This window comes from Streptomyces sp. NPDC001744, assembly GCF_042892575.1.
Taxonomy (GTDB): Bacteria; Actinomycetota; Actinomycetes; order Streptomycetales; family Streptomycetaceae; genus Streptomyces.
On sequence record NZ_JBIAUG010000003.1, the window covers coordinates 271,098 to 385,591 of the forward strand.

At 72.9% G+C, this 114,494-nt stretch carries 96 protein-coding genes and 2 pseudogenes (1 of these 98 only partly in view); 49 read left to right on the top strand and 49 right to left on the bottom strand.

Annotated elements, in window-relative coordinates; genetic code table 11:
* Positions 1-247 precede the first annotated feature (247 nt).
* Positions 248-3,379: a tetratricopeptide repeat protein gene (locus ACFYZY_RS05635; protein WP_388689787.1), complete on the top strand. Its 3,132-nt coding sequence runs from the start codon at positions 248-250 to the stop codon at positions 3,377-3,379.
* A gap of 137 nt (positions 3,380-3,516) precedes the next feature.
* Here ACFYZY_RS05635 and ACFYZY_RS05640 read toward each other — a convergent pair whose 3' ends face one another.
* Positions 3,517-4,089, bottom strand: a complete 573-nt coding sequence (locus ACFYZY_RS05640; protein WP_388689789.1) for a dihydrofolate reductase family protein — start codon at positions 4,087-4,089, stop codon at positions 3,517-3,519.
* Positions 4,090-4,535: 446 nt separating this feature from the next.
* Between ACFYZY_RS05640 and rox the strand changes: the two genes are divergently transcribed.
* From rox to ACFYZY_RS05665, 5 genes are all read left to right on the top strand, one after another.
* Positions 4,536-5,972 (top strand): rifampin monooxygenase, encoded by a 1,437-nt coding sequence (gene rox / locus ACFYZY_RS05645; RefSeq protein WP_388689791.1) that lies wholly within the window; start codon positions 4,536-4,538, stop codon positions 5,970-5,972.
* A gap of 162 nt (positions 5,973-6,134) precedes the next feature.
* A complete protein-coding gene (locus tag ACFYZY_RS05650; protein WP_388689793.1) occupies positions 6,135-6,383 on the top strand; it encodes a DUF6479 family protein in 249 nt (82 codons plus the stop codon).
* A gap of 184 nt (positions 6,384-6,567) precedes the next feature.
* A complete protein-coding gene (locus ACFYZY_RS05655; RefSeq protein ID WP_388689998.1) occupies positions 6,568-7,212 on the top strand; it encodes a HemK2/MTQ2 family protein methyltransferase in 645 nt (214 codons plus the stop codon).
* A 239-nt stretch (positions 7,213-7,451) separates the two neighbouring features.
* Positions 7,452-7,637, top strand: coding sequence for a CDGSH iron-sulfur domain-containing protein (locus ACFYZY_RS05660; protein ID WP_388689999.1), 186 nt, complete (start codon positions 7,452-7,454; stop codon positions 7,635-7,637).
* Complete coding sequence (locus tag ACFYZY_RS05665; RefSeq protein WP_388689795.1) at positions 7,634-8,653, top strand: iron-containing redox enzyme family protein; 1,020 nt, start codon at positions 7,634-7,636, stop codon at positions 8,651-8,653. Before ACFYZY_RS05660 ends, ACFYZY_RS05665 begins: the two co-directional genes overlap by 4 nt.
* Before the next feature lie 117 nt (positions 8,654-8,770).
* Here ACFYZY_RS05665 and ACFYZY_RS05670 read toward each other — a convergent pair whose 3' ends face one another.
* Positions 8,771-9,073, bottom strand: a complete 303-nt coding sequence (locus tag ACFYZY_RS05670) for a hypothetical protein (RefSeq protein WP_388689797.1) — start codon at positions 9,071-9,073, stop codon at positions 8,771-8,773.
* 591 nt (positions 9,074-9,664) lie between these two features.
* On the opposite strand from ACFYZY_RS05670, the gene ACFYZY_RS05675 reads away from it, so the two are divergent.
* The 3 genes from ACFYZY_RS05675 (at position 9,665) to ACFYZY_RS05685 (ending at position 11,165) form a co-directional block, all read left to right on the top strand.
* On the top strand, positions 9,665-10,099 hold the full coding sequence (locus ACFYZY_RS05675; RefSeq protein WP_388689799.1) for a DUF6892 domain-containing protein: 435 nt from the start codon (positions 9,665-9,667) through the stop codon (positions 10,097-10,099).
* Between the two features lie 225 nt (positions 10,100-10,324).
* Positions 10,325-10,618 carry a hypothetical protein gene (locus ACFYZY_RS05680; protein WP_388689801.1) on the top strand — a complete coding sequence of 98 codons (294 nt, stop codon included), beginning with the start codon at positions 10,325-10,327 and terminating at the stop codon, positions 10,616-10,618.
* Between the two features lie 178 nt (positions 10,619-10,796).
* The gene (locus ACFYZY_RS05685) at positions 10,797-11,165 is read left to right on the top strand and encodes a VOC family protein (RefSeq protein ID WP_388689803.1); all 369 of its coding nucleotides are present in this window, start codon (positions 10,797-10,799) and stop codon (positions 11,163-11,165) included.
* Between the two features lie 67 nt (positions 11,166-11,232).
* Here the strand turns inward: ACFYZY_RS05685 and ACFYZY_RS05690 are convergent, their stop codons facing one another.
* The 3 genes and pseudogenes from ACFYZY_RS05690 to ACFYZY_RS05700 all read right to left on the bottom strand — a co-directional run.
* Positions 11,233-12,054, bottom strand: coding sequence for a transposase family protein (locus ACFYZY_RS05690; RefSeq protein WP_388689805.1), 822 nt, complete (start codon positions 12,052-12,054; stop codon positions 11,233-11,235).
* Positions 12,055-12,112: 58 nt separating this feature from the next.
* Positions 12,113-12,568, bottom strand: coding sequence for a hypothetical protein (locus ACFYZY_RS05695; RefSeq protein WP_388689807.1), 456 nt, complete (start codon positions 12,566-12,568; stop codon positions 12,113-12,115).
* Positions 12,569-13,016: 448 nt separating this feature from the next.
* Positions 13,017-14,156, bottom strand: a pseudogene (locus tag ACFYZY_RS05700) (helix-turn-helix transcriptional regulator); the annotation flags it as partial.
* A gap of 807 nt (positions 14,157-14,963) precedes the next feature.
* On the opposite strand from ACFYZY_RS05700, the gene ACFYZY_RS05705 reads away from it, so the two are divergent.
* A complete protein-coding gene (locus ACFYZY_RS05705) occupies positions 14,964-16,196 on the top strand; it encodes a cytochrome P450 (RefSeq protein WP_388689809.1) in 1,233 nt (410 codons plus the stop codon).
* 235 nt (positions 16,197-16,431) lie between these two features.
* On the opposite strand, the gene ACFYZY_RS05710 is transcribed toward ACFYZY_RS05705, so the two are convergent.
* The gene (locus ACFYZY_RS05710; RefSeq protein WP_388689811.1) at positions 16,432-16,866 is read right to left on the bottom strand and encodes a hypothetical protein; all 435 of its coding nucleotides are present in this window, start codon (positions 16,864-16,866) and stop codon (positions 16,432-16,434) included.
* Positions 16,867-16,993: 127 nt separating this feature from the next.
* Here ACFYZY_RS05710 and ACFYZY_RS05715 point away from each other — a divergent pair, with 127 nt between their 5' ends.
* Entirely contained in the window at positions 16,994-17,809 is an 816-nt protein-coding gene (locus ACFYZY_RS05715) for a GlxA family transcriptional regulator (RefSeq protein WP_388689813.1), read from the top strand.
* Positions 17,810-18,293: 484 nt separating this feature from the next.
* Here the strand turns inward: ACFYZY_RS05715 and ACFYZY_RS05720 are convergent, their stop codons facing one another.
* Entirely contained in the window at positions 18,294-18,626 is a 333-nt protein-coding gene (locus ACFYZY_RS05720) for a hypothetical protein (protein ID WP_388689815.1), read from the bottom strand.
* 686 nt (positions 18,627-19,312) lie between these two features.
* Between ACFYZY_RS05720 and ACFYZY_RS05725 the strand changes: the two genes are divergently transcribed.
* Positions 19,313-20,497, top strand: coding sequence for a ricin-type beta-trefoil lectin domain protein (locus tag ACFYZY_RS05725; protein WP_388689817.1), 1,185 nt, complete (start codon positions 19,313-19,315; stop codon positions 20,495-20,497).
* 7 nt (positions 20,498-20,504) lie between these two features.
* Here the strand turns inward: ACFYZY_RS05725 and ACFYZY_RS05730 are convergent, their stop codons facing one another.
* Positions 20,505-21,638: an IS630 family transposase gene (locus tag ACFYZY_RS05730; protein ID WP_388689819.1), complete on the bottom strand. Its 1,134-nt coding sequence runs from the start codon at positions 21,636-21,638 to the stop codon at positions 20,505-20,507.
* Between the two features lie 93 nt (positions 21,639-21,731).
* Positions 21,732-22,148, bottom strand: a complete 417-nt coding sequence (locus tag ACFYZY_RS05735; protein ID WP_388689821.1) for a GNAT family N-acetyltransferase — start codon at positions 22,146-22,148, stop codon at positions 21,732-21,734.
* A 325-nt stretch (positions 22,149-22,473) separates the two neighbouring features.
* Here ACFYZY_RS05735 and ACFYZY_RS05740 point away from each other — a divergent pair, with 325 nt between their 5' ends.
* From ACFYZY_RS05740 to ACFYZY_RS05750, 3 genes are all read left to right on the top strand, one after another.
* Positions 22,474-23,082: a hypothetical protein gene (locus ACFYZY_RS05740; RefSeq protein WP_388689823.1), complete on the top strand. Its 609-nt coding sequence runs from the start codon at positions 22,474-22,476 to the stop codon at positions 23,080-23,082.
* A 228-nt stretch (positions 23,083-23,310) separates the two neighbouring features.
* On the top strand, positions 23,311-23,811 hold the full coding sequence (locus ACFYZY_RS05745) for a winged helix-turn-helix domain-containing protein (RefSeq protein ID WP_388689825.1): 501 nt from the start codon (positions 23,311-23,313) through the stop codon (positions 23,809-23,811).
* A complete protein-coding gene (locus tag ACFYZY_RS05750; protein ID WP_388689827.1) occupies positions 23,808-24,383 on the top strand; it encodes a transposase in 576 nt (191 codons plus the stop codon). Before ACFYZY_RS05745 ends, ACFYZY_RS05750 begins: the two co-directional genes overlap by 4 nt.
* Before the next feature lie 219 nt (positions 24,384-24,602).
* On the opposite strand, the gene ACFYZY_RS05755 is transcribed toward ACFYZY_RS05750, so the two are convergent.
* From ACFYZY_RS05755 to ACFYZY_RS05780, 6 genes are all read right to left on the bottom strand, one after another.
* Positions 24,603-24,866, bottom strand: coding sequence for a helix-turn-helix domain-containing protein (locus tag ACFYZY_RS05755; RefSeq protein ID WP_388689829.1), 264 nt, complete (start codon positions 24,864-24,866; stop codon positions 24,603-24,605).
* Complete coding sequence (locus tag ACFYZY_RS05760; RefSeq protein WP_388689831.1) at positions 24,866-25,363, bottom strand: DUF2975 domain-containing protein; 498 nt, start codon at positions 25,361-25,363, stop codon at positions 24,866-24,868. Before ACFYZY_RS05760 ends, ACFYZY_RS05755 begins: the two co-directional genes overlap by 1 nt.
* Before the next feature lie 69 nt (positions 25,364-25,432).
* On the bottom strand, positions 25,433-27,757 hold the full coding sequence (locus tag ACFYZY_RS05765) for a SpoIIE family protein phosphatase (protein ID WP_388689833.1): 2,325 nt from the start codon (positions 27,755-27,757) through the stop codon (positions 25,433-25,435).
* 258 nt (positions 27,758-28,015) lie between these two features.
* Positions 28,016-30,082, bottom strand: a complete 2,067-nt coding sequence (locus ACFYZY_RS05770) for an iron ABC transporter permease (RefSeq protein WP_388689835.1) — start codon at positions 30,080-30,082, stop codon at positions 28,016-28,018.
* Positions 30,083-30,086: 4 nt separating this feature from the next.
* On the bottom strand, positions 30,087-31,067 hold the full coding sequence (locus ACFYZY_RS05775) for an iron-siderophore ABC transporter substrate-binding protein (protein WP_388689837.1): 981 nt from the start codon (positions 31,065-31,067) through the stop codon (positions 30,087-30,089).
* Positions 31,064-31,924: an ABC transporter ATP-binding protein gene (locus ACFYZY_RS05780; RefSeq protein WP_388689839.1), complete on the bottom strand. Its 861-nt coding sequence runs from the start codon at positions 31,922-31,924 to the stop codon at positions 31,064-31,066. Before ACFYZY_RS05780 ends, ACFYZY_RS05775 begins: the two co-directional genes overlap by 4 nt.
* 151 nt (positions 31,925-32,075) lie before the next feature.
* Here ACFYZY_RS05780 and ACFYZY_RS05785 point away from each other — a divergent pair, with 151 nt between their 5' ends.
* Positions 32,076-32,846: a uracil-DNA glycosylase gene (locus tag ACFYZY_RS05785; RefSeq protein WP_388689840.1), complete on the top strand. Its 771-nt coding sequence runs from the start codon at positions 32,076-32,078 to the stop codon at positions 32,844-32,846.
* Positions 32,847-32,923: 77 nt separating this feature from the next.
* Here ACFYZY_RS05785 and ACFYZY_RS05790 read toward each other — a convergent pair whose 3' ends face one another.
* Positions 32,924-34,333, bottom strand: coding sequence for an amidase (locus tag ACFYZY_RS05790; protein ID WP_388689842.1), 1,410 nt, complete (start codon positions 34,331-34,333; stop codon positions 32,924-32,926).
* 263 nt (positions 34,334-34,596) lie between these two features.
* On the bottom strand, positions 34,597-35,289 hold the full coding sequence (locus ACFYZY_RS05795) for a MerR family transcriptional regulator (protein ID WP_388689844.1): 693 nt from the start codon (positions 35,287-35,289) through the stop codon (positions 34,597-34,599).
* A gap of 97 nt (positions 35,290-35,386) precedes the next feature.
* Between ACFYZY_RS05795 and ACFYZY_RS05800 the strand changes: the two genes are divergently transcribed.
* From ACFYZY_RS05800 to ACFYZY_RS05820, 5 genes are all read left to right on the top strand, one after another.
* Positions 35,387-35,863 carry a DUF6194 family protein gene (locus ACFYZY_RS05800; RefSeq protein ID WP_388689846.1) on the top strand — a complete coding sequence of 159 codons (477 nt, stop codon included), beginning with the start codon at positions 35,387-35,389 and terminating at the stop codon, positions 35,861-35,863.
* 146 nt (positions 35,864-36,009) lie between these two features.
* On the top strand, positions 36,010-36,624 hold the full coding sequence (locus tag ACFYZY_RS05805) for a 4'-phosphopantetheinyl transferase family protein (RefSeq protein ID WP_388689848.1): 615 nt from the start codon (positions 36,010-36,012) through the stop codon (positions 36,622-36,624).
* Between the two features lie 161 nt (positions 36,625-36,785).
* Positions 36,786-38,303, top strand: a complete 1,518-nt coding sequence (locus ACFYZY_RS05810; protein WP_388689850.1) for an MFS transporter — start codon at positions 36,786-36,788, stop codon at positions 38,301-38,303.
* A 159-nt stretch (positions 38,304-38,462) separates the two neighbouring features.
* A complete protein-coding gene (locus ACFYZY_RS05815) occupies positions 38,463-38,735 on the top strand; it encodes a GlsB/YeaQ/YmgE family stress response membrane protein (RefSeq protein ID WP_388689852.1) in 273 nt (90 codons plus the stop codon).
* A gap of 228 nt (positions 38,736-38,963) precedes the next feature.
* Positions 38,964-40,844 (top strand): CAP domain-containing protein, encoded by a 1,881-nt coding sequence (locus ACFYZY_RS05820; RefSeq protein WP_388689854.1) that lies wholly within the window; start codon positions 38,964-38,966, stop codon positions 40,842-40,844.
* Between the two features lie 83 nt (positions 40,845-40,927).
* On the opposite strand, the gene ACFYZY_RS05825 is transcribed toward ACFYZY_RS05820, so the two are convergent.
* Both ACFYZY_RS05825 and ACFYZY_RS05830 read right to left on the bottom strand, forming a co-directional pair.
* Positions 40,928-41,791, bottom strand: a complete 864-nt coding sequence (locus ACFYZY_RS05825) for an RNA polymerase sigma factor SigF (RefSeq protein ID WP_388689856.1) — start codon at positions 41,789-41,791, stop codon at positions 40,928-40,930.
* Positions 41,792-41,920: 129 nt separating this feature from the next.
* Positions 41,921-42,364 (bottom strand): ATP-binding protein, encoded by a 444-nt coding sequence (locus tag ACFYZY_RS05830; RefSeq protein ID WP_388689858.1) that lies wholly within the window; start codon positions 42,362-42,364, stop codon positions 41,921-41,923.
* A 747-nt stretch (positions 42,365-43,111) separates the two neighbouring features.
* On the opposite strand from ACFYZY_RS05830, the gene ACFYZY_RS05835 reads away from it, so the two are divergent.
* On the top strand, positions 43,112-43,627 hold the full coding sequence (locus ACFYZY_RS05835; protein ID WP_388689860.1) for a MarR family winged helix-turn-helix transcriptional regulator: 516 nt from the start codon (positions 43,112-43,114) through the stop codon (positions 43,625-43,627).
* A 179-nt stretch (positions 43,628-43,806) separates the two neighbouring features.
* Here the strand turns inward: ACFYZY_RS05835 and ACFYZY_RS05840 are convergent, their stop codons facing one another.
* The 4 genes from ACFYZY_RS05840 to ACFYZY_RS05855 form a co-directional block, all read right to left on the bottom strand.
* Positions 43,807-45,006, bottom strand: coding sequence for a PP2C family protein-serine/threonine phosphatase (locus tag ACFYZY_RS05840; protein WP_388689862.1), 1,200 nt, complete (start codon positions 45,004-45,006; stop codon positions 43,807-43,809).
* A gap of 84 nt (positions 45,007-45,090) precedes the next feature.
* Positions 45,091-45,459: an STAS domain-containing protein gene (locus ACFYZY_RS05845; RefSeq protein ID WP_388689864.1), complete on the bottom strand. Its 369-nt coding sequence runs from the start codon at positions 45,457-45,459 to the stop codon at positions 45,091-45,093.
* Positions 45,460-45,515: 56 nt separating this feature from the next.
* Complete coding sequence (locus tag ACFYZY_RS05850) at positions 45,516-48,005, bottom strand: SpoIIE family protein phosphatase (RefSeq protein ID WP_388689866.1); 2,490 nt, start codon at positions 48,003-48,005, stop codon at positions 45,516-45,518.
* A gap of 105 nt (positions 48,006-48,110) precedes the next feature.
* Entirely contained in the window at positions 48,111-52,133 is a 4,023-nt protein-coding gene (locus tag ACFYZY_RS05855) for a HAMP domain-containing protein (protein ID WP_388689868.1), read from the bottom strand.
* 325 nt (positions 52,134-52,458) lie between these two features.
* Here ACFYZY_RS05855 and ACFYZY_RS05860 point away from each other — a divergent pair, with 325 nt between their 5' ends.
* On the top strand, positions 52,459-52,686 hold the full coding sequence (locus ACFYZY_RS05860) for a DUF5133 domain-containing protein (protein ID WP_388689870.1): 228 nt from the start codon (positions 52,459-52,461) through the stop codon (positions 52,684-52,686).
* A 152-nt stretch (positions 52,687-52,838) separates the two neighbouring features.
* On the opposite strand, the gene ACFYZY_RS05865 is transcribed toward ACFYZY_RS05860, so the two are convergent.
* Both ACFYZY_RS05865 and ACFYZY_RS05870 read right to left on the bottom strand, forming a co-directional pair.
* Complete coding sequence (locus ACFYZY_RS05865) at positions 52,839-53,000, bottom strand: DUF5670 family protein (RefSeq protein ID WP_388690000.1); 162 nt, start codon at positions 52,998-53,000, stop codon at positions 52,839-52,841.
* Positions 53,001-53,166: 166 nt separating this feature from the next.
* Positions 53,167-53,517: a hypothetical protein gene (locus ACFYZY_RS05870; protein WP_388689872.1), complete on the bottom strand. Its 351-nt coding sequence runs from the start codon at positions 53,515-53,517 to the stop codon at positions 53,167-53,169.
* 241 nt (positions 53,518-53,758) lie between these two features.
* Here ACFYZY_RS05870 and ACFYZY_RS05875 point away from each other — a divergent pair, with 241 nt between their 5' ends.
* Both ACFYZY_RS05875 and ACFYZY_RS05880 read left to right on the top strand, forming a co-directional pair.
* Positions 53,759-55,489, top strand: a complete 1,731-nt coding sequence (locus ACFYZY_RS05875) for a thiamine pyrophosphate-dependent enzyme (RefSeq protein ID WP_388689874.1) — start codon at positions 53,759-53,761, stop codon at positions 55,487-55,489.
* A gap of 122 nt (positions 55,490-55,611) precedes the next feature.
* Complete coding sequence (locus ACFYZY_RS05880; RefSeq protein WP_388689876.1) at positions 55,612-56,421, top strand: TIGR04222 domain-containing membrane protein; 810 nt, start codon at positions 55,612-55,614, stop codon at positions 56,419-56,421.
* 39 nt (positions 56,422-56,460) lie between these two features.
* On the opposite strand, the gene ACFYZY_RS05885 is transcribed toward ACFYZY_RS05880, so the two are convergent.
* Both ACFYZY_RS05885 and ACFYZY_RS05890 read right to left on the bottom strand, forming a co-directional pair.
* Positions 56,461-58,548 (bottom strand): SpoIIE family protein phosphatase, encoded by a 2,088-nt coding sequence (locus ACFYZY_RS05885; protein ID WP_388689878.1) that lies wholly within the window; start codon positions 58,546-58,548, stop codon positions 56,461-56,463.
* Between the two features lie 13 nt (positions 58,549-58,561).
* On the bottom strand, positions 58,562-60,151 hold the full coding sequence (locus ACFYZY_RS05890) for an oleate hydratase (protein WP_388689880.1): 1,590 nt from the start codon (positions 60,149-60,151) through the stop codon (positions 58,562-58,564).
* 474 nt (positions 60,152-60,625) lie between these two features.
* Here ACFYZY_RS05890 and ACFYZY_RS05895 point away from each other — a divergent pair, with 474 nt between their 5' ends.
* Both ACFYZY_RS05895 and ACFYZY_RS05900 read left to right on the top strand, forming a co-directional pair.
* The gene (locus ACFYZY_RS05895) at positions 60,626-61,687 is read left to right on the top strand and encodes a nitrous oxide reductase family maturation protein NosD (RefSeq protein WP_388689882.1); all 1,062 of its coding nucleotides are present in this window, start codon (positions 60,626-60,628) and stop codon (positions 61,685-61,687) included.
* Positions 61,688-61,794: 107 nt separating this feature from the next.
* The gene (locus tag ACFYZY_RS05900; protein ID WP_388689884.1) at positions 61,795-62,841 is read left to right on the top strand and encodes a methyltransferase; all 1,047 of its coding nucleotides are present in this window, start codon (positions 61,795-61,797) and stop codon (positions 62,839-62,841) included.
* 91 nt (positions 62,842-62,932) lie between these two features.
* Here the strand turns inward: ACFYZY_RS05900 and ACFYZY_RS05905 are convergent, their stop codons facing one another.
* The 7 genes from ACFYZY_RS05905 to ACFYZY_RS05935 are packed head-to-tail and all read right to left on the bottom strand — an operon-like array spanning position 62,933 to position 68,190.
* Entirely contained in the window at positions 62,933-63,265 is a 333-nt protein-coding gene (locus tag ACFYZY_RS05905; protein WP_388689886.1) for a TcmI family type II polyketide cyclase, read from the bottom strand.
* Between the two features lie 24 nt (positions 63,266-63,289).
* Entirely contained in the window at positions 63,290-63,769 is a 480-nt protein-coding gene (locus ACFYZY_RS05910; RefSeq protein ID WP_388689887.1) for an SRPBCC family protein, read from the bottom strand.
* A gap of 1 nt (position 63,770) precedes the next feature.
* A complete protein-coding gene (locus ACFYZY_RS05915; protein ID WP_388689889.1) occupies positions 63,771-64,031 on the bottom strand; it encodes an acyl carrier protein in 261 nt (86 codons plus the stop codon).
* Positions 64,032-64,053: 22 nt separating this feature from the next.
* The gene (locus ACFYZY_RS05920) at positions 64,054-65,301 is read right to left on the bottom strand and encodes a ketosynthase chain-length factor (protein ID WP_388689891.1); all 1,248 of its coding nucleotides are present in this window, start codon (positions 65,299-65,301) and stop codon (positions 64,054-64,056) included.
* The gene (locus ACFYZY_RS05925; RefSeq protein WP_388689893.1) at positions 65,298-66,566 is read right to left on the bottom strand and encodes a beta-ketoacyl-[acyl-carrier-protein] synthase family protein; all 1,269 of its coding nucleotides are present in this window, start codon (positions 66,564-66,566) and stop codon (positions 65,298-65,300) included. The genes ACFYZY_RS05920 and ACFYZY_RS05925 overlap by 4 nt, the downstream gene beginning before the upstream one ends.
* Complete coding sequence (locus tag ACFYZY_RS05930; protein ID WP_388689895.1) at positions 66,563-67,027, bottom strand: cupin domain-containing protein; 465 nt, start codon at positions 67,025-67,027, stop codon at positions 66,563-66,565. The genes ACFYZY_RS05925 and ACFYZY_RS05930 overlap by 4 nt, the downstream gene beginning before the upstream one ends.
* Positions 67,028-67,080: 53 nt before the next feature.
* Complete coding sequence (locus ACFYZY_RS05935; protein WP_388689897.1) at positions 67,081-68,190, bottom strand: SchA/CurD-like domain-containing protein; 1,110 nt, start codon at positions 68,188-68,190, stop codon at positions 67,081-67,083.
* A 230-nt stretch (positions 68,191-68,420) separates the two neighbouring features.
* Here ACFYZY_RS05935 and ACFYZY_RS05940 point away from each other — a divergent pair, with 230 nt between their 5' ends.
* Positions 68,421-70,079: an FAD-dependent monooxygenase gene (locus tag ACFYZY_RS05940; protein WP_388689900.1), complete on the top strand. Its 1,659-nt coding sequence runs from the start codon at positions 68,421-68,423 to the stop codon at positions 70,077-70,079.
* A 161-nt stretch (positions 70,080-70,240) separates the two neighbouring features.
* Positions 70,241-71,401 (top strand): hypothetical protein, encoded by a 1,161-nt coding sequence (locus ACFYZY_RS05945; protein WP_388689902.1) that lies wholly within the window; start codon positions 70,241-70,243, stop codon positions 71,399-71,401.
* 111 nt (positions 71,402-71,512) lie between these two features.
* Here ACFYZY_RS05945 and ACFYZY_RS05950 read toward each other — a convergent pair whose 3' ends face one another.
* Entirely contained in the window at positions 71,513-72,082 is a 570-nt protein-coding gene (locus tag ACFYZY_RS05950) for an EF-hand domain-containing protein (protein WP_388689904.1), read from the bottom strand.
* A gap of 249 nt (positions 72,083-72,331) precedes the next feature.
* Here ACFYZY_RS05950 and ACFYZY_RS05955 point away from each other — a divergent pair, with 249 nt between their 5' ends.
* The 6 genes from ACFYZY_RS05955 (at position 72,332) to ACFYZY_RS05980 (ending at position 76,510) form a co-directional block, all read left to right on the top strand.
* A complete protein-coding gene (locus ACFYZY_RS05955) occupies positions 72,332-72,505 on the top strand; it encodes a hypothetical protein (RefSeq protein ID WP_388689905.1) in 174 nt (57 codons plus the stop codon).
* Entirely contained in the window at positions 72,502-73,866 is a 1,365-nt protein-coding gene (locus ACFYZY_RS05960) for an APC family permease (protein ID WP_388689907.1), read from the top strand. Before ACFYZY_RS05955 ends, ACFYZY_RS05960 begins: the two co-directional genes overlap by 4 nt.
* A gap of 164 nt (positions 73,867-74,030) precedes the next feature.
* A complete protein-coding gene (locus ACFYZY_RS05965) occupies positions 74,031-74,192 on the top strand; it encodes a hypothetical protein (RefSeq protein WP_388689909.1) in 162 nt (53 codons plus the stop codon).
* Positions 74,193-74,323: 131 nt separating this feature from the next.
* The gene (locus ACFYZY_RS05970; protein WP_388689911.1) at positions 74,324-75,322 is read left to right on the top strand and encodes a Rieske 2Fe-2S domain-containing protein; all 999 of its coding nucleotides are present in this window, start codon (positions 74,324-74,326) and stop codon (positions 75,320-75,322) included.
* A 58-nt stretch (positions 75,323-75,380) separates the two neighbouring features.
* Positions 75,381-75,926 (top strand): DUF1360 domain-containing protein, encoded by a 546-nt coding sequence (locus ACFYZY_RS05975; protein WP_388689912.1) that lies wholly within the window; start codon positions 75,381-75,383, stop codon positions 75,924-75,926.
* A 125-nt stretch (positions 75,927-76,051) separates the two neighbouring features.
* Positions 76,052-76,510, top strand: a complete 459-nt coding sequence (locus ACFYZY_RS05980) for a hypothetical protein (RefSeq protein WP_388689914.1) — start codon at positions 76,052-76,054, stop codon at positions 76,508-76,510.
* A gap of 31 nt (positions 76,511-76,541) precedes the next feature.
* Here ACFYZY_RS05980 and ACFYZY_RS05985 read toward each other — a convergent pair whose 3' ends face one another.
* The gene (locus ACFYZY_RS05985) at positions 76,542-76,976 is read right to left on the bottom strand and encodes a hypothetical protein (protein ID WP_388689915.1); all 435 of its coding nucleotides are present in this window, start codon (positions 76,974-76,976) and stop codon (positions 76,542-76,544) included.
* Positions 76,973-78,703 carry a cytochrome c oxidase subunit I gene (ctaD, locus tag ACFYZY_RS05990; RefSeq protein ID WP_388689917.1) on the bottom strand — a complete coding sequence of 577 codons (1,731 nt, stop codon included), beginning with the start codon at positions 78,701-78,703 and terminating at the stop codon, positions 76,973-76,975. Before ctaD ends, ACFYZY_RS05985 begins: the two co-directional genes overlap by 4 nt.
* A gap of 377 nt (positions 78,704-79,080) precedes the next feature.
* Here ctaD and ACFYZY_RS05995 point away from each other — a divergent pair, with 377 nt between their 5' ends.
* Both ACFYZY_RS05995 and ACFYZY_RS06000 read left to right on the top strand, forming a co-directional pair.
* A complete protein-coding gene (locus ACFYZY_RS05995; RefSeq protein ID WP_388689918.1) occupies positions 79,081-79,536 on the top strand; it encodes an SPW repeat protein in 456 nt (151 codons plus the stop codon).
* A 265-nt stretch (positions 79,537-79,801) separates the two neighbouring features.
* The gene (locus tag ACFYZY_RS06000; RefSeq protein WP_388689920.1) at positions 79,802-81,316 is read left to right on the top strand and encodes a right-handed parallel beta-helix repeat-containing protein; all 1,515 of its coding nucleotides are present in this window, start codon (positions 79,802-79,804) and stop codon (positions 81,314-81,316) included.
* Between the two features lie 256 nt (positions 81,317-81,572).
* On the opposite strand, the gene ACFYZY_RS06005 is transcribed toward ACFYZY_RS06000, so the two are convergent.
* Together ACFYZY_RS06005 and ACFYZY_RS06010 are read right to left on the bottom strand one after the other, a co-directional pair.
* Positions 81,573-82,067, bottom strand: coding sequence for a hypothetical protein (locus ACFYZY_RS06005; RefSeq protein WP_388689921.1), 495 nt, complete (start codon positions 82,065-82,067; stop codon positions 81,573-81,575).
* Positions 82,068-82,471: 404 nt separating this feature from the next.
* Positions 82,472-83,350, bottom strand: a complete 879-nt coding sequence (locus tag ACFYZY_RS06010) for a helix-turn-helix transcriptional regulator (RefSeq protein WP_388689922.1) — start codon at positions 83,348-83,350, stop codon at positions 82,472-82,474.
* A gap of 210 nt (positions 83,351-83,560) precedes the next feature.
* Here ACFYZY_RS06010 and ACFYZY_RS06015 point away from each other — a divergent pair, with 210 nt between their 5' ends.
* Genes ACFYZY_RS06015 through ACFYZY_RS06040 form a run of 6 tightly spaced genes read left to right on the top strand, consistent with a single transcriptional unit; the run spans position 83,561 to position 88,395 of the window.
* Complete coding sequence (locus ACFYZY_RS06015; protein WP_388689924.1) at positions 83,561-84,577, top strand: zinc-dependent alcohol dehydrogenase family protein; 1,017 nt, start codon at positions 83,561-83,563, stop codon at positions 84,575-84,577.
* 28 nt (positions 84,578-84,605) lie between these two features.
* Positions 84,606-85,016, top strand: coding sequence for a cupin domain-containing protein (locus tag ACFYZY_RS06020; RefSeq protein ID WP_388689926.1), 411 nt, complete (start codon positions 84,606-84,608; stop codon positions 85,014-85,016).
* Between the two features lie 57 nt (positions 85,017-85,073).
* Complete coding sequence (locus ACFYZY_RS06025; protein WP_388689928.1) at positions 85,074-85,739, top strand: SDR family NAD(P)-dependent oxidoreductase; 666 nt, start codon at positions 85,074-85,076, stop codon at positions 85,737-85,739.
* A gap of 19 nt (positions 85,740-85,758) precedes the next feature.
* Positions 85,759-86,292 (top strand): cyclophilin-like fold protein, encoded by a 534-nt coding sequence (locus tag ACFYZY_RS06030; RefSeq protein WP_388689930.1) that lies wholly within the window; start codon positions 85,759-85,761, stop codon positions 86,290-86,292.
* A gap of 26 nt (positions 86,293-86,318) precedes the next feature.
* Positions 86,319-87,575, top strand: coding sequence for an MFS transporter (locus ACFYZY_RS06035; protein ID WP_388689932.1), 1,257 nt, complete (start codon positions 86,319-86,321; stop codon positions 87,573-87,575).
* A gap of 52 nt (positions 87,576-87,627) precedes the next feature.
* Positions 87,628-88,395 carry an SDR family NAD(P)-dependent oxidoreductase gene (locus ACFYZY_RS06040; protein ID WP_388689934.1) on the top strand — a complete coding sequence of 256 codons (768 nt, stop codon included), beginning with the start codon at positions 87,628-87,630 and terminating at the stop codon, positions 88,393-88,395.
* A gap of 114 nt (positions 88,396-88,509) precedes the next feature.
* On the opposite strand, the pseudogene ACFYZY_RS06045 reads toward ACFYZY_RS06040, so the two are convergent.
* From ACFYZY_RS06045 to ACFYZY_RS06055, 3 genes and pseudogenes are all read right to left on the bottom strand, one after another.
* Positions 88,510-89,255 (bottom strand): annotated as a pseudogene (locus ACFYZY_RS06045) (transposase family protein).
* Between the two features lie 129 nt (positions 89,256-89,384).
* Entirely contained in the window at positions 89,385-89,735 is a 351-nt protein-coding gene (locus ACFYZY_RS06050; RefSeq protein ID WP_388689936.1) for a hypothetical protein, read from the bottom strand.
* On the bottom strand, positions 89,735-98,512 hold the full coding sequence (locus ACFYZY_RS06055) for a SpvB/TcaC N-terminal domain-containing protein (protein WP_388689937.1): 8,778 nt from the start codon (positions 98,510-98,512) through the stop codon (positions 89,735-89,737). Before ACFYZY_RS06055 ends, ACFYZY_RS06050 begins: the two co-directional genes overlap by 1 nt.
* Before the next feature lie 526 nt (positions 98,513-99,038).
* Here ACFYZY_RS06055 and ACFYZY_RS06060 point away from each other — a divergent pair.
* Positions 99,039-100,406: an MFS transporter gene (locus ACFYZY_RS06060; protein ID WP_388689939.1), complete on the top strand. Its 1,368-nt coding sequence runs from the start codon at positions 99,039-99,041 to the stop codon at positions 100,404-100,406.
* A gap of 70 nt (positions 100,407-100,476) precedes the next feature.
* Here ACFYZY_RS06060 and ACFYZY_RS06065 read toward each other — a convergent pair whose 3' ends face one another.
* From ACFYZY_RS06065 to ACFYZY_RS06090, 6 genes are all read right to left on the bottom strand, one after another.
* A complete protein-coding gene (locus tag ACFYZY_RS06065) occupies positions 100,477-102,360 on the bottom strand; it encodes a helix-turn-helix domain-containing protein (protein WP_388689940.1) in 1,884 nt (627 codons plus the stop codon).
* Positions 102,361-102,440: 80 nt separating this feature from the next.
* Complete coding sequence (locus ACFYZY_RS06070; RefSeq protein WP_388689941.1) at positions 102,441-103,268, bottom strand: 3-hydroxybutyrate dehydrogenase; 828 nt, start codon at positions 103,266-103,268, stop codon at positions 102,441-102,443.
* A gap of 55 nt (positions 103,269-103,323) precedes the next feature.
* Positions 103,324-103,806 carry an NUDIX domain-containing protein gene (locus tag ACFYZY_RS06075; RefSeq protein ID WP_388689943.1) on the bottom strand — a complete coding sequence of 161 codons (483 nt, stop codon included), beginning with the start codon at positions 103,804-103,806 and terminating at the stop codon, positions 103,324-103,326.
* Positions 103,807-103,937: 131 nt separating this feature from the next.
* Complete coding sequence (gene lnt, locus ACFYZY_RS06080) at positions 103,938-105,614, bottom strand: apolipoprotein N-acyltransferase (protein ID WP_388689945.1); 1,677 nt, start codon at positions 105,612-105,614, stop codon at positions 103,938-103,940.
* A gap of 144 nt (positions 105,615-105,758) precedes the next feature.
* Complete coding sequence (locus ACFYZY_RS06085) at positions 105,759-106,325, bottom strand: hypothetical protein (RefSeq protein ID WP_388689946.1); 567 nt, start codon at positions 106,323-106,325, stop codon at positions 105,759-105,761.
* A gap of 61 nt (positions 106,326-106,386) precedes the next feature.
* The gene (locus tag ACFYZY_RS06090; protein WP_388689948.1) at positions 106,387-107,181 is read right to left on the bottom strand and encodes a glutamate racemase; all 795 of its coding nucleotides are present in this window, start codon (positions 107,179-107,181) and stop codon (positions 106,387-106,389) included.
* 58 nt (positions 107,182-107,239) lie between these two features.
* On the opposite strand from ACFYZY_RS06090, the gene ACFYZY_RS06095 reads away from it, so the two are divergent.
* The 5 genes from ACFYZY_RS06095 to ACFYZY_RS06115 all read left to right on the top strand — a co-directional run bounded on the left by ACFYZY_RS06095 (position 107,240) and on the right by ACFYZY_RS06115 (position 113,734).
* The gene (locus ACFYZY_RS06095) at positions 107,240-108,622 is read left to right on the top strand and encodes a glycosyltransferase (RefSeq protein ID WP_388689950.1); all 1,383 of its coding nucleotides are present in this window, start codon (positions 107,240-107,242) and stop codon (positions 108,620-108,622) included.
* Between the two features lie 379 nt (positions 108,623-109,001).
* Positions 109,002-109,535: a DUF6643 family protein gene (locus ACFYZY_RS06100; protein WP_388689951.1), complete on the top strand. Its 534-nt coding sequence runs from the start codon at positions 109,002-109,004 to the stop codon at positions 109,533-109,535.
* A gap of 54 nt (positions 109,536-109,589) precedes the next feature.
* The gene (locus ACFYZY_RS06105; RefSeq protein ID WP_388689953.1) at positions 109,590-110,414 is read left to right on the top strand and encodes an MOSC domain-containing protein; all 825 of its coding nucleotides are present in this window, start codon (positions 109,590-109,592) and stop codon (positions 110,412-110,414) included.
* A 113-nt stretch (positions 110,415-110,527) separates the two neighbouring features.
* Entirely contained in the window at positions 110,528-111,136 is a 609-nt protein-coding gene (locus tag ACFYZY_RS06110; protein ID WP_388689955.1) for a hypothetical protein, read from the top strand.
* Positions 111,137-111,304: 168 nt separating this feature from the next.
* Positions 111,305-113,734, top strand: a complete 2,430-nt coding sequence (locus tag ACFYZY_RS06115) for a right-handed parallel beta-helix repeat-containing protein (protein WP_388689957.1) — start codon at positions 111,305-111,307, stop codon at positions 113,732-113,734.
* Positions 113,735-113,748: 14 nt separating this feature from the next.
* Here ACFYZY_RS06115 and ACFYZY_RS06120 read toward each other — a convergent pair whose 3' ends face one another.
* Positions 113,749-114,494 carry the 3' portion of a hypothetical protein gene (locus tag ACFYZY_RS06120; protein WP_388689958.1) on the bottom strand. 1,660 nt of this gene lie beyond the right edge of the window, so 746 of the gene's 2,406 nt are visible here — the last part of the coding sequence; its start codon lies beyond the right edge, outside the window; it ends in the stop codon at positions 113,749-113,751.

A 114,494-nucleotide genomic window follows, 5' to 3' on the forward strand; every position in this document is an offset into this window, starting at 1 on the left:
GGGCGGCGCCTGGGCCCCCCCCCTCGCGGGGGGGGGGGGCCCCCGCCCCCCGGGGCCCCCCCCCCCCCGGCCGTCGTACCGGCACCCGGGACGACCCGCCCCACCCTGCCGTACCGTGCTGCGGCGGCGATGAAATCCTGGTGAAGCAAGGAGTTCGGAGGAGTGCGCGGGTACGGGGCGCACGGGCGAGGACGGGGACGACGACGTGGGCGAGCGGGCAGCGGGGGCGGGCGGGTATCCGACCGGCGTGGAGGAACGTGTGCGGATCGACCTGCTGGGCCCCGTCCGGGCCCGCCGCGGGGACACCCGGATCCCCCTCGGACCGGTGCGCCGTCAGGCGGTCCTCGCCGCCCTGGTCCTGCGCGCGCCCGCCTTCGTGACGTACGGGCGGCTCCTCGACGACGTCTGGGGTGCCGAACCTCCCGGCACCGGCCACCGGGTCCTGCCGAGCTACGTCTACTCGCTGCGCAAGGTGCTCGACGTACCGGGGACCGGGCCCAGCCGGTCGGTGATCCTCGGCGGACAGGGCGGGTACCGCTTCGCGTCCGAGGAGGCCGCGACCGACCTCGCCGAGCTGGCCGCCCTGACCGGGCTGGCCCGGACCGCGAGGGCCGCCGGAGACCTGGACGCGGCGCTCGACCACGGCGGCCGGGCCCTGGAACTGCTCCGCGGCGAGCCGTTGCCGGGGGTGCCGGGGCCGCTCGCGGAGAGCGAGCGGCAGCGCCTGGTCCGGCAACGGCGGACGCTGCTCCAGGACCGGGCGGAGTGCCTTCTCCTGCTCGGGCGTCACCCGGAGGCCCTGGACTGCCTCATGGCCGCGCCCCTGGCCCGGACGCACGACGAACCGCTCGCCGCCCTGCGGATGCGCGCGCTGTACGGCGGCGGCCGGCAGGCCGAGGCCCTGGGCGTCTACCGGGAGACGCGCCGCCGGCTCCTCGACGAGCTGGGGATGGAGCCCGGCGAGGAGCTGCGCCGCGTGCACCAGGCCGTCCTGCGCCGGGACGACGCGGTTCTGCTCGGCCGGACGGCACGGCCCGGGGAGTCCGCCGGCCGGGACGGGGAGGGCGCCCGGGGTCCTCTGGCGGTGCGGGACCCGGACGGTGCCGGTTCCGGGGACGGCCCCGCCGGGGGGAGCGGCGTCGCGCGCCACCGCCCCGCCGGGGGGTCCGCTCCCCCCGCTCTCCCCCGTCCCCGGCGCGACGGGCCCCCCGACCGGACCGTGCCCCGCCCGCGCCGCCGGAACGAACTCCCGGGCGACACCGTCCGCCTGATCGGCCGTGAGGCGGAGCTCGCCCTCCTCACCGCTCCCTCGCCGCCGGGGGTGGTGTCCGTGATGACCGTGGACGGCACGGCGGGCGTCGGCAAGACGGCCCTGGTGGTGCGCGCCGCCCGGATGCTCGCCGACCGGTACCCCGACGGCTGCCTGTTCGTGGACCTGCACGCGCACGGCGCCGCCCACGAGGCGGTCGCCCCGGGACGGGCCCTGCACCGGCTGCTGCGGGCGGTCCGCGACCGGGGCCACGACGTTCCCGACGAGCCGCGCGGCCCCCACGACGGGGACGGTCCGGACGATCCGACCGAGCTGGTCACCGCCTGGCGCGTCGCCACGAGCGGGCTGCGGCTGCTGCTCGTCGTGGACGACGCCCGCAGCGCCGAGCAGGTGCGTCCGCTGCTGCCCTCCGGACCGGGGAGCCGGGTCCTCGTCGCGGGACGGCAGCGCCTTCCCGGCCTCGACGCCGATGTGCGGCTCACCGTGGAGCCGCTGGGCACCGGGGGCGCGGTCGGTCTGCTCCGTGACCTCCTCGGCACGGACCGGGCGGACCGCGAACCCGAGGCCGCCCGTGAACTCGCCCGGCGCTGCGGCGGCCTCCCGCTGGCGCTGCGCATCGCGGGCGCGCGGCTGCAGAACCGTCCCTCGTGGACCCTGGAGTTCCTGGCCGGCCGGCTCGCCGACGACGTGCGCGGCCTCGGTGAGCTGCGGGCCGAGGACCGCAGCGTGGAGGCCGCCTTCCGGATGTCGTACGACCAGCTCGCGCCCGGTCTCCGGCGTGGTTTCCGCGCGCTGGGCCTGGCGCCGACCGCCCGCTTCGACGACCTCGCCCTCGCCGCCGTGCTGGGCTGTTCCCGGGAGCACGCCGAGGAGGTCCTGGAGGACCTGGTCGACGCCAGCCTGGTGCAGCAGCCGCATCCCGGCCGCTACCGGCTGCACGATCTCGTACGGGCGCACGCGCGGCACCTCGCCGCGGAGGCGCCCGCGGAGGCCGCGGCGGGCCGGGACGCCGTCCTGCGGCTCTACACGGCCGCCGGGCGGCTCGCCGCCGACTGGGGCCCGGACGCGTTCCCCACCGGTCCCGGTGCCGTCGGCCCCGGTTCGCCGTTCACCGGCTGGCGGGACGCCTCCGCGTGGCTGGACGCGGCGGGCGGGGAGCTGGTCGACGTGGTGGCGTACGCGGTCGCGGCGGAGGAGTTCGACCACGCCTGCTGGATCGCCGAGGCCCTGGTCGACCACCTGCTCCGCCAGGGGCACCACCAGGAGTGCCGGGCCGCCCTGGAGCTCGCCCTGTCCTGCGCGGAACGGGCCTCCGACCGGCGGATGCCCGCCTCGCTGCGCAACTGCATGGGGTTCGTCGCCGTCCACCAGGGGCGGTTCCGGCAGGCTCGTTCCTGGTTCGCCGAGGCGCTGGAGCGCGCCTCGGGCCACGGCGATCCCCGGGACCGCGTCAGGGCCACCGCCGGAGTGGGCGTCGCGGAGTGGGCGCTGGGCCGCGTCGAGGAGGGGACCGCCCTCCTGGAGGAGGCGGTGGAGCGGGCGGCCGGGCTCGGCGACGACTGGCTGACCGGGATCGTGACCTGCAACCTGGGGGCGATCCAGCACCAGCGGGGCCGGTACGAGCAGGCCCACGACCTCTGCACGACCGCCCTCGCGCTCGCCGAGAAGAGCGGTCGGCCCCGTACGATCGGCAGCGCCCTGTGCTTCGTCGCGGAGACCCGGCTGGCCCTCGGCCGGACCGCGGAGGCCGTGGAACTGCTGCGGCGGGCGGCCGACCTGGCCCGCGAGGCCGACGACGCGCCGCTGCGCGCGGCGGCCCTCTCCCGGCTGGCCGCGGCGGAACACGCCCTGGGACGCCTCGGCCCGGCCGTCGACGCCCACCACGAGGCGCTGTCGGCGCTCACCCGGCACACCAGCACCTGGCTGGAGATGCAGGTCCGCGTCCGGCTCGGCGCCACCTATACGGCGGCGGGCCGACTCGCCGAGGCGCGGCGGGAGTTCGAGTCCGTCCTCGCCCTGCCCGGTGCCGACGGCCACCCGAGGGAGTACGGCATGGCCCGCGACGGCCTGGCCGACGCGCTGTCACCGGCCCCCGGGCGGGGCCGCTGACGAGCGCGGGCGGAGCGGCGCGGCCGGGGCCCGCCCGGCCCGGGATCGTCCTCCCGGGGGCCGCGCGGTGGTCCCGGCGTCCGCCGGGCGGGTTCCCCCACCGTGTCCCGCGTCCGGGAGACGGGCGCGGGGGCCCGTCAGCGGACGACGTCGAAGACCTGCTTCTGCAGGCCGTTGGCGTACGCCTCGTGCTCGACGAGCCTCAGCTTCTGGGTGTCCTTGTCCGTGGAGCTGAAGAGGCGCTTGCCCGCGCCGAGCAGGAGCGGGAAGACGAGGAGGTGGTAACGGTCGATCAGGCCGGCGTCGGACAGGGCCCGGTTCAGCGAGGCGCTGCCGTGCACGATGATCGGGCCGCCCTCGGCCGCCTTCAGCGCGGCGACCTCGTCGAGCGAGCGCAGGATCGTGGTCTCGCCCCAGTTCTCCACCAGATCGCCTTCGGTGAGGGTGGTGGAGACGACGTACTTCGGCATGGCCGCGTAGTCGGCGAAGTCCGCCATGTCCGGCCACACGGGGCTGAACGCCTCGTAGCTGACCCGGCCCATCAGCATCGCCGTAGCCTCCTTCTGTTCCCGGCCCTTGAGGTCGAACGCCTCGGGGAGGAACTCGACGTCCTTGAAGGTCCATCCGGCGTTCCGGTAGCCGGGCTCGCCGCCCGGCGCCTCCACGACGCCGTCGAGCGAAATGAAGGCGGTGCTGATCAGGGTGCGCATCCGGGTTCCTCGGTGTCTCGTGTCCGGTCGGCTTCGGATCGGGCCGGCACGCGCCCCGTCCGCGTTCGCGGTGGCCGTACCGGTCATGATCCATGACCGGGGATCACGAAGGAACTCATCGGTCGCCCCCCGTTCTTCCCGACGGCACCGGGCTTCCGGCCGTCCGGGGAAGCGGGGCCCGCGTCCGGGGCCGGGACCGCCGGAGCGCTTCCGGGAACGGGTGAGGGCGGAACACGGAGGGCAAGGAGTGTCTGGTCTCCTCGCCCTCTTCAACGTATAGCGCACCGGGGGGCTTGCGGCAAGGCCCCCGGAAGACCGCAGAATTGCTCGCTCAAGGCCGGGACCTGCGGAAACAGCGGGCCCGCGACGCGTGCGTGCCACCACCCCGAAAGAGCGGTGACGCGCGCGGGGCGGCCGGCCCGGACTCCTCTCGAACGGGCGTACCCATGCATGACGTGATCGTGGTCGGTGCCGGACCGACCGGCCTGATGCTGGCGGCCGAACTGCGGCTGGGCGGTGTGGACGTGGTCGTCCTGGAGCGGCTGGCCGAGCCGACCCGGGAGTCCCGGGGGCGGGGGCTGCACACGCGCAGCGTCGAAATGATGGACCAGCGCGGCCTGCTGGACCGGTTCCTCGCCGCCGGTGAGAAGTTCCGGGTGGGCGGCCTCTTCGGCGGCATCACCGCACCCTGGCCGGACAGCCTCGACACGGCCCATCCGTACGGCCTGGCCGTCTCGCAACCGGCCACCGAACGGCTGCTGAACGCACGCGCCCTGGAGCTCGGGGCCGAGGTCAGGCGCGGGTGCGAGGTGGTCGGCCTCGCGCGGGACGAGGACGGGGTGGACGTCGCCCTGGCCGACGGCACGCGGCTGCGCTCGCGCTACCTCGTGGGGTGCGACGGCGGTCGCAGCACGGTGCGCGGGCTGGCCGGCATCGGCTTCCCCGGCGAACCGGCCACGGTCGAGACGCTGCTCGGCGACATGGAGGCGACCGAGGACCCGGCGGTGATCGCCGCCGCCGTCGAGGAGGTCCGCAGGACCCAGCTCAGGTTCGGGGCCGTCCCCGACGTGGACGGCCACAAGGGGCTGTACCGCATCGTCGTGCCCGCCGACGGGGTGGCCGAGGACCGTACGGCCCCGCCCACCCTGGACGAGTTCAGGGAGCGGCTGCGGCACTTCGCGGGCACCGACTTCGGCGTGCGCGCGCCCCGCTGGCTCTCGCGCTTCGGCGACGCCACCCGGCAGGCCGAGCGCTACCGGTCCGGCCGGGTGCTGCTGGCCGGCGACGCGGCGCACATCCACCCGCCGACCGGCGGGCAGGGCCTCAACCTGGGGGTGCAGGACGCGTTCAACCTCGGCTGGAAGCTGGCCGCCGAGGTCGGCGGCCGGGCGCCGGACGGACTCCTCGACAGCTACCACACCGAGCGGCACCCGGTGGGCGCCGCCGTCCTGGACAACACGCGCGCGCAGATCACCCTCCTCGGCACCGGTCCGGGCGCGACCGCGCTGCGGGGACTGTTCTCGGAGCTGATGGCCTTCGAGGAGGTGAACCGGTACGTGACCGGCATGATCACGGCCGTGGAGGTCCGTTACGACGTCGGGGAGGGCCACGAGCTGCTCGGCCGGCGGATGCGGGACGTACGGCTGGGGCGGGGCCGCCTCTACGAGCTGACGCACGGGGCCCGGGGGCTGCTCCTGGACCGGACGGGGCGGTTCTCCGCCGAGGGCTGGGCCGACCGGGTCGACCACGTCGTGGACGCCGAAGCGGAGCTGGACGTACCAGCGGTGCTGCTCCGTCCGGACGGGCACGTGGTGTGGGTCGGCGACGGCCGGTGCGGACCCGACGAGGCGCTGGCCCGGTGGTTCGGGGCCCCCACCGGCTGAGTACGGGCGCGGGGCGGTCGAGGTCGCGGGCACGGGCACGGGCGCGGGGCGGTCGAGGTTGCGGGCGCGGGCGGGCGCGGTACCGGTGGCGAATGGTTCGTCTCCGCGGGGGTACCCGCCGTTCTGAACCGGCCGGCCCCGTCCCCGACAGGAAGGGCGATCATGCTCCTCTGGACTCTTTCCGCCTCCCCGCAGCCCTCTCCGCTGGCCGCCGAGGGGTCTTCCTCGATGCTGTTCCCCGTGGTCGGGATCGTGGTGGCCGCCCTGCTGGTCGGCGCGTTCTGGTGGGGTTCCCGGCGGGTGGCCCGGCGGAGGCAGCCCTCCCGGGTCGCGCAGCCGCCGGCCGCCGAGGCGAGGCGGGACTCCTGGCAGCCGCCCGCCGACTCCTCCGAGCAGGGGCGGGGCCGTTGAGGAGCGGGACCGTGAGGACGCCGACGACGCGCGGCGGAGCGGTGGTCGTGCCGGGGCACCGGGGGTCGCGAGCCACCGGCGGTCCGCTCCCGGCAGGAGGGTGATCCCCGTGACCCATGTGACCCCCTCCGTGGACGAGGACACCGTCACCGCCGTCCGGGACGAGCCGGCGGCACAGCCGCGGATGTACCGGCTCCCCGGGGTGTACGCGCCCCAGGGGGACACCGCGCTGCTGCTCGCGAGGCTGGCGCGGGAAGAACTCCCGCGCGGCGCCCGGTCGCTGGACCTGTGCACGGGAACGGGCGCCGTCGCCGTCGCCTCCGCCCTGCGCGGCACCCGGGCCACCGCCGTCGACATCTCGCGGGCCGCCGTGGCCACGGCCCGGCTCAACGCGCTCCGGTACCGCTGCCGGGTGCGGCTGTTCCGCGGGGACCTGGACGCCCCGGTGGCGCGCGAACGCTTCGACCTGATCACGGTGAACCCGCCGTACGTGCCCTGCGAGGACCCGGCGCTCCCCGCGAGCGGGCCCCGGCGCGCGTGGGACGCGGGGACGGACGGGCGGCTGCTCCTGGACCGGGTCTGCGCCCGGGTGCCGGGGCTGCTGACCCCCACCGGGACCCTGCTCGTCGTCCAGTCCTCCCTCTCCGGGGTGACCGCCACCCTGGACGGACTGCGCCGGGCCGGGCTGCGCGCCCGGGTGACCGACCGCCGCGTCCAGCCCTTCGGCCCGGTCATGTCCTCCCGCGAGGACTGGTTCGCCGCCCGGGGCCTCGTCCCGCCCGGCACGCGGACCGAGGAGCTGGTGGTGATCCGCGCGTCCCGCGCGTGACGTCCCCGCCCGCCGCCCGCGCATGGACGGGGGCCGTGCGGGCAGCCGCGTACGAGAACGATCCGAGACCCGACAGGTGGTGTGTGGTGTCCCCTCTTCCGGACTTCCCGGACTTCCCGGACTTCCCGGATTCCCCGGACTCCCGGGGTCTCCCGGACACGCGGTCCGGGGCCGTGCGGACGGGCGGCGGCTCCCCGCGGACCGGTCCGCCGCTCCTCAGGCCGCTCGACGACGGGCCGATGCTCGTGGAGGGGCCGGTGGACGTCCTCATGCCCGACGGGTCGGTGCGGCACTGCGAGCGACCCGTGGTCGCCCTGTGCATGTGCCGGCGGAGCCGACGGGCGCCGTTCTGCGACACCAGCCACCGCCGCCGGGAACGGCGCTCCAGCCCGGCGGACGAACCGACGGAAGGCCAGCACCCATGACCGCCGCCCCGCGGCTCGCCCGCCCGGACACCGGCGCCCCCGAGATGCCCGAGGCCCGCGGCGAGGTGTCGCGGGCGGTCCGGCGACGCCTGCGGGGAGACTCCGGAGGACTGCCGGACGGCCCGGACGTCGCGCGCCTCGACCCGTACGGCGAGGACCTGCACCTGGCCCTCCACCTCTGCTACGGCCTGCACCACCGGGGCTGGTCCGGGGTCGCGGACGCCCTCGAATGGGACCCCCACCTGCTGCGGACCCGCGCCCTCCTGGAGCACCGCTTCGAGAGCGCGCTGCGCCACGACTGCCACGACCGGCGGGACGCGGACGAGGAGCTGGGCGCCCTGCTCGTGGAGCCCGCCGAGGCCACCGGCGTCTCGGCCCACCTCGCCTCGCGGGGCGAACCGTGGCAGGTGCGCGAGTACGCGGCGCTCCGCTCCGTGACGCAACTCCGGGAGGCCGACCCGTACCTGTGGGTCGTCCCCCGGCTGCGCGGCCGCGCCAAGGCGGCGATGGTCGCGATCGAGTACGACGAGTTCGGCTGCGGGCGCGCCGAGCACATGCACGAGCGGCTCTACGCGGAACTCATGGCGGACCTGGGCCTCGACCCGGAGTACGGCGGGTACGTCGAGGCGGTAGGCGCCGAGGCGCTGGCCGTCGCCAACCTGTCGTCCCTGTTCGGTCTGCACCGGCGGCTGCGCGGCGCCCTCGTGGGGCACTTCGCCGCTGTCGAGGTGACCTCGCCGCCCGCGGCGGCCCGGCTCGTCGCGGCCATGCGGCGGACGGGCGCGGGACCGGCGGCGGAGCGGTACTACGACGAGCACGTGGAGGCCGACGCGGTCCACGAGCAGCTGGTGCGCCGGGAGGTGGTGGGCGGTCTCCTGGAGGACGAACCGGACCTCGCACCCGACGTCGCCTTCGGCATCGCGGCGACCGGGTTCCTGGAGGACCGGCTCGGCGCCCGGGTGCTGGACGCCTGGGCGGACGGCGGGAGCGCGCTCCGGACGCCCCTGGAGTCCTGAAGGCGGGATTCCCGGCGCCGGACGGGCCCTCCCCGGGAAAGGGAGGGCCCGTCCGTACGGACCCCCGCCCGTACGGACCCTTCCGGCTGTGTCCTGGGCGGTGTCTTCAAATGATCATCACTGGTGGATCATGGTGTCGTGATACGTCGTCATGAACTGTCTGATGCCGAGCGGGAGTTCGTCCGGCCCATGCTGCCCGTGTCGTTGCGGGCAGCGAACGCTCTGCGTCTGCAGGTCGCCGACCCCGCCGCCCTGTTCGACGATCTCGACGCCGTAGATGCGCGACGCCGCGGCGGTGGCTCCGTCCGCGGGTGTCGCCGCTTGCGAGACCGACGCCCCCGGGCCGGCCGAAGCCATCAGCGTCCCGGCCACCACCCCCAGGGCGGCCGCAACGACCCGGGCCCTCTTCAGAATGCGCATGGGACCTCTCTCGACGAGCCTGCAGGGATAACGGTCAGTAATTGTGGCATTGCTTAACGTGTCTTGATTTCGCGCTGGTGGTACTTCCGCCGGCTCGGGGTGAGGGTCGTCGGCGGCATCACCCCGGAAGACCCTCTCCCGGCGCCCAGCCCCTTCTGGTGGCCTGCCGCCAGAAGAGAAGAGATCATCCGATCAGGTGGGCACGTTTCCGCCACTGAGCAGGATGCGTCCCGGATCGCGGTGGGGGGGACCTCCATCCGGCAGACCGACGGCAGCGCCGGAGGTCGGGGCGGAGTCGTCGACGGCCAGTCACCCTTGAGGCCGGTGGGCGCGGCGGAGTGCAGGCGGCGGAGGCGATCCGGCGCGCGGAGGCGACGCCGGATCACCTGCCGCACGTCATCGGCACGGCCACGAAGGGCGCCGGGCACCTCCCCTCCGACCTGGTGGGGCGGCTCCTGGAGAAGGACTGGGTGGCCTGTCGTACCGGTGGCGACGCCCGCCTCAGGTGCGGTCACGTTGAACCAGCACCTGGACAGGGCGGGCGTCGGCCGTGCCGCCGGCGGTTTCGGAGCCGCGTGATAGTTCTACCGCATGGCCGCATTCAAGGACTTCAACTTCAAGCTGGTCGTGATCGACGTGCTCATGTACCGGCGAGACCTCCTCACGCCCGCCTTCGATCTCGATACCCGCATGCGGGAGCGGGGCATCGACATACCCGCCGTGTACGTGCTGGAGAACGACGTCGACGACGAGGTCCTCGACGAGTCGCGCACCTTCTTCGAGGAACTGGAGATCGGCGACGAGCTCCTGGCCGAGGTCGAGACGCTCTGCTTCGACGCCGGCCACGAGATCTACCGGCACTGCGCCCCGGCCTGGGGCGGCGAGGACGACCTCTTCGACATCCACTCCCTCGACGACCTCGCGCTGCTGCCGAACCTGAAGCGCGTCACCGCCGTGGACGACGGCACCCTGGTCGCACCGGGCAAGCGGGAGACCTTCGCGACCCGCGGCATCGAGGCGAGCTGAGAGGCGGACATGGGAGCGACCGGGGGACGAGGAGAAGTCATGCGGTGTGCGTATTGCCGGCGTGAGGTCATGTGTCGGCAGCCGCCGCTCGGCGGCCCGCCCTGCACGGGACAGATCCACGTGCACAGCAACGAGGAGGCTTGCTTCCCCAAGCAGGGGGCGGCGAGTTCACGCGCCTGGCCGCCCGGCGGGTGCGGCTGCAGGCCCCGGGGCCTGAAGGCACGCGTGACCGACCCGTCTCTTCCGCCCCCACCGCCGAGGACCGGTACGGAACGACTGGCCGAGGTCGGCAAGGCATTCCTCGGCCTCGCACCGGGTGCGGGGGTGAACGTCGTCGAACTGGCGGACGGCGCGGGCGTGTGCGTCGTACAGACCGGGCGTGGCGGCGGCAAGGTGTACGTCGCACCGGACCGAACCGCCCTGTTCGTCCCGTCCGCCATGGACTTCGACACCGGGCTCGCGGCCTTCGTCGGTGGCGCACGCACCCCCGCGAGAGGGTTTGAAGACAGGACTTACTGAGGCCGTGCCATCTTGAAGTGGCTGGTCAGCAGGGATGGTGTGACCCCGTTTCGGGCTGCTCGTACTGGTCGCGGGCGGCAGTCTGGGGTGCAGATCGTTGGGCAGAGCGGTTTTGCCGATGAGTTCACCGTCCTCGAACGGTCTACCCAGCGACACAACCGTTCTCGACAGGAGTGCCATGTCCACCATCCAGCCGGTGATCTTGACCGCCGACCAGGACGTCCTGCTCGGCTTCTATACGAAATTGTTCGGTGCCGAGGAGATCTTCCGGGTTCCGGAGGAAGGCCCGGCCTTCTACCTCGGCTTGCGCATCGGCGACACCGACCTCGGCCTGGTGGTCAAGACGGACCCGGGGACCGAGGCGGCCCCGCGGATCCTGCTCAGCATCGGTGTCGACGACGTCGACGAGACGCTCGGCCGGGTGACGGCGCTGGGCGGCTCGGTCCGCGGCGGCCCCAACGACATGCCGTGGGGACAGCGCGTCGCCCACATCCAGGACCCCGACGGCAACCCGGTGAACCTCACCCAGCCGATCCCGGCCCAGTGACGCCGTTCCGGGGTGCTTGTGCTGGTCGCGGGCCTCCTGCGGTCCAGATCATTTGCCGGTGGTGACCTCAATGTTCGTCAGGACGAGCAACGCGCGAAGCAGGTGGGTGGCGCGAGCGGGGTCGGTGCGGAGTTCGGTGGTGATCCGCCAGTTCTTCAGATGGGCGAGGCCGCGTTCGACCGGGGCGCGTCCGGCGGTCAGGATGCGGTTGGCGTCCTTCTCGGCGGGTGCGAGCTTGCGGGCACGGGTGGCTTTGAAGCCGGTGACGACCACGGGGGTTGTCCCCGTCGTCGTCCAGGCCGATAAAGCCCAGGTCGGCCAGGGCGCCGAGGCCGGCGGCGCGCAGGTGGGCCAGGATGTGGTCGCGGCGGGCGGCGGTGATGTCGTGGGTGCGGCCGGGCCGGGCGGCCGATATCCAGATCATCCGGCCCCGCTCGTCGGTCAGGGCAAGCACGTGCAGGCCGTGGCGGCGATGCTTGCCGGAGCAGTTCGGGCGGTTTGCGCGGCCGGTGCGGCGCTGGGTGGGGATCAGGGTGCCGTCGATCAGGACGACCTCCCCGCCTCGCTCGGCGATCTTCTTCAGGGCGCGGTCCAGACGCGGGGCCCTCGCGGCGAGCAGCCCGATCAGCTCGTCGCGCCAGCGGCGCACGGTGGTGGCGGAGATGTCGTTGCCGCCGGCCATGTCGGCCAGGCGCTGGTCGTGCCGGAGCACGGCCAGGACGATCACCGCGATCCTCCCGGGCGGCAGCGCCCGCCACCTCGACCGTATCGCTTTGAGATGGCGTCGCAGCAGGTCGGCGAGGTAGTTCAGGGTGTGCGTGGACAGCGGCAGGCGGCACTGGTAGACCTGGGACACGGTGTCCCCGGCGTGCTCTTTGGCATTCGTCACACAATTCCAACACCCGCCGGAGGGAACTCGGTTACGCTCCGATCACCGTGCGGACCGGTCACACCCGGGCGGTGAACTTCCCGTCGGGTCGTTTGTGCAGCCAGCCGCGGTCGGCCAGCTTCGTGAGCTTCCCGCGCAACGGCTCCGGCTTGCCCCGCACCCCGGTGTCCAGACCCAGCACCTCGCCGATCTGCCGGGTGGAGACCGGACCGCCGGCCTGCCGCACCGCGGTCAGGAGGCGCTGGTACTCCGCCGACAGTGCGGACTCGCCCACCACCGGCCCACGGTCCGGGATCAGCCGCACCGCCCGACCCGCCACCTGGACGACCGGCGACCCGGCCTCCGCGCGCTCATCGGCGAGCTGCTCGCTCATCCGCTGCCACACCCGCTCGGCCACGGCCAGCTCGTCCCGCTCAGCCCGTACCTCCGACAGCTGCTTGACCAGCTGTTCTTCGAGTCCGTCCAGCTCCGCACGCCATACGGCGATCCGCTCCACCATCTCGGGGTCCATCATGCGCCGGAGCGTACGAGCGGCCCCGGTCACGGCGGAGGGGAATCCGCAAAACCAACCCGGCCAGACGATCTACACCCCAGACTGCCGACCACAACCAGCACGAGCACCCTGAGTCGACACCACACCAGCACCCTGACCAGCCACTTCAAGATGGCGGAGCTTCACTGATCGTTTCAGAATGCCGCCCTGCGGAGATGCTGGCGGACCGTGGAACAATCCCCTTCAACCACGGGCTCAGGGGGGTGACGCCGTATGGAACGGGTTGGGGATGCACGGGGGCTCGTGCTTGGTTACGTCGACGCTCTGAAGGCAGTTGACGCGGCCATGAGGGCGGCGATCCCTTCGCTTGAGCGACTCGCAGATGTCCTCGGCCTGGTCCGTTCGCACCGGATCACCAACCGGAGTGGGCGGGTAGGCACCTCTACTCCTACTCGGTTCATGGGGCCGGGTGCCGCTTGCCGTCGGCGTCCGGCTCGGAGGCCCGGGTCGGCGGGTGCAGCGCGGTCATCAGCTCCAGGCCGGTCACGGCCGTCGAGCCGCGCGGCGTCATCACCCGGGAGGCGTACACGCCCAGGACGCGGGCGAGTTCCGCCGGCGGAAGCTGCCCGGCGGTGCCCCAGTGTCGGGTGTCCAGCGCGTGCCACGACGGGATGCACAGCTGCACGCACGCCCGCTCCGAACCGGTCGCGGGCCGGTAGATCCGCGCCCACGGGCCGAAGCCGCGCTTGGTCAGCTTCCATTCCGCACGCGCGAGCTGCTTGATGACCTTGTGGCCCTCCGGCAGGCGCCCGGCGACCTTCTCCTCCTCCGTGAGCGTGACGGGCAGGCCGTAGCGCTCCAGCGCGGCCTCGGTGAGCACGAGCAGCGGGTCGGCGTCCTTGCCCGGCCCCGACAGCTTCGGAGCCCCGAGCTTCGCCTCGCGCAGTGTCCACTCCACCAGGGACGGCAGGGACTTGGCGGGCACGTCCAGGACCAGGCCGCCGGTGCAGTACGCCACCACCCGACCGGACTCGTCGGCGTCCACGACCGCGAGCGGCCCGTTCTCGAACCGAGGGCCGGTGTCGCCGGGCGCCGGGATACCGGCCGGGGCCGCCTTCCGCGCGTCCGGGCGGCGCGACGTCGACAACGGCCTGGCGGCGGGCGCCGGACGAGCCGGGGCGGCGGCGGGGGCCGGGGTGGGTTCGGGCGTCGCTGCGACTGCCGCCTCGAACGGCTCCTTGGTGACCGTGGCCCGCGCTTGCGCCGGGGCGGGCACGCTGGTGAACGTCCCGGGAACCGGGGCGGCTTCGGCGGCCGCCGGAACGGTCTCGGCCGCCGGGACCTCCCCCGGGCCGGGCCCCGGAGCCGGGGCGGGGTAGAGCTGGGCGAGCCCGTCCAGGAGCCGGGCGTACGCGTCGCGTTCCGGCGGGCGCGGTTCGGTTTTGCCCGCTTCCCAGCCGGAAACCGTGGCCCGGCGCACCTTCAGCGCGGACGCGACCTCGTCGATCGTCAGGCCGTGCGCGACGCGCAGTCGTTTGCGTTCCGCCGGTGGTGGCAGGACGGCGCGGGACGCGAGCAGGGCATCGACCGCGTCGAACAACTCGGACATGCAGTACCTCCTGAGCCCACCCTACTCGCCACACAGGGGGTTCGCACGCAATCCGTACGCTGAATGTACGCGAGAAGTACTCTTTAGGGTCGCTGCCGTGAAGACGTCACCTCGTCGACGTCAGCCACATCCTCATCCGGCAATGCGTCGGCCCCGTGGGGGCCGCCAGGCCGTGAAGTACCAGCCACAGGCCGACGACGAGACGGCGGTGCGGAAGTACCGGGCGGGGTGAGGGGCCTGTGGCACGGTGGGGGCCGGCGAAGGGGCGGCCGGACCACGACCCGCAAGCCCCGGAAGGGCATCGGCCTTCCGCCTGCCAAAGACAGACGGTTGACGAGCCGATGCCGTCGGCGAGCAGTGAGGAGGGCCGCAGGTTCGCCTGGGGCCTCTTCCCGTTCACGCACGGCTTCCCGGTTCGGGCCTCGGTCCGGTGGAGGGGATGTGGACGGCTTCCTCGCCGCAGCCCTCCGCCGCTACGAACGGCCGGCCCGACCCACCGCACAGGACACGGCCCGACGGTCCTGGCGAACGCTGCCGCCGGCTGAGACCGGCCCGAACGGCGAGGTGAAGGACCAGGACGGACCGACCCCGTCACGTCTCGATGGCCGGAAGGACGGAGAGCGTGGTGGACTGTCCTTTACCCTCGCTGAGACCGACCCGCCGTCACCTACCTGTCGAACGCCCGACTTCAATACAACGCCCCTGCTCCCCGGATGGGTTGACCTGTCGCCCGGTCCCTCTCACCGTGTCCTCGCTCAGCGTCCGGTCATCTTCTCCGCCGCCGGCACAGCCTGAAGGAGCCCACTCATGACGCACCTGCCCAGCGCCCCGATCGTCCTCGACTCCACCGGCGCCGACCGTCACGCCGAGAACGTCCTGCTGCGCTCCCACGGCGCGGCCGTCCCTGTCGACGTCCTGGGAGTGCGGGCCTGGTCCGTCTCCGACCCCGACGTGCTGAAGAAGCTGCTGAACAGCCCGGATGTGTCCAAGGACGCCCGCCGGCACTGGCCGCAGTTCGCCGAGGTCGTGCAGACCTGGCCGCTGGCTCTGTGGGTCGCGGTGGAGAACATGTTCACCGCCTACGGTGCCGACCACCGCCGGCTGCGGCGGATGATCTCCCCCGCTTTCACCGCGCGCCGTACCGCGGGCCTGTCCGAGGTCGTCGACACCGTCGTCACCACGCTCCTCGACGCTCTCGACGCCCTCCCGGCCGACGAGAGCGTCGACCTGCGCGAGTACTTCGCCCATCCCCTGCCGATCGCCGTCATCGGCCGCCTCATGGGCATCCCCGACCATCAGCGGACCGACTTCCGCGAGGTCGTCGACGGAGTATTCGACACCACTCTCACCACCGAGCAGGCCAACGCCAACACCGTCGCCCTCTACACGGTCCTCGACCGGCTCATCGCCGACAAGCGGCGTGAACCCGGCGAGGACATGACTTCGCTGCTCATCGCCACCCGCGACGAGGACGGCAGCACCCTGTCCGTCGCCGAGTTGCGCGACACCCTCCTGCTGGTCATCAGCGCCGGCTACCAGACCACCGTCGACACCATCGACCAGGGGATCGTGCTTCTGGCCACGCACCGCGACCAGCTCGCTCACATCCGCGCCGGACGCGCCACCTGGGCCGACGCGGTCGAGGAGACGCTGCGCCTCGAACCGGCCGTCGCGCACCTGCCCCTGCGCTACGCCGTCAACGACCTCACCCTGCCCGACGGCCGGGTCATCGCCAGGGGCGAGGCGATCCTCGCCTCCTACGCCGCCGCCAACCGTCATCCCCGCTGGCACGGCGAGAGCGCCGACGTCTTCGACGTCACCCGTCTCTCCAAGGAGCACCTCGCCTTCGGCCATGGTGTCCACTACTGCCTCGGCGCGCCTCTCGCCCGCATGGAGGCCGCCGCCGCGTTGCGCGGCCTGTTCGACCGTTTCCCCGACCTCGAGCTGGTCACCCCCGCGGACGAGCTGGAACCGGCGGGCTCGCTGATCAGCAACGGTCACAAGACCCTGCATGTCCGTCTCCGCCCCTCCGGCACCTGACGGGCCGGAACCGGACGGACAGGAGGCGTCGGCGGTGGACGGCTGGACGGCTGGACGGCTGGACGGCTGGACGGCTGGACGGCTGGACGGCTGGACGGCTGGACGGCTGGACGGCTGGACGGCTGGACGAGGATACGGGCACGGCGTCACTCCTCGGTCCGGCCGCGACGGCGTCTCCGGCACCCGCCGGTCGCGGGCACCGCTCGCTGCGGCTCGCCCGCTCCGAAACGACCGGTCAGGCGAGGGTGAGGATCGCGAGCGCGCCGCCCACGTCGACGACGGCGCACCATTCCGACCAGGCCCTCGGGACGACCCGGCCCGACCGGTGGTGGAGGATGTCCCAGATCCCGTGGGCCAGCCAGCCCACGGCGACCACACGCAGGCCCAGGGTGCCGTCGGCGGCGAGGGCGAGCGCGGCCACGGCGGTGAAGCCGGCCAGGCCCGCGAGCTGGACGGCCAGGACGCGAAAGGCGCGGAGTCCGCCGCGGAACCCGCCGAAGAACAGGTAGCACACGGGCATGACGCCGAGGAGGCCGGCGAGCAGGCCCACGGGCGGCACACCGTCCACGAAGGTCGCGACCACCAGGACGATCGCGACGAGCGTGGGCCAGCGGTGCGGCAGCCGGTGCGGCCGGCCGCCTTCGGTCTCGTCGTGTACCGAGTCGGTCATCGGGGTCCCCTCACGGTGGGTGCGGCTACGCCTTCAGGGTCCGACCGGTACGGACCGCCGGGGAACAAGCCGCCGGAACGATGTCCGGTCCATTGGGGTAGCCGTCCTTCCGGCACAGGGTCGCCGCATGGCGGAGCGGCTGATGGTGGTGGTCGGATACGAGGCGGCCGAACTGCTGGACATCACGTGCGTCACCACGCCCCTGGCCATGGCCAACGGGATCGGCGTGCCGGCCGTGCCGTACCGGGTGCGTGTGGTCGGGCCGGGAGGCGGTCCGTTCGTCTGCGGTACGGGGCTCGTGCTGGGGAGCGATCAGCCGCTCGAACGGCTCGTCGGTCCGCTGGACACCCTGATCGTGTCGGGCGGGGTGGGCTTCGAGCGGGCGGCGGGCGATCCGCGGCTCGTGGGGCACGTCCGGCGGCTCGCGCGGGAGAGCCACCGGGTCGCGTCGGTGTGCACGGGGGCGGGGGTCCTGACCGCCGCCGGGCTGCTCGACGGGCGGCGGGCGACCACGCACTGGCGATACGTCCGCCGGCTGGCCGACCGGCACCCGGAGGTCACCATCGACCCCGCGCCGATCTGCATCCGCGACGGGAACGTCTACACGGCGGCGGGGGTCACCAGCGCCCTGGACCTCACGCTCGCGTTCATCGAGGAGGACCACGGCCCCGAACTGGCGCGCCAAGTGGCCCGCGACCTGGTCGTCTATTTGCAACGGCCCGGCAACCAGGCACAGATGAGCCTGTTCACGGCATCTTCGGCGCCGCGTGACGAACTGGTCAGGGGACTCGTCGAGCACATCGCCGCGCACCCGGACGCCGATCTGAGCACGAAGGCGCTGGTCTCACGGGCAGGGGTGACGCCGCGTCACCTCGCCCGGCTGTTCACGGACCATCTGGGCCTGCCGCGCCGCGCTCGCCCGGGTTACCGGCGGACACGATGACGACGCCGAGCGCCTGGCCGGCCTGCTCGACGACTACCTCGGGCCGGTCCACCACACCGGCCTGCCCGGCCTGATCGAGGCCCTGGACCGGGTCCTCGCGGTCCTCACCCCGGACCTTCCCGCCGCCCGCACCCTCGCGGCCCGCGTCGCGCTGAACGGCGGGATCGGCGAGGAAGACCAGGAGCCGCTCGCGGAGGTTATGGCGCCGTGGCGAAGGGCCGGAGCCGCCGGCTGATACACCGTCGGCGTCCGGCCCCGCGTCGCCGGGTGGTCAGAGCTGCTGCTGGTAGAAGCCGAGGCCGACGATTCCGGCGCCGGTGGCGTAGGCGGCGCCGCGCAGGGCGCTGGAGGCCAGCGCGGTGCGGCGCCGGGCGATCCACTGCCGGGTGCGGCTGGGCGTCCTCGTACGAGTCGAGGCTGATGGACTCGCCCGGCATGCGGGCCGGGGCCCTCTCCGCGGGAGGAGGGCCCCGGCCTGCTGGCCTCAGAGGGCGTCGGCGAGTTCTTCGATCCGGTCGGCGAGGTCCTGGAGGGGGCGCGGGACCCGGCTGTGGCCGGATTCCTCGGCGGCGTCGACGGTGAGCCGGCCCACGGCGGCGCGCAGGGCTTCGTGCCGGACGGCCGTACGGCGGGCGGGGGTGCGCGGGACGGCGGGACTGTCGGCGCTGACGGCTTGCAGGACCCACAGGTCGGCGTCGCGCAGCTCGCCGCGGGCCAGGTGGTAGAGGTGGAGGCACTGGGCGGCGGTGGCGTTGCCGGCCCCGGCGGCGAACTCCCACCAGAAACGCGCCCTTAGTACCGCAACGGTATTTTTCATGATGGTTTATCGGGTTCTGGTGGTGTGTAGCCGCGTCGTTTGTAGTGCGCGGCAGCCCGTCACACCCGCCTCATCGCCACCGAAAACCGCCTGCAGACGACTTCACCGTCAACCAGCGCACCTCTGCGTACCGCTCCCCCGGAGGCCAAAGACGCCGCGCCCTGCACCACGTCACCGACTCTCCGCCCCGGCAGCGCCGGGGGCTCTTTGCTGCCTGGAGGACCGGCGTGCCGACCTACGAGACCCTCCCCCGCTTCACCGCCGACCTGGACCACCTCACCCCGGGACAACGCCGCCACTCCCGCCAGACCGTGGCGGCCTTCGTCGAGGACCTGCGCACCGGCCGCTTCCGCGCCGGCCTCCGCGAAGTGCGCGGGTTCGTGGAACCTCGGAGTTCGAATGCCTGGAACCCGTCCGCTGGTGAGAGTTCAGATGGCAGCGTGGCGCGGGTTCCAGAAGCGGGAGGTCCGCCTCCTGGGGCGCGAGCACATGGGCTTGACACCGCCGCTCCTGTTGGCACAGGGGCCGCCCATCGAGCGGGTCTGATAACTTTAAGTAGCAGACTGATTACACCGCATCATCCGCAGGGAAATCCTCGGTGCGCTTCCCCGTCCATCGCTCAGGTGGCGCGTTTCTCTGCGCCCGGGGATCCCCGTTCTTCGCCGCTCTCCGCTGAGGAGTCCCGCATGCCGCTTCTTCCCCGCCCCCTCGTCTGGCCGGCCGTCATCGCCGCGCTCCTGCCGCTCTCCGGCATGTCCGCCGGGGTCTCGACGGCCGTGACCGCACCATCGGCGGTGGGCAGCCAGGCCAGGTCCGGTGCGACGCCCGGCGCCTACTCGGACTGGGCTCTTGACACCAGCGGCACCGTGACGGATGTCGACTTCCGCAACACCGTGCTCACCAGTCCGGGAGACGGCAACGTCTACTGGGCAACCCAGTTCAACTTCAACGGGAACGTCTCCTACATCGGCTTCCAGCTCGGCGGACAGAACGACGGACAGTTCCTCTGGTCGACCTGGGCCGACGAGGATCTCCAGTTCAAGGACGGCGCCCAGGGATCACACTGCTGGAACAACGCGGGGGAGGGCCAGCACCTGCAGTGCGCCAACAACACCGTCAACCACGGCCGCCCCATCACCGGCCACACCTACACCTTCCACGTGGAGATCGACCCCGCGACCCACTGGGCCAAGGCCACCGTGAACGACGAGACCGCCGGCACCGGTTTCGTCCTCGGCGAAGCCCTGCTCCCGACATCGTCGAAGATCAATCCGACCTGGAACAGCTGGGTGGAGTACCTCGACTGGAACAACTCCGATTACGTGTGCGAGGACAATGCGTACGCCAAGAACAGGTGGGGGAAGGCGACCGGCAACAAGGGCACTCTCACCGCCAGGAACACGGCGACGTCCACCAGTAGCACCTGCCAGGGCATGGTGCGGCAGCAGAAGCAGAGCGACGGGACCCTGATCACCGAAACGGGACTCGGCCAGTCCGCCCGCTGGCCCCTCCGTTTCGCCAACGGCGCCTGCCTGGACCGCGGTGGCTGGTACGGCATGATCACCTATGACTGCTCCGACTCCCCCAACAGCAACCAACTGTTCGTCTTCGCCGGCGACGGCTACCTCCACACCGCACAGGGTCACGAGTGCCTGTCCAGGCCGCTCAAAGTAGGCGGTGGGGTTTTCACCGACGTCTGCGGTGCGTGGTCCGACGGACAGAAGTGGAAGTACGACCCCCAGCGCAAGGCCGTAATCAACCCTAACGGCTGGGCCCTGACCTCCACGGCGTCCGCCGCCAACGACGATGCCGTGACGGCGCAGCTCTACGACGGGCGCCCCGAGCAGACGATCACCATCGTCACGGACTAGTGCCGCATCAGGCAACGTTCGCCCTGTTCACGACTTCGCGCAGGCGTTGGTCGGTGGCGTGCTTGTTCCGCCAGATGATGTAGCGGCGGATCATGCTGCCCTGGGTCTTGTGGCTGGGGTGGTCGGTGCCGTCGAGGGCGAAGTAGCGCAGGGCAGTGAACTGGGCCTCGATCCGGTTGAGCCAGGAGCTGTTGGTCGGGGTGTAGGCGATCTCGACGTTGTTCGCGGCCACCCATGTCCCGACTCGCTGGCACCGCTTCGTCGTCAGGTGAGGCGAGTAGTTGTCGCAGATGATCGCAATGCGCACGTCCGCCGGGTGCAGCGAGCGCAGGTAGCGGCAGAACTCCAGGAACTTGGACCGGTTCTTGGTCTTCTTGACGTGGCCGTAGAGCTGGTCCTTGGCCAGGTCGTAGGCGGCGAACAGGTGCCGCACCCCGTGCGGTCGGGTGTAGGTGGCCCGCCGGCGGGGTCTGGGCTCGCGGTCGGGGTCCTTGCCTTTGCCGCCGCGTTCCGCCCACTGCCGACCGGGGTGGGGCTGGAGGTTTAGCGGGCCGAACTCGTCGAGGCAGAAAACGACTTCGGGTTCGCCTTCCTCGGGTATGACCTCGCCGTCGGCGATCGCGTAGAGGTGCTCGACGCGAGCCTTCTTGGCCGCGTAGTCGGGGTCGCGGGAGGTCTTCCAGGTCTTCACGCGTTGAAACGAGACACCCTCCTCGCGGAGCAGGACCCGAAGGCCCTCGTGGCTGATGTCGTCGACCACCCCCTCGGCGACCAGGAAGTCGGCCAGCTTGGCCAGGCTCCAGGTCGAGAAGGGCAGGCCGTGCTCGGCCGGCTTGGACTTGGCGGTCTTCTTGATCTCCCGGTGCTCGGGCGGTGTGAACGTGCTCGGCCGGCCGCCCCTGTACTTCGGGTAGAGCGACTCGAAGCCGTCGGTGTTGAAATTGTGAATCACGTCCCGGACCCGGTCCGCGCTGGTGAACGTCACCTCGGCGATCTTCGCCACCGGCATGCCCTGCGCGGACAGCAGCACCATCTGGGCCCGCCGCCAGGCCACCACCGACCCAGTGCCCCTGCGGATGATCCGCAGCAGTCGCCTGCCTTCGTCGTCATCGATCTCGCGGATCTGTACGCGTTCAGCCACCAGGACAGCTTGACCGAAACCGCACGTCCCAGGTAGCAGCCGGACGGCAGGCCGCCAACCGTCTGGTGCGGGAGGGGGATCCGTTGCGTCGGTCTACAGCTGATCGAACGTCCAGGTGAGTACGACCTGTCCCGTTTCCGCGACGCCGCCAGCGCGGCGGTACGTCGCCAGTGCCGCCGCATTCTCTTCGTCCGTGATCGTCCACACGCCGTAGCAGCCCCGTTCACGTGACAGGTCCGCAAGCGCCGACACCAGAGCCTGGCCGATACCACGCCCACGGAACGACTCGTCCACGCCCAGCTCGTACAGGAACATCTCGGTTCCCTTGTCCGGATGGGTCATCTCGACACCGGTGACCATCCCCGCCGGGATGTCGTCCACGTAGGCGATCAGGAGGTGATGGCATTCGTCCGTCAGGAACCGGTCAGTGGCCTCCCGCCCTGGGGCGGTGTCGAAGAGGTGCCCAGCGGCGTTGACTGCCCCAACCTGAGTGGCACGACGGATCTCCATTCGAGGATCCTGACACGCTCCGGCCTCGGGGGTCGGCCATTTTGCCGCGGAGTGATCCCGACGCCGAGTCCAGCTCCACGGCCTTCGGAACCCCACCGCGCTGACCTCTGCCGTTTTCTCAGCAGGGCGAACGTTGCCTGATGCGGCACTAGTACTGCAACGGTTCTTGCCCTGACAGGTGGCTTTTCCGGCCAGATGCGAGGGCGGTGCTCGCCATTCCGCCCGAAGAGACAGCATAGAAGACGAAAGCGGCGGCAGGCTGAGGTCACAGCCCAGGGAGCCCGGACAGGGGAGGGCCGACGAACCGAACACCTAGGGGGATTCGATGACCACACGGAAAGCATTGCGCGGGGCGATCACGGCCGCCCTGACCGCGGCGATATGGGTGACGGCCTTGGGAGCCGAGGCGATCGCTGCCGAGTGGCGACCCAGGCCCGGCATGGTCTACCTCTCCGACATGCCCAAGGACGGCACCACCTGGTACGGCGCGGCTGCCCAGCGCGGCTGGATCTCCCCCGCGTGCGGCCGCTCGTGGCCCTACCCTGAGGTCAACGTGTGGAGTCGTGAGGTCTCCACGTCCGAGACCGCTGCTGGCCGCCAGAACACGGTCGTCTTCGAGTCGGAGGCAGAGGCGATTGAGTTCGCCGCCTATGCACGCCAGGTGTACGCGGACTGCCCGGCGTCACCTGACCACGGCCCCCTTGCCGTCGTGACGGGCTACGACTACGGGACGGTCAACGTGGAAGAAGGGGCCACCGTGCAGGGCATGCGCGTTGAGTATCCCTCCGGCGGCACCTACCACAACCACTTGTTCGGCGTGGGCCGCGACGGGGATACCGTCACGCTCATCGAGTGGGAGAGCAACTGGAGCGCCCCGCCGGTCGACTACTTCAAGAACACCACGGTGAAGAACGTCGTGAACCGGCTCTACTGACCGCTTCCGGCGTCCCGCGTAAGGACCGACCCGCACCCGTCGCCCACATCACGCACTGGTCCCACAGGGGCCGCCGATGCCAGTTCCAGGCCCGCACCAGCCCCTGCAGACGACGCGGACACGCGCCGCCCGGGGCCACCGACCATCACGCCACACACCGCGGCAGTACTACTGATCTTTTCGTTAGTTCCGTGGGTGTGCCGGCCTCGTTGGTGGGACCCTGATGTGGTGTCTTTCAAGCCTTCGCCTGTTGTTCCTCCTCTGACGCGGCCGCAGCTGTCCGAGGCCCGGCGTGTGCGGGCGGCCGAGCTGTTCGGTCAGGAACGTCCTGGTGCTGAGATCGCGCGGATGTTGGGAGTCAGCGAGGAGAGTGTGCGGCGGTGGAGGCGGGTCTGGGAGGAAGGCGGCGCCGACGGGTTGCGTCGGCGTCCGGCCACCGGTCGTCCGCCCAAACTGGACGATGCCCAGGTCGAGCGGGTGCGGACCGCGCTGGAACGGGGCGCCCAGGCCCATGGTTTCGAGGCCGATCTGTGGACCCTGGAGCGGGTCGGTGCGGTTGTCACGCGGGTGACTGGGGTGGCGCTGTCGAAGACTTCGGTGTGGCGGCTGCTGGCCGGCCGGCTCGGATGGAGCCTGCAGCGACCCGAACGGCGGGCGGTCGAACGCGACGAGTCCGAGATCGCCCGCTGGATCGCCCATGAGTGGCCGCGGATCAAAAAGGGGTGGTGAACACACGTGCCTGGATCGTCTTCCTCGACGAGTCGGGAGTCTCGCTGCTGCCGCAGGTCCGCCGCACCTACGCGCCCCGCGGCCGCACCCCGCTCCTGCGGCACCGGCTGAACTGGAAACGCGCCTCGATGGCCGGCGCCCTCGGCTGCCACGCCGCCGACCCGGACCGTGGTCCTCGGCTGTGCTTCCACCTCAAGCCCGGCAGCTACGACACCGCCACACTCATCGAGGTCCTGGAGCAGACCAAGACGTTCTGCAACGGCGAGCGGGTGGTACTGGTCCGGGACGGGCTGTCCGCCCACTGGAGCCGGGCCATGCGGGCCTGGGTCGCCGAGCAGGACTGGCTCACCCTGGAGCGATTACCGGCTTACGCGCCCGAGCTCAACCCGGTGGAACTGCTGTGGTCCTCGCTCAAGAAACGCGAGCTCGCCAACCTCGCCGGCGACCACCTCGCCGATGTCGCCGACGCCGCCGAGCAGGGCATCCACCGCATCAACACCAACCCCCAACTGCCCTGGTCCTTCCTCGCCCACACCGGACTCACCCTCCACCCACCAACCCCACCCAACTAACGAAAAGATCAGTAGGGCGGGTGTCGAAAGGGGCGTCGTCCGCCCGGAGGGCGGGCCCGGCGGTGTCCGGTGCGTGCGATCGCAAGGCGGAGGGTCGCCCCGATACTGGATGCATCGGGGCGAGCCCGACAACGCCGCTGGGGGCGCCCCCGTGCCCGAAGGGCTACGGGGGAGTGCGTGCCGGGCGCCGCCGGGCAGACGGGACTTCCGACACGCGCCCTAGCCGTTCTGGCCGGCCGTCGCCACCGCGTCGGCTCTCCGCGACGGGCCCGCCGGGTCCTCCGCCTCCCAGCGCAGCAGGTCGCCCGGCTGGCAGTCGAGGGCGTCGCAGAGGGCTCCGAGCGTGGCGAAGCGCACCGCCTTGGCGCGGCCGTTCTTGAGGACGGCGAGGTTGGCCGGGGTGATGCCGACGCGTTCCGCGAGTTCGCCCGCGGACATCTTGCGGCGGGCCAGCATCACGTCGATGTCCACGACGATCGGCATCAGATCACCTCGGCGAGCTCGGCCCGCATGCGCGTCGCCTCCGCCTCGCGCTCGACGGCCTGGGCGAGCAGGGTCCGCAGCACGAGCACGATCAGGGCCACCCCCAGGACCGCGAGGCTCACCCCGCAGATCAGGAGGACGACGCCCGGGGCGACGGCCTCGCCGGGGGCCAGGAGGGCGGCGAACGCGAACACCAGGACGGCGCCGCACGCGAAGGCGCCCGTGACGACGTCCACGTACCGGAAGGCGGCGTGCGAGAACACCGTGCCGCGCCGCACCATCGTGACGAGCCGCCACACGCAGACCAGCACGGTCTGCGCCGTCAGCGCGCCCAGGACCAGGAGCACCGGCACCGGGGTGCGGAGGTGGGCGTACTCCGGCCTGAGCCCGTCCAGATCGGCGGCCAGCAGCGGCACCATCACCGCCTCCACGAAGACCGAACCGGCGAGCAGCGCCCCGAGCACGGCTCGCAGGGCGAGCACCGTCCATTTCCCCATGACATCCCCTTCGATCGAATATCGATAACAAGCTATCGACATTCGATAGGCGCGGCAAGGGGGGCCCTGTCAGGGGTCGCGGCGGACGAGCAGGAGGGCGACGTCGTCGGTGCGGCGCGCGGGGTCCTTCACGTGCCGGATCAGACCGTCCGCGAGGGCGTCCAGGTCGTCGGGCCGGGACCGCGCGAGCCGGTCGGCCAGCTCCGCCGTGGCGACGCCGATGTCGGCGCCCGGCACCTCCACGAGTCCGTCGGTGTGCAGGGCGAGGACGGCGCCCGGCTCCCAGGACACCTCCGCGGTGGGGTACTCGACGTCCGGCGCGATCCCGAGGAGGAGACCCGGCGGGGCCTCCAGGAGCCGGGTCGGGCCGTCCGGCGCGCGCAGGAGCGGTGGTGGGTGGCCCGCCGTGGCGAGCCGGAGCCGGTGGCGGGCGAGGTCGAGCGCGACGATCAGACAACTGGTGAAGCGGTCCGGTTCCAGGTCGTTCAGGAGCTTGTTCGTACGGGCCAGGATGTCGCCGGGGGAGGCGCCGGCCGTCGCGTGCGCGTGGACGGCGGTGCGCACCTGGCCCATGAGGACGGCGGCGTTGGTGTCGTGCCCCTGGACATCACCGATGACGGCGATCACGGTGTCGTGGGCGGCACGGATGAGGTCGTAGAAGTCGCCCCCGATGTCCATGCCGTGTCCGGCCGGCAGATAACGGGCGGTGGCCGCGATCCCCGGGAACGCGGTCAGGCCGTGCGGGAGGAGGCCGGTCTGGAGACCGCGCGCGAGGGAGTGCTGGGCGTCGTAGAGACGGGCCCGCGCGAGCGCCTGGGCGATCAGCCCCGCCAGGGAGGTCAGCAGCGCCCGCTCGGAACCCGGGAAAGGGCGCGGCCGGCCGTACGAGAGGATCAGGGAGCCCACCGGGCGGCCGGAGGCGATCAGCGGCAGGAACGCCCAGGCGGCACGGCCCTCGTAGCGCGGGGCGTGCGGATGGGCTCGGTACAGGTCCTCGGACGTGGGAAAGAAGAGGGGCACGCCGGTGGCGACGACCTGGGCGCCGGCGACCGGCGCCGTCAGGGGGGTGCCGTCGAAGCGGTCCACGAACTCCTGGCTGTAGCCGCGGTGGCCGATGATGCGCAGCCGCCCTTCGTCCACGCTCATCAGGGCCAGGCCCTGCGGGCCGAAGGCGGGCACGATCTGGTCGGCGGCGAGGTCCACGACGTCGTGGACGCCGGCCGCCTCCGCCAGGGTCGCCGCCACGTGCATGAGGTGGTACACCGCCGTGGCGCCGACGGGCTCGGCGCGCCCGGGGTGCGGGACGGGCACACCGGGCTCCCCCGCCCTTCCGGGCTCCCGGGCCGGGGAGTCCGGGAGGACCGGGGAGTCCGCCGCACACGCTCCGGGCGCGCCTCTCCCGCCTTCTTCCGCGCCGCCCTCTTCCGCCCGAGCCTCCCTCGCGCCGTCCTCTTCCGCCCGGCCCTCCCCCGCCCCGTCCCCTTCCGGCCTGTCGTCATCCGTTCCGTCGTAGCCCGTCCCGGCGTCGCCCGTCACCCGGGTGACGTGGACGCTGATTCCGGTGACGTCCGGGTACAGCTCGAACAGGAGGCACGTCGACGGCCGCCGTGCGACGGTGAACGCCATCGGCCGCCGGGTGACCGCCGCCGCGCGGTAGCGGTCCTCGAAGACGGGGTCGTTCAGCCAGGGCAGCACCTCCCAGGGACGCCTGCCGAGCAGCGCCGCCGCGTCGGCGCCGACCAGTTCGGCGGCGGCGGAGTTGACGAAGGTGAGACGTCCGTCGAGGTCCAGGGCACAGCATCCGACGGGCAGCCGTTCGGCGAAGCGGAAGGCGGACCGGGCCACGACGGGATCGACCTCGACGGGCCGTTCCGCGTGCACGAGGCGCGGCTCCGAGGGGTAGGGCACCGGCCCCCGTTCGGCCGCCCGGCGCAGCAGGCGGGCGGCCCGGCGCCCGCAGGCGTCGAGCGTCTCGCGCTCCTGCTCGTCGAGCTGGGGCGGGTGCCAGACCGGCCACAGCAGGACGAGCCCGCCCCGCACCTCGGTGTCGTCGGCGATCGGGGCCGCGGCCAGCAGGAAGTCGTACGGCAGCATGATCCCCAGGCGCGGATAGCGGCGGGCGATCTCCTGCGGTCCCGCCAGCCACACGATCTCCCGGTCCCGCACGGCGTCGGCCACCGGGGACGGCGCGTCGACCGCCACCCGGACCCACGGGGCGGCGATCCCCCGGGCGATGCCCGACCCCAGCACCAGGCGCAGCATCCGCTCCCCCGGCGCCCGGAGGTACACGAGGCCGACCGAGGCCCCGGTGTCACGCATCACGTCGACGAGGACGGCGTCCAGCCCCTCACCGCTGAAGACGTCCTCGGCGTCCGCGCCCGCGGGCTCTCCCATACGCGGACCCTACGCCGGGCCGTTCCGGGACGCTCGGCAGGACCGGCCCCTCGCGGACCCGTCCGGACGTCCTCGCGGAAGGCCGGCTCGGCCCCGGCCCCGAGGAAGAGGCCCGGGGAAGAGGGGGGAAGAGGAAGGAGAGCGGACCGAAGAGCCGGGACGGACCGAAGGGGGCCGCGGGCCCCGGTCGGGGACCCGCGGCCCCCTTCTTCCTTGTCCGGCGGCCCGGTCTTCCTTCTCCGGCGGTCCGGCGGTCCCTCAGCGGCGGCCGCGGACCAGCAGGTGGAGGAAGTACGGCGTGCCGATGACGGCCGTCATCATGCCGGCGCCGAGCTGGGCCGGCGCGATCACCGTCCGGCCCACCAGGTCCGCGGCGCAGACGAGCGCCGCACCGAGGAGGACCGCCACCGGCACCACGCGCACGTGACGGCGGCCCGCCAGGGCGCGGGCGGCGTGCGGGGCGACGAGCCCGACGAAGCCGATCGTGCCGGCGGCGGCCACGGCGGTGGCGCTGAGCAGGACGGCCAGGACCAGGAAGCCCAGGCGCCCGCGCCCGAGGTCGAGCCCGAGGAGCCGGGGGGTGTCCTCGTCGAGCGAGACCAGGTCGAGTTCCCTGCGCCGCAGGACGGCGACGGCCAGACCCGCCGTCAGGACCACCGCGAGGGGCACCGCGTCGGGCAGGGTCCGCCCGTAGGTGGAGCCCGACAGCCAGGTGAGCGCCTTCGTGGCGTTGAACGGGTCGGTGAGCACGATGAGCAGGCTGATCAGCGCGGCGGTCGCGGTGGCGACGCCGAACCCGACGAGGACGAGCCGGTTCTGCTGGAACCCGTCGCGCGCGGCCAGGCCGAAGACGAGGGCGGAGCTGAGGGCGGCGCCCCCGAACGCGGCACCGGCCACGCCCCACGTGCCCGCCGACGGCACGGTGGTGACGAGGAGGACGGCGCCGAGCGCGGCGCCGCCGGAGACGCCGAGGGTGCCGGGTTCCGCGAGCGGGTTGCGGGTCACTGCCTGGACGAGCGTGCCGGCCAGGGCGAGCGCGGCGCCCGCGAGGAGCGCCGCGAGGACCCGGGGCACCCGGGTGTCGAGCACGAAGGAGACGGTCCGGCCCGCCCGGCCCAGGGCCCAGTTCACGACGTCGCCCAGGAGCAGCCCGGAGTCGCCGAGCAGGACGCCGGCGACGACGACGCCGGCCGCGGCGGCGACGAGCACGCCCGTGGTGACGAGGAAGACGGCCCGGCTCCTGATGCGCACCCGGTCGGGCGGCGCGGCCCCGGCGGTGTCCCGGGCCCCGGCGGCCATCACGATCAGGAAGACGGCACCGACGAGGCTGGTGACGACGCCGGTCGGCACGGCGACGGCGGTGTCCGGGGGGACGACGGCACGCAGCAGCACGTCCGAGCCGAGGACGAGGGCGGCGCCGGTGAGGCCCGTGACCGGCAGGCCCGTACGGGAGCGGTGGAGCCGCCGGACCCGGCGCGCGAGGCCGCGGACGAGCGCGGGGGCGCACAGGCCGACGAAGCCGATCGGTCCGGCGAGCGTGACCGCCGCCGCCGAGAGGAGCGCGGCGAGGACGACGGTGGTGATCCGGGTGGCGCGGACCGGGACGCCGAGGCCGCGGGCCGCGTCGTCGCCGAGGGCGAGGGCGTCGACCCGGCGGGCGACGAGGAGCAGTCCGGCGAGCCCGGCGAGGACGACGGGCGCCATCCGCAGGACGGCGTCGAAGCCGCTCTGCGAGATGCCGCCCTGGTTCCACTGGTAGAGGCCCTCCGTCTCCTTCGGGAACAGCAGGAGCAGTCCCTGGGTGACGGCGGTGACGCCGAGGGTGAGGGCGCTGCCGGCGAGAACGAGCCGGACGGTGCCCGCGCCGAGTCCGGAGAGGCCGAGGACGACGGCCGCCGCGAGCAGACCGCCGGCGAAGGCGACTCCCGAGGTGGCGAAGAGCGGGAGCGAGGCGCCGGTGACGGCGGTGAGGCCGAGGGCCAGGTAGGAGCCCGCGTTCACCGCGAGGGTGTCCGGCGAGGCGATGACGTTGCGGCTGACGGCCTGGAGGGCGGAGCCCGCCATGCCGAGGGCGGCGCCGACGAGCAGTCCGGCGACCGCCCTCGGCAGCCGGGAGGCGATGACGACGGACGCGTCGGCCCGGTCGGCCCGGCCGGTGAGCGCCTTCCCGACCTCGGCGGCGCCGACGGCGGCCGTGCCCCGGGTGAGGTCGACGAGGGCGAGGCCCGCGACGAGGAGGACCAGTGCGGCCGTCACCGCGGCCGCGCCCGTCCGGGACGCGGCCGCCGTCGGACGGGGGACGGGGGTGGTTGCGGTGACGGCCATGGTGTTACTTCGTCAGCTCCCCGACCACCGCGTCGGCGTACTCGCCCATCGACGCGGGTCCGCCGAACATCCAGATGCCGTCGGGCAGGCGGTGGACGTTGCCCTTCTTGACGAACGGCAGCGAGGTCCACACCTTGTCCTCGGCGAGGACGCCGGTGAAGGGGTTGCTGCTCGGGTCCTGGTCGTTGCCGACGTAGGCGAAGTGCACGTCGCCGAGCCGGGTGAGGCCCTCGACGTCGGTCTTGCCGAGGCCGTAGGCCGGGTCGCCCTCGACGGTCCAGGCGTTCCTCAGGCCGAGCCTCTCGTTGACGGCGCCGATGAGGGAACCGTCGGTGTAGGGCCGCAGGGAGACCTGCTGGGAGACGAGGTAGCCGTCGGCGAAGGCGTACTTCGCGCCGGCGAGGCCGGCGGCGGCGAGCTTCTTCCGGCCGTCCTCGATCTTGGCGTCGAGGTCCTTCACGAGCTTGCCGGCCCGCTCGGTGGTGCCGGTGGCCCGGGCGATGAGGTTCAGGTTCTCCGTCATCCGGCCGATCGGGTCGGAGGCGTCGGCGGCCTTCAGCTCCAGGACGGGCGCGACCTTGCGCAGCTGCCGCACGGCGGCCGGCGGCAGGTCACCGGTGGCGACGACGAGGTCCGGTGCGAGGGCGGCGACGGTCTCCACGCTCGGCTCGCCGCGGGTGCCGATGTCCTTGGGGTCGTTCTTCAGCGGGGCGGCGGTGTTCCACGTCCCGTAGCCCTTGACGTCCGCGACGCCGACGGGGTCGACGCCGAGGGAGACCAGGCTCTCCACGACGTTCCACTCGGTGCCGACGACCTTCTTCGCGGGGCCGTCGAGGACGACTTCGACGCCCTTGGAGTCGGTGAGGGTGATGCGCTCGGCCGCCTTGTCCGCCTTCTTCTCGGCGGCGGGTTCGGTGGTGCCGCAGGCGCTCAGGGCGAGGGCCGCGGCGGTGGCGGCGGCCGCGGTCAGGAGGAGGCGCTTCATGAGGGGCTGGGGAGCCTTTCGCTTCGCGTGTGGTGCCGGCCGACGGCGCGGGTGCGCGGCCGGCCGGTCAGGGGGTCGGTGTCGACTTCGACGCGGATGCCGTACGTCTCGGTCAGGCGCGGGCCCGTCAGGACGTCCCGCGGGGGGCCGTCGGCGACGACCCGTCCCGCGCGGAGCAGGACGATCCGGTCGGCGACGGCCGCGGCCTGGTCGAGGTCGTGCAGGACGGCGCCGACGGCGATGCCGTGGTCGTCCGCCAGATCGCGGATCAGGTCCAGGAGTTCGACCTGGTAGCGCAGGTCGAGGTAGGTGGTGGGCTCGTCCAGGAGCAGGACGCCGGTCTCCTGGGCGAGGCAGCCGGCGAGCCAGACCCGCTGGAGCTGCCCGCCGGACAGGTGCTCGGCGCCCCGGTCGGCGAGTTCGGCGACTCCGGTGAGGGCGAGCGCGCGGTCCACGGCGGCCCGGCCTCCCGGGTCCGTCCTCCCCCAGCGGCCCCGGTAGGGGTGGCGGCCGAACTCCACGACGTCCCGCACGGTCAGGCCGCCGGGGGTGGGGCGTCCCTGGGTGAGCAGGGCGACGCGGCGGGAGAACGCGCGGGGGGAGAGCGCGAGGCCGTCCGTGTCGCCGTCGATGACGAGCGTGGCGGTCCGGGGCCGCTGCAGGCGCGAGACCGTGCGCAGGAGCGTCGACTTCCCGCTGCCGTTGGGGCCGACCAGGACGGTGACCCGGCCGGGCCGCAGCGTCAGGGCCGCGTCGTGGACGACGTCGGCGCCCCCGTACGCCACGGTGACTCCCGTGGCCGACAGTTCATGGCCGCGGGGTCTCCCGGCCTCGGTTCTCTCTTCACCAGCTCGCACGAGACTTAGGGTAGCCTAACCTAAGTATCAGTCAAACCATGGTGCCCCTCGGCAATCAAGGCGGGAATCGGCCATTCCGATGACATCGCGGTCGCGGCGGGTAGGGAGCATCCGGAAAGGACACCGCCTTCCGGACGGAGCGGATCGATCAATGTGCGCTGCCGAGGACTACCCCGCCCGCACCGCGCCCGGGACGCGCACCGTGGCGGGGCTCGACGCGCGCCTCGTACGGTGCCGGGCCTGCCCGCGCCTCGTGGCGTGGCGGGAGGAGACCGCCCGGGTGAAGCGGGCCGCGTTCCGGGACCAGGAGTACTGGGGGCGGCCGGTGCCCGGGTACGGCCCGCCGGACGCCGGGATGCTGATCACCGGCCTCGCCCCCGCCGCGCACGGCGGGAACCGGACCGGCCGGATGTTCACCGGCGACCGGGCCGGCGACCTGCTGTACGCGACGCTGTACGGACTCGGCCTGGCCTCGCGGGAGACGGTCACGGGCCCGGAGGACGGCCTCGAACTGTACGGGGTCAGGGTCACGGCGCCCGTGCACTGCGCGCCGCCCGGCAACAGCCCCACGCCCGCCGAGCGCGACACCTGCCGCCCGTGGCTGGCCCGGGAGGCGCGACTGCTGCGCCCGACGCTGCGGTCCGTCGTCGTCCTGGGCGGCTTCGGCTGGCAGGCCGCGCTGCCGGCCCTCACCCGGGCCGGCTGGATCGCGCCCGTGCCGCGCCCGAAGTTCGGGCACGGCGTGCGGACGGTCCTGGCACCGGAGGACGGAACGGGCAGCGCGCTCACGGTGTTCGGCTGCTACCACGTCAGCCAGCGCAACGTCTTCACCGGCCGGCTCACCCGGGGCATGCTGCGCGAGGTGCTGGCCGAGGCGGCGCACACGGCCGGCCTTCCGGTCGATCCGCCCGCGCCCGGCTGACCGGTGCCGCGCGGAGGGAGGACACGGCACCCGCCGGTACCGTACGGACGGCCGCGGCCCCTCCCCCGCCGACGGGGTCAGACGTCCTGGACGCGCCGGAAGGGACGGTCCGCCTCCAGGGCGAACGCGACCTCCAGGAGCGTCCGTTCGCTCCCCGGCCGCCCGGCGAACATGACGCCCACGGGCAGCCCGTCCTCCGTCGCGCCCAGGGGGAGCGAGATCGACGGGGTGCCGACGACGTTGTCGATCGGCGTGAACGCGACGTACGCGAGGATCCGCTCGATCAGCGCCGGGTACGGAACGTCCGGCCCGAGGTGGCCGATCCGGGGCGTGGTGTGGGCGAGCACGGGGGAGAGCACGAGGTCGAGGCCGCGGAACGCCGCCGCGTACGCCTCCCGCGCACGCCTCAGCCTCCGCAGGACGCCCGGGGTACGGCGCCAGTTCTCCAGGTAGGTGGCGCGCAGCCCCTGGCTGAGGGCGTCCATGCGGCGCCGGTCGAAGTCGGCGCCGAGGGTGCGGCCCGTGGCGCCGAGGAGGAACGACAGGAACCCCCAGTAGGTGAGGAAGTCGTCGGTGAAACGGGGGTCCACGGGGATCTCCACCGGTTCCACGGCGTGGCCGAGCCGTTCGAGCCGCGCCGCGGTCTCCGTGACGGCGGCCCGGGTCGCGTCGTCGGAGGGGACACCGGTCGGCGAGTCCAGGAGGAAACCGACGCGCAGCCGGCGGTCCGAGGGGCCCTCCACCAGTCCCAGGGGCGGCAGTTCCGGGTTGCGCCAGTGCGTCTCGGCGGCGGCGAGGAAGGCGGCGGAGTCCCGCACGGAGCGGCTGACGATGCCGTCGGAGACGATGTCGAGCGGGAGTCGGCGGCTCTGGGCGCTCGGCACGACCCGGCCGCGGCTCGGCTTCAGCCCGACGAGTCCGCAGCAGGCGGCGGGGATGCGGATGGAACCGCCGCCGTCGTTGGCGTGGGCGATCGGCACCGCCCCGGCGGCCACGAGCGCCGCGCTGCCGCCCGACGAACCGCCCGCCGAGCGGCCGGTGTCCCAGGGGTTGCGGACGGGCTCGGCGCCCTCGTACTCGGTGGAGGGGCTGAAGCCGAACTCGGGCAGCCTGGTCTTGCCGAGGACGGTGACGCCGCTGCTGAGGAACTGCCGGGTGAAGGCCGCGTGCCGGCGGGCGGGCCGGGGGGTGAAGGCCGCGCTGCCGTGGCCGGTGGGCAGCCCCCGGTAGTCGGTGTTGTCCTTGACGAAGGACGGCACTCCGGCGAAGAGGCCCGTTCCCGGCCCGGGGACCGGGGGTTCGGCGTACACCTGGACCGCGTGGAGCCGCTCCTCGACGGTCCGCACCCGTTCGGCCGCGTCCCGGGCCGCCTCGGCGGCGCTCACCTGGCCCCGCCGGATCGCCGCCGCGAGGCCCACCGCGTCGTGGTCCCCCAGGGCGTCGTCCCGGAAGGCGTGCACCGTGGTCCGTTCCTCGAAAGTCGTCACCGCTGCCCCAGTCCCCGTGCCGTGTGGTCGCTTGGCCGCCATCATCGCGTACCCGCGGGTAACAGGCGAGGGCCGGAAGGGATGACGTCCCTCCTCCGTCTCTCCTCCGTCTCTCCTCCGTCTCTCCTCCGTCTCTCCTCCGCAGAGCTCGTACCGGGACCGACGGGCCGTGCGGGCGGCGCGGGCGGCACCGGGCGGTACGGACGCCGCACCGTCCGGGCCCTCCGGTCCGCGCGGGGCGCCCACGGGCGGCCCCGGACCGTTCATCCGCGCGCGGAGAGCACGGCGCAGAGCGCCGCCGCCCCCTCCAGAAGGGCCCGGGACCGGGCGGTGACACCGGCCTCCCTGGCGGCCAGTGCCGCGGCGACCTCCTCCGACCGGCGGGCGCGGCGCAACTCCGGCATGAGGGCCCGGAGCGGCGCGACGCGGTAGCCGGCCCGGCGCAGCTGATGGACGATCCGGGCGTCCCGCACCTGCGCCGGGGTGTAGCGCCGCGTTCCGCGCACGGGGTCGCGGTCCGGGACGACGAGGGCCTCCGCGTCCCAGTGCCGAAGGGTCGAGGGGCGCACGCCGAGGGCGGCGGCGAGTTCGGAGACGCCCATCGAGTCCGACGCGCGCACGTCCTCGATCGGCTCCCCGGAGATCGCGCGGGCGGCCTCCCGCGCCCGCGCGATCTCCCCTCGCTCCGCGTCGAGCCGGGCGTGCGCCGCGTCGAGAAGGGCGAGCGCCTGCGGGACGGGCAACCGGTGGAAGGCCCGGACGATCTTCTTGGCCTCCACCGGTCCCACTCCCCCGGCGAGGGCCCGGTAGGCCCGCGCGGCCCGCAGATGCGCCTCCCCGTAGATCCGGTGGCCCGCGTCCGTGCGCGTCGTGGGCGGAAGCACGCCGTCGCGTTCCAGGTCGCGGACCTGCTGGACGGAGTACCCGACGCGTCGCGCGATGTCGGCGGTGCGCATACCGCCGGAATGGAGACCTTTCACCCCTGCACCCCCCTGCCTTCGGCCGCTTCGGCCCCGAAGTCTCCACCAGCACGTGAATGCCACGCTGGAGCACATGACCATCGACGAGATTATCGACTTCGCGGGCGGCCTCGACGGCGTCCTGACCCTCAGGCCCGCCCCCGGCGACGGCACGCCGGAGATCAGCTGGGGCGACACGTTCTTCTTCTACGCGCCCGACGGCTCGGTTCCGGCGACGACCCAGCCGTTCGCGACCGTCGTGACCAAGGACTACCCCGGCGACGGGACCTCGCGCCTGGACCGGCCGGGCGTCTTCCGCGTGAACATCGCCGCCGGGAGGGAGGAGTTCGTCCGGTGGACCGGTCGCGCACCCCGTGAACCGGCTCCCGCCGGGGTCGACCACGCGGCCGCCGACACCGTGTGCGCACACCCCGTCCACGGCACCGCCGGCTGGCTGGCGGTGGTGAACCCGGGCGAGCGCACCGGGGAGACGACCCGTGAGCTGTTGCGCACGGCCCACCGCCTCGCGCGCTCGCGCCACGAGCGGCGCGCCGGTTCGGCGGGACCCTGAGGATTTCCCGGCCCGGAACGGCTCCGCGCCGCCGCCGCGCCCGCCTGCCTGCCTGCCTGCCTGCCTGCCTGCCTGCCTGCCGGGTAGTCTGACCGGTCGTGCGGTACGAAGAAGTCCCGGGTCATCCGGGAGTGGTGACGGCCGGCGTGTCGGAGGCCGCGGCCCCGGCACGCGCGCTCGCGTCCGTGCTCGACGACGACGAACGCGACCGGACCGCCCGTTTCCGGTCCCCGGTGGACGCGGACCGGCACCGGGTCGCCCATGTGCTGCTCCGTCTCGCCCTCGGCCGCCACGTGGGCGAGCCGCCCGAACGGCTCGTCTTCCTCCGGCGGGCGTGCGCCGGCTGCGGCGGGCCGCACGGCAAGCCGTACCTCCGGGGCCACGACGTGCACTTCTCGCTCTCCCACTCCGGGGACCGCGCCCTGGTGGCGGTCGCCCCGGTGCCGGTCGGCGTGGACGTCGAGGCCGTTCCTGCGGACGCCGCGGTGCGGGACGTGGCGAGCGTCCTCCACCCGCGCGAGCGGGCGGAGCTGGACGCCCTGCCGGCCGCCGCGCGCCCGGCCGCGCTGGCGCGCTGCTGGTCCCGCAAGGAGGCCGCGCTGAAGGCCACGGGCACGGGCCTGGCGCTGGGGGCCGCCGAACCGTACGTGGGCACGGCCGCCCGGCCCGCCCCGGTCCCCGGCATCCGGCTCGTCGATCTGCCTCCGTTCGAGGGCCATGCCGCCGCGCTCGCCCTGCTCACCCGGCCCGGGACCGCCTGACGCCCTCCGGGGCCCCGCCGCCCGCAGGCCGCCCCGGCGCCGGACCCCCCTCACCCCGGGTCGTCGCCCGACGACGTTCCGTCAACCGCCCGCATGGATTCCCCGGTCGTGGGAACTCGGCGGAGGGGGATGTCCGGGGGGCGCACGACGGAGAGTGAGACATGGCATCTGAAATGTCACGGGCCTCTGTTCCGAGCCCCGGGGAACCGACGATCACCACCGCCGTACCGGCCCGTCTCGACCGCCTCCCGTGGTCCAGATGGCACTGGATGATCGTGATCGGCCTCGGCACCGTCTGGATCCTGGACGGCCTCGAGGTCACGATCGTCGGCAACGTCGCGGGACGCATCGCCGAGGACGGCAGCGGCCTGGACATCACCTCGGGGCAGATCACCGGCATCGCCGCGGCCCTGTACGTGGCGGGCGCCTGTTCCGGCGCGCTGTTCTTCGGCTGGCTGACCGACCGCTACGGCCGCAAGCGCCTGTTCATGGTGACGCTGCTCGTCTACCTGTCCGCGACCGCGCTGACGGCGCTGTCGTTCGAGTCCTGGTGGTTCTTCCTCTTCCGGTTCCTCACCGGTTTCGGCATCGGCGGCGAGTACGCGGCCGTCAACTCCGCCATCGACGAGCTGATCCCGTCGCACTACCGCGGCCGGGTCGACCTCATCATCAACGGAAGCTACTGGCTGGGCGCGGTCGGCGGTTCCCTGCTGTCCGTGGTGATGCTGGACACCGACATCTTCCCGAAGGACCTCGGCTGGCGGCTCAGCTTCGCCCTCGGTGTCGTCCTGGGCCTGGTCGTCCTGCTCGTACGCCGACACGTCCCGGAGAGTCCGCGGTGGCAGTTCATCCACGGCTACGGCGACGATGCCGACCGGCTCGTCGGCTCCGTCGAGAAGGAGATCGAGCAGGAGAAGGGGGTCCGGCTGCCCCCGCCGGACCGCGAGATCACCATCCACCAGCGCAAGAGCATCGGCTTCGGCCTGATCGCCAAGACCGTGTTCCGCTCCTACCCGCGCCGGGCGGTCCTCGGGCTCTCGCTCTTCATCGGCCAGGCGTTCCTCTACAACGCCATCACGTTCGGCTTCGGCGCCATCCTGATCACGTTCTTCGACGTGCCCACGGGCCACACCGGTTACTACTTCGCGGTGATCGCCGCGGGCAACTTCCTGGGTCCGCTGCTGCTCGGCAAGCTCTTCGACACGGTGGGCCGCCGGATCATGATCTCCTCGACGTACCTGCTCTCCGGCATCCTCCTGTTCGGCACCGCGTGGCTCTTCGACCGCGGTTCGCTGACGGCCACGACGATGACGGCGTGCTGGTGCGTGGTGCTGTTCTTCGCGTCGGCGGGCGCGTCCAGCGCCTATCTGACCGTCTCCGAGATCTTCCCCATGGAGACCCGTGCGATGGCCATCGCCTTCTTCTACGCCCTCGGCACGGCGGCGGGCGGCATCAGCGGACCCCTGATCTTCGCGGACCTCACCGAGTCGGGCGTCGTCGGCGACACGGTCCTCGCCTTCCAGATCGGCGCCGGCCTGATGTGCGCCGCCGGTCTCGTCGCCGCCTTCCTGGCGGTCAACGCCGAACGACGCTCCCTGGAGGACATCGCGGAGCCCCTGTCGACGGCGGGGGCGGCCTCGGGGGCGGAGAGCCCGCAGAAGTCCGCCCCGACCTCCTGACCAGGCACTTCCGGCCGCGTGACCGGGGTTTCCCGGCCGCGCGGCCGGACCGTCGCGCACGGAATCCGTCCGGAACCGCGGCCGGCGACGTTTGAAGCGGCCGATTTCGCGTAAACGCGGGATAAGGAACCGAACGACGCACCCCGAGGAGACGGGACCATGGGAATCATCGCCTGGATCATCATCGGACTGCTGGCCGGTCTCATCGCCAAGGCCCTGACGCCGGGCCGCGACCCGGGGGGCATCGTCATCACCACGCTGCTGGGCATCGCGGGCGGTCTCCTCGGCGGATGGCTCGGCAAGGTCATCTTCGGGGTCGACTCCATCGACGGCTTCTTCGAGCTGTCCACCTGGATAGCCGCCATCATCGGCTCGGTCATCCTGCTGCTGCTCTACCGTCTCTTCACCGGTGGCCGCTCGCGTCGCGCGTAACGGCGTGACGCCCCGGTCGCCCGACCCCGTACGGCCCCGCACGGCCCCGCACCCGGCGAGAACCGGGAGCGGGGCCGACGCGTGTCCGGGGCCCGCCCGCCCCGGCGTCCCGGGAACCCGCCCGGACCGGTTCCGGAAACCCGGCGGATTTCCGTTGTCGGCCCGCCCTCCGGTGCTCTCCCATGTGTTGGCGCCGGGAACGGCTGGAACAGGCAGGGTGAGGCGAGCATGGACGTACGGCACGGCACGGAGCTGGTGAGGGCGGCGCGGGACGGGGATCCGCGGGCGCAGGACCGGCTCCTCACCCATTACCTGCCCCTGGTCCACAACCTCGTGGGCCGGGCGACGAACGAGCACCGGGACGCCGGCGGCGCCGTGCGGGAGACCATGCTGCGGGCGCTTGGAGGGCTCGGCGGACTGCGCGCTCCGGACGGTTTCCGGTCCTGGCTCGTGGCCGTCGCGGCGGACGTCGTCCGCGACCGTCAGGGGCGGTGGCACGCCGGTCCCCCCGCCGACCCCGCCCCGGGCCGGCCGGACGCCGACTTCGTGGACCTGGCCGTCGCCCGGCTGAACCTGTCCGGCCAGGAACGGGAGACCGCGGAGGCGACCCGCTGGCTGGAACCGGAACACGGCCTCCCGCTCTCCCTGTGGTGGCTGGAGTGCACGGGCGACCTGGCCCGCCACGAAGTGGAGTCGGCCCTCCGGCTCTCCCCGGAGCACACCGCGGCGCACATCCGGCGGATGAGGAAGCGGCTGGACGCGGCCCGGGTCGTCGTGCGGGCCCTCCGGGAGAACCCGCCGTGCCCCGCCCTGTGGTACGAGCTCGACGGATGGGACGGGCGGCCGACCGCGTCCTGGCGCAGGCGCATAGCCCGGCACGTCCACGGGTGCCTCCGCTGCCTCCCGCTGGCCGACGGCCTCCACCCGGTGGAGGCGCTGCTCGCGGGGCTGCTCCTGGTCCCCCCGGCGGAGCCCCTGCTCACGGCCGTCCGCGAGGGAGCGGGCCTCGGTCCCGCCGCCGCGGCGGGCCCGCGCGGCCCGCACGGGTACGAACCGATGGGGGCCTCCCCCGGACACGAGCGGACGGGAACGTTCCCCGGGTACGAGCCGGCGGAAACGTTCTCCGGTTACGGACGGGAGGAATCGTTCTCCGGGCATGGACAGGCGGGACCGCCCCCCGGGCACGAGCAGGACGCGCCCCTCTCCGGGTACGAGCCGGTGGAGTCGCCGGGGGCGGGTCCGTCCCCCGTCCCGGGGGCCCGAGGTGCCCGGGGCACCCGGGGCGCGCGGCGCCGCAAGCAGCAGCGGCTTGTGCGCCGGCACGCGGTGGCCGCGGGGATGGCGGTGGTCGCCGTCACCGGAGGGGCCTTCGCGCTGAGCGACGGTTCCGGTCGCCGGGACGTGGCGGACCCCGGCGCCCTGCGCGCCGCGACGGCCGGAGACCTCCCGCTCTCCCCTCCACAGCCGGCCACGGCCCTGGCGGCAACCACCACGCCGCCCCCGGGAACGATCGGGCCGTCCGGCCCGCGCGCGAGCGCCTCGCCCGTCTCCCCCGGGCCCTCGGCCACCCCGACGACGGCCGCCCCGCGCACCTCGACGCCCGCACCGCCCCGGTCCGACCGCGCGGCCACGCGGGCGCCCGTCCCGAAGGTCACGGCCCGTCCCACGGCCACGTCCTCCCCCGCCCCCACCCCCGCGCGCACGACCGCGACCCCGAAGAAGGACCCCGGCTCCGCCTCGGCCGAACAGCAGGTGATCGACCTGGTGAACGCGGAGCGTGCCAAGGCGGGCTGCGGTCCCGTGACCGGCAACTCCCTTCTCGCCCTGGCCGCCCGGGGCCATTCCGACGACATGGCCGCGCGCGACTTCTTCGACCACACCAATCCCGAGGGCGCCGGACCGGGCGAGCGCTTCACGGCCGTCGGGTACGGATGGACCACCTACGGCGAGAACATCTCGAAGGGCCGGCGGACGGCAGAAGAGGTGATGGCGGCGTGGATGAACAGCCCCGGCCACCGCGCGAACATCCTGAACTGCTCCTTCACGGAGATGGGCGTCGGCCTGCACACCGAGGGCTGGTACTGGACCCAGACCTTCGGCGCTCGCTGAGCGCGGGGGCACGGGAAAACGGCCTCACCGGAAGGGGATCGGTGAGGCCGTTCGGCCCGGGGGCGGGAAGGAAAGAAGAAGGGTCACACGTCCATCGGGTCGAGCATGCCCTTGCGGAGCCGCGCCAGGTTGCGCGAGAGCAGTCGCGACACCTGCATCTGCGAGATGCCGAGCCTCTTGCCGATCTCCGACTGGGTCAGCTCCTCGACGAACCGCAGGTGGATCAGCAGCCGGTCGCGCTCGCCGAGTTCACCCAGGAGGGGGGCCAGGGAGTGGAAGTCCTCGAAGAGTTCGAGCGCCGGGTCCTCCTCGCCCATGAGGTCGGACAGCATGGCGCCGCCCTCCTCGCCCTCGCCGCCGATCGTGGCGTCGAGCGAGGTGGAGTTGTACCCGTTGGAGGCGATCCGCGCCTCGATGACCTCTTCCTCCGAGAGGTTCATCAGGGCGGACAGCTCCGCCACGCTGGGCGAGCGTCCGAGACGGGAACTCAGCTCCTCCGTCGCCTTGGCCAGCTCCACGCGCGCCTCCTGCAGCCGGCGCGGCACGTGGACGGCCCAGGAGGTGTCACGGAAGAACCTCTTGATCTCGCCCACGATGCACGGGACGGCGAAGGTGGTGAACTCCACCTCGCGGGAGATGTCGAACCGGTCGATGGCCTTGATCAGACCTATGGTGCCGACCTGGACGATGTCCTCCATGTCGTCGCCCCGGGCGCGGAAGCGGCCGGCCGCGTAGCGCACGAGCGACATGTTCATCTCGATCAGCGTGTTGCGCGCGTACTGGTACTCGGGAGTTCCCTCCTCCAGTACCGCCAGCCGGTCGAAGAACACCTTCGACAGTTCGCGCGCGTCCTTCGGCGCCACCTTCTGAGGGGCTTCGAGTACGGGAAGGCCCCCCACAGTCTTTTCGGTACCGGTCTTCGTGTCCGCCAGCGTCGCGATCGGCATTCCGACGACCCCCTCTATCGTAGACAACCCGTATTCCCCCGGACGGCCCGCATACCCCGGGTCCCACGGAGCATGCGCATCGATCTCAGAAATTTTTTCCGCGGGCGCCGGACCCTCTCCCGCGCGCGTTCAGCGGAGGGAGAGGCGGGCCCTGACCCGCTTTCCCGTGGGGTGCGGCTCCACGCTCACGCTCTCGCAGACGGCGACGACGATCTCCACCCCGTGCTGGCCGATGCGGCCCGGGTCGTGCCCCCTCGGAACGGGAGAGGTCTCGAGGCGGTCGAACACCGAGATCTCCAGGGCGTCCTCGAAGAGGTCGAGCAGGAGCCGGCAGGGACCGGGGGCGTGCCGTACGGCGTTGGTCACCAGCTCGCTGACCACCAGGCGCGCGAGGTCGATCCGCTCGCGGGTCACCGGCCCGTGCTCCGGTGACGGGGAGGCGGTGAGGAAGTCGACGGTGAAGTCACGGGCGGACGCGACCATGCCGCCGTCGGCGTCCACGCCGTCGTAGTCGACACTCGCGGACAGCACGGGCTCCCGTGTCGCGCGCTCCGCGGCGATCGTCTCCGTCATCGGCCTGCCTCCCCTCACACGGCTCCGTGCCGCGCTTCGTACCTCATCCTGCGCCCCTTCCCCTCTCTGCGGTTTCCACACCGCGCGGGGCCGGAAATGCGGACAAGAGCGTAATCCTTGCCGGCGGAGAGGGGGCCCGTGCGTCCATGGTCCTCCCCCGGAGCCGCGTCCTCGTCGGCGGGGTGCGGTCCGCGCCGGTCCGGGCCGGGGTACGAGGACACCGTCCGGCGGTCCGGCGGGAGGTCCCTCGCGGCGCCCGGCCGTCGCCCCGGAGCGTGCGGGAAGCGGGCGGCACGCCGCCCGGCCGACCGGGAGGCGACCCGGTCGGAAAAGAGGACGATCACAAGGACACCACATCGTTCGCCTCGAACCGTCACAGGAAGGTGTGCGGTCACCGTGGGCCCGTCACCACCGAAAAGATATGGTTGCGGGGTGGAGGAAGCGCGATCCCCCGGGCCCCGGGCCCACGGCCACGCGCCGCGCCCCCGCCGGAGTCCGTGGAGGCCCGGTGGGACACAGAGCGACGTGGGTCCGTGGCCGACGGGCAGGAGATCGACGGAGAGCGCTGTGCCGAAGCGATACGGAGGGAGTCCGGAAGGCGGTGTGGCGACACCCCGCGCGGAGCGCGTTCCGCCGTCACGCCCCGACCCGCCGAATCCGTACCGCCTTCTGGAGAGATGTGGAGATGACCGGTGCGTCGCGAGGCCGACGCCCTCGGCCCCGGACGCCTGAGGAGTGTCGGTAGCCATGGACACCAACCCCGCCCCGTCCCGACGGGAGCCGCAGGAGACGACGCAGGCCGCCCGGGAGCTCATCGAGCTCCTCGAAGTGCTGTGGGAGCGCGGCCGGGACATGGTGTCGTCGACACCGGTGTCGGCGTCTCAGCTCCGCGTGCTGTACAGCCTCGACCGCGAGGAGGGGATCAACCTCCGCGCGCTGGGTGAACTGCTCGGCTCCGCGCCGCCCTCGGTGAGCCGTATGTGCGACCGCCTGGAGGCGCTGGGGTTCGTGCAGCGGCTGCCCAGTCCCGTGAGCCGCCGACAGCTCGAACTCCACCTGACGCCGCGGGGCAAGACGTACCTGCGGGACCTCCGGGCCCAGCGGGAGGAAGCCCTGTTCTCCGTCATCTCCGCCATGACGCCGGCGAGTCGCAGGGCGCTGCTGCGCGGGCTCACGGGGTTCCACGAGGCGCTGGAGCAGGAGAGACCCCCGGCCTCCCCGTCGCGCGGAAGCCCGCCGCTCAAGGGCGTCCGGTCCGCCTGACCCCCGCGCACCGCGCGCCGCGCCCGTCCGTGTGCCTCGCGCGTCCCGCGCGCCCCGTATTCCACGCGTCACCCCCGCTCGCCCACGACGTGTCCGCCCCGGGTGCGAGCCGGGTGCCACTTCCCCAGAATACAGTTGCCTCGTAGCAACTGTTGTCCGGGTGTACCGGTGAGTACGCCTCAGAAGTCGCCGGTCTCCGGGAAGTCGGGGTCCGGCCGTCCCCGCCGTCCGTACCAGTCGAGGCAGACGACGAGCGCGTCGTCCTCCAGCGGGCTGTCGCCGTGGTGCGTGGCGAGTTCGCGCAGGATCGCGCCCGGGACCTGGGTGGGGGGCAGCAGCATCGTGGCGAGGAGCGCGCGGGACAGCGCCCGCTCGCCGTAGCTCTCCCCGCCGGGGGAGGCGGCGTCGTACACGCCGTCGCTGCCGAACAGCAGTCTGTCCCCCGGGCGCACCGCGAAACGCTGCGGGACGTAGACGGAGTCCTCGAACATCCCCAGGGGAAGCTGCGCCTCGAACGGGACGGGCTCGACGGAACGCTCCCGCAGGCGCCACAGACGCGGGGAGCCGGCGTCCACGGCCTCCGCCTCCCCGGTGGCGAGGTCGAAGCGCAGCAGGAGGACGGAGACGAAGGCGGCGCCGCCGTACCGCGCGTACACCGCCTGGTCCGCCAGGGCCGCCTGGTCCGCGAGGCCGAGTCCGGCGCGGCGGGCGTTGCGGAGGGCGTTGAGGGCGAGGTTCGTGAGGAGGGCGGCCTCGACCCCCTCCCCCATCCCGTTGGTGACGGACAGGGTCAGGTGGTCGGCGGAGACCGACCAGTCGTAGTTGTCCCCGAAGGTCGCGTAGGCGGGTTCCAGGTGCGCGCCGAGGGCGAACTCCGGGCGGGCGCAGGAGCGCCCCGGGAGGAGCTGCCACTGCATCTCGGCCGCCAGCGTCAGCCGGGCGGCCCGCCGTGCCCTGTCGTAGAGGTCCGTGTCCCGTTCGGCCACCAGGATCTCGTGGCCGAGCGCCTCACAGACGTGCCGCAGGTCGGCGAGCAGGGGCACCAGGTCGCCGACCTGCGGCACCGTCACGGTGAGGACGCCCGTCCGCTCCCCCCGGACGGTGACCGGGAGGTGCGCGGAGAGGCCGTCGGCCTCCTCGGTGACGTACGGCTCCTGGGCTCCGAAGGCACGCCCCTGCGGGCTGCCGTGGACCGGGACCGGCGGGGCGGAACCGGGGACGCGTTCGACGAGCTGGAGCGACCGCAGCGCGTAGTCGGCCAGCCGGAGTTCCACCCGCAGGGCGCCGTGGCGCTCCCGCAGCAGGTCCGCCACGACGTCGACCAGCAGGTGCGGAGCGGCCTGCCGCAGCGCCTGCTCGACGCCGGTGATCCCGTCCACGTCTCCCCTTCTCTCCCTTTCCCGTCCTTCTTCCCCTTTTCCCCGTGCGGCCCCGTCCGCCGCCGGACCGTGCCCTCTCCGGGTCTAGCCCGCGCGGCCCGCCGCGACGAGCGCCTCCGTCACGTCGGCGTGGAGGGGCGTCGTCGTCGTCAGGCCGGTGATCTCCAGGATGCGCCGTACGGCCGAGGTCGGGGCGGCGAGGTGGAGGTCGCCCCCGGCGGCCCTGGCGTCCCGTCCCGCGCCGATGAGGACGTTCAGGCCGGACGAGTCCATGAAGTCCAGGGAGGAGAGGTTCAGGACGAGGTGGCGGCGGCCCTGCCGGAGCTGGTCGTCCAGGTGTCCCCGGAGGAGGCCGGCCGTCTCGATGTCGAGCTCGCCCCCCACGGACAGGACCGCCGTGCCGGCGTCGCGGACCTCGGCCTCGACGTCCAGGTTCACTTCTCTCACGGGCATGCTCCCTGTTTTCCACGGATGATGGGGAAGGTTCGTGCGGACGGGCGGACGTGTGGTCAGGAGACCCGCACGCCGATCAGGCACGTGTCGTCGTCGGTGTCGGACTTGCTGTGCGTCAGCAGGACGTCGAGCCGCCGTTCGAGGCTGTCGGCCGGCGCCTGGGCCGTGACCAGCAGTTGCGTCAGGGAGTCGTGCACGGAGGTGTCGCGGCGTTCGACGAGGCCGTCGGTGTACATCAGGACGGTGTCCTCCGGCTCCAGCTGGATCTCCGCCTCCTCGTACTCGGCCTCGGCGAGGGCTCCGAGCAGCAGCCCCTGGAGCAGCGGCAGCGTGTTGGCCTCGGCGCCCCGTACGAGCACCGGCGGCAGGTGCCCCGCCCTGGCCCAGCGCAGGGTGCGGGCCTCGGGGTCGAAGACGCCGCAGACGGCGGTGGCCGTGACCTGCGCGGTGAGGTGGTGCGCCACGTCGTTGAGCCAGGACAGGAGCTGGGCCGGGCCCGCCCCGGTCACGGCGAGGCCGCGCAGGGCGTTGCGCAGGACCACCATGCCGGTGGCGGCCTCGATGCCGTGGCCGGCGATGTCCCCGACGCACAGCAGGATCTTCTTGGACGGCAGCACGACGGCGTCGTACCAGTCGCCGCCGACCAGGGACTCCGTCTCGGCGGGCCGGTAGCGCACGGCGACGTCGAGCCCCGGCGCGTCGAGCGGGGCCGTGGTCGGCGGCATGATGGCGTGCTGCAACTGGAGGGCGAGGCGGTTGCGTTCCGCCGACTCCTGCTCGGTCATGGCGAGTTGGTCGCGGGTGGCCGCCAGCGCGACCTCCGTCCAGTGCTGGGCGGAGATGTCCTGGTAGGCCCCCCGTACGGCGAGGAGCCGTCCGACGGGATCGAGGGAGGGTTCGGCGATCACCCGGATGTGCCGGGTCACCCCGTCCCCGCGCAGCATGCGGAAGGCCGCCGAGTTCGCCCGCCGCTGGTGCAGCACGGTCTGGAGGAAGCGGCCGATGGCGTCCGCGTCGTCGGGGTGGGCGTGGGAGGCGAGATCGCGCAGGGGTACGGGCCCCTCGGTGATGTCCCGCCCGAAGAGGTCGAAGAGCTGCCCGTTCCAGGTGATCTCCCCGGTCGGCACGTCCTCCTCGAAGCCTCCGATGCGGCCGAGGCGCTGGGCGTGCTGCAGCAGGCTGGCGAGCCGGGCGGTCTCGTCCTCGATGCGCCAGATGAGCAGCACGCTGTCGCCGTGCCGGCTGATGCTGATGTCGGCGGCGGACGCGAGCGGCACCTGGTCCACGAGGGCGGTCAGCCGGGTCCGCCGGGCGCGGAAGGGCTCGCCGGTGGCGTAGACGCGCTCGATCCGCTCGAAGAGTTCGTTGTCGCCGGCCGTCGTGGGGTACGCCTCCAGGAGCAGGGCTCCGTCGACGGCGCTCCGGGAGCGGCCCGCCGGGTCCTGGAAGTGCTCGTTGGCGTGGCGGATGCGGAAGTCCCGCAGGCCGCCCTCCTCGTCCAGGTGCGGGGTCAGGACCAGGGCGGGGTCGTAGAGCCCGTCGGCGATCTCCAGCAGTTCCGACATCCCGGCGGGCTCGGGCGGGAGGGCCCGCACCCGTACCGGCTGGACGGGGAGGGTTTCGAGCGTGTGGGCGCACAGTTCGGCCAGGGCCTCGACCTGGCGCTCCACGGCCCGGGGCTGGGGGCCCAGCGGCCGGGGCCAGCAGATCTCCAGGACGCCGTGGATGCGGCCGCCGGTGCCCGCGGGCACCGCCACCCGGCCGCCCGCGGGGTGGCGGGTGTGGCCGATCGAGGGGGGTCCGGCGGCTTCGAGCGAGGGGAACCAGACGGTGCGGCGGCCGGTGAGCGCCTGCCGGGCCACGGTCGTCACCCCCGGCGGTACGTAGCGCCAGCGGGCGGGTTCGTCGGCGCCGAAGCCGGCGTGGCCGCAGAGGGTCAGGGAGGCGTCGGGGCCGGTGGTCCAGATGGCGACGGCGGTGGCCCCCAGGGGGGCGAGGGCGTGTTCGAGCAGGGACTCCGCGACGGCCTGGCTGTCCCCCGCGTTGAGCGCGGCGCTCTCGGCCGTGCGCAGGCGCACGGCGACCGAGGCGCCGGCCTCCGCGTCCGGTCCGTCCGCCGCGTCCACGGCGCGGCGGACGAAGTCGTCGGTGACCTCGGCGACCCGGTCGCGGGCGGCCTGGTTGATGATGTCCGTCGCCAGTTCCAGCTGCGAGAGGCCCGCCCGGTCGGCCAGGGCGGCGAGTTGCCGGGCCGCCTGCGCCGGGCCGCAGCCGAGCCGTTCGACGATGACGCCCTTGGCGAGTTCGATCAGGGCGCGCCCCTCGGCCGCGGCGTGCGCGGCGCGGACCTCTTCGCGCAGCCGCTCCACCGTGGCGGCCAGCCGTCCGACGGCGGAGTGGCGCTCCGCCGGAGGGTGCTCCCCGTCCGGGAGGGCGGGGTCCGGGCGGTCGGGTCCCGGGTCCCGCGTGGTCCCGGCCGGACGCGGAGCGCCGTCCCCGCGGGGTCCGACGGCGGGGTCCCCGCCGTGGTGGGGGGCAGCGCTCATGTCGCGGACTCCTGGGAGACGGCGGCCGGGGGCCGCGGGGCGGACGGGAAGGGGGGTACGGAGCGAGGCCCGCCGACGGGAGGCGGGTCGGCGGGCAGGATACGGCTATCCGTCGTTCAGCCACCGGCGGATGCAGGCGATGAGGTCGTCGGCGTCGACCGGCTTGGTGACGTAGTCGCTGGCGCCCGAGGCGATGCTCTTCTCGCGGTCCCCCGGCATGGCCTTGGCCGTGACCGCGATCACGGGCAGTCCCGCGTGGGCGGGCATCTCCCTGATCCTGGCGGTGGCGGTGTAGCCGTCCATCTCGGGCATCATGACGTCCATCAGGACCAGGTCGATGTCGGGGTGCGCGGTGAGCGCCTCGATCCCCTTCCGGCCGTTCTCGGCGTGCAGGACCTTGATGCCGTGCAGCTCCAGGATGCCGCTCAGGGCGTAGAGGTTGCGGGCGTCGTCGTCGACCACGAGCACCGTGCGTCCCTGGAGGTCGGTGTCGATGGTCTGGGGCGCCGGCGGCCGGTGCTCGCCGCGCACCAGGGGCACGACGTCGCCCGGCTGGTCGGCGGAGAGGTGCAGGGCGATCCGCTCGCGCAGCTCGTCGAGGCTGGAGAGCAGTTCCAGCGGACGCAGGCGGGCGCGCGTCTGGAGGGCCCGCTCGTGTTCGGCGGTGAGCCTGCGGTTGTTGTGGGCGAGGACCGGGACGTTGCGCAGGGCCTCGTCCCCGTCCATGGCGTCCAGGAAGCCCAGGGCCTCGCCGTGGGCCATGTCGACCTCGAGCACGACGCAGTGGAACGGCTGGGTGGCGAGGGCGGTCGCGGCCTCCTGGGGGCCCACGGCCGTGACCAGCTCGATGTCGTCCCGGTCCGCGCGGTCACGGCCGTCGGTCAGCTCGGCGAGGGCGTTCTCGGCGACGAGCGAGAGCAGGCCGCGCGGCCGCTCCTCGATCACGAGGAGGCGCCTGGTCTGCCGGGCCGCCGGAGCGGCGGGCAGGGCGGGGCGGGCGGTGGGGGCGTCGCCGGAGAGCTCCGCGGTCTCCGGCTCCTCCTCGGCCCGGGAGGTGTGGACGTGGGTGGACTGTTCCTTGAAGTCGGCGCGGGCGACGGGCAGGTAGAGCGTGAAGGTGCTGCCCTCGCCGGGTTCGCTGGCCACCGTGAGGGCGCCGCCGAGCAGATAGGCGATCTCCCGGCTGATGGACAGGCCGAGGCCGGTGCCGCCGTACTTGCGGTTGGTCGTCCCGTCCGCCTGCTGGAAGGCGCCGAAGATGGCCTCCAGGTGCTGGGAGGCGATGCCGATGCCGGTGTCCTTGACCCGGAAGGCGACGACGGGGCCGCCGCGGTGGACCGTGGCGGGCAGTTCGTCGTCCGAGGCGGGTTCGATGGACAGCTCGACGCTGCCGCGCTCGGTGAACTTGACGGCGTTGGAGAGCAGGTTGCGCAGTACCTGCCGCAGCCGGGAGTCGTCGGTGACCAGGTCCATGGGCACGCCGGCGGCGGTGGAGACGGTGAAGGCGAGGCTCTTCTGGGAGGTGAGCGGCCGGAACGTGGCCTCGACGTAGTCGAGGAGGCGGCGCAGCGCCACCCGTTCCGGGTTGAGGTCCATCTTCCCGGCCTCGACCTTGGACAGGTCGAGGATGTCGTTGATCAGCTGGAGCAGGTCCGATCCCGCCGAGTGGATGATGCCGGCGTACTCGACCTGCTTGGCCGTCAGGTTGCGGGTGGGGTTCTGGGCGAGGAGCTGGGCGAGGATCAGCAGGCTGTTGAGCGGGGTGCGCAGTTCGTGGCTCATGTTGGCCAGGAACTCGGACTTGTACTTGGAGGCCAGCGAGAGCTGCTGGGCGCGGTCCTCCAGTTCCTGCCGGGCCTGCTCGATCTGGAGGTTCTTGGCCTCGATGTCGCGGTTCTGCGAGACGAGCAGGGCCGCCTTCTCCTCCAGTTCGGCGTTGGAGCGCTGGAGCTCCTCCTGCTGCACCTGGAGCTCCTCGGAGCGGGCGCGCAGCTCGTCGGCCAGCCGCTGGGACTCCTCCAGGAGTTCGTCGGTGCGGGCGTTGGCGACGATCGTGCTGACGTTGACGCCGACCGTCTCCATGAGCTGCTCCAGGAAGTCCCGGTGCACGGAGGTGAAGGGGGTGAGGGAGACCAGTTCGATGACGCCCAGGACCTGGTCCTCGACCACGATCGGCAGCACGATCAGACTGCCCCCGGCGGTCTGTCCGAGCCCGGAGGAGATGTACACGTAGTCGCCGGGCAGGTTGTCGGCGGCGATGGTGCGGCGGCTGCGGGCGGCCTGGCCGACGAGGGACTCGCCCAGTCCGAACCGGTCGCGGCCGGGGCTGTCGGCGGGACGCCCGTAGGAGCCGACGAGCTTGAGCTCGACGCCCCGCGTGCCGTCCTCCGCCAGGTAGAAGGCGCCGTACTGGGCGGAGACGAGCGGGGTCAGCTCGTCCATGACGAGTTCGGCGACGACGGCGAGGTCGCGGTGGCCCTGCATCAGCTCGGAGATCCGGGCGAGGCTGGACTTGAGCCAGTCCTGTTCCTGGTTGGCCCGGGTGGTCTCGCGGAGCGAGCCGACCATCGCGTTGATGTTGTCCTTGAGTTCGGCCACCTCGCCCGAGGCGTCGACGGTGATCGAGCGGGTGAGGTCGCCCTCGGCGACGGCGCTCGCGACCTCGGCGATGGCGCGGACCTGACGGGTGAGGTTCCCGGCGAGTTCGTTGACGTTCTCGGTGAGGCGCTTCCAGGTGCCGGAGACGCCCTCGACCTCGGCCTGGCCGCCGAGACGGCCCTCGCTGCCGACCTCGCGGGCGACGCGCGTCACCTCGGCGGCGAACGAGGAGAGCTGGTCCACCATCGTGTTGATGGTGGTCTTCAGTTCCAGGATCTCGCCCTGGGCGTCGACGTCGATCTTCTTCGACAGGTCGCCGTTGGCGACGGCGGTGGTGACCTGGGCGATGTTGCGGACCTGCCCGGTCAGGTTGTTCGCCATCGAGTTGACGTTGTCGGTGAGGTCCTTCCAGGTGCCGGCCACGTTCGGCACCCGGGCCTGGCCGCCGAGACGGCCCTCGGTGCCGACCTCGCGGGCGACGCGCGTCACCTCGTCGGCGAAGGCCGACAGGGTGTCCACCATGGTGTTGATGGTGTCGGCGAGCGCGGCGACCTCGCCCTTCGCCTCGACGGTGATCCGGCGGGAGAGGTCGCCCCGGGCGACGGCGGTGGCGACCTGGGCGATGGAGCGCACCTGCCCGGTGAGGTTGGACGCCATCACGTTGACGTTGTCGGTGAGGTCCTTCCAGGTGCCGGAGGCTCCGCGCACGGTGGCCTGGCCGCCGAGGTTGCCCTCGGTGCCGACCTCGCGGGCGACGCGGGTGACCTCGTCGGCGAACGCGGAGAGCTGGTCGACCATCGTGTTGATGGTGTTCTTCAGCTCCCGGATCTCGCCGCGGGCGTCCACGTCGACCTTCTGGGAGAGGTCGCCCTTGGCCACCCCGGTGGCGACGTGCGCGATGGAGCGCACCTGCGCGGTGAGGTTGCCGGCCATGGAGTTGACGGAGTCGGTGAGGTCACGCCAGGTGCCGGAGACGCCCTTCACGTCCGCCTGGCCGCCGAGGATGCCCTCGGTGCCGACCTCGCGGGCGACGCGGGTGACCTCGTCGGCGAAGGAGGAGAGCTGGTCGACCATCGTGTTGATGGTGTTCTTGAGTTCCAGGATCTCGCCGCGGGCGTCCACGTCGATCTTCTGGGAGAGGTCGCCCCGGGCGACGGCGGTGGCGACCTGGGCGATGTCGCGGACCTGGGTGGTGAGGTTGCCGGCCATGGCGTTCACCGAGTCGGTGAGGTCCGCCCAGGTGCCGGAGACCCCGGGGACCTTGGCCTGGCCGCCCAGGGTTCCCTCGGTGCCGACCTCCCGCGCGACGCGCGTCACCTCGGAGGTGAAGAGGGACAGCTGGTCGACCATGCCGTTGAAAACGCTGGAGATCTCGCCCATCAGCCCGCCCGCCTCGCCGGGCAGACGGGTACCGAAGTCTCCGTCGCGCACGGCGGTGAGACCGGCCAGGAGCTGGCGCAGCTCGGCCTCGCCCACGGCGGCCGGCCCCGGCCGCCGTACGGCCGAGGAGCCTTCGATCGTCTCAGACATGCCTCATCCTCGTTCGCTCGCCAGGCGCCGACTCGGGCCTGAGCACAGCCGCGGCCCCGGTCGGACCACTGCCCCTCCCGTACGGACCCGGCCTGGACCGTTGCCGTACGACAATAAAGCCGACCCTACTCCCCCGGTGATCCTCCCGAGGAGAGTGGCAGGGAATCACACGGCCGGATCGGACCGTCACGGGGCTCCCCGGCGCCGCGCCCCCGAGGGGGCACGCACCCTTCCTGCCCACGCGGACCGCATGCAACCCGGGAACGGGGGTACGCGGCCGGTCGAGCCGGGCGGTCGGCGCCCTGTCTGCGAGGGGAGACCCACTGTGTTGATGGCCCATCCCGCGGTGCTGAGCAACCTGATCGAGCAGTACGAGACGCTGAAGGTGCTGCACGCGGAGAACGGAAGTGCCGAGGTGCGGCAGCGCATGGACGACATCGCGTACACGCTGTGCGTCTCCACCGGCACGCGCGACGTGGACACGGCGCTGGTCGCCGCCCGCCACCGCCTGCCCGGCGCGCGCCCCGAGGACGACTCGGTGCTGATGGCCTGAACCCCGGACGCCTCGAACCCGGCACGCCCTTCCCGGGCGGGGCCGGGTTCGGCCGTTCACGGGGCCGTACCGGGCGTCGGCGCCGGGGGGAACACGCGGCCGTGCCCGCCACCGTTTCCGGTGGCGGGCACGGCCGTGCCGGTGGGGACGTGTCACCAGCGGTACCAGCGACCCGATCCGCCCTTCGGACGGGCCACGAAGCCCACCAGCCACAGGACGAACACGATCACCGCGATCCACCAGAGGGCCTTCACCGCGAAACCGGCACCGAAGAGGATCAGCGCGAGCAGAAGAACAAGGAGAAGGGGAACCATGGTCATCGACCTCCGGTAATTCACGCACCCGCGATAACGGGCATTTTACGCGTATCGACAAGAAATGATGGAAAAGAAAAGAGAAAGGATGGCCCCGCCGGGGGCGGCTCCGGGAAGAGGCACGACTCCGTTCGTACGGCGCCGCTTCCGTTCCCGTACCTCCGCGTCAGACGCGACCGCCGGTGAGGCGGGTGAGGGGGCCCCGGGAGCGCAGGACGGACCGGCGGCCCAGGGCGTACGCACCGGTGATCGCGGCCGCGGCGCCCACGGCGGTGCCGCCGACGGCGGCCCCGTGGCCGCGCGCGGCGGTCCACAGCCGTCCCCCCGCGTCCCGCACGGCGTGGACGGCCGTACGGCTCCCCGCGGCGGAGGACGCGGGCGGCCCGTCCGGGCTTCCGGGGGCCGCCGCGTCCGCATCGTGATCGGCGACGAGGCGGAGCCGGGCGCCTCCGGGCGCGGTCCGTGGACCGGACCGGGCGGGCCGGCGGCTGTCGTCGTTCTTCTCCGATGCGTTCATGCCCACCGTCTAGCCGGACCTCGCAGAAACAAACCCCGAGCCGGTACGAAGAATGCCGCGGGTGACGTCCCGGGACCGGGAGGCGGCCGGTCGCCGCTCCCGCATCACCGCCGTTCTCCTGGGCAGGCGGGAAGCGGGGGACCGGGACGCGGCCGGTCCCGACCGTTCCACCGCCCGCCCCTCCGTGAGATCCACGGGCTCCGCGCGACGCGCGGCCCGTGTCCTCGTGAAAGGACCTCCTGTGACACGCACCGTCGCCCGGGTGATCGTCGACGCCCTCGCGGACCTCGGCGTCGGCCACGTCTTCGGCGTGGTCGGCGACGCCCTCAACCCCCTCACCGACGCCATCCGCACCACGGACGGCATCGACTGGGTGAGCTGCCGGCACGAGGAGGCCGCCGCCTTCGCCGCCGGGGCTCAGGCCCAGCTCTCGGGCCGCCTCGGCGTCTGCATGGGCACGGTGGGGCCGGGCTCGGTCCACCTCCTCAACGGGCTGTACGACGCGGCCAAGAGCGGCGCCCCGGTCCTCGCGATCTGCGGCCAGGTCCCGCTGTCCGAGGTCGGCGGCGACTACTTCCAGGAGGTGGACAACGACCTCCTGTTCCGGGACGTGGCCGTGTACCGGGCCACCGTCACCTCCCCCGTCCAGATGCCGAGGCTCCTGGAGTCGGCGGTCCGGGCCGCCGTGACCCGGGGCGGGGTGGCGGTGCTCACCGTGCCCGGGGACCTCGGCGACCAGGAGGTCGGGGACGACCGCCCGCCGCGGTTCGCCCTCCCCCGCCCCGCCGTGACCCGCCCCGACGACCCGGCCCTGGCCGAGGCCGCCGAGGCGCTCCGCGACGCCTCCCGGGTCACCCTGCTCGTGGGGCGCGGCGCCCGGGACGCCCGCGAGGAGGTGCTGCGCCTGGCCGACCACCTCGCGGCGCCGATGGTGCTCACCCTCAAGGCGAAGGAGGGCTTCGAGGAGGACAACCCCTACGAGGTCGGCCAGACCGGCCTGATCGGCAACCCGGCCGCGGCCCACGCCATGGACGCGTGCGACACCCTGCTCATGCTCGGCACCGACTTCCCGTACCGCGACTGGTACCCGGAGGGCCGGCGCGTGGTCCAGATCGACCTGCGGGAGGAGCACCTGGGGCGGCGCGTCCCGGTGGACGTGGGCCTCGCCGGGGACGTCGGCGCCACGCTGCGGGCCCTGCTGCCGCTGCTCGCCCCGATCGGAGACCGCTCCCACCTGGACGGCGCCCGCGAGCGGTTCCTGCGGTGGGAGGAGGAGCAGGCCGGTCTCGCGGATCCGGGCCACGACAAGAAGCTCGTGGGACGGGTGCGGGCGGTCTTCGACAACCGGGACCACGACATCCGGCCCGAGGCGCTCGCCAGGGCCGTGGACCGGCACGCGGCCGAGGACGCGGTCTTCACCTCCGACACCGGCATGGCCACCGTCTGGCTGTCGCGTTTCGTCCGCATGCGGGGCGACCGCCGCCTGCTCGGCTCGTACAACCTGGGTTCCATGGCCAACGCCATGCCGCAGGCCCTCGGCGCCCAGCTGTGGGACCGTGACCGCCAGGTCGTGGCGTTCTGCGGCGACGGCGGGCTGAGCATGCTCCTCGGCGACCTGATGACGCTCCGGTCCGAACGGCTCCCGGTCAAGCTCGTCGTCTTCGACAACCGGCGCCTCGGGATGGTCAAGCTGGAGCAGGAACAGGCCGGTCTGCCGGAGTTCGGCACCGTCCTCGACAACCCGGACTTCGCCGCCGTCGCCGAGGCCCTGGGCCTGACCGGGATCCGCGTCACCGACCCCGGGGACCTGGACGAGGCCGTGCGCCGGGCCCTCGGGACTCCCGGGCCCGTCCTGCTCGACGTGCTGACCAACCCGCAGGAGGTCGCCGTCCCGGGCAAGCCGACCGTCTCCCAGGGATGGGGCTTCGCCATCGCCAAGATCAAGGAGAACCTGCCGGGCGCGGGCGGGTGACCGGAAACGGCGCCGCGGGCCGGTCCCGGGGCGGCGGCACGCCGCGCGCCCTGTGCACGCGCCCCCTCCCGGCGGACAACGGGCCCCGGACGGCGGGGAGTTCCGGGTCACGAGGGGGGCTCATGTGGTGGTGGCTGGGCGGGGGCATGTGGGGGGCGGTGGGCGTGGCGTCGTTCGGCTTCTGGGTGTCCCACCACAGGCTCCGGACCTACCGCCCGCCCCGGGCCGCGCGGGGGGAGGGCGCTCCGGGCCCCTACGCGTACGCGTACCTCGTCGGCGGGCCCCGGCAGGTGGCCCGGACCGCGCTGACGGCGCTGCGCCTGGCCGGTCTGGTCACCGTCGTGGGGAACCGGATCGTCCGCGCGGACGGGGCCGGCCGTGACCTCCCGGCCGGCCCCGTGGAGGCGGCGGCACTGGCCCTGTGCCGACCGGGGCGCGGCCGGCGGGGGACGGCGACGGAGCAGCGCGTCGGGGGGAGCCGGGCCGTGCGCCGGGTCGGCGCCTCGCTGGGCGAGGGGGGACTGATCCCGCACCCCCGTCTCACGGCCCTGCGGGAGGGCTGGGGAGGGGTCGTGGCGCTGACTGACCTCCTGGCCTTCCCCCTGGGCATGATCGCCCTGGGGTCGCTGGATGATCCCCGTCAGGGCACCGCCGCGGCCTGGACGTCCCTGTCCCTGGTTCCCGCGGTGATCTCCCTGGTGCTCGTCCACCGTGCCCCTTCCCCCTCGGGGAAGCCCGCCGAAGCGGTCCGCCGCCCGGTGGGGACTCCCCCGTCCGGGGCGTCCGCGACCGACCGGGTCCTGTACGAGGTGGCCGCCCACGGCACGGCGGCGGCCGCCATGCCGCAGGACCTCCGCCGCGCGCTGTGGCGCCCGGCGCCCTCGGAGCACGTGCCCGACGACCCGCCGGGGCTGGGAGGGGCGGGTCTCTAGGGGGCGCCGTGTCCGGGCCGGTTCCGCACCCCCCCGGTCTCAGTCCGTCCCGGCCGCCACGCCCGCCTCCTCCGTCCCGGCCGTCCCGTCCTCCTCGTCCGTTCCGGCCGTCCCGTCCTCCTCGTCCGTTCCGGTGGCCCCGTCCGTCCCGTCCGCCTCGATCTCGGCCCACACCGTCTTGCCGTTCTCGGTGTGGCGCACGCCCCAGTTCTCCGCGAGGGCGGCGCAGATCAGCAGTCCCCGGCCGCTCTCGTCGACCGCCTTGGCGTGGCGCAGGTGGGGCGCGGCCTGGCCGGCGTCGCTCACCTCGCAGACCAGCGCGGTGGAGTCCCTGATGAGCCGCAGGGTGACCGGCTCGGCCCCGTAGCGGATGGCGTTGGTGACGAGTTCGCTGACGAGGAGCGTCGCCGTGAACGGCTCGACGGGGTGGTTCCACTCCCGGAGCTGTTCCTCGACGTGGGCCCGCGCGATGCCGACGGCGGAGAAGTCGAAGGGGACGGGCCACTCGGCCAGTTCGTCCGGCGGCAGGTACCGGGTGCGGGCGAGCAGCAGGACGCGGTCGGGGGCGAGGAGCCGGGCCACGTCGTCCGCCATGGCCGCCGGGGGGCGCTTCGGGTGCGCGAGGGCGTTCACCAGGTCCTCCGTCCGAACGTCGCCCTCGCCGGACGCCATGCAGAGGGTGCTGCCCTCGGGGAGGACCGTCGAGGCGCAGGCGAAGGGGGGTCCCCCGGCCCCCAGCAGCGGCCCGTCCCCGACCGGCCGCGTGTCGATCGAGCCGTCCGGGTGGACGACGGCGAACAGCGAGGTGCCGGCGCGCGCGACGTCGAGCCGCCCGTCGGTGGGGTCGTGCACGGCGATCGTGCAGCTCGCCGTCGCGCCGTCCTCGCCGGGCGGGCCGCCCGGCTCGGCGGCGAGGCGGAGGGTCGTGGCGTGGAGGCGGGCGAGCAGTTCGTGGGGGTCGAGGTCGAGGGTGGTGAGGCTGTGGACGGCCGTCCGCAGCCGGCTCATGGTGGCGACGGCGCTGAGCCCGGCGTTCTCGACCTGGCCGACGACGAGCGCGACGCGGGCCCCCGGCAGGGGAATGACGTCGTACCAGGCGCCGGCCCCGCTGCCGTCCGGCTGGTTGCGCTCGGCGGCGTCGACGGCTCTCTGGGTGGCCTCCTCCTGGCGCAGCGGCCAGCTCTGGAGCGCCGTCATGACGGTGTGCTCGCGGGTGAACCGCAGGGCGTTCTCCAGGCAGGTCGCCGTGCGGGTCGCGATGCTCTCGGCCAGGTCGAGGTCCTCGTCCCCGTACGGTTCGGTGCCGTCCGCGCGCTGGAAGACCACGGCTCCGAAGACCTGGCCGCGTACCGTCAGCGGTGCCACGAGCCGCGTGCCGCCGGTCCCGTCCTCCCGTTCCGGCGGGAGGAGCCGGGGTTCCGTGGGCAGTTCCCTGCCGAAGACGCCGGGGAGCAGGTAGGAGCCGGCCGTCGGGATGCGGGGGCCGCCGTCCGTCCCGCCGGTCGCGGCGCAGCGCAGCAGGGGGGACGGGTCCCGGGAGCGGAGGCCGGGCTCCCTGCCCCTCAGTACGGCGTCGGTGAGGGCGACCACCACCGTGTCGGCGAAGCCCGGCACGGTGACGTCGACCAGTTCCCGGGCCGTGCGCTCCACGTCGAGGCTGGAGCCGATCCGTTCGCGCGCTTCGTGCAGCAGCCGGAGGCGGGCCTGCGCCCGTTCCCGTTCGGTGACGTCGGTGCTGGTGAGGACCAGTCCCAGCACGTGTCCCGCGGCGTCCTGGAGGCGGTGCGCGGAGACGGAGAAGACGTACTCGCTGCGCGGGTCGGCGGGCGGCCGTCCCGTGACCAGGCGGTCGGTCACCGGGCGGCCCGTGGCGAGGATCTCCCGCAGCGGCTCCTCGTCGACGCCCACGCCGAGGGGGGCGTACGCCTCCGTCACCGGCAGGCCGACGATCCGTTCGGCGGGGACGCCGTGGAGGTCGACGGCGACCGTGTTCACGCGGACGACGCACAGGTCGGTGTCGAGGACGTGGAGGCCGATGTCGGACTGGGTGAAGACGGCGTCGAGGACCGCCTCGTCCCAGGGTTCCCACGCGGGGGACTCCGGGGAGTCGCCGGTGTCCGTGTTCATGCTTCTCCCCCCGTCAGGCGAAGACGGTGCTCAGGGCGGACCGGGCGGCGTCGGCGTCGGAGAGGCCGTGGTACACCGGCGGGATCTCCCTGTCGAGGCCGAAGTGGTGGTGGACGGCCGTCATGGCGGAGCGGACCGCGTACTCGGCGGTGGAGACGACCCCCTCGGGGAGTTCGACGAACCGGCCGAGGAAGGCGAAGTTCCGGGCTCCGTCCGGGACGACGCGGGGACGGTCCGGTGCGGCGCGGCGCTGGAAGGGGGCACCGGCGTAGGGCATCCGGACGGTGGTGATCCCGGTGGTGGACCGGACCTCGTCGGCGATGCCGTCGAGGCCGAGGTGGCCGAGGAGCTCGTCCAGGACCTCGGCGCCGGTGCAGTCCTCCATCCTCTTCGGCACGTGGTCGCCGGGGACGTCCCCGGCGAGGGCGTACCCCCACAGGGTGTACGTGTCCTCTCCCGGAACGTGGAGGCGGGGCCGGGCGGGCACTTCGAGCGAGAGCAGCCAGCGGGAGTCCTTCCAGGTCACCAGGGCTCCCTCGTCGGGGATGTCGCCGGTGTGCTTCTGGATGTGGTCGAGGAGCGCGCGGCAGGTCGTGGTGAGGGTGAAGAACTCCCGCCAGGTCTCGTCGACGCTGCCGCAGAAGGCGTGGGGACGGCCGAAGTCGGGGGCGTTCCCGGCGACCGACTCCCACAGCCGCCAGGAGCCGTCCCGCCTGTCGCGGACGAGTTCGGGCACGGTGGTGTCGTCGCCGTAGGTGGTGTCGGCGGTCGCCGAGCCGAGGGTGAGGAACGCGTAGTCGTCCTCGCCCAGTTCGATCGTGCCCGTCCCGGCCCCGTCCCGCCGCAGGTGCAGGCGGGAGAGGCGGCGGGCGGCGGGGCCCGAGAAGTCGGCGTCGGTGACGGTGGTCCCGCATTCGGTCCGCACGCCCCGCTCGGCGAGCCACCGGCGGATCGGGCGGACGACGGAGTCGTACGGGTCGTGCCCGCCGTGCCGGGTTCCGGGCAGGGTGTGGAGGCCGCCGAGCCGGTGGGCGAAGGCGAGGAGGTGCCGCTTGAGCTCGACGGCCGAGTGCCAGGTCTGGAACGCGAAGGTCGCGCGCCACACGCACCAGAAACGGGTGGTGAAGAAGTGCGGCCGGAAGAGGTCCTCGATGCGCCGGGACCCGATCAGCCGTTCGGGCAGGGCGAGCAGGCGGGCCATGTCGACCCGGTCGCGGGCGTCCAGGCCGGACTCCGGGGCGTCGGCGACCGTGCGGTCGCCGTCGACGACCCGGATCCTGGCGTGGGCGGGAAGTCCGGCGGGGGCGAGCAGCGCCCGGCGCACCGAGACCGCCGGGTCGTCCGGGGACGGGATCGTCTCCAGGAGGCTCCACAGGCAGACGCAGTGCGCCTCGTCGAGCATCCGGACGCCCCGGGTGGCGTACCCGCCCGCGCGCGCCGGGGCGGGGACGCCGGGCGGGGGTCCACCGGCGGCGGGCAGCTGCTCCAGGACGCGCACGTTCTCCCCCGGGAGCCCCGCGTCCCGCACGAGGAGGACGGCCGCGGCGAGGGAGGCGAGGCCGCCGCCGACCAGATGGACCCTGGAATGCTTCGTCGCCGGCACGGGCTGACCTCCGGTACGTCGTGGAACGGGCGGGAGCGCGCGGGTCCGGGCGCTCTGCCCCACGAGCCTCCCCCACATCCCCGCCCCGCGCGATCCGGGGGGCCGGGACCGCCGCCGTACGGTGGGCGGGGCCCCCGGACGGCGGGACCGGCGGGAGACGGCGCGCGGGAACGAAGGACGCCGGTACGGAACAGGACAGCGAGGACGTTTCCCTCGATCCCTCGTGGTTGGTCGCCCGTACGACCGGCGTTTCGGCGTACACCCGCGGGAAGGAGCGGTACCGATGTCGCATCCGCGACAGCCCGGGCCGCGACGCAGCGACAAGGGGGCGGGCACCCCGTCCGAGGCGGTCGCCCGCGCGTGGGGCCGGTACCGGGCCCCGCGCGTGGCACGTGGCGGATCATCCGGGGGACGGCCCGCCCGGCCGGGGGATCAACGGTGGCGGGCCGGGTGGCCCGCTCATAGCTTCGGCACATGACCCAACGACAGATCGCCCCCCTGGCATGCGCCGCGACGCTCGTGGTCGCCGGGCTGGGCGCCGCCGCCCCGTCGGCCGCCGGTCCCGCCGTGCACCGGGTGAAGCCCGGCGAATCCATCCAGAAGGCCCTGGACGCCGCGAGGCCCGGGGACACCGTCGTCCTCTCCCCCGGTACCTACCGCGAGAGCGTCACCGTCACGACGCCGGGCCTGACCCTGCGGGGTTCGGGCGTCTTCCCCACCGTCCTCGTGCCCGGCGGGACCAAGGGCGGCGCGTGCGCCGGGGCCGGCCACGGCATCTGCGTGACCGGCACGGAGGGGCGTCCCGTCGAACGGGTCACCGTCCGCTCGCTGACCCTCAGGGGCTTCGCCAAGAACGGCCTGTGGGCGTCGCGGACCGACCGGCTGCGGGTCCAGGGGGTGACCGCCGAGAAGAACGGCAACTGGGGCATCGCCCAGGAGCGGTCGGTCCGGAGCGTGCTGAGCGGCAACACCGCCCGGGACAACGGCGACGCCGGCCTCTTCGTGTCCAACACCACCGACACGGAGCAGGGGGCCGTCGACACCGGGGGGACCGTGATCAGCGGCAACCGCATGTCCGGCAACCGGATCGGCCTCACCGTGCGGCGCCTGCGGAACCTGACCGTCGACCGCAACGAGGCGACGGGCAACTGCGCCGGGCTGTTCGTGGTGGGCGACGAGTCCACACCGCGCGCCGGGGCGATGAGCCTGCGCCGCAACCACCTCCACGACAACAACAAGTACTGCCCCAAGACCCCCCGCCTGCCCTTCCTCCAGGGCTCCGGACTCGTGCTCACCGGCGCCGAGGAGACCCTGGTGACGGGGAACCGGGTCGAGGACAACAGGGGGACCTCCCCGCTGTCGGGCGGCATCGTCCTGTTCAAGAGCTTCGTGGGCGCCCTCAACGAGCGCAACGAGATCCGCGACAACGTCGTGCTCCGCAACGGCGCGGCCGACCTGGCCGTCCGCGACACCGGCGGGGGCAACACCTTCCGCGGCAACACCTGCGGGGTCTCGGAGCCCGCCGGGATGTGCTGAGCGGACCGCTCCCCCTTCCGCACGACCGTACCGATCACATCGATCGCACCGACGGTACGGACCGTACGAACCCCATCCACGGCACGACAGAGAAGACAAGGCGACAGATGACGACCGTTGACCCGGTGAGGACCCCCGACACCGCTCCCCCGCCGCCCATGCGGCTGCGGGAACTCGTTTTCGGCGCGGCGTGCGCCGCCGCCGTCCGCGCCGCCGCCCGCCTCGGCGTGGCCGACGCCCTGGACGACACGCCCGCGGCCGTGGAGGACCTGGCGGCGGCCGTGAAGACCCCGTCGCACACCCTGCGGCGGCTGCTGCGCGCCCTGTCCTCCCAGGGGATCTTCACGGAGCTGCCCGACGGCACGTTCGCGCACACGGAGATGTCCCGGCTGCTGCGCGAGGACGATCCGCACAGCCTGCGGTACATCGCCCTGTGGTGCACCGAGCCGTGGACGTGGGAGGTCTGGCCGAAGCTCGACGAGGCGGTGCGCTCCGGCGGCAACGTCTTCGAGGACGTGTTCGGCAAGGAGTTCTTCCCGTACCTCAACGAGGACGCGCCGGAGTCCGCGTACGTGTTCAACCGGGCCATGACGACGTCGAGCGAGCAGTCCGCGCGGGACGTCGCCGACCTGCTGGACCTGGAGGGCGTGTCGTCGGTCGCGGACATCGGCGGCGGTCAGGGACGCGTCCTGGCGAGCCTGCTGGAGCGGCACCCCGCCCTGCACGGCACGCTGCTCGACCTGCCGGGCGTGGTGGAGAACCCCGACCCCCGGCTGCGGCCGGGCGGCGCGCTGGCCTCCCGGGCCCGGGTCGTGGCCGGGGACTGCCGCGAGGACATCCCGGTCGAGGCCGACGTGTACATCCTCAAGAACATCCTGGAGTGGGACGACGACAGCACCCGCAGGGCGCTGGCCAACGTCCGCGGGGCGGCGCGGCCCGGCGCCCGGGTCGTCGTGATCGAGAACCTCGTGGACGACACCCCGTCGATGAGGTTCACGACGGCCATGGACCTGCTGCTGCTCCTCAACGTCGGGGGCGCGAAGCACACCCGGCGGAGCATGACCGAACGGCTGACGGACGCGGGGCTGGTCATCGGCGGGGTCCACCCGGTCAACGCGTACCTCCACGCCTTCGAGTGCGTCGTTCCCGCCTGACCGGAGGGCCCCGGAGAAGGGGCGAGACCCGAGGCCGCCGGCCCCGCTTCGTTCGCGGGGCCGGCGGCCTCGGGTCTCTCGTCGTGCCCGCTCAGGAACCGGAGCCCCGGTCCCAGCGGTAGAAGCACTGCGCCATGGCGTCCTTGGGGCCGCGCCACGTCTCCGGGTCGTACGCGCTGACGTACGTCGAGAGGCGTTCGCTGACGCTCCGGAACTCCGGGTGCCCGGTCAGCTTCGCGATGGCGGGCGCCGGGTCCCGCTCGGACTCGATGAGGTGCAGGTAGACGTCGCCGAACTGGAAGAGGCTGCGCCGGGAGACGCCCACCAGGTGGGGCAGCTCGCCGCGGTCCGAGTCGGCGAACACGTCGGCGATCGCCGGCGCCGAACCGGGCGCCATGCGGGCGACGATCAGGGCGTGGTGCATCGGGTGTCCTTCCTGGTTCCGCGATCAGCCGGGGATGACCGGCGCCTGCCGGCGCTCGCGGGCGACCTGCTCGATGCGGTCGCGGATGAGGGCCATCTGCGTGCGGGAGTTGCGGTTGATGTTCTCCGTCATCCACTCGTCGTCGACCGGGGCGTCGGGCTTCATCGCGAAGTCCTGGACCCAGCGCATGTGGACGCCGTCCGGCTTCTCCACGTACTCCCAGCGGATGTCCATGTGCGCGAAGGGCCCGGTCTCGACGCGGCGGGCCCGGACGGTCCGCCCGTCGCGGTCCACGGTCCGCTCCGACACCCAGCTCCAGACCTTCCCGGCCTCGTCCGGGTGCATGGTGAGGCGGAAGGTGGTCGTGTCGCCCTCGCGGGAGAGCACCTCCAGGGAGGCGTACTCGGTGAAGAGGCCGGGCCAGTTCTCGATGTCGTTGGTCATGTCCCAGACCAGGTCGAGGGGGGCGTCGATGACGACGCTGTTGTCGGTGTGTCCCGTCATGTCAGACTCCGGCCTTGAGGGTGCTGTTGACGAGGCCGACGAAGTCGGCCGGGGTCTTGCTGCGCTCCGCGTCGGGGGGGAGCGCCACGCCGTAGCGGTTCTCCAGTTCGCCGACGATGCCGAGGAGGCCGAGCGAGTCGACGCCGAGGGTGCCGAAGGGCACGTCCGACGTCTCGGCGAGCTCCCGGGGGTCGACGGTGACGCCGGCCGACTGCTTCATCAGCGCGGCCAGTTCGTCGAAGGTCAGTTCGGTGGTGCTCATCTGTACTCTCCTTCCCGCCCGTTCACCGGGCGGCTTCGTCGCCGCGGCGCACTACCAGCGCGGCGTTGGAACCCATGAGGCCCCGGCTGAGGACGAGGGCCGTCCGCAGTTCGGCGGGGCGGGCGCGGGACACCACCAGATCGAGGTCGTGGCAGGTGTCGAACACGTAGGGGGTGGGGGGCACCAGGCCGTGCTCCATCGCCAGCACGGCGGCGGCGGTGTCCAGGACGGGTGCCCCGCAGTAGGCGCGGCCGATGCCGGTCTTGGGGGCCGTGACCGGCACCCGGGCGGCACGGGCCCCGAGGGCGTCGGCGAGCGCCAGGGCCTCGGCGCGGTCCGCCTCCGGCACGCCCAGGGCGTCGGCGAAGACCACGTCGATCTCCTCCGGGACGCAGCCGGCCTCGTCGAGCGCGCACCGGATCGCGCGGGCGAGTCCCTCCCGGGACTCCTCCCAGCGGGAGGCGCCGGTGAACGTGGCTCCGTGACCGGCCACGACGGCCCGGACGGCCGCTCCCCGGTCCCGGGCGCGGTCCTCGTCCTCCACGACGAGCATCGCGCCGCCCTCGGCGGGCACGAAGCCGCGGGCGCCCGCCGTGAAGGGGCGGTAGGCACGGTCCGGGTCCTCGGCGGTGCTCAGCTCGGGGTAGCCGAGCTGGCACACCATCGAGTACGGGGCGAGGGGCGCCTCCGCCGCCCCGACGACCACCGTGCCGGTCCCGCGCCGTACGGCGCGGGCCGCGTGGGCGAGGGAGTCCAGGCCCCCCGCCTCGTCGCTGGCGACGACCCCGCAGGGCCCCTTGAAACCGCCCCGGATGGAGATCTGGCCGGTGCTGGCGGCGTAGAACCAGGCGATGGACTGGTACGGGCCGACGAATCGGGAGCCCTGGCCCCACAGCTTCTGCAGCTCGCGCTGGCCGAACTCGCCGCCGCCGGAGCCCGCGGCGGTGACCACCCCGATGGAGAAGGGGTCCTCGGGGGCGTCCCGGCCGAGGCCGGCGTCGTCGAGGGCGAGCGAGGCCGCCGCCATGGCGTAGTGGCTGAACCGGTCGGTCTGGACGAGGAAGCGGTCCTCGATGAGGGTCGAGGCGTCGAAGGACCTGACCTCGCCCGCCACCTTCAGCGGGAGGTGCCCGCACCCCTCCCGGGTGATCCGGTCCAGGACTCCGACGCCTTCCTGGACGGACTTCCAGTAGGTGTCGGCGCTCAGGCCGTTGGGGGCGATCACGCCGATGCCGGTGACGACGGCCCGTCTCGGCTGGTCCGTGCTCATCGTGTCCTCCCTGCCGGCTCCGTCAGGAGCACCGCGGACTGGAAGCCGCCGAAGCCGCTGCCCACGGAGAGCACGTTCCTCAGCCTCCGGGGGCGGGCGGTGCGCGGCACGTAGTCCAGGTCGCACTCGGGGTCGGGGACCTCGTAGTTCGCCGTCGGGGGAACCACCTGGTGCTTCAGCGCGAGGACGCAGGCGGCCACTTCTATGGCGCCGATCGCCCCGAGCGAATGTCCCACCATGGACTTGATGGAGCTCATGGGGGTCTCGTAGGCGTGGGCGCCCAGGGAGCGCTTCACGGCGGCGGTCTCGTGCCGGTCGTTCTGCCGGGTGCCCGAGCCGTGCGCGTTGACGTAGTCGATCAGCGTGGGATCGACGCGGGCCTGGTCGAGCGTGTTGTCGATGGCCCGGGACATCTCGATTCCCTCGCTGGTCAGACCGGTCATGTGGTAGGCGTTGCCGTAGGTGGCGTAGCCGCCGATCTCGCAGTAGACGTGCGCGCCGCGGGCCCGGGCGTGCTCGTACTCCTCCAGGACGAGGACCGCGGCCCCCTCGCCCATGACGAAGCCGTTGCGGCGGTTGTCGAAGGGCTTGGAGGCGTGCGCGGGGTCGTCGTTGTCGGGGGACGTCGCCTTGATGGCGTCGAAGCAGGCCATGGTGATCGGTGAGATCGGCGAGTCCGAGGCCCCCGCGAGGCAGACGTCCGCCCGGCCCTCCTGGATGGTGTGGAAGGCGTAGCCGACCGCGTCGAGGCCGGAGGTGCAGCCCGTGGAGACGGTCTGCACCGGGCCCCGGGCACCGAACCGCTCGGCCACGACCGAGGCCAGCGTGCTCGGCGAGAACGCCAGGTGCAGTTTCGGGTCGGCCGCGCGGTGGTCCACGTCCCACCGCTGTCCGCCCGCGCTGACCAGGACGTAGTCGTGTTCGAGCCGGGTGGTGCCGCCGACGGCGCTGCCCAGGGAGACGCCGACGCGCCACGGGTCCTGCGTGCCGGCGTCGAGCCCGGAGTCGCGCACGGCTTCCCCTGCGGCGACCACGGCGAACTGGATGTAGCGGTCGGCGTCCCGGCTCAGCTCCGGGTCGAGGCCGTGGGCGGACGGGTCGAAGTCGCACTCGGCGGCGATGCGCGAACGCAGGCCGGCCGGGTCGAACAGGGTGATGCCGCGGGTGGCGGTACGGCCTTCGGCGAGGAGGTCCCAGAACGCCGCCGCTCCGGTGCCGCCCGGAGCGACCACACCGATCCCGGTGACGGCCACTCGCCGGTTCACTCGATGGCCCCGCTTCGTTCCGGCACCTGACCGGGTCCGCCCACGGTCAGCTGGGGTCCGGCGAGCTCTGCGCCCTCGGTGGTCTCGGTGTCGACGTGGCCGAGGCTCGGACGCGGGGCGAGCGGGCCCAGGTGGAAGACCATGCGGGCCTCCCGGCCGCCGACGTTGCGGAAGCGGTGCCGCACGTCGATGGGGATCAGGAGCCCCTGGTCGGTCCCGAGCGTGTGGGTCTCTCCGTCCAGGTCCACCTCGAGGGTGCCGGAGACGACGTACACGAACTCCTCCGAGTACGGGTGGTAGTGCTCCCCGATGCGCTCGCCGGGCTGGACGATGGCCAGGCCCATGAAGCCGCTGGTGGAGCCCACGGTGGCCGGTGTGAGCATGGCCCGCAGGTCACCACCGCGCCTGCGGTTGGGCTCTGTCTCGTTCAGGCTCACGATGCGGGGATGCTGCTTGAGCATGGTTGATACCTCCGGGTGTGGCGGTGGCGTCCGGACGGGGCCGCGACCGGCCGTCAGGAGTCCGCCGAGGTGCGGTCGGTGACGGGCAGCATGTCGGCGTGCGACAGGAGCCGGTTGATGTTGCGGTCCGTCGTCAGGGAACCCTCGACACCGATCGCGGCGCCGTCGAGGAGGGCTTCGAGCTCCGCGGCCTTCCCGGAGCCCTTGAGGCCGAGGGAGGCGACGGGGTCGAGGTCGAGCTCGCCCGTGATGTCGATCAGGCGCACCACGAGGTCGTCGCGGTGGAAGACGGTGCTGCTGTGCACGGGGCTGTGCGGGTCGTCCGCCGCGGCCTCGTCCTGCTGGGCGAGCAGCCGGGCCAGCTCCATCCCCCGGCCCTCCTTGGCCGGGTAGTACAGCGCGTGGCGCCGCAGGCCGGCCGGGGCCGGGCGGCCGGCGACCACGTGGTGCACGGCCGGGAGCGCGGCCCGGGTGAAGAAGACGCGCGCCGAGTCGGGGTCGGTCAGGTCCCGGTCCTGCTCCAGGTACGGGTTGAGGGCCTCCTCGACCGCGCGCACCTCCGGCTGGCGGGCGACGTGGCGCAGGGCGGCGAGGAGGTCGCCCTCCACCTCGACGGCCCGCACGACGCGGTTGCCGTGCATGAAGAGCGAGGTGCGGCGCAGCCGGGTGGTCTCGTCGACCCGGGCCTCGGGCGAGTCGTACCCGGCCAGGAGCTCCGCGACCTTCGATTCGCTGCCGGGCTTGACGGTGAAGGTGAGGGCGTGGCGCGCCACCCCGTCGCCCACGCGGGCCGCGACCTCCGTGGCGGCCGGGACCACGTCCCGGGAGCCCGTCTCCCGGAGGATGCTGTAGCGCATCGACCGGGTGTCCCGCACGCAGCTGTGCATGGGCCGGACGGTCTCGACGTGCTCCTCGCTGTTCACCCAGGCGAGGAACGGCGGGGCGCTCTCCCACTCGCTGGTGATGAGCCACTGCGAGGGGTTCTCGATGGACTGGCAGAGCTGGTCGCTGATGTGGCCGGGGATCGAGGCCACCTGCTTGCGCATGAGCTCGTACGCCTCCAGGAACTGCTGCTGGGCCCCTTCGTACAGGTCGAGCAGCAGGATCACCCGCAGTCGGGAGCCGTCGAACGCCGACTGCGAGATACGTGCCGAGATGGTCATCCGGCGCACCTCTTCTTTCGTGTGGGGAGGCGGAAGAGACCGCCGTGCCAGAAGGCAGGGGTCGTCATATGCCGATCGTCGGTGCGTTCCCACGGGTCGCGCGAGTCCCACGGGGCGGATGAGTGAACTGCGCGTCATTCGGGTGCTCCGGACACGCGGACCGGTTCCCCGAGGGCATGGATCTCCACCCCACCCCCGACCCGCGTCACAGGTGACGCTGGAGGCACGCGATGAAGCGATTCGAAGGGCCCGGCGAGGGCGAGCACCGTACGCCCGTCCTCATCGTCGGCGGCTCCCTGGTGGGCCTGTCGGCCTCTTTGTTCCTCGGTCGCCTCGGCGTGCCGCACACGCTCGTCGAGCGCCACTCCGGCACCTCGATCCATCCTCGCGGACGCGGCAACAACGTGCGCACGATGGAGCTGTTCCGGACCGCCGGGGTGCGGCGGCGCATCCGGGAGGCCGCCTCGGTCCTGTCGTCCAACAACGGCATCCTCCAGGCTCCGAGCCTGGCGGGCGACGCGGGCGAGTGGCTGTTCAGGGAGATCGACCCCGGTGGCGGCCTCGCCCGCTTCAGCCCCGCCGAGTGGTGCCTGTGCAGCCAGAACGACCTGGAGCCGGTCCTCCTGGAGAGCGCCCGGGAGCTGGGCGGGGACCTGCGGTACTCGACGGAGATGTTGTCGTTCGAGCAGGACTCCGAAGGAGTGACGGCCCAGGTCAAGAGCCGTGAGACGGGTGAGCACACCGTCATCAGGGCGGACTACCTCATCGCGGCGGACGGGCCGCGCAGCCCCGTGCGCGAGCGGCTCGGCATCGGGCAGACCGGTCCGGGCGACCTGTTCCACAACGTGAGCGTCACCTTCGTCTCGCGCGGTCTCGCGGACGTCGTCGGCGACCGGCGCTTCATCGTCTGCTACCTGACGGACCCGGACGGGGACGGGGCGCTCCTGCCGGTGGACAACCGGGAGCGCTGGGTGTTCCACGCGCCCTGGCACCCCGAACGCGGCGAACTCCTGGAGGACTTCACGGACGAGCGGTGCCGGGAACACATCCGGCGGGCCGTGGGCGTGCCGGACCTCGACGTGGAGATCACCGGCCGGGCGCCCTGGCACGCCGCCGTGCGGACCGCCGAACGGTACGCGGACCGGAGGGTCTTCCTCGCCGGGGACTCGGCCCACGAGATGCCCCCGACCGGCGCGTTCGGCTCCAACACCGGCATCCAGGACGCGCACAACCTGGCCTGGAAGCTGTCCGCCGTACTGGACGGCTGGGCCGGCCCCGGCCTGCTCGCGTCCTACGACGCGGAGCGCCGCCCCGTCGCGGAGGTGACGAGCGACCGCGCCTCGTCGCGTTCGGTCGAGCACAGCCACCCCGGTTACGCCCCCGGTCCCGAGGCGGAGGGCCGCGGCGGGAGGAAGGGCGGGATCCTCTCCGTGGTCCTGGGCTACCGCTACCCGCGGGGCGCGGTCCTGGGCGCCGACCGGGAGCTTCCGGTCGTGTCCGACGTCCTGCGCCTGACGGGCGAACCCGGCACCCGGGCCCCGCACATGTGGCTGGACCGCGCCGGGAGCCGGATCTCCGCCCTGGACCTGTACGAGCGGACCCCGGTGCTCCTGAGCTCCGCGGGCACCACCGGCACGTGGCACGCCGCCGCCGTGCGCGTCGCGGAGGAGCTGGGGATCCCCCTCGTCCCGTACCGGATCGGCGAGGGGCCTGACGCCGAGCTGACCCCCGAGGGGGACGCGGACTGGTCCGGCCTCCACGGCGTCACTCCGGGCGGCGCGGTCCTGGTCCGCCCGGACGGTTTCGTCGCCTGGCGTTCCGAAGGCCCCTCGGAGGACCCCGGGGCGGCCCTGCGGACGGCCCTGGCGGCTCTCTTCGACCGGGGGTGAGCGCGCCCTCGTCCCGCCCGGCGGAACCGGACGGGACGAGGGCGGCGGCGCCGGCCCGCCCCGGCTCCCGCGCGCCCGGAGGGCTCCCCCGCGGACTCGCGGGGCGCCCCGGTGACTGATTTCCTGTAGGCGATCCCCCTTCGCACCGGAAGGTCCGCATCATGCACGTCAGCGCACTCACTCCCGCCGTCCTCGCCGATCTGCGGCGACCCCGGCCGTATCCGGCGATCTCCCTGGTCATGCGGACGCATCCGCGCCGGGGGGTGGACGAGGACCGGGTGCGGCTCAAGAACCTGCTGTCCGAGGCGCGCGCCCGGCTCTCCGCCGACCCGCGCGTGGGCCGCGAGGAGCGGCTGGAGCTGCAGGCCAGGCTGGAGGAGACCGAGGTCCTCGGGCGGGACGACGTGTTCCTGCACGCGGGGGCCGGACTGCAGATCCTGCTCGCCCCCGGCGAGGAGACGCAGGTGTGGCAGCTCGACGGCGAGGAGGACGTCCCGACCCGCGTCGAGTTCGCCCCGACGTTCCTGACCCGCTACCTGGTGGCGGCCCGCGAGCGTTCGGCCCCCTACTGGGTCCTGGTCCTCGGGCTGGACACCTGCCGCCTCTACCAGGGGTCGGCCGGGCGCCTGTTCGAGGTCGAGGAGCACGGCTTCCCGGCGGAGCCCGCGATCCCGGACCCGGAGGACGCCCTCCCCGGGCCGGTCACCGACTTCCCGTCGCCCGCCCGCGACGAGCGCATCCAGCAGTACATGCGCGCCGTGGACGAGAAGCTGGCCGCCCCCCTGGCCGCGCGGCGGCAGCCGCTCTTCCTCGTCGGGGGCACCAAGCTCCTGGCCGAGTTCGACGGCGTGAGCCGGCACGCCGACCGGGTGGACGGCCGGCTCGACCTGGTCGGTCTGGACGAGGTCTCCCCCGCCGTCCTGGCCGAACGCCTGGAGCCGGTCCTCTCCGGGTTCCGCGAGCGGCAGACGCACCGGGCGCTCCAGGACCTCGACGACGCCCGCGGCCGCAAGCAGTACGCCGCCGGCCTGCAGGACGTGTGGGTCGCCGTCGCCGACCGCCGGGTCCACCTCCTGGTCCTGGAGGAGGGGCTGCGCGCCGCGGGCACGGTGGCGGAGGACGGCCGCGGCCTGCGTCTCGTCCCGCTGCCCGACGGGCCCGGCCTCACCGACGGCGGCGGTGAGCAGGCCCCGGACGGGGTGGTGACCGACCTCGTCGACACCCTGGTGGAGAACGCGCTGGACGCCGACGCCTCGGTCCGTTTCGTGCCCGACGGCACGCTGAACGAGCGCGGGCGGGTCGTGGCGGCCCTGCGTTACTGACACGGGCGGCGGACGGGCCCGCGCCCCGGGGGCCCGGTGCCCGGCGGCGGGGCCGCCCCCCCCGGAGGGGGAGGCCCCGCGAGTCGCGGTCCGGGCGCCGGGCGGGCCGGGTCAGCCGCGCGGGAAGACGGGGCGCCCCATCCACCAGTTGCCGGTGGCCTCGGGGTCGGAACTGGACCAGAACTCGACGACCGCGTCGGTGAACTCGGCGGGCGACAGGACGCCGTCGCCGTCGGTGTCGAGGTGGCCGAACGCCTCGGCCGCCTCCTCCTCCGTGAGCCGGGGGAAGTGTCCCCGCTGGAACGCGAGGAACTCGCCGGGGCTGATCCGGCCGTCCCCGTCGAGGTCGGCGATCCCCAGGTAGGTCTCGGCGAGCCTGCCGAGCGTGGCGCGGGCGGTCCCGGGGTCGTCGGCCAGCGCGCGGGTCGACTCGACGAACCGGTCCCTGGGGATCCCCCGGGCCCCGGCGGGGACGAACGGCAGGTGCACCTCGCGCCAGATGGCCGTGTAGGCGCCGATGATCCGTTCCGCCTCCGGGGATCCCTCGGCGTGCCCGAGGGAGGAAGCCGTCCGGCGGCCCATCTCCACGTGGTCGTCCTCCGTGAGCACGCCGTTGCCGTCCACGTCCAGCTGGTCGAAGCCGTGCTCGATCTTCTTCGTCAGGAATTCCCGGTCGGTCATGATCGCTCCTCGGGGGCGGGGGAACAAGGGGAACAGGGGGGCGCGGAGTGCGTCCCGCCACGTCGACGCTACGAACCCCGGCCGGCGGCGGGGGCCTTTCCGCATATTCGTGCACGTACGGGTGAGAGAGCGGGAGGTCCGCGCCGGAACACGGGGCCCGGCGCCCGGACCACCCGGGCGGCGCTCCCGGAGCGGTCCGGCGGAGAGGAGGCGACGGAACCCGTCGCCCGTCACGGAAAGCGCAGGACGATGCAGGAGTGGAAGGAACGGGCCGGCGGAACCGCCGCCCGGGGGACGGCGCCCGCACGCCCGCACCACGCCGCCGACGGCGTCCGGCCCCCGGCCGGCGACCGGACCACCGGGGCCGGGGCGACCCGCGCCCCGGCACGCCCGCCGCTGCGGCCCGGACCGGACGCGCGGTGAGCGCCGGACCCGAGAACGCGGCCCGGCCCGCGCTTCGGCGCACCCTGACCACTCCCCTGCTCTACTTCTTCATCCTCGGCGACGTCCTGGGCGCCGGGGTGTACGTGCTGGTGGGGCAGGTCGCCGCCGCGTCCGGGGGCGCCGTGTGGGTGCCGCTCGCCGTGGCACTCGTACTGGCCCTGCTGACCGCCGCCTCCTACGCCGAGCTGGCGACGAAGTACCCGAGGGCCGGCGGCGCCTCCCACTACGCCACCCGGGCCTTCGGCCCGGCGGCCGGGTTCGTCGCGGGGTTCTGCATGCTGGCGGCCGGCGTCGTCTCGGTCGCCGCGCTCGCCCGGGGCTTCGCCGGCGACTACCTCGCGGCCTTCGTCACCCTGCCCGTCGCCCCGGTCGCGGTGGGCTTCCTCGCCCTCCTGGCCCTCGTCAACGCCCGGGGCATCAGGGAGTCCACCCGCGCCAACGTCGTCGCCACCCTGATCGAGGTCGGCGGCCTGGTGGTGATCGTGGTCCTGGGCGCACGGCTGCTGCTGCGCGGGGAGGGCGACCCGAGCCGCCTCCTCCAGCTCGGTACGCCCGAGAAGGGCGCGGCGGCGGCCGTGCTGAGCGGTTCCGTCCTCGCCTTCTACTCGTTCGTCGGCTTCGAGACCTCGGTGAACGTCGCCGAGGAGACCCGGGACCCCCGGCGCTCCTACCCCCGCGCCCTGTTCGCCGCGCTCGCCACCGCCGGGGCCGTCTACGTCCTGGTCGGCGTGGCCGCCTCGGCGACCGTGCCCACCGGTGTCCTCGCCTCCTCCGGCGGCCCCCTCCTGGAGGTCGTCCGCGAGGCCGGCGGCGTCCCCCCGCGACTGTTCGGCGCCGTCGCCCTGATCGCCGTCGCCAACGGGGCGCTGCTCACCGGCATCATGGCCTCGCGCCTGGCGTACGGAATGGCCCGCGACGGGCTGCTGCCCGCCGCCCTGGCCCGGGTCCTGCCCGGTCGCCGCACCCCCTGGGCCGCGATCGCCGCCACCACCGTCCCCGCCCTCCTGCTGGCCCTGACCGGCAGCGTCGCCACGCTGGCGTCCACCCTGGTGCTGCTGCTCCTGGTGGTCTTCCTGATCGTCAACACGGCCGTCCTCGCCCTGCGTTCCGATCCGGGCGAGCCCGGTCACTTCCGCGCCCCGACCGCGCTGCCGGTCCTCGGGGCCGCCTCCTGCGTCCTTCTCGCCACCCAGGTGGAGGCCGGGGTGTGGCTGCGCGGCTCGGTGGTGCTCGCCCTCGCGGCGGTCCTCGCCGCCGTCGCGGCCGGGCGCCGCCGCCGCTCGGCGGAGGAGGAGGGAGCACCGGAGGAGAAGGCAGCGCCGGAGGAGACGGGGGCCTGAGACGCCGGGGGCTCCGGGTCCCCGCGTCCCCGGAGCGGCGATCCGTCCGGGAGCTTCTTCGCCCCGCGCGGGTCCGTGGTGGCCCGGGACGGGTACTCGTCCCGTGGGCACACATGTGCGGTGCCGCGTGTCCGTACGAGTCACACCGAGGAAAAGAGCGAACCATGCAGGAGAGCACCCCGTCGCAGGCGGAGGGCGAACGCCCCGACGAGAACCCCCCGCGGGACGCGGGCCACCGGGACGCGGAACCCGAGCGCACGACGCCGTCGCAGGCCGAGGGAGAGCGCGAGCCCGACGATCCCGACGACGAGAGCGGGTCCGCCTGACGCCGCCGTCCCCGCGCCCGGAGACGGCCCGCCGCTCCGGTTCCGGGGCGGCGGGCCGCGTACGGCGGGGTGCGCGGCGGGGAACGGAATCCGGACCGTTTCGCCGGTGATCGAGCGGTTAGAGGCGGTTCATGACTCATGAGCCGGAACTCGACGGTCGTGTCCTCGGGAACGAGACCGTACGGCGGGCGCTGAAACGCGTCCTGCCGTCGGTGTCCGGTCCCGGCCGGATTCTCCGGGGCATGGACCGGCTGGAACGCGCCGCCGTGCTCGACGGCTGCGCCGAACGCCTCCGCGACGCGGTCCGCGCGCTCCCTCTGGGACGCGGGCGGGACGCGCTGCACGGGCGCGGGCTGGGCCATCCCGTCCACCCGGTGATGGTGCAGGTGCCGATCGGCGCCTGGTTCTCGGCGGCGGTGCTCGACGCGGTGCCGGGGCAGCGGCGGGCGGCGGGCACGCTGATCGGCGTGGGGCTCGTGGCGGCGGCCCCCGCGGCCGTCGCGGGCTGGGTCGACTGGGCGGAACTGCAGCGCCGTCAGGCGCGGGTCGGGCTGGTGCACGCGGCGGCGAACATCACGGGAGTGGCGCTGTACACGGGCTCCCTGGCCGCTCGGGTACGGGGCCGGGCCGCCCTGGGCAAGGCCCTGGGGTTCGCCGGGCTGACCGCCGTCGGCCTGGGCGGGGCGATCGGCGGACACCTGGCCTACCGGCAGGGAGCGGGCGTCAACCACACCGCGTCCGTCCCGGACCTGGTGGAACCGGGCTGGCACGGGATCGGGGAGATCACGGACCTCCCGCCCGGACGAGCGGTACGGCGCCACGTCGGTGACGTGCCCGTCCTGGTCGTCCGCGAGGACGCCGACCGCGTGCACGTCCTGGCGGACACGTGCAGCCACGCCGCCGGCCCCCTGTCCGGGGGCACGATCGAGGACGGCTGTGTGCGCTGCCCGTGGCACGGCAGCGTCTTCCGCCTGGAGGACGGGTGGAACGCGGGCGGTCCCGCCACGGCCCCCCAGCCCGTCTTCGACACCCGTGTCACCGGCGGCCGGGTCGAGGCGAGGCTGCGCTCCCCCGAGACCGGGGACGCCACCGGGACCGGGGACGCCGCCCCTTCCCGCGACGAGACGTGACACCTCCGTCGTACGCATGGGACCGGATCACCACCCCTACTCGACGGAGACCGTTGCCGTGACCCCCGAAACATCCAGGAAGACCACTCCCCTGCGACGGGCCGGGGAGGCGCTCCGGCGCGTGGGCAGGGCCTACGCGCCGGAGGAGGAGCGCCGACTCGGCGGGCACCTCGGAGCCGTCGTCGCCTTCGGCGCGTACACGGCCGCCTGGGGCGTGGCGGCCGGCGCGCGCCGGGTCCGGCTCCCGGACCGTCACGATCCCCTGGACGTCGTGATGACGGCGGCGGCCGTGTTCCGGCTGGGGCGGCTGCTCAGCAAGGGGTCCGTCACCAGCCCCCTCCGGGCCCCCTTCACGCGCTACGAGTCGGCGACGGGCCCCGCCGAGGTGAGCGAGAGCCCCCGGGGAGGAGCCTTCCGTTCGACCGTGGGCGAGCTGGCCACCTGCCCTTTCTGCCTGAGCGTCTGGCTGGCGGCCACCTTCACCGGCGCCCGTCTGCTGTGGCCGGGCGCCACGCGCACCGTGACGGGCGGTCTGGCCGCCCTGGCGGTCGCCGACACCCTGCAGCTGGGCTACGACTGCCTGCTGCAGAAGAACGCCGAGTGAGGCGGCCCCCGGTGGACGCCGGGTGAGGCCGACTCCGGCGGACGCGTGACGGCCGGAGCGAGTGGGGCCGGGTGAGATGGGTAGTCGCACGCGGCCCTGTCCCGCTCCGGAAAAGAGGAGAGACCATGGCGATCGACATCGACCGGGGAGCGGCCTTCCGCGCCCCGGACCGGGCGCACGTAATGCGCCAGGGGATCCACGACCAGATCCTGGGCCTGTTGATGCTGCTGGCCTCCGTCGTTCTGCTGCTCTTCCCCATGGCCACGCAGGACGGCTCCAAGGACGCCCAGGTGAACGAGCTGATCGTGGGGCTCGTCGTCGCCTTCGCCGCGGGTGCGCGCGTGTACCGCGGCGGAGGCGTGCGGTCCGACGCGCTGGTGGGCCTCGCGGGCGTGTGGCTGATCCTCTCGCCGTTCGTCCTCGACACCCGGAACACCGCCGTCCCCACGGCGAGCCGCACGCTCGACATCGTGATCGGGAGCGTTCTGGTCGTCCTGAGCCTGGTGTCCGCAGCGGTCTGGTGGCTGGACCGCACGCGCCGGACGGCCCGGGGAGCGCACCGGAAGACTCCTCGGGCGGCGTGACCCGCGTCCGCGATCCCGCGGGTCAATACGCCTAGAGCACGTCCCGGACCAGGAACGACACCACGACCGTCATCGTTCCGGCCACGCCCAGGACCGTGGCGACCAGCCGGCGGCGCAGACGTTCGTAGCGGCCGCCGTACTCGTGCCGGAGTTCCTCCGCGCGCGCGACGGCGTCCTCGAACATCCGGCGCCGCACGGCGAGGTGTTCCCGCGCGAACGCGCGGGCGACCTCCGACCGCTCCTGGGGTCCCAGCCACGGGAACCGGCGGGCGAAGGCGGCACCGGCCTCCGTGGCCTCGGTGCCGGCCCGCCGGGCGAGCAGGTACCCCTCGATCCGGGCGATGCCCTCGGCCGCCTCCACGGTCAGGGTCCGCGGGGTCTCCCGGCCGCCCGCGGCCGGTGCGGGAGCGTCACCGCCGGTGGGGTGCACGGCGCGGCGCGGCTCGCCGGGTCCGTACGCGGTCACGCGTTCCGTCCGGAGTCGGGACCGCCTTCGTGGGTGGCGGCGTCGGAGTCGTCGAACACGTCCCGCTTGTGCGTCTTGCCGTGGTCGAGCGCGGCCATGGCGGGATGGTTGAGGTCGAAGGCCGGGGACTCGGAGCGGATGCGCGGGAGGGTGACGAAGTTGTGCCGGGGCGGCGGGCAGGAGGTGGCCCACTCCAGGGAGCGGCTGAAGCCCCAGGGGTCGTCGACGGTGATCCTCGGCGCGGTCCTGGCCGTCTTCCAGACGTTGTAGAAGAACGGCAGGGTGGACGTGCCCAGGAGGAAGGCGCCGATGGAGGACACCGTGTTCAGGGCGGTGAAGCCGTCGGCGTCCAGGTAGTCGGCGTAGCGGCGGGGCATCCCCTCGGCACCGAGCCAGTGCTGGACGAGGAAGGTGCCGTGGAAACCGACGAAGAGCGTCCAGAAGTGGATCTTCCCCAGGCGCTCGTCGAGCATCGTGCCGGTCATCTTGGGCCACCAGAAGTAGAACCCGGCGAACATCGCGAAGACGACCGTGCCGAAGACGACGTAGTGGAAGTGGGCCACGACGAAGTAGCTGTCCGTGACGTGGAAGTCCATCGGCGGCGAGGCCAGGATGATCCCGGTCAGCCCGCCGAACAGGAAGGTCACGAGGAAGCCGATCGACCACAGCATGGGGGTCTCGAAGGAGAGCGAACCCTTCCACATCGTGCCGATCCAGTTGAAGAACTTCACCCCCGTCGGAACCGCGATCAGGAAGGTCATGAAGGAGAAGAACGGCAGCAGCACCGCACCGGTGGCGAACATGTGGTGCGCCCAGACGGTCACCGACAGGCCGGCGATGGCGATGGTGGCACCGACGAGGCCGATGTACCCGAAGGTCGGCTTGCGGGAGAAGACGGGCAGGATCTCGGTGACGATCCCGAAGAACGGCAGCGCGATGATGTAGACCTCGGGGTGCCCGAAGAACCAGAAGAGGTGCTGCCACAGCAGCGCCCCGCCGTTGGCCGGGTCGAAGACGTGCGCGCCGAACTTGCGGTCCGCCTCGAGCGCGAACAGGGCCGCGGCCAGGACGGGGAACGCGAACAGCACCAGCACCGACGTCAGCAGGACGTTCCAGGTGAAGATCGGCATCCGGAACATCGTCATTCCCGGGGCGCGCATGCAGATGATCGTGGCGATGAAGTTGACCGCTCCCAGGATCGTGCCGAAACCGGCGAACGCCAGCCCCATGATCCACATGTCGCCGCCCACGTACGGTGTGCGCTCCCCGCCGCTGAGCGGCGCGTAGGCGGTCCAGCCGAAGTCCGCCGTTCCCTGCGGGGTGAAGATCCCCGCGAAGGCGATCAGTCCGCCGAAGAGGAACAGCCAGTACGAGAACATGTTCAGCCGCGGGAAGGCGACGTCGGGCGAGCCGATCTGCAACGGCATGATCGCGTTGGCGAAGCCGGCGAACGTCGGGGTGGCGAAGAGCAGCAGCATCACCGTCCCGTGCAGCGTGAACACCTGGTTGTACTGTTCCGGCGAGATGATCTGCAGGCCCGGCCGCGCCAGCTCCGCCCGGAGCACGAGCGCCAGCAGGCCCCCCAGCAGGAAGAACACGAACGACGTGATCAGGTAGAGGTGCCCGATCTTCTTGTGGTCGGTCGTCGTCAGCCAGTCCACGACGATCGCCCCCCGCCCTCTCTTCTTCACGGGTACGAGGGTGGGTGGCTCCGTGGAGACGGCCATGAGAACTCCCGGCAAGGAATCAGGTGAACACACAGGGGTGGGGCGACCATAAAACCGACCATTCCCGGCAAACAGCAAGAACACGGGTGATCAGTCCAAACCACCTCCCCTGCGGGCCGTGACCTGCGGTTTTCTCGACCCCGCCCCCAGGAAGCACCCGAACGGCGGGCATGAGGGCGGCCCGCCGCACGCCCCTGGAAGAGACACGGGCGCCCCGTCCCGTGGCGCGACGCGACCGCGCCGGACCCCGCCGGAACCGCCCCGGTACGGGCGGCCCGTACGAACAGCCCAGCAAGCAACACGAATACACCCATTTGCGTACTTATCATGCTTTTATGGGTAAGAGACGTATAAGCATCCCTCTCCCGGAGGCCATCATGGCGTCAACCCATCGCGCACCCATCGAAGAGCACCCCGACCTGATGGACCTGCGCGCCCGGCACGACCGCGCCGCCGCCACCCCGCGGGCGCAGATGATCGAGGCCCTGGCCCTCCTCACCGGCCTCTACCTCGCCGCCTCCCCGTGGATAACCGGCTTCAACGGCTTCACCACCCTCGCCGTCACCAACCTCATCGCCGGCGTCGCCTACATGCTGCTGCTCGGCGGCCTCGGCAACTCCTACGAACGCACCCACTCCATGGCCTGGGCCGCCGCCGTCATCGGCGTCTGGACCTGTGTCGCCCCCTGGGTCGTCGCCGGTGACGTCGCCCACACCCGATCCATCACCAGCAACCTCATCACCGGCGCCCTCGCCACCCTCCTCGCCCTCGCCGCCGCGTCCGCCGCCCGCGACCACGCCGGGGGCCGGGAGCGTCGCTCCGACCGCCGCTGACACCGAGGAACCCACGGCACCGCCGGGAAGGCCCCCTTCCCGGCGGTGAACCATGTACGGACACCACGCGTTCCGGGCGCCGGGCGTTCCGGGCGGACGGCCCGACCCCCACGCCCTGCGGCCACACCTTTGAACGAACTCGTCCAAGAGGCAGTCAATCAACCATCGGGCGATCGAAATTCGATCAATCGACAAAGGTGCATTGACTCGATCATCGGCCACGCCTAGCTTCTGGCGGCACCAGACCCCAGAAGGGCGTGACGTCATGGTCATCGAAACTTTCCGAGGACGGCGGGTGAGGGCCCGAGGGCTCGCCACCACCGTTCTCGTCCTCGCTCTCACCGGCACCACCGCTCTCGCCGCCGTACCCGCTTCGGCCGCGGGAAGCACCACCTACGTGGACTGTTCCGCCCAAGCCGCCGGGGACGGCAGTTCGGCGTCACCGTTCAACAGCGTCGGCCAGGCCAACGGAAAGACGTACGGCCCGGGCGACACGCTCGCCTTCGCGTCCGGCACCACGTGCACCGGCACCCTCGCCCCCCGGGGCAGCGGCACCGCCACCGCCCCCGTCACCCTCACCGCCTACGGCACCGGCGCGCTGCCCGTGATCAACGGCAACGGCGGTGCCGACGTCGTCTCCTTCACCAACCAGGACCACTGGCGGATCAGCGACCTCAGGCTCACCAACCCGGCGTCCTCGCTCGCCCGCCGCACCGGCCTGCGGATCTCCGCCACCGACGGAACGGCGCACCGCGGTTTCGACGTCAGCGGCCTCGTCGTCGACCGGGTGGCCGGCCAGACGAACAAGAACAGCCCGACCACCGAGGACTTCGTCCAGTCCGCCGGCGTCGTCACGGGCGCGAGCGGCACGAACTCGACCCTCCACGACATCCACGTCCACCACAACCAGGTCACCAACACGGGTGGCGGCGGGCTCAAGATCCGTGTCGGTTCCATGGCCGTCAAGGGTTCCGGCGTCCTGATCGAGCACAACGTCATCAAGGACGTCGGCGGCGACGGCATCATCGCCAGCTACGCCGACGCGCCCATGATCCAGTACAACAACGCCTCCGGCGTCGGCAACGGCGCGTACCCCTTCTCCGGCGGCAACTTCGCCGGCATATGGGTGCTCGGCGACCACAACCCGACCATCCAGAAGAACGCCGTGTACGGCATCACGCGGATGTCCGTGGCCGACAGCCAGGCGTTCGACTGCGACTGGGGCAACACCGGCACCTGCACGATCCAGTACAACTTCAGCCGCGACAACGTCGGCGGCTTCTTCCTCGACTGCGACGGGTGCGGCACCATCGGCGGCGCCGAGCAGATCATCCGCTACAACATCTCCGAGAACGACTGCCGCATGAGCAGCAACAGCGCGGGCCGCTCCGCGCTGCGCATGTACAACAACGTCCTCTACTGCACGGACAAGAAGTTCAACATCACGCTCCCCGACGAGAGCGTCGTCGAGAACAACATCTGGGTGGGCACCGCCGACTCCCGGCTCCCCACCGGCAGCGGCATCACGTGGCTGTGGAACGTCTTCCAGGGCGTACCGCGACCGACCGCCAACGGCATCGCCGGCGACCCTCAGTTCGTGAACCCCGGCACCGGGGGCGACATGATCGACTCAGCCGACGGCTACAAGCTGCGCTCCACCTCTCCCGCCCTGAACAACGGCTCCGTGATCAGCGGCAACGGAGGCCGCGACTACTGGGGGAACCCCGTGTCCACGACCACGAAGCCGCACCGGGGCGCGTACAACGGTCCGGGCCTGTGAGGCCGCGCGCCGAAAGCCCCGGATCCTGACGGCGCGTTCGTGAAACGCGCACTCGGGGTGACCCGTCGCCCCGCGGCGACCGTGTTTCCCTTCGGGGCCGTAGCGGAGCCCGAAGGGAAACACGGTCGCCGAAAGGAGGACGCCGGTGGGCGAGGCCCTGATGAAGACCGCGAAGCGGGCTGCTCGCGGTGCGGCACTCGCCCTCGGCCTGCGCGCCGTTGCGCGCTCTTGGCCGGGGCCATGGTGCCGAACCCGCTCAGTCGAAGCCGACCTCGGTGAAGCAGCAGCCCCCGCGCTCCGCATCGGACAGGACCTGGGCCGACGTGAACTGCGGGGCACGGCGGAAGTACTGGCGGAAACACGACGCGCGGAACTTCAGGTCGAACGCGTGACCCTGGATGTGCCATTGCGGCAGGTCCTGTCGGCCGTTGTCCGGCACCAGCCGGCGCACCTCGTCGATCTCCAGATCCGGGGGCGTGCCCTTGAAATCGAGGTCGCCCTCGAGGTCCCAGACGTCTTCGAAGACGAGCGTCGCAGGGGCGACCCAGAAGGAGAAGTTCTTCGCCGGCCGAACCGGGTGGACCCAGCGGACGATGTAGTCGAGGTCGAGCAGAAGCCGAGGCAGGATGTCATCGGTTTGCTGTACATACAAGGCGTGGACAGTGGCGTCGTGCCATCCCATCTCCTCGAAGTCGGCATCGCTCCAGACGCTCTTCGAGAGACCTGATGCCTGATGACTGCCGCTGTCCATGCCCGCATCCAACCAGGCCGTGGGCCTTCGGCTCGTCACGGGGTCGGCGGTGAACGTCGGCGTAACGAGGACCAGGCCGTGAGACCGGTTGTCCTCGGGTGGGAGGGCGGACCATGACGCCGATCGTCGCCCGGCGGATCATGGTCTCGGAACGAGCCGGACCCAAAGGAGGGGACGCCGGGCCGGCCGGTTCAGGTCAGGGCATCGAGTCCGGGGCCGGTGAGACCGGCCAGGACACTCCGGCGGCCGCTGACGGCGAGGAGCGGACAGAGCGCGGGTCCCGTCACGGGCGGGACGGTGCCGGTCGTGAATCCGGTGCTCGTCGCGGTGATCGCTTGAGGGTGCCCTTCGTTTGACGACAGGCTCGGCGGCGCAACAAGGGCAGGCACCTCTGGTCGGAGCCGTCAGTTGCCGGCGTGTGGTGCGGGTGTCTGGAGCGTGGCGGACCAGGAGGCGAGCAGGCGCAGTCCCTCTTCGGAGGGGGAGGCGGGTTCGGCGGTGTAGATGGTGAGGGTGAGGCCGGGTGCTGCGGTCATCTCCAGTCCTTCGTAGGCGAGGGTGAGGTCGCCGACGGCCGTGTGGTGGAAGCGTTTGGTGCCGGTGCCGTGGTGGCGGACGTTGTGGGCGCCCCAGCGGGTGCGGAATTCGTTGCTGCGGGTGGACAGTTCGCCGACGAGGTCGTGGAGGTCCTTGTCGTGGGGGTTGCGGCCGGCTTCGGTGCGCAGGATGGCCACGGCGATGTCGGCGGCCTGGTCCCAGTCGGGGTAGAAGCGGCGGGAGGCGGGGTCGAGGAACTGGAAGCGGGCCAGGTTGGCCTGGTTGCCGGGCGTGGCGTAGACGTCGTCGTAGAAGGCGCGGGCGAGCGGGTTGCCGGCGAGCAGGTCCATGCGGCCGTTGCGGACGAAGGCCGGACCGGCGGTGACGGCGTCCAGGACCCATTGCAGGCTGCGGTGCGCCTTCCACTGTGCGGTGCGGCGTCGGGGGCGGGTGAGGGCGTCGGAGCCGTCGGCGGCCTGGGCCAGGTTCAGCAGGTGGGCGCGTTCGGCGTCGTCGAGCTGGAGGGCGCGCGCGACGGCGTCGAGGACGGCCGGGGAGACGCCGGCGAGGTTGCCGCGCTCCAGCTTGGCGTAGTACTCCACGCTGACATCGGCGAGTGCGGCGACCTCGCTGCGACGCAGGCCCGGCACCCGCCGACGGCTTCCGGAGGGGAGGCCGGCCTGCTCGGGAGTGATCTTGGCTCGCCGCGAGGTCAGGAACTCACGGACCTCTGCTTGGTTGTCCACGCCTTCGACGATACGTCCTGCCCGCGCCCATAGGGATGTACTGGTGGTACACCCCTTGATGGTGTCTCGCTCCCCGCGCGAAGAGCGGGTTACCTGGATGACGTGGTGCTTTTCGCCCGGTCGTCATGACGGGTCTTGCACCTGGCCCTGCATTCGGCGACGACCCGGCATCCGGGTTCGCACGCCTCGGCACGCGAAGGAAGTTCTCTCATGCGCGGCGCAGTCATTCACGCCCCCGGCGATGTCCGCTTCGAGTCCCTGGACGACCCGAAGCTGCTTCACCCCACCGATGCGATCATCCGTACGGCGGTGACCTGCGTGTGCGGCTCCGACCTGTGGCCCTACCGCGGCGCCGAGCCGGTCGGCGACCCGCACCCGATGGGCCACGAGTACGTCGGCTTCGTGGAGGAGGTCGGCTCCGGGGTCACCTCGGTCAAGCCGGGCCAGTTCGTCGTCGGCTCCTTCGCCACCTCGGACAACACCTGCGCGAACTGTCGCAACGGCTTCCAGTCGAACTGCCTGCACCGCGAGTTCATGTCCACCTGCCAGGCGGACTACGTGCGCATCCCCCACGCCCAGGGCACCCTGGTCGCCACCGACGACGTGCCGGGCGAGGAGTTCTGGCCGGGTCTGCTGGCCGTGTCCGACGTGATGGGCACCGGCTGGTGGGCCGCCGACGCCGCCGAGGTGAGGCCCGGCTCGACCGCCGTGGTCGTGGGAGACGGCGCGGTCGGTCTGTGCGGTGTGATCGCGGCGAAGGAGATGGGCGCGGAACGGATCATCGCGATGTCCCGCCACGCGTCCCGGCAGAAGCTCGCCCGGGAGTTCGGGGCCACCGACATCGTCACCGAACGCGGCGAGGAAGGCGTGGCCCGGATCAAGGAGATGACCGGCGGCATCGGCGCCGACTCCGTACTGGAGTGCGTCGGCACCGCCCAGGCCATGAGCCAGGCCCTGCGCTCCGCCCGGCCCGGCGGCAACGTCGGCTTCGTCGGCGTCCCCCACGACGTCGCCGTCGACGGGCAGGAGCTGTTCTTCTCCCACGTCGGCCTGCGCGGCGGCCCCGCCCCCGTACGCCGCTACCTGCCCGACCTCATCGACCGCGTCCTGACGGGCCGGATCGACCCGGGGAAGGTCTTCGACCTCACCCTGCCCCTGGAGCAGGTCGCCGAGGGCTACCAGGCGATGGACGAGCGCCGCGCCGTCAAGACCCTCCTCACGCCCTGACCCCCACCCGCTCGCACAAGGAGCGACCGTGCAGATCACCCGCAGCTCGATCGACACCGTCAAGGGCCCGGCCGACTGGTTCACCGGCGACGTCTACATCGACCCCGTCGCCGCCGCTCCGGCCCCGTCCCGGGTCACCGCCAGCCTGGTGCACTTCATGCCCGGGGCGCGCACCCACTGGCACCGCCACCCGCTGGGGCAGACCGTCTTCGTCACTGAAGGCGTCGGCCTGTGCCAGCGCCGGGGCGGCCCGGTCGAGGTCATCCGGCCCGGCGACCGCGTGCTGTTCGAGGCCGACGAGGAGCACTGGCACGGCGCGGCGCCGAACCGGCTGATGGTCCACGTGGCCATCAACGAGGGCGATCACGACCACGACGTCGTGCACTGGCTGGAGCCCGTCACCGGCGACGAATACACCGCCGCCCCGGCCGCCGACTGACACCGCGACGGCCCGGCCCCTGCTTCCGCACCCCGTCCACACGTCGAAAGGCTCATCGTGACCACGTTCGCCCTGGTTGGTGCCGGCCCCGGACTGGAGCTGGCCGCCGCCCGCCGGTTCGGCGCGGCAGGCCACCACGTCGCCCTCATCTCCCGCAACGCGGATGGTCTGAACACCCTCGCGGACGACCCGGGCGGTGACGGCATCCGGGCGCGCGGCTTCAGCGCCGACGTCCTCGCCCCTTCCTCCCTTGCTGCGGCCTTGGACACGGCGGCCAAGGAGCTGGGGCCGATCGAGATCCTCCAGTTCAGCCCCGTGCCCCGCGGCGACTTCATGAAGCCGGTCCTGCAAACGACCGCCGCCGACCTGGAGGACCCGCTGGCCTTCTCCGTCAGGGGTCCGGTGACCTGCGTGCAGGCCGTCCTGCCCGGGATGCGGAAGCTGGGCCGGGGCACGCCGCTGTTCGTCAACGGCGGAAGCGCCGTACGCCCGAACCCCCAGGTGGCCGGCGCCTCGGTCGCGTTCGCCGCCGAGAGCGCGTACGCGGCGATGCTCCACGACGCCCTCGCGCCGCAGAACATCCACGCCGCCCAGCTGATCGTCCCCGGCGCGATCCGCCCCGACGCCGAACACTCCAGCCCGAAGGCGCTGGCCGAGCGCCTGTACGCCATCCACACCGACCGCGGCGCCTTCCGGCACTACGCCGAGCCCATGCCCGCGTGACGCGTCTCGGGACCTGCTCGTGAACCCTGCGATCCGCCGTGCTCCGGTCCGCTCCGCGTCGGCAGCCGCCCTGCTGATGGCCGTGACCGCCTGCTCCGGCAACACCCAGGAGCACGCCCCGGCCGGCACGGCGCCGGCGTCCGCGGGGCAGCAGACGACGGCCTCCACCCCGCCATCCCCCTCCCCGAGGAGCACCCCCATGGAGACGAAGGTCAGGGTCACCCTCGACGGCCGTGACGTCGAGGCCACCTTGAACACCAGCCCCGCCGCCCGCGACTTCACCGAGCTGCTGCCGCTCACCCTGGACCTGGAGGACTTCCACAGCACGGAGCGGGTCGCCGGCCTGCCACGCAAGCTGGACACCTCCGGCGCCCCCGAACCGGCCGCGGCCAAGGCCGGCGACATCGCCTACTACGCCCCCTGGGGCAACCTGGCCCTCTTCTACAGGGACGGGCCCGCGCCTTCCGCCGACCTGCTCGTCCTCGGCCACCTCGATGTCCAAGCCGACCAGCTCGGCCGGGCCACCCGCATCACCGTCGAAGCCACCTCCTGACCCCCTTGAGGAAGAGAAGCACCCCTATGCCTTCCGCAGCCGACACCCCAGCGGGCAAGCTGCCCCTCGTCGTGTGGGTGCTCGCCGCCGGCACGTTCCTGATGGGCACCACCGAGTTCGTCATCGCCGGACTGCTCCCGCAGATCGCCGGCGATCTCGGCACCGGCGTCTCCCACGCCGGCCTGCTGATCACCGCCTTCGCGATCGGCATGATCGTCGGTGGGCCGACCATGGCCCTGGCCACGCTGCGCCTGCCCCACCGCCTGACCCTCGTCGCGGCCCTGACGGTCTTCGCCCTCGGGCACGTCGTCGCCGCGCTCAGCTCCTCCTTCACCGTCGTCCTGGCCGCCCGGGTGATCACCGCGCTGGCCACCGGCGCGTTCTGGGCCGTCGGCTTCGTCATCGTCACCGCCGCCGCCGGCCCTGCCCGCGCCACCCGGGCCGTGGGCGTCATGATGGGCGGCCTGACCCTGGCCAACGTGATCGGCGTGCCGATCGGCTCCCTCGTCGGCCAGTACACCGGCTGGCGCGGTCCCTTCTGGGCCCTTGCCGTCCTTGCCGCCCTCGCGGCCGTGTTCGTCGGCCGCTTCCTCCCCGCCACGCAGCAGCGCGCCGAGGTGTCGGTGCGGGCCGAGGTCCGCGCCCTGCGGCAGGGCCGGCTGTGGCTGGCCCTGGCCACCGCCGTCCTGATCATGGGCGGGGTCCTGGCCACCTACACCTACATCGCCCCGCTGCTGACCGACCGCGCCGGTGTTCCGGCCGGGGCCGTCCCGCTGGTCCTGATCGTCTTCGGGCTCGGCGCCCTGGGCGGCACCGCGATCGGCGGCCGGCTCGGCGACCGCCGCCCCATGGCCACCACCATCACCGCCGCCACCGTGACCGCCCTGGCCCTCTTCCTGCTGATCCCGCTGTCGACCGGGCCCGTCACCGCCGTCGCCCTGGTCTTCCTCATGGCTCTGGCCGGGTTCACCGTCAACCCCGTCGTCACCTCCCTCGCCGTCCGCTTCGCCGGCGACGCCCCCACCCTCGCCTCGGCGCTGACCACCTCCGCCTACAACACCGGCATCGCCGCCGGCTCCGCCCTCGCCGCAACGGCCCTGGACTCCTCCCTCGGCCTGAGCGGACCGGTCCTGGTCGGCGCCGTCTCCGCCACCTTCACCCTCCTGCCGCTCATCGCCCTCGCCCTCACCGGCACCCGGCGCCAGGCCCGGATTGTCGCCCGGCGCACCACCCCGGTCCCCGTGCAAGGCGACGGGAGGGCGCCGGTGTCCTCCCCCCACTGAACCCACGTCACCGTCCGCCCCCACCCCCACCTCTCGACGGGAGCAGCACGACATGAACCCCTCCTACGACTTCACCGGCCAGGTCGCCTTCGTCACCGGCGCCTCCTCCGGCATGGGACTGGCCGCCGCCCGCGCCTTCGCCGAAGCCGGCGCCGCAGTCGGCCTCGCCGACATCGACGAGGCGGCCGTCACCACGGCGGCGAAGGAACTCACCGACGCCGGCCACAAGGCCCTCGCCCTGGTCTGCGACGTCACCGACGAGGACCAGGTCGCCACCGCCGTCGACCGCACCGCGGGAGCCTTCGGACGGCTCGACATGGCTTACAACAACGCCGGGATCATGCCCCCGCCCACCGACGCCGCCGACGAGAGCGCCGAACAGTTCGACCGTGTCCAGAGCATCAACCTGCGCGGCATCTGGGCGAGCATGAAGCACGAACTGCGCCACATGCGGGACCAGGGCAGCGGCACCATCGTCAACTGCTCCTCCCTCGGCGGCCTCGTCGGCAACCCCGGGCGCGCCGCCTACCACGCCACCAAGCACGGCGTGATCGGGATGACCAAGAGCGCCGCCCTCGAATACGGCTCCCGTGGCGTCCGTATCAACGCCGTCTGCCCCGGCACCATCGCCACCCCCATGGTCGACACCATGGTCGCCAAGGGCGAACTCGACCGCGGTCAGGCCGAAGCCGGCCAGGCCATCGACCGGCTCGGCACCGCCGACGAGATCGCCCAGGCCGTCCTGTGGCTGTGCAGCGACGGTGCCAGCTACGTCACCGGCATCGCGCTCCCCGTCGACGGCGGCTACACCGCCCAGTAACAAACCTCAAGCCGACGAGTCGTCCTCATCCAGCCCCACTGCGTCCGGGGCGCTCAGCGGGCGCAGGGCGCCGGCGGCCGGGATGGAAACCGTGGAACTGAGCCTTTTCCCACCTCACGCTGACGCGTGGTGAGAGACGAGAACGGCCTGGACGATCGCGGTGATGCGATTGGTGCCGCAGCGGAGCTTCCGCAGAAGGCGCCGCCCCTTCAGAGGGGCCATGGCCTGCTCGCCGAGGCAGCGGATCTTGGCGTGCCTGCTGTTGTGCCGACGCTGCCACCACGTGAGGCGACGGCCTCGGAACGGGGCGCGGACGGGGTGGCCGACTCCCTGGTACGCCTTGTCCGCCCAGCACTTCGGCTCGGCCGCGGCGAGCGCGTCGATGACCCCGTGGGTCCGTGCGGCGGTCGGACCGTGGACGGAACCGGGCAGGGCGGGTGACGTCCGCGGCAGCCGTCCGAACGGATCGGTGAGGACTTGGACGTTCATGCCGTGGCGCTTGTGTTTCCCGGAGCAGTACGGGATGCCGGCGGCGATCCGGCCGATCGGCAGGAGGGTGCCGTCCAGGATCACGAACGCCTTGGTCCGGATGGTCTTCATCGCCTCGGTCAGGGTCGGGGCGAGGGCGGCCAGGACGTCGATGACCTCGCGTACGCGGCGATAGACGGTCGCGATGCCGATGCGGAACCCGGCGGCGAGCCGGGCACAGGTACCGCCGCATCGCAGGCGAGCAGGGCCTGTCGGTCCGTGGGCAGACGCCGCCGGCGCGTTCCGGCCTCCCGCCGCCGGGCACGCAGTCGAGCGCTCGAATAGCACAGGGTGCGGCTGGACAGATCAATCGACGACGGGTGGACAAACACGCGAAGCTCCTGGCGGGGCTTGGTGGAACTTGGCCGTGACACCTCCTGCCAGGAGCTTCATCGCGCTGCGGAGCTGCCCAAGTGACGGACACCGCCGGCAGGTCGGAAACAGCCCACGGCCTGGGACCGTTAAAGATCCGACGCGCCACGCACGAAAGACCTGATGTCGTCGAGTGCATCCTCTGCACGACCCCCCAATATGGGATCGTCGAGCAATCCTTCGAGGCAATCGACTACATCGGCACTCACCGCTTGATGAATTCTTCCGATGTGCCCCATGCAAGTTACAGCCAGAGCCCTGACTTGATCGTCAGCTTCAGGGGAAATCTGACGGAGCAATATGACTTCAACCGCCCTACGGTCTGGATCGTCATACGTCAACGCCAGCAGGGCCGTGGTGGCCAGCCTGGTGTCCGAGCCCTCAAGGTCAGACACCATGGCTGCCCGCCAATCCTCCAGCTCCTCTTGTTCGTGATTCATCACGGCACCTTGATCCGCCCTGCCTTGATGCCCTTGCGTAGGGCGGTCTGCGCTTTTGCCATACCTGGTTCCGTAGCCACATCGGTTCGAACGTGCCCGTGGTAAATCTCGTTAGTTCCATCAGGCCTAGTACAGCCGCAGGGGACTTCGCCGGTTCGGTCCAGAATCACAGTGTCTCCATTGGAAGGGTCAACCCCGACCCGGCGTGGAGAAGTGGGCTTGATCTGAACCGAGTTGTCCAGCGCTCCCTGCCCGTCCCGAGGCTCAGCGCTATTTTCACCACGGGAACTGCCTCGCGCCTCAGAACCGTGCTTTCCACCCGCCTTATACACCTGATCGCCACAGTTGTGAACAAGTACCGGCGTAGCCCCCGCCAGCACATAGTACGTGTGCAGATCGTCGACCGTAAGGTTATGGACCCGCTTGTGCTGGGTCCACGCGCGGACGGCGCTCACCTGGACGTAGGAGCCGTTGCCGGTCTGCAGAAGCGTTCCGGGAACGATCTCCTTGGCATAGACCCACTTGCCGAGCTCGGGCGCCCAGAACGGGTGATTGTCCGTCGCGACGACTTTGCCCGAATCTCCGCCGGGGTTGATGACGGTGACCTCGACCAGGTTCTTCTCGCCCTCACCGGTGATGAGCGCGGTGACCGTGCGTGGGCCGGTTTTCCCGGTCACCGGGTCGGTGGCGATGACCTCGTCGCCGGTGCGCACCTGCTCTATGGCTCTGTCATTGCCGCCGGCCATCACAACCCTGGTGTCCGGGGTGAAGCTGTTGCCTGTACCGCAGCTCCCTGCCCCGCTGTCGGCCGGTTTCGGTGCGGGCTGGCTGTCCGCCGCCTTCGGTACGGGTGCGGTGTCGGCGGCCTTGGCCGTCGTCGCCGCGTCGCCGGCGTTGTTGGCGGTCTTGGCGGCTTGTGTGGCGTCGAGTGCCTTGTTGCCGTACTTGGCGGCGTTCGCCGCGTAGCCCGCGCCCGGGATGGCCGAGGCGGCGGAGAGGCCGGCGTTGACGTAGTCGCCTTCCGCGGCGTACCAGCCGGCGTTGGCCAGGTCGGCGGCCTCGCCGACGACCGGGACCATGCCGACGACGTCGAGCGAGGTGTGGCCGATCGTCTTCCAGGACGGCATCTTCGGCCACTTGCCGGTCGGGTCGGTGAGCTTGACCGGGTTGTTGTGGGTGTAGGTGTAGGCGGCGAGGTTGCGCGGCTCGGCGATGCCGCCCGCCATGTCGCCGTCGAGGTAGTCGGGCAGCGCCGGGTCGGTGCTCGCCCAGAGCTGGGTCCGTGGGTTGTAGTAGCGGGCTCCGTAGTAGTAGAGCCCGGTCTCCGCGTCGAGTTCCTTGCCGGTGAACTGGTAGGGCGTGTCCGCCTGTCCGGTCCGTTCCTCCACCCAGGTCTCCCCGTACGGGAAGTACTCCAGGTGCTCGGTGACCTTGCCCTGCTTGTCGGTGACGTAGCCGGAGGAGCCGATGTGGTCGGCGTGGAAGAACTGCTGAGCGTCCTCGGGGCCGGTGGTGGCGACGGTCTTGGTCGTGACACGGCTGTCGCCGACGAAGACGTGCTTGTAGCCGGTGGTGTCGCGTTCGCTGTAGTAGCGGTTCGGGTAGAGCGAGAGCCCGTCGTCGCTGCGCTTGACGACCCGGTCGCCCTTGTCGTCGTAGACGTAGGAGACGGTGGCGCCGGCGCAGCCGCTCGGGTCCTGCGTGAGGGTGCCGGTCGCCGTGTCCTGGGTGCAGACGAGGCGGTTCTCCTCGTCCCAGACGTACTGCCGGCGCTTGTCGGCGGCGGCCGTGTTGACCGTGCCGGTCAGGTTGCCGTTGGCGTCGTAGGCGTGGCCGACCGGACCGACCTCGGTCGGGGCGTGCGGACGGGTGCCGTCGTACGCGTACCCGTACGCGTAGGTGGTCCGGTCCTGGACGTCGATCGGGTTGGACGGGTCGTCGACCGGTTCGATCGGTCCGGCCGCGCCGCCTCCGACGGGGAAGGCCGGGGTGCCGCCGGTGACCTCGTGGGTCTGCGACTTGCTCGTGGTGTTGTGGATCGAGTCGTAGCCCAGGCTCAGGGTGTACGTGTTGACCGCGTTGTTCTTGTCGGTGTACCGGCCGGACGCGGAGGTGAGACGGTACTGGTCGTCGTATCCGTAGGTCTGGCTGCTCGGCCCTCCGATGTCCCCGCCCTGCGGCACGTTGTTCGCCAGCGAGGTGATGTTGCCGATCCTGTCGTACGTGTAGCCCAGGTCCTGGAAGGCGGTTCCGCCCGGTGCCGCGGACTTCAGTGCCGCGAGTCGGCGGTCCTCGGCGTCGTAGGTGTAGGTGGTGCGGACCCCGTTGCCGGTCTGCTGGAGGATCTTCTGGCCGAACTTGTCGTAGTCGATCCGGTCCAGGTACGTGTAGTCGGTGCCGTTCTTCGATCCGGTGGCCCGGCCGACCTGGCCGCCCGAGTCGTAGTCGTAGGTCAGGACCTCGCCGTCGGGGTAGGTCATCCGCAGCACACGGTTGAAGGCGTCGTAGCGCCAGGCGGTGGTGTAGGTGCGCGGTGCGTCGCGGAGCGCGGTGATCGTGCGGGTCTCCTCGATCACCTCGCCCAGCGCCCCGTAGGCGCGCCGCACGGTTCCCGCCGCGTCGTGGACCTGGGTGACGCGCGAGGCCGCGTTGTCCGGCGCGCCGGGGGCTCCGTACTCGTAGGAGACGTTGTTCTCCGGGAACGTCGGGTAGCGGATGGCCTTCAACCGCGAGTACTCGTAGTCGTACTCGACGGCCTCGGCCGCTGCCCGCAGGTTCGCGGTGATCTTCGAGGTGACGTTCCCGGCGAGGTCGTAGCGGGTCTCGGAGCGCCCGGCGTCCGGGCTGTCGAACGAGATCCGGCGTCCCAGTGCGTCGTAGCCGGCGCGCGTGACGTTGTTCTTGTCGTCGGTGATCGTCGTGATCTGGCCCATGGGGTCGTACGCGTAGCCGGTCCAGATCGTCGAGGAGCCGTTGAACTCCTTCACCGAGGTGGTGGCGCCCCGGACGTCGGTGTAGGTGCGGCGCTCCTTGCCGTTGCCGTCGGTCACCGTCCGCTCGAAGCGGGTCGTGCCCGCCCGGTCCTCGCCGAAGCCGTAATCGGTGCCGGTGGTGACGCCGTCCGGTTGCACGGTCCTGACCGACCGGTCCAGGACGTCGAAGGTTTCCTTCGTGGGGGCCACGGAGTCGAAGGAGGCGTTGAACGCGGTGTTCGCGGCACCCTTGGCCTCGGTCACCGGGTAGTACTTCTCCACGGCTCGGCCGAGGTGGTCGAACTTCAGCCGGCCGGAGACCGTCATGGCCTCGGTGGGCGCGTCCCCGGGCGAGGCGGACACCGAGGCGTCCTTCTTGGTCTGCAGGACTCGCTTGAGCCCGTCGGTGAAGGTGACGGTGTCGATGGTGTCCTCGCGTACGCCCGAGGCGGCACGGTCGAGGTGCTTGGTCGTGGCGTACGGGACGGCCGCCTCGGGGTGGTAGCCGAAGGTGATCGTGGCCCGGTCGCCGTCCTTCTCGTAGGGCCCGGTCACCTTGTCGAGCCGGCCCACGCTGTCGTAGGACATCCGGAGCGGCTGGCCGTTGTGGTCGGTGTTCAGCTCGGGCAGGCCGTACTTGAGGTTGTACGCCGTGGACGAGCGGTAGCCGAAGCTGTCCTCGACGGACTCGACGTGCACGCCGACGGTGGTGTCGTAGCCGTACTCCAGCTTGTAGCGCTGTCCCCTCGCGTTGGCCGGACCGGTCACCGATTTGAGGTTCCCGTCGGGGTGGTACGTCAGGTCGGTGACGGCCGGGGTGTCGTCGTCGAGGTACTCGCGCGTCTGGCTCACGGTGCCGGTCGCGCAGTCGACGGTGGCTTCGCGGTGGCGCAGGAGTGTGCCGGTGGCCGCGGCCTTCTGCCGTATCGCGTCGGCGATGCCGACGAGGTGCCGGTCGCGGCACTGCGTGTCGGAGCCGCTGTACGCGTAAACGGTCTCCAGGTCGTCCGCGGTCCCCTCGTCACCCGCGTCGAAGGTGCGGACGACGTTGCCGTACCCGTCGTAGGAGAGGTCGGTGAACGTGGACTTCCCCGCGGTGGCCGCGCCTTCGTAGTACTTGTCCTCGATGCGGGTGAGCTGCGGGAAGACGGTGGCGGTCCGGCTCTTCGGGTCGGCCTCCTCGCCCGTGGAGGTGTCGAGCAGCCGGTAGGTGTGGAGCGTCTCGCGGTACGGGCGGCCGGCGTCGTCCTTGGTCAGCGTGCGGGCGAGCAGGCCGCGGCTCACGTATCCGTCGGTGCGGTACTCGTCGGTCACCGTGCGGCGGACGGTGTCGTCCGCACGGGTGTCGCGGTCCTCGGTCACCACGCGGCCGAAGCCGAGGAACTCGCGCTCCAGCCGGTCGTAGCGCCCCTGCTCGTAGCGGTAGGTCGTGAGCCGGGTGTCGGCACCGTCGCCCGTGAGCCCGTCGAACACCGAGGTGCGGGACAGCACCCAACGGCTCTCCGGCATGGCGGCGGTGTTGCCCGACCGGGTGTAGTCCAGGTCGATCTGGGCGCCCATCGGACGCGACACCGAGCGCAGCAGGTTGGTGCGTCCGGCCTTGTTGACCGCGACCAGGAGTTCGTCGTCCCGGGTGGACTTGACGTGGTCGGCCAGGCCGTCGCCGTTGACGTCCCGCAGGCTGGTTTCGGCCCGGCTGATGCCGGTGGACGCGTTGGCACCGGGGTTGAAGACGAAGACGCCGACGGGAGTGGGCAGGCCGACGGTGAAGTAGACGCCCGCGCCGAGACTGGCGTTCTTGTCGACGGCGATCTGGGGGAAGCTGCCGCGGAAGGGGGCGGGCGCGGTGAAGCCGGTGCCGGTGTTGACCGCGACCTTGATCGGGTTGGTTCCGTCGGTGAACACCCGGTCGGTGAGGCCGTCGCCGTTGACGTCCGTCATGCTCGCGCTGGTGTACGAGGTGCCCAGCTCGGCGGACAGCCCGCCGGCGAAGCCGTAGCGGTCGACGTTGAACCCGAGGTTGACGCCGGCGTTGCGGGTGGACGCGTCGTTGATCGCTCCGGCCGGCCAGGGTTCGCGGGCGGCGAAGGAGTAGCCGAGGTTCAACTGGACGTCGCCGTTGGAGAACACCTTGTCCGGCAGTCCGTCCCCGTTGATGTCGAGCAGGTCGACGCGGACGTCGGACTCGCCGCCGCCCAGGCTGCCGCCGATGCCGAGCGACGGCTGGACCGAGCCGGTGGTGGCGGTGTTGGCGCTGGTGCCCGCGTCGGGTGCGGCCATGCCCAGGGCGCTGGCGATGGTGGCGGTCTCGCTGCCCGCGGAGAGCGACACGTTGCCGGAGACGTTGTCCGCCTCGCGGACGTTGCCGCCGAGGGTGCCGCGCGTGGCGCCGAGCGCGCCGGTCGTGTCGGAGAACTGGATCTCCTTGGCGCCCACGACGTCGGGGTAGCCGTCGCCGTTGAGGTCGAGGTAGTCGACCGAGCCCGCGGTGATCCCGCCGACCACGGTGCCGCCGAACGGGCCGGCCGCGAGCGTGGCCGACACCTGGCCGGTGACACCGCGGCGCATCACCGCCCGGTCGCCCGCCACGTCGGCGTCGGTGACGACGTCGATGGTGTCCGCGCCGAGGCGGGAGCTCGTCGCCATCGTGGCGGTGACCCAGGAGGACTCGTCCTGGGCGGCCCAGCCGCCCTTGGCGGGCACGGGGGCGAACACCGCGAGCCGCGGCATGGTGAGCCGGGGGTTCGCGGTGAACGCCGGGACGTCCGCCTCCTTGGGCTCCTTGGGAAGCGCGTCCTTGAAGCTCTGGTCCAGCGTGAGTTCGGCCTGCCTGAGCGGCTGGGTGGCGCGCTCGCGGTTGCCCTGGTAGCCGATCACGCCCCAGCCGCGGTAGGGCTGGGCGAAGGCACCCTGTCCGACGGAACCGTGCATGGCGCTGGGTGCGGGGGTGAAGACCGGCCAGCTGGACGTCACGTCGTAGGTGACCGACGCGGACTGGCCGGTGAGCGAGCCGAGCAGTCCGGTCTCCGTCGTGGAGTAGTCGATGTAGAGCTCGTCGCCGGCGGTGACCGGCACGGTCAGGTCCAGGTTCTGGCCACCGAAGTAGGTGTCCTTGGCCTTGAAGATCCGTTTGCCGAGCAGTTGCCCGCCGCGCTTCTTCACCGTGAACGCGATGGGGGCGTCACCGAGGAGACCGAAGTTGAGGGATATCTTCGGCCGCACCTTCATCTGGCCGGTCTTGGTCGCCTTGTAGGTCTGCTGCGGCGCGGTGAGGGTGTCCGCCGGGAACATGGTCATGTCGTACGGCGGGGTGATCACCAGAGTGGGATCGCCCTTGGCGTCGACGACCGACTCGACTCCCTGCGCGGCCGTGTAGTGCGCCTTCGGCGCCCAGCTCACCGCCGAGGGGTCGATCGGGGAGTCGGTCTTCAGCTTCCACGACATCTTCTCGAACATGCTGACCGGGATGCTCACGTCGATCGCTGTGGTGCCGGTCGACGCGGCGGGCAGGACCTTGCGGTACACCTCCGAGGGGGCGTGGACGCCGTTGCCCTTCTCGATCACGACGGTCACGTCGTCCGAGGTCGCCTTGGACTTGACCACGTCACCGGTGAGCCGCAGCGTGCCGTTCACCGGCACGGTCACCAGCGACGGCCTGCCGCCGAAGGTGAAGTCCGCCGACGCGCGGAACACGGTGCTCGCCAGCCCGTTCACGTCCGTGCCGGCCGGCAGGTCGGTGTAGGTGATCGCCGGGTCCCACGCCACGGTGTCGTACTTGCCGTCCAGGATGGACTGGGTGCGGAAGTACAGCGCGTCGCCCTTCTTCACCGGAATCGACGCCACATTGCCCGGGGTGAACGCGGTGTGGTCGTCGGGGCCGATCCGCTGCGCCCAGAGTTCGGCGTCCTTGTGCTGGATGGTGACCCGCACGCCGTCGGCCTTGGTGTAGGCCGCCCGCGCCGGCGAGGGGTCCTGGGTCAGCTGCACGTTGCCGTCCACGCGGACGGTGCCGTCGAACGGCGCGACCCAGCGGCGCACCGTGTCGAGGAGCGGCGAGTTGTCCACCTGCTGGTTGAACTGGGCGGTCTGATCACCGACGATCTCGCCGGTCACCGCGCCGCCCCCGATCGGCACCGGGGTGCGGGTGGAGTCCGCGCTGTAGGCGGGTTGCCCCTGGGCGTCCAGGTAGCCGAAGAGCACGCCGCCGTTGTTCACCAGGTCGGTGATGCCGTCGCCGTTGACGTCGCTGAAGAACCGGTCCGAGGTGGTCGTGGTGCCCACGAAGTCCAGCTGGGCCGAGGTGGTGAGGACGTACGACTCGACGCCGATGGTGCCGGACAGCGTGCGCTCGGTCGAGATCCCCGGAAGGCCGGTGAGCTTGATCGGCGTGTCGCCGAACTTCGGCTCGCCTCCTGGTCCGGCCAGGTTGGGCCGGTAGAACACATCCTTGTTCTTGCGGAACACCTTGTCCGGAAGGTTGTCGCCGTTCACATCGGCCAGAGTCGACAGGCCGTCGGACTGGCCCGCGCTGAATCCGACCTTCAGCCCGACGGAACCCTCCTTGGTCAGCAGCCCCTGCACGTTGTAGCCCGCGAACAGGTGCGCGCCGAAGTTGGCCGACGTGTTCGCCGAGATCGTGCTGGCCTCGCCTTCGCGGATGTTCACTCCGAGGTCGTCGTCCGGCACCGACCAACCCGCCGCGTCGGCGAAGGCGTTGTAGTTGCCCGACGGGTCGCGCACGTCGTCGAAGTAGTCGAACGTGTGGGTGTTGAACAGCTGGTTGCTCTCGCTGAACTGCGACACCGAGGTGAGCAGCGTCTTGGCGAACGCGCCGGTCCGGTAGTTCAGCTCGTAGGCGCGGATCAGCCGGTCGTCCAGCTTGACCTCGACGCGCCGCAGCAGGTCGGCGGTGACCTTCTTGAACCCGTACCTGGCGTCGATCCGCACGTCCGTCCGGCGGGGCTCGCCGCGCTCGCGGTCCCGGACGAACGTCACCGAGTACTTGCCGTCGGTGTCGCCGCGGCCGGTGTAGGTGATCTTCTGCGGGTACAGCTCGCTGCCCGGCACCGCGGAGTTCACCGTGCCGCCGTCGGCCACCTTGGCGTACCGGTAGCGCAGGACGTTGTCGTTGCCGTCACGGACCTCCCGTGCCGCCCAGGTGGCGACGCGGCCCTTGCCGTCGGCCAGCGTGCTGTCGGCCGTGCCGCCGAAGAGCGTGCGGACACCCTGCTTGTCGGTGACCTCCCACCAGTAGTTCGCGGGGCTGTCGCCGTGGCGCACGATCCGGTCGAACGAGCCTTCCACCCGGGAGTGGAACACCTTCTCCGGCGTCCGCGCCTGCAATGCGCCCCGGTGCGCCACCGGAGTCAGCTGCTCGCCGTTGAGCAGGTACGTCTCGGTCTCGAGGCCGGTGTCGTAGCGCGGCACGCCCCACCGCGTGTCGACCGTGATCATCGGAGTGGTGAGGTCCCACCCGGCACCGAGCCACCCGTTCGCCCCCGACGAGTTGTAGGCGAGGGCCAGGCTCGGCTCCAGGCCCGCGCGCCCCTTCGGTACCTCCAGCGGGTACGACAGCCGCGCGTCGCCGCTGTTGTTCGCCGCGGGCGCCTCGATCAGATTCACCCCGGAGCCGGGGTCGGCCGCCTTGATGTCCTTGATCTGGTTCGGGTTGAACGACGTGCCCTCCGGACCCTCCGGCCCGGTGACCGCCGACCCGGCGTCCGGTACCGCCGCGGCAACGCCGCGCAGCAGTTCGGGCGAGGTCATCCCGGACATGGTGAGCACCATGGCCAGAATGATGATCACGGCCGTTCGGCCGCGGACCACGCGATGGACCGTCATCAAAGAGCCCCCATACCGCCGGACGTCCCCGAAGCACGAGTCGTCCGGCGACCCCCGCCCCCCTTGCGCTACCGAACAGTAGTTTGCGGGTCGGGCCGTTCGTACAGGCTTTCCGGACAAGACCCGGCCCGTGTGGTCACGATCCGGCAACGGGAGTTCTGGTCGGTGCGAGGGGGCGATCGTCCGGTGAAGCTCCCCACGACCCCGACCTTCGTCATCGCCCACCTCCTCGTCGGCGAACGCGTCGACTCCTCCGACACGCAGAAGCCAACGCATGGCCCGGGTCGGGATGCAACCTGGGATCGGCGACAGGGGCGGCGCCCGGCGGCCGGCTTCCGGCCCTCCGAAAGACCCGCGAGGGACTCGCATGGCGGCCGAGCGCACCCACCCGGCTTGAACTATGGTGTCCCACCACATACGCCCCTGACCTGCTGCTTCCTACGGTGTGGCGACACGAAAACGTCCCCGTACCCGCCTGGAAGTGGTGCACATGGCCGCCGCAGCTCCCTCCCCCACACCACCCAACTCCCTCAAGAGGATCGTCGCCGCCAGCCTCATCGGGACCACCATCGAGTGGTACGACTTCTTCCTGTACGGGTCCGCCGCCGCGCTCGTGTTCAACAAGCTCTTCTTCCCCGAGTCCGACCCGCTGGTGGGGACCCTGCTGTCCTTCCTGACGTACGCCGTCGGGTTCGCCGCCCGGCCGCTCGGGGCCCTGGTGTTCGGGCACTACGGCGACCGTCTGGGGCGGAAGAAACTGCTGGTGCTGAGCCTGCTCCTGATGGGCGGGGCGACGTTCGCCATCGGGCTGCTGCCCACGCACGCGACCGTCGGGTCCGCCGCCCCCGTGCTGCTGACCGTGCTGCGGCTCGTGCAGGGCTTCGCGCTCGGCGGCGAGTGGGGCGGGGCCGTCCTGCTCGTCTCCGAGCACGGGGACGCCCGGCGGCGCGGGTTCTGGGCCTCCTGGCCGCAGACCGGCGCGCCGGCCGGGCAGTTGCTCGCGACCGGTGTGCTGTCCGCGCTGACCGCGCTCCTCTCGGACGCCGCCTTCGCCTCGTGGGGCTGGCGCGTGCCGTTCCTGCTCTCCGGGGTCCTGGTGGTGGTCGGGATGTGGATCCGGCTCTCCGTCGACGAGTCGCCGGTCTTCAAGGCGGCGCTCGCCGCCGCCGAGGAGCGCAAGGCGGTCGCCGGGCAGGCCGAGAGGATGCCGCTCGTCGCGGTCCTGCGCCACCACTGGCGGGACGTGCTGATCGCGATGGGCGCCCGCATGGCGGAGAACATCTCGTACTACGTGATCACCGCGTTCATCCTCGTCTACGCGACCACCCAGGTCGGGCTCTCGAAGCAGACCGCCCTGAACGCCGTCCTCATCGGGTCCGCCGTCCACTTCGCGGTGATCCCCCTCTGGGGCGCGCTGTCCGACCGGCTCGGGCGCCGGCCGGTGTACCTGATCGGCGCGGTGGGCGTCGGGGCCTGGATGTTCCCCTTCTTCACGCTCATCGACCGGGGCACCTTCGGCAGCCTGCTGCTCGCCGTGACGGTCGGCCTGGTGCTGCACGGTGCGATGTACGCGCCGCAGGCGGCCTTCTTCTCCGAGATGTTCGCGACCCGGATGCGCTACTCCGGCGCCTCCATCGGCGCCCAGTTCTCCTCCGTCGCCGCCGGCGCGCCCGCCCCGCTCATCGCGACCGCGCTGCTCGCCGACCACGGCAGCTCGACCCCGATCGCCCTGTACGTGATCGCCGCCGCGCTGCTCACCGTCGTCGCCGTGGCCTGCGCCCGCGAGACCCGCGACCGCGACCTCGGCGAGATCGCCGAGCGGACCCCCGGGGACTCCCGCGTCGGCGCCGACGCCTGACCCGCCGGACGGTCGCGGAAGGGTCCCGGGCCCCGCTCGTGGTGAGCGGGGCCCGGGACCCTTCCGCGTGTCACCTCTCCCCGACCGCGTCCGAGAGGGCGTGCAGCCGCAGCGCGAGCTGGATCTCCAGGGCGCGCTCCGGGGACTGCCAGTCGGGGCCGAGGAGCCGGCCGACCCGTTCCAGGCGCTGGGCCACCGTGTTGACGTGGACGTGGAGTTCGTCCTTGGTGCGGGCGGGGCTCATGCCGCTCGCGAAGTAGGCGTCCAGGGTGCGGATCAGCTCGGTGCCGCGCCGCCGGTCGTAGGCGACGACCTGGCCGACGGTGCGGTCCACGAAGCCGTCGACGTCCCGTCCGTCGGCGAGCAGCAGACCGAGGAAGCCGAGGTCCTCCGCGGCGGCGCCCCGGCCCGAACGGCGCAGGAGCCGGAGGGCGTCGAGGCAGCGGCGGGCCTCCCCGTACGCGGCGGCCACCCGGTCCGGGTGGTCGAGGGGGGCCCGTACGGGGGCGGAGGCGCCGACGGTGACCGGTTCGCGCAGGGTGCCGCCGAGGTCCGCGGCGGTCTGGCGGGCGAGTTCGGCGGCGGTCTCGCCGGGGCCGAGCGGCAGGAGGAGGACCGTACCGCCGTCGCGCGCGGAGGCCAGTCCGCGGCGGGTGGCGGCGAGGTGGGAGGCGGCCGACCACAGGCGCCGGCGGTCGGCGCCCTCGCGTCCGGCGTCGGGGGTGGCACCGGTCCGGTCGGCGCGGGCGGCGAGCACGACGTGCGGGGCCTCGCTGTCGGCGCGGAGCCGGGCCGCGCGTTCGCGCAGCAGGCGACGGTCCCGGTCGGGGGCGTCGAGGAGGTCGTCGAGGAGTTCGCCCCGTACGCGCTGTTCGGCCTCGCCCGCCGAGCGGCGGGCGAGCAGCAGGAGGGAGGTGACCAGGGCGGCGCGCTCCAGGGTGCGCTGGTCGACGGGGTCGAGGTCGGGCTGTCCGCGGAGGACGAGGGCGCCCAGGGTCTCGCCGCCGGCGGAGACCGCGGCGACCCAGTCGTCCCCCTCGCGCACCGCGTGGCCGCCGGGGCGGCGCGCGGACCCGGCGCCCGCCTCGGTGAACTCGACGGTCCCGCCGAGCACTTCGGAGACGGCGCGGGTCACGTCGTGGACGCCGCCGCCGTGCAGCACCAGTTCGGAGAGGCGGTCGTGGACCTCGGAGGCCCGTTCGATGACGCCGCTGTGCTCGCGGATGATGTCGTTGGCCCGTTCCAGCTCCGCGAGGGCCGAGCGGGTCTCTGCGAGGAGGTTGGCGGTGTCGATGGCGACGGCGGCGTGCGCGGCGAAGGAGCCGAGCAGGGCGACCTGTTCGCGCTCGAAGACCCTGGCCCTGCGGTCGGCCGCGAACAGCACGCCGATGACCTGGCTGCCGAGGCTGAGCGGCACGCCGAGGATGGCGACGAGGCCCTCGTCCCGTACGGCCGTGTCGATGGTCCGGGTGTGCTGGAAGCGCGCGTCGTCGAAGTAGTCGTCGGTGACGTAGGGGCGGGCGGTCTGCGCGACGAGACCGCCGAGCCCTTCGCCCATGCCCAGCCGGAGCTGCTGGAAGCGGGCGGAGACGGAGCCCTCGGTGACCCGCATGTACGTGTCGCCGGCGGCCGGGTCGTTGAGGCTGAGGTAGGCGACCTCGGTGCCCAGGAGGGAGCGGGCGCGCTGGACGATGGCGCGCAGGACCGCGTCGAGGTCGCGGAGTCCCGCGAGGTCGTGGGCGGTGGCGAAGAGCGCGGACAGCTCCGCCTCGCGCCGCCGCCGGCCCTCCAGCTCCGCCCGGACGCGCAGGGCGAGCTGCTTGGCTTCCTCCAACTCGGCCAGCGCCTCGGGGCCCGCGCCGCTCGCGCGGGCGAGCAGGACGGGCCGGTCGTATGCCTCCGCGGCGGCTCCCCGGGCGAGGAGTTCCAGGTAGGAGACGTGTTCGTGGGACATGGACACAGGGATACCTGCCGTACGTGTGGTCGCACCACCCCTGTGGACAACCTTCACAGGGACCCCTCGGGGCGTGTCCCTCAGTGGGCGGTCCAGCCGCCGTCGAGGGTGAGGGAGGTGCCGGTGATGAACGACGCCTGGGGGGCGCAGAGGTAGAGGACGGCCTCGGCGACCTCCTCCGGTTCGACGAGCCGCTTGAGCGCCGAGTCCTTGAGCAGGACGTCCGAGAGGACGCGCTCCGGCGGGATGCCGTGGACGGCGGCCTGGTCCGCGATCTGCCGCTCGACGAGCGGGGTCCTGACGTAGCCGGGGTTGACGCAGTTGGAGGTGACCCCGTACGGGGCGCCTTCGAGGGCGGCGGTCTTGGAGAGGCCCTCCAGACCGTGTTTCGCGGCCACATAGGCGGACTTGAAGGCGGAGGCGCGCAGCCCGTGGACGGAGGAGATGTTCACGATCCGGCCCCAGCCCTGCCCGTACATGTGCGGGAGGGCACCCCGGACGAGCCGGAACGGCGCCTCCAGCATCACGGTGAGGACCGTGTGGAAGACGTCCGGGGGGAACTCCTCGATGGGGCGTACGAGCTGGAGCCCGGCGTTGTTGACCAGGATGTCCGTACCGGCGGCGGCCGTCTCGGCGGCGTCCAGGTCGGTCAGGTCGAGGAGCCGCGGTTCGAGCTCGCCGGGGAGTGCGGACGCCTCCCCGGCCAGGCTCTCCAGGCCCTCGGCGGCCCGGTCGACGGCCCTGACCCGGGCGCCCGCGGCGGCGAGCCGCAGCGCGCAGGCGCGCCCGATGCCGCCGGCCGCGCCGGTGACGAGCGCGGTGCGGCCGGTGAGGTCGAGGGCGAGACCGGCCACCCGGGGCGGGAGTGCGGCGGGGCCGGGGCCGGAGGTGGTGGGGGAAGCGCTCATGCTCCGCACCCTAAGGAGGGTTCCCTCCCCCGCCGATGTGCGTCGGACCCACAGTTCAGCTGGTTACTGTGGTGCGGAACCATGCGGGTTCATCGGCGAGCGCCTTCTCGATCCTCAGGTGCGAGAAGCGCTTCATCTCCGGCAGGTCGTCCACGTCGAACCAGCCGACCTCGAGGGACTCGTCGTCGTTGACCCGGGCCTCTCCCCCGACGGCGCGGCAGCGGAAGGACACGTCCAGGAACTGGCACTGATCGCCGTTGGGGTAGACGACGGGCTTGCGGAGGGTCTCGACGAGCACGATCCGCTCGACCTCGCAGCGCACGGCGGTCTCCTCGTACACCTCGCGCACCGCGCAGTCGGCGGGCTGCTCCCCGGGTTCGACGATGCCGCCGATGACCGCCCAGCGCCCGTTGTCGGAGCGCCGGCCGAGCAGGACCCTGCCCAGGTCGTCGAAAACGACGGCACTCACGCCGGGCAGGAAGAGGAGCTGGTGACCGGCCGTCTCGCGCAGGGTTCGGATGAAGTCGGGGGTAGCCATGGAGCGACCCTAGATCATGGGCGGCCGCCCGGGGTCGGCCCCGCCCCCCTGCCCCCGGCCGGTTCCGGTTTCACTCCGCGCGGGTGCGGCGGGCGCACCTCGGCGCGATGGCCGCGCCCCTGGCCGGCTGTTCACTCCGCCCGGGTGCGGCGGGCGCGCACCGAGCGGAACGCCGACAGGCCGAGGCCGGCCGCCGCGAGCGCCGCGAGGAGGGCTTCGGGCAGGGTGCCCATGCGGGTCGCGGGGGTCCGCGAGGAACGCAGCGGCACCCGCTCGACCAGGACGTCCGGGGTGAACATCTTCGTCCGCGCGACGATCTCGCCGTCGGGGCGGATGATCGCGCTGACTCCGCTGGTGACGGGCACGACCACCGACCGGCTGTGTTCGACCGCGCGCACCCGGGACATCGCGAGCTGCTGGTAGGTCATCTCGCTGCGGCCGAAGGTGGCGTTGTTGCTGGGGACGGTGATCAGCTGCGCGCCGTGGGTGACGGTGTCGCGCACGGCCCAGTCGAAGGCCGCCTCGTAGCAGGTGGCGAGACCGACCCTCGTCCCCGCGAGGTCGAAGACGCCGACCTCGCTGCCGGGGCCGAAGTCGCGGCTCACCCGGTCGACGTCGCTGTTGAAGATCCGCACGAGGGACCGCATGGGGATGTACTCGCCGAAGGGCTGGACGTGCCGCTTGTCGTACGTGGCGACCGGGCCGCGGCCGGGCTCCCACTGGATGAGGGTGTTGCGGAGCTTGCCGGTCCCGGGGGCGACGACCGCGCCGATCACGGTGGGCGCGCCGATCTCGCGGACGGCCTCGTCGATGACGTCGGCGGCGTCGGCGTTCGCGTACGGGTCGATGTCCGAGGAGTTCTCCGGCCACAGGACGAAGTCGGGTCGCGGCGCGCGCTTCTCCCGGACGGCGCGGGCGAGCTCGCGGGTGCGGGCCGCGTGGTTGTCGAGGACGGCTCGTCGCTGGGCGTTGAAGTCGAGGCCGAGGCGGGGGACGTTGCCCTGGACGGCGGCGACGGTGGCGGTGCCGTCCTCGGCGGAGTCGTCGACGAGGGGAAGGGCGGCGAGGGCACCGGTGACCGGGACGAGGACGGAGAGGGCGGCGGCGAGGAGCGGGCCGCGCGGGGCGGTGCCGGTGGCGCGCGGGGCGGTGCCGGTGGCCGTGGCGCGCGGGACGGCGCGGGCGGCGCGCCGGGCCAGGAGCAGGCGGGCCGCCTCGTACAGGCCGAAGCCGCAGAGCACGACGGCGAAGCCGAGCAGGGGGGTGCCGCCGACGGCGGCGAGCGGCAGGAAGGCGCCGTCGGCCTGCCCGAAGGCGACCTTGCCCCAGGGGAAGCCGCCGAAGGGCACGCGCGCGCGTGCCCCTTCCGCGAGGACCCACACCCCCGCGGCGAAGAAGGGCCACCACGGGAGCCGGGAGACGGCCGCGACACCGAGTCCCGCGACGGCCACGAAGAGCGCCTCGACGGCCGCGAGCGCGAGCCAGGGGACGGCGCCGACCTCCTCACCGGTCCAGACGAGGAGGGGGAGCAGGAAACCGAGGCCCGCGAGGTACCCGAGACCGAACCCGGCGCGGAGCCGGCGGCCCCGCAGGGTCCAGCCGAGCAGCGCGAAGGCGGGCAGCGCGAGCCACCACAGGGGTCGCGGCGGGAAGCTCAGGTAGAGGAGGAACCCGGACAGGGCGGCCGCCGCGGGCCGCGCGAACCGTCGCGAACGGGAACCCGGCGCGGGCGGTGCGGTGTCGGTTCCGGACGCGTCGGCGGGAACGGCGGTGGTTCCGGACGCGTCGGCAGGGGTGGTGGCGCTCACCTTGCGGAGTCTACGGGTCGTCCCTGTCCCCCGGGACGTCCGGTACGGCCCGGTGCGGGGCCTCCGACGAGCACGGAAGCGGTCGCGCGGGGCGGCGGGCGGTGCGGGTCCTGACGGCACGGCCGACGCGGGCGGGCCCGGCGTTCACACCCCGGTCGACGCGGACGGGCCCGGCGGGGCCGGGTGGCGCAGGCGGTCGCGGATGGCGCGGACGGCGGACTCCGCGTCGTCGACGGTGACCGTGAAGGTGTGGCCGTCACGCAGGCGAAGGACCAGCCCCTCGCCCTGCCGGACGACCACGGCCGTGCCCTTCTCCGGGCGCCAGCGGTAGCCCCAGCCGCCCCACTGGCGCGGGGTGACGCGCGGGGCGAAGTCGGCTCCGGCGATGTGGGAGAGGGGGATGCGGCGGCGCGGCAGGCCCATGTGGCCGCAGCGGACCTCCATGTTCCGGTCGTCCACCCGCACGGCCACGTGGACGAAGGCGAGGGTGCCGAAGAGGACGAGCAGTCCGGCCGTGACGCAGCCGGTCACCGCCATGAGGAGCGCCGCGACGCCCGAGGTCCACCGCAGCTGGACGGCGAGGAGGATGCCCAGGGCCAGGCAGGCGGCACCGGCCGTCGCGGCCACCCACTGGAAGCGGTTGGTGGCGCGGCCGGTCCAGACGGCGGGGCTCAGCTCGTCGTCGCGCAGGTACCGGGGACGCTCCCTCATACCGGAAGCGTACTCGGGGGCGGTCGGGGCGGCACGGCGGAGCGGAGCCGCCCGGCGACGCTCAGCGAGCGGAGGCGGTCTCCGCGAGGCCGCGGCCCTCGGCGTAGGCGAGGGCGGTGGCGGGGAGCCGCCCGGGGCGTCCGCTGAGCAGGACGGAGAGGGTGCCGGTGGGGTCGGCGTCGGGGGCCGGCCCGGCGCCGATCCGGCGCAGCGCCTGTGCGGCGACGGCCTCGGCGGAGCCGTGGAAGACCGGCGGCGGGAGGTCCGCCCGGCCGCGCGCCTCCAGGGCGGCGAGGATGCGCTCCTCGACCAGTTCGTAGTGGGTGCAGCCGAGGACGACGGCGCGGACGTCGGGCGGGGTGAGCGCGGCGGCGGCGGCGACGGCCCGGCCGACGGCGTCCTGGTCCGCGTGCTCCACAGCGTCGGCGAGACCCGGGCAGGGCACCTCGGTGACCTCGGCGCCGTCGGCGAAGTCGCGGATGAGTCCGCGCTGGTAGGCGCTGCCGGTGGTGGCCGGGGTGGCCCAGATGGCGATCTTGCCGCCGCCCGCGGCGGCGGGCTTGACGGCGGGCACGGTGCCGATGACCGGGATCTCCGGTTCGAGGAGGTCGCGCAGGGCGGGCAGGGCGTGGACGGTGGCGGTGTTGCAGGCCACGATCAGCGCCTGCGGGCGGTGCTCGGCGGCGGCGAGGGCGACGGCGAGGGCGCGTCCCGTGAGGTCCTCGGGGGTGCGCGGGCCCCACGGCATGCCGTCGGGGTCGTTGGAGAGGAGCAGATCCGCGTCCGGCCGGAGCCGTCGCACCGCGGCCGCTGCCGGGAGGAGGCCGATTCCGGAGTCCATGAGCGCGATCTTCACCCGGTCACCCTAGCCGATGAGCCCCGTGACCCCCGCGTTCTGGGGCAGACTGCCGCGAATGAGCACCCTCGCCTGGTTCGCGACCGTCTCCTTCGCCGCCTGGGTCTGGCTGCTGCTGGGCCAGGGCTTCTTCTGGCGCACGGACCAGCGGCTGCCGCGCGCCCGGAAGCCGTCCGGGTCCGGGGGCGTACGGGCGGAGCCGGCCCGGAAGCCGTCGCTGTCCGGCGGGAAGCACGCGCGCGTGGAACCGTCGCTGTCCGGCGGGAAGCACGCGCACGTGGAACCGTCGCTGTCCGGCGGGAAGCACGCGCACGTGGAACCGTCGCTGTCCGGCGGGAAGCACGCGCACGTGGAACCGTCGGGACCCGGCGGGGACGACGCGCGCGCGTGGCCGCGCGTGGTCGTCGTCGTACCGGCGCGGGACGAGGCCGAAGTGCTTCCGCTGAGCCTTCCGTCGTTGCTCGCCCAGGACTATCCGGGGGTCGCCGAGGTCGTCCTCGTGGACGACGGGAGCACGGACGGTACGGGGAGGCTGGCCGCCGGACTGGCCGAGCGGTGCGGCGGGCTGCCGCTGACCGTCGCGTCGCCGGGTGAGCCGGAGCCGGGCTGGACGGGGAAGCTGTGGGCGCTGCGGCACGGCATGGCGCTGGCACGCGCGCGGGAGCCGGAGTTCCTGCTCCTGACGGACGCGGACATCGCCCACGGGCCGGACAGTCTGCGGCTCCTCGTGTCGGCGGCGGTGGAGAACGATCTCGATCTGGTGTCGCAGATGGCCCGGCTGCGGGCCGAGAGCGGCTGGGAGCGGCTGATCGTGCCGGCGTTCGTCTACTTCTTCGCGCAGCTCTACCCCTTCCGCCGGATCAACCGGGCACGGGCCCGGACGGCGGCCGCGGCGGGCGGGTGCGTCCTGCTGCGGACGGAGACGGCGGTGGCGGCGGGGGTGCCGGAGGTGATCAGGCAGGCGGTGATCGACGACGTGTCGCTGGCGCGGGCGGTGCGGCGGGCCGGCGGGCGGATCTGGCTGGGGCTCGCGGAGCGGGTCGAGAGCGTCCGTCCGTACCCGGGACTCGGGGGGCTGTGGGGGATGGTCGCGCGGAGCGCGTACACGCAGCTGCGGCACAGCCCGCCGCTGCTCGTGGCGGTGGTGGCGGGCCTCGCGGTCGTCTACCTGGTGCCGCCGGTGGCCCTGGTGGCGGGCGCGGCGGGCGGGGACGGGCGGGCGGCCCTGGCCGGCGGCGCGGCCTGGGCGGTGATGGCGGGGACGTACCTGCCGATGCTGCGTTACTACCGGCAGCCGCCGTGGCTCGCTCCGCTGCTGCCGTTCACCGCGTTCCTCTACCTGCTGATGACGGTGGACTCGGCGGTCCGGCACCACCGGGGCCGGGGCGCGGCGTGGAAGGGCCGGACGTACGCGCGGCCGGAGGCGGCGCCGGACCGGTGAGCGCCCCTTCCCGGCGGAAGGGGAAATGGCATTTCCATTGCACGCGACGGCGCCGCCCCTTACGGGGAGTAGCCCCTCCCATTCGGCGTGTGTTCGCCGGGGGTCCGGGATTGCCACCCAATCATGTTCATGATCACCTCCCCGCCTTCCCGGCGCTTTTTCTTTATGTGTTCTTCATGTGGAGGGACGCCGGGCGGCCCCGAGGGGCCCGACCCGCCGGTAACCCCCTCCCAGCTCGGCATTTACGCGATCTTGAGACATCTCGCCGCCCGTTTTTACCGCGTTCGCTCGGGTTGGGGACGCGCCGCTTCGCGAAGCCTGTCAAACAACCCTCAAATCGGTCTCCCCAACCGGCACATCGTGGGCTTAACTTATGGCCATGACCTCCCCCCGCTCCTCTTATGGAGGCGGTTACCACACCGCGCCGTCCTTCCCGGACACCCCGATCTACGACTCCCTGGTCGCGGAGCGGGGCACGCCTCAGATCGCCCCGATCCGAGTGCCCGCCGCCTACGACACCGGCAGCAGCTTCTCCGGTGGCGGAAACGGCTCCTACCTGCCGGCGCTCTCCTCGGCACTGCCCGCCCTTCCGGCGGCGCCCGCCCCCCAGCCCTCCCCCGCCCACAACGGAGGCGGATACGGCTACCCGCAGCACGCGCCGCAGATGGCACCGGCCCCCCTCCAGCAGGCCCCGGCGCCGTACATCCCCCAGCAGCAGTCCGCCCCGCGCGGCTACCCGGGCGGCCCGTACCCGCAGCAGCCCCGCCCGGCGGCCGGCGGCTACGAGGCGATGCGCCCGGCGGCCACCGGTTACGAGGCGATGCGCCCGGCGGCGCCCCGGCCCGCGCCGGTTCCGGCCTCCGCGCCCTACGACGACCCCTACAACCGCCCCTACCAGGGCGGGGGTTACTGACCGGCTCCCCGTACCGGCCGACGCCGGGGACGGGGCGGCTGACAGGATGACCCCATGCCGACTCCCGTGCTCCGCTCCGTCCACATCCACCCGGTGAAGGCCATGCGCGCGCTGGCGTGCGCGGAGGCCGAGGTGCGGCCCTGGGGGCCGGCCGGGGACCGCCGCTGGGCCGTCGTCGACGCGGCGGGCAGGGTCGTGACCCAGCGTCGTCGCCCCCGGATGGCGCTGGCCTCGGCCGAGCCGGCGCCGGACGGCGGAATCGTCCTGTCCGCGCCCGGCCGTCCGGCGCTGGCGGTCGGGGTCCCTCGCCCCTCGGCCACCGTCACGGTGGACATCTTCGACCAGCGTGTGGAGGCGGTGCCGGCCGGGCCCGCCGCCGCCGACTGGCTCTCGGCGTACCTGGAGGGGGACTTCGGGCTCGTCCACATGGACGCGCCCGAACACCGGCGCCCGGTGGATCCGGAGTACGCGCGGCCCGGCGAGACGGTGAGCTTCGCGGACGGCTATCCGCTGCTCGCCACCACCACCGCCTCCCTCGACGCCCTCAACTCCCTGATCGCCCGGGGGGACCACGCGGGCGAGGGGCCGCTGCCGATGGACAGGTTCCGGCCGAATCTGGTGATCGGGGGGACGGCCCCCTGGGCGGAGGACGGCTGGCGCCGGATCGCCGTCGGGGAGGTCGTCCTCCGGGTCGCCCGGCCCTCGGGGCGGTGCGTCGTCACCACGACGGACCAGTCCACCGCCGGACGGGGCAAGGAGCCGCTGCACACCCTCGCCCGGCACCGCAGGAGCGACGGCCGGGTCCTCTTCGGCCAGAACCTCGTCCCCGAGCGCACCGGCACGGTCCGGGTCGGCGACCCCGTCGAGATCCTGGACTGAGCCCCGCCCGTACGGCGGGGGTCCCGCGTCACACTTGGCCGGTCCGGCGGGCGGGGAACCCGCCTCCGGGGCACACTCGTTGGAGGAGCGGCGAACAACGAGGGGGTCCCGACGTGCGCGCAGCCACCGGACTCTGGCGCTGGCGGCACAATCCCCTGCGCCGGACCACGGATCTCGTCGAGGCGTGGGTCGCCCTGGCGGCCGCCGTCCTGCTCTGCGTCGCGGTGCCCCTGGCCGGCTGGACCGCCGGGGCGTCCGCGTACGGCTCGCTCCAGCGGGCGATCCGCGCCCAGCAGGAGCAGCGGACGCCGACGACGGCCCGGGTGCTGGGGGCGGCCGAGGGGCCCCCGCGCGTGGTCCGGACCGCCGAGGCCGCCGAGGAGGAGCGGCTGAGCCGCCCGGTGACGGCCCGCTGGACCGCCCCGGACGGTTCGGTCCGCACGGGGACGGTGGAGACGGCCCGGCGGCACGCGGCGCCGGGCGACACCTTCGCGCTGTGGACGGACCGGGACGGCCGTCCGGTGGCGCCGCCGATGCACCCGGCCACCGCCCGCGCGCACGCGATCACCGCGGGGTTCATGGCCTCGCTCCTCACCGGTCTCCTGGTGGAGACCGGCCGCCGGCTCGCGATGCGCCGCCTCGTGCTGCTGCGGTACGCGCGCCTCGACCGCGCGTGGGCCGCGGCCGGTCCCGACTGGGGCCGTACCGGCACCGGCAGTTGACCGGGTACGACCGGCCCCGACCGCTCCGGACCGGCGGTGACGCACCCGGGCACCTGTGCGTTTCCGGTACGGGCGGGGGTACGCGACCCGTCCTCCCCCCGGCGTCGCGCGCGCTACGGTGGGGCATCGGATCAGCGGCGAGGCATGAGGCGGGGGCAGGACACACCCATGGCACAGGGCACGGTCCAGGTGACGCACACCGGCACATCGCGGTGGCGGCGCCGCACGGGTGAGTACCCCTCCCTCGCCGCCGCCCTGGACGCGGCGGGCGACGGGGACGTGCTCACCGTCGCGCCGGGGACCTACCGGGAGAACCTCGTGATGCGGCGGGCCGTCACCCTGCGCGGCCCCGAGGGCGGCGCCGGCCCGGTCCGGATCGCTCCCCCGGACGGCGTCCCGCTGACCCTCCGCGCCTCCGTCACCCTCCGGGACCTGCACGTCGAGGGGCAGGACGTGGCGGCGCCCGCGCTCCTCGTCGAGGACGGCACGCCCGAACTGCTCGACCTGCGGATCACGACCCGTTCGGCCGCCGGCATCGAGGTGCGGGGCGCCGCACGGCCCACCGTCCGGCGCTGCACCGTGGACAACCCGGCGGGGATCGGCATCGCGGTGCTCGACGGCGCGGGCGGGGTGTTCGAGGAGTGCGAGGTGGTGGCCGCCGGGCAGGCGGGCGTCTCGGTGCGGGGCGGGGCGCACCCGCGTCTGGAGCGCTGCCGGGTGCACCACGCCTCCGGCGCCGGCATCGCCGTCACGGGCGAGGGCAGCGCCCTGGAGGGCGTGGGCTGCGAGGTGTACGAGATCAAGGGCGCCGGGCTCCAGATCGCGTCCCGCGCCACCGCCCACCTCACCGACTCCTCGGTGCACCGCACGTCGGCGGACGGCATCACCCTCGACACCGACGCCGTCCTCACCCTCTCCGACTGCGACGTCCACGACGTCCCGGAGAACGCGGTCGACCTGCGCTCGCGCTCGGTCCTGACGCTCACCCGGTCGACCGTCCGCCGCTTCGGCCGCAACGGCCTGTCGGTGTGGGACCCGGGGACCCGGGTGGACGCCAACCAGTGCGAGATCCACGACAGCACGGGCGACTACCCGGCGGTGTGGGTGAGCGACGGGGCGACCGCCGTCCTCGACGCCTGCCGGGTGCACGACGTGCCCGACGCGCTGTTCGTCCTGGACCGGGGTTCGCGCGTGGACGTGGTCGACAGCGACCTGTCGCAGGTGCGGAACACGGCGGTGTCGGTGAGCGACGGGGCGACGGCCCAGCTCGACGACTGCCGCATCCGGGAGGCGTCCACGGGCGCCTGGTTCCGGGACCACGGCAGCGGCGGCACCCTCGCCAACTGCGCGATCGACTCGGTGCAGACCGGGGTCATCGTCACCAAGGGCGCCGACCCCACCATCGACCGGTGCACGGTCACCTCGCCCGCCGAGGCCGGTTTCTACGTGTCGGCGGAGGGGCGCGGCTCCTTCCACGGCTGCCGGGTGACGGGCAGCGACGGGTACGGCTTCCACGTGACGGACGGTTGCCGGACGACCCTGCGCAAGTGCCGCACGGAGCGGTGCGCGCGCGGCGGTTACGAGTTCCCGGAGGAGGGCGCGGTCGCGGAGGGGTGCACGAGCGACGAGAGCGCGGTCCGCTCCTCCGTGCCCGACTTCTCCGCGTCCGGCCCCTCCCCGGCCGGCGGCGCGGTCCTGACCGCCACGCGGACGGCCGGGCTGCTCGGTTCCGTACCGGCCTCCCGGCCCCCGGCGGCGGTTCCGGAGCCGGAACGCGACCGGGAGGCCCGTTCGTCGCAGGACGTGCTCGGCGAACTGGACGCCCTGGTGGGCCTGGAGAGCGTCAAGCACGAGGTGCGGACCCTGACCAACATGATCGAGGTGGGGCGCAGGCGCCAGGAGGCCGGCCTGAAGGCGGCCTCGGTCCGCCGTCACCTGGTCTTCACCGGGAACCCGGGCACGGGCAAGACGACGGTGGCGCGGCTGTACGGGGAGATCCTCGCCTCGCTCGGGGTCCTGGAGCGCGGGCACCTGGTCGAGGTGTCCCGGGTGGACCTGGTGGGCGAGCACATCGGGTCGACGGCGATCCGCACCCAGGAGGCGTTCGACCGGGCGCGCGGCGGGGTGCTGTTCGTCGACGAGGCGTACGCCCTCTCGCCGGAGGACTCGGGGCGGGACTTCGGCCGCGAGGCGATCGACACCCTCGTGAAGCTGATGGAGGACCACCGGGACGCGGTGGTGGTCATCGTCGCCGGGTACACGGCGGAGATGGAGCGGTTCCTCACCGTGAACCCGGGGGTGGCGTCGCGCTTCTCCCGGACCATCACCTTCGACGACTACGCGCCGGAGGAGCTGCTGCGGATCGTCGGGCAGCAGGCGGACGAGCACGAGTACCGGCTGGCCCCGGGGACGGACGAGGCGCTGCTCGTCTACTTCACCGCACTGCCCAAGGGACCGGCCTTCGGCAACGGGCGTACGGCGCGGCAGACGTTCGAGTCGATGGTGGAGCGGCACGCGAGCCGGGTCGCCGCCCTGGAGGACCCGAGCACGGACGAGCTGACCCTGCTCCACCCGGAGGACCTGCCGGGACTTCCCTGAGCCCCGGCCCCGCCCTACGCGGGTGGTCCGGCCGCACCGCCCCGTTCCGGGTCCGCCCGGCCGGACGTCTCCCGGCCGGCCGGCTCCCCGGGGTCGCGCTGGTGGGGCACGGCGGGCGGCAGCCGGTCGAGGAGGGCGGAGCGGCAGCGCGCGAACGCCGGGTCGGCCTGGTAGTCGGAGTGGCCCAGGATCGGCTCGGGCAGCGGATGGTCGCGGGTGCGCCCGTAGGCGACCGGATCGAGCAGGACCGGTGCGTCGACGGCGGGCCGCCCGTCCTCGCCGAGGACCCGGACGGGTCCGCCGATGGGGTCCGTGGCGCGGTGGAGGTTGCTCCAGCAGTGCACCGTGCGGTTCAGGGAGCGCAGCGCGTCGGGGCCGAAGTAGGCCGGGAACCAGCGTCCGTAGAGCCGCTCCAGGGGTGAGCCGTAGGTGAGCAGGGCGACCCGGCGGCGGGTGGCGGGCCTGAGCTGCCAGACGGCGGCCGCGGCGAGGACGCTGCCCTGGGAGTGCCCGGAGATGACGAGCCGGCCACCGGTGCGCCGGGTCCAGGAGCTCATGCGCCAGGTGAGGTCGGGGACCGCGCGCTCGGCGTAGCAGGGCGGGGCGAAGGGGTGGGCGGCGCGGGGCCAGAAGGTGCCGACGTCCCAGAGGATGCCGATGGTGCGGCGGGCGGAGGGGTCCCGGTAGGCGCGACGGCCCCAGGTGACGAAGAGCAGGAAGCCGAAACCGATCATCCAGGAGCCGAGGGACTGGGTGGCGG

Coding starts and splice junctions, on each gene's coding strand:
- ACFYZY_RS05640 (WP_388689789.1), bottom strand. CDS start 4,089: ATGCGCACCCTGATCAGCACCGCCTTCATTTCGCTCGACGGCGTCGTG.
- rox (WP_388689791.1), top strand. CDS start 4,536: ATGCATGACGTGATCGTGGTCGGTGCCGGACCGACCGGCCTGATGCTG.
- ACFYZY_RS05650 (WP_388689793.1), top strand. CDS start 6,135: ATGCTCCTCTGGACTCTTTCCGCCTCCCCGCAGCCCTCTCCGCTGGCC.
- ACFYZY_RS05655 (WP_388689998.1), top strand. CDS start 6,568: ATGTACCGGCTCCCCGGGGTGTACGCGCCCCAGGGGGACACCGCGCTG.
- ACFYZY_RS05660 (WP_388689999.1), top strand. CDS start 7,452: ATGCTCGTGGAGGGGCCGGTGGACGTCCTCATGCCCGACGGGTCGGTG.
- ACFYZY_RS05665 (WP_388689795.1), top strand. CDS start 7,634: ATGACCGCCGCCCCGCGGCTCGCCCGCCCGGACACCGGCGCCCCCGAG.
- ACFYZY_RS05670 (WP_388689797.1), bottom strand. CDS start 9,073: ATGCGCATTCTGAAGAGGGCCCGGGTCGTTGCGGCCGCCCTGGGGGTG.
- ACFYZY_RS05675 (WP_388689799.1), top strand. CDS start 9,665: ATGGCCGCATTCAAGGACTTCAACTTCAAGCTGGTCGTGATCGACGTG.
- ACFYZY_RS05685 (WP_388689803.1), top strand. CDS start 10,797: ATGTCCACCATCCAGCCGGTGATCTTGACCGCCGACCAGGACGTCCTG.
- ACFYZY_RS05695 (WP_388689807.1), bottom strand. CDS start 12,568: ATGATGGACCCCGAGATGGTGGAGCGGATCGCCGTATGGCGTGCGGAG.
- ACFYZY_RS05705 (WP_388689809.1), top strand. CDS start 14,964: ATGACGCACCTGCCCAGCGCCCCGATCGTCCTCGACTCCACCGGCGCC.
- ACFYZY_RS05710 (WP_388689811.1), bottom strand. CDS start 16,866: ATGACCGACTCGGTACACGACGAGACCGAAGGCGGCCGGCCGCACCGG.
- ACFYZY_RS05715 (WP_388689813.1), top strand. CDS start 16,994: ATGGCGGAGCGGCTGATGGTGGTGGTCGGATACGAGGCGGCCGAACTG.
- ACFYZY_RS05720 (WP_388689815.1), bottom strand. CDS start 18,626: ATGAAAAATACCGTTGCGGTACTAAGGGCGCGTTTCTGGTGGGAGTTC.
- ACFYZY_RS05725 (WP_388689817.1), top strand. CDS start 19,313: ATGCCGCTTCTTCCCCGCCCCCTCGTCTGGCCGGCCGTCATCGCCGCG.
- ACFYZY_RS05735 (WP_388689821.1), bottom strand. CDS start 22,148: ATGGAGATCCGTCGTGCCACTCAGGTTGGGGCAGTCAACGCCGCTGGG.
- ACFYZY_RS05740 (WP_388689823.1), top strand. CDS start 22,474: ATGACCACACGGAAAGCATTGCGCGGGGCGATCACGGCCGCCCTGACC.
- ACFYZY_RS05755 (WP_388689829.1), bottom strand. CDS start 24,866: ATGCCGATCGTCGTGGACATCGACGTGATGCTGGCCCGCCGCAAGATG.
- ACFYZY_RS05760 (WP_388689831.1), bottom strand. CDS start 25,363: ATGGGGAAATGGACGGTGCTCGCCCTGCGAGCCGTGCTCGGGGCGCTG.
- ACFYZY_RS05765 (WP_388689833.1), bottom strand. CDS start 27,757: ATGGGAGAGCCCGCGGGCGCGGACGCCGAGGACGTCTTCAGCGGTGAG.
- ACFYZY_RS05770 (WP_388689835.1), bottom strand. CDS start 30,082: ATGGCCGTCACCGCAACCACCCCCGTCCCCCGTCCGACGGCGGCCGCG.
- ACFYZY_RS05775 (WP_388689837.1), bottom strand. CDS start 31,067: ATGAAGCGCCTCCTCCTGACCGCGGCCGCCGCCACCGCCGCGGCCCTC.
- ACFYZY_RS05785 (WP_388689840.1), top strand. CDS start 32,076: ATGTGCGCTGCCGAGGACTACCCCGCCCGCACCGCGCCCGGGACGCGC.
- ACFYZY_RS05795 (WP_388689844.1), bottom strand. CDS start 35,289: ATGCGCACCGCCGACATCGCGCGACGCGTCGGGTACTCCGTCCAGCAG.
- ACFYZY_RS05800 (WP_388689846.1), top strand. CDS start 35,387: ATGACCATCGACGAGATTATCGACTTCGCGGGCGGCCTCGACGGCGTC.
- ACFYZY_RS05810 (WP_388689850.1), top strand. CDS start 36,786: ATGGCATCTGAAATGTCACGGGCCTCTGTTCCGAGCCCCGGGGAACCG.
- ACFYZY_RS05815 (WP_388689852.1), top strand. CDS start 38,463: ATGGGAATCATCGCCTGGATCATCATCGGACTGCTGGCCGGTCTCATC.
- ACFYZY_RS05820 (WP_388689854.1), top strand. CDS start 38,964: ATGGACGTACGGCACGGCACGGAGCTGGTGAGGGCGGCGCGGGACGGG.
- ACFYZY_RS05825 (WP_388689856.1), bottom strand. CDS start 41,791: ATGCCGATCGCGACGCTGGCGGACACGAAGACCGGTACCGAAAAGACT.
- ACFYZY_RS05830 (WP_388689858.1), bottom strand. CDS start 42,364: ATGACGGAGACGATCGCCGCGGAGCGCGCGACACGGGAGCCCGTGCTG.
- ACFYZY_RS05835 (WP_388689860.1), top strand. CDS start 43,112: ATGGACACCAACCCCGCCCCGTCCCGACGGGAGCCGCAGGAGACGACG.
- ACFYZY_RS05845 (WP_388689864.1), bottom strand. CDS start 45,459: ATGCCCGTGAGAGAAGTGAACCTGGACGTCGAGGCCGAGGTCCGCGAC.
- ACFYZY_RS05850 (WP_388689866.1), bottom strand. CDS start 48,005: ATGAGCGCTGCCCCCCACCACGGCGGGGACCCCGCCGTCGGACCCCGC.
- ACFYZY_RS05855 (WP_388689868.1), bottom strand. CDS start 52,133: ATGTCTGAGACGATCGAAGGCTCCTCGGCCGTACGGCGGCCGGGGCCG.
- ACFYZY_RS05865 (WP_388690000.1), bottom strand. CDS start 53,000: ATGGTTCCCCTTCTCCTTGTTCTTCTGCTCGCGCTGATCCTCTTCGGT.
- ACFYZY_RS05870 (WP_388689872.1), bottom strand. CDS start 53,517: ATGAACGCATCGGAGAAGAACGACGACAGCCGCCGGCCCGCCCGGTCC.
- ACFYZY_RS05880 (WP_388689876.1), top strand. CDS start 55,612: ATGTGGTGGTGGCTGGGCGGGGGCATGTGGGGGGCGGTGGGCGTGGCG.
- ACFYZY_RS05885 (WP_388689878.1), bottom strand. CDS start 58,548: ATGAACACGGACACCGGCGACTCCCCGGAGTCCCCCGCGTGGGAACCC.
- ACFYZY_RS05895 (WP_388689882.1), top strand. CDS start 60,626: ATGACCCAACGACAGATCGCCCCCCTGGCATGCGCCGCGACGCTCGTG.
- ACFYZY_RS05900 (WP_388689884.1), top strand. CDS start 61,795: ATGACGACCGTTGACCCGGTGAGGACCCCCGACACCGCTCCCCCGCCG.
- ACFYZY_RS05905 (WP_388689886.1), bottom strand. CDS start 63,265: ATGCACCACGCCCTGATCGTCGCCCGCATGGCGCCCGGTTCGGCGCCG.
- ACFYZY_RS05910 (WP_388689887.1), bottom strand. CDS start 63,769: ATGACGGGACACACCGACAACAGCGTCGTCATCGACGCCCCCCTCGAC.
- ACFYZY_RS05915 (WP_388689889.1), bottom strand. CDS start 64,031: ATGAGCACCACCGAACTGACCTTCGACGAACTGGCCGCGCTGATGAAG.
- ACFYZY_RS05920 (WP_388689891.1), bottom strand. CDS start 65,301: ATGAGCACGGACCAGCCGAGACGGGCCGTCGTCACCGGCATCGGCGTG.
- ACFYZY_RS05930 (WP_388689895.1), bottom strand. CDS start 67,027: ATGCTCAAGCAGCATCCCCGCATCGTGAGCCTGAACGAGACAGAGCCC.
- ACFYZY_RS05935 (WP_388689897.1), bottom strand. CDS start 68,190: ATGACCATCTCGGCACGTATCTCGCAGTCGGCGTTCGACGGCTCCCGA.
- ACFYZY_RS05940 (WP_388689900.1), top strand. CDS start 68,421: ATGAAGCGATTCGAAGGGCCCGGCGAGGGCGAGCACCGTACGCCCGTC.
- ACFYZY_RS05945 (WP_388689902.1), top strand. CDS start 70,241: ATGCACGTCAGCGCACTCACTCCCGCCGTCCTCGCCGATCTGCGGCGA.
- ACFYZY_RS05950 (WP_388689904.1), bottom strand. CDS start 72,082: ATGACCGACCGGGAATTCCTGACGAAGAAGATCGAGCACGGCTTCGAC.
- ACFYZY_RS05955 (WP_388689905.1), top strand. CDS start 72,332: ATGCAGGAGTGGAAGGAACGGGCCGGCGGAACCGCCGCCCGGGGGACG.
- ACFYZY_RS05965 (WP_388689909.1), top strand. CDS start 74,031: ATGCAGGAGAGCACCCCGTCGCAGGCGGAGGGCGAACGCCCCGACGAG.
- ACFYZY_RS05970 (WP_388689911.1), top strand. CDS start 74,324: ATGACTCATGAGCCGGAACTCGACGGTCGTGTCCTCGGGAACGAGACC.
- ACFYZY_RS05980 (WP_388689914.1), top strand. CDS start 76,052: ATGGCGATCGACATCGACCGGGGAGCGGCCTTCCGCGCCCCGGACCGG.
- ctaD (WP_388689917.1), bottom strand. CDS start 78,703: ATGGCCGTCTCCACGGAGCCACCCACCCTCGTACCCGTGAAGAAGAGA.
- ACFYZY_RS05995 (WP_388689918.1), top strand. CDS start 79,081: ATGGCGTCAACCCATCGCGCACCCATCGAAGAGCACCCCGACCTGATG.
- ACFYZY_RS06000 (WP_388689920.1), top strand. CDS start 79,802: ATGGTCATCGAAACTTTCCGAGGACGGCGGGTGAGGGCCCGAGGGCTC.
- ACFYZY_RS06005 (WP_388689921.1), bottom strand. CDS start 82,067: ATGGACAGCGGCAGTCATCAGGCATCAGGTCTCTCGAAGAGCGTCTGG.
- ACFYZY_RS06015 (WP_388689924.1), top strand. CDS start 83,561: ATGCGCGGCGCAGTCATTCACGCCCCCGGCGATGTCCGCTTCGAGTCC.
- ACFYZY_RS06035 (WP_388689932.1), top strand. CDS start 86,319: ATGCCTTCCGCAGCCGACACCCCAGCGGGCAAGCTGCCCCTCGTCGTG.
- ACFYZY_RS06040 (WP_388689934.1), top strand. CDS start 87,628: ATGAACCCCTCCTACGACTTCACCGGCCAGGTCGCCTTCGTCACCGGC.
- ACFYZY_RS06050 (WP_388689936.1), bottom strand. CDS start 89,735: ATGAATCACGAACAAGAGGAGCTGGAGGATTGGCGGGCAGCCATGGTG.
- ACFYZY_RS06060 (WP_388689939.1), top strand. CDS start 99,039: ATGGCCGCCGCAGCTCCCTCCCCCACACCACCCAACTCCCTCAAGAGG.
- ACFYZY_RS06065 (WP_388689940.1), bottom strand. CDS start 102,360: ATGTCCCACGAACACGTCTCCTACCTGGAACTCCTCGCCCGGGGAGCC.
- ACFYZY_RS06070 (WP_388689941.1), bottom strand. CDS start 103,268: ATGAGCGCTTCCCCCACCACCTCCGGCCCCGGCCCCGCCGCACTCCCG.
- ACFYZY_RS06075 (WP_388689943.1), bottom strand. CDS start 103,806: ATGGCTACCCCCGACTTCATCCGAACCCTGCGCGAGACGGCCGGTCAC.
- ACFYZY_RS06085 (WP_388689946.1), bottom strand. CDS start 106,325: ATGAGGGAGCGTCCCCGGTACCTGCGCGACGACGAGCTGAGCCCCGCC.
- ACFYZY_RS06095 (WP_388689950.1), top strand. CDS start 107,240: ATGAGCACCCTCGCCTGGTTCGCGACCGTCTCCTTCGCCGCCTGGGTC.
- ACFYZY_RS06100 (WP_388689951.1), top strand. CDS start 109,002: ATGACCTCCCCCCGCTCCTCTTATGGAGGCGGTTACCACACCGCGCCG.
- ACFYZY_RS06105 (WP_388689953.1), top strand. CDS start 109,590: ATGCCGACTCCCGTGCTCCGCTCCGTCCACATCCACCCGGTGAAGGCC.
- ACFYZY_RS06115 (WP_388689957.1), top strand. CDS start 111,305: ATGGCACAGGGCACGGTCCAGGTGACGCACACCGGCACATCGCGGTGG.